Source organism: Mycobacterium sp. IDUB_5 (assembly GCF_055419565.1).
The window spans coordinates 115344-230686 of the sequence record NZ_JBVAXX010000008.1; the positions used below are offsets into that span (position 1 = coordinate 115344).

Annotated in this window: 109 protein-coding genes (2 of these 109 cut by a window edge); 34 read left to right on the forward strand and 75 right to left on the reverse strand. The window is 68.6% G+C overall.

Going from position 1 to position 115343, the window contains the following annotated elements:
- The 3 genes in view from ACZY1G_RS25020 to ACZY1G_RS25030 are tightly spaced (at most 38 nt apart) and all read right to left on the reverse strand, a layout consistent with a single transcriptional unit that may run on beyond the window.
- A protein-coding gene (locus ACZY1G_RS25020) for an amino acid ABC transporter ATP-binding protein (protein WP_463818052.1) crosses the window boundary here: on the reverse strand, positions 1-182 show its start. 571 nt of this gene lie to the left of the window's left edge; 182 of the gene's 753 nt are visible here — the first part of the coding sequence; the start codon lies at positions 180-182; the stop codon falls past the left edge of the window.
- 38 nt (positions 183-220) lie between these two features.
- Positions 221-1138, reverse strand: a complete 918-nt coding sequence (locus ACZY1G_RS25025) for an amino acid ABC transporter permease (RefSeq protein WP_463817938.1) — start codon at positions 1136-1138, stop codon at positions 221-223.
- 15 nt (positions 1139-1153) lie between these two features.
- Positions 1154-2077 carry an ABC transporter substrate-binding protein gene (locus ACZY1G_RS25030; RefSeq protein ID WP_463823903.1) on the reverse strand — a complete coding sequence of 308 codons (924 nt, stop codon included), beginning with the start codon at positions 2075-2077 and terminating at the stop codon, positions 1154-1156.
- A gap of 161 nt (positions 2078-2238) precedes the next feature.
- On the opposite strand from ACZY1G_RS25030, the gene ACZY1G_RS25035 reads away from it, so the two are divergent.
- The 6 genes from ACZY1G_RS25035 (at position 2239) to ACZY1G_RS25060 (ending at position 8978) form a co-directional block, all read left to right on the forward strand.
- Complete coding sequence (locus ACZY1G_RS25035; RefSeq protein WP_463823904.1) at positions 2239-2832, forward strand: HdeD family acid-resistance protein; 594 nt, start codon at positions 2239-2241, stop codon at positions 2830-2832.
- Positions 2833-2895: 63 nt separating this feature from the next.
- Positions 2896-4353, forward strand: coding sequence for a cytochrome ubiquinol oxidase subunit I (locus ACZY1G_RS25040; RefSeq protein ID WP_463823905.1), 1458 nt, complete (start codon positions 2896-2898; stop codon positions 4351-4353).
- A gap of 15 nt (positions 4354-4368) precedes the next feature.
- On the forward strand, positions 4369-5409 hold the full coding sequence (gene cydB / locus ACZY1G_RS25045) for a cytochrome d ubiquinol oxidase subunit II (RefSeq protein WP_463823906.1): 1041 nt from the start codon (positions 4369-4371) through the stop codon (positions 5407-5409).
- 53 nt (positions 5410-5462) lie between these two features.
- Positions 5463-7028 carry a thiol reductant ABC exporter subunit CydD gene (gene cydD, locus ACZY1G_RS25050; RefSeq protein ID WP_463823984.1) on the forward strand — a complete coding sequence of 522 codons (1566 nt, stop codon included), beginning with the start codon at positions 5463-5465 and terminating at the stop codon, positions 7026-7028.
- Complete coding sequence (locus ACZY1G_RS25055) at positions 7015-8472, forward strand: ATP-binding cassette domain-containing protein (RefSeq protein WP_463823907.1); 1458 nt, start codon at positions 7015-7017, stop codon at positions 8470-8472. The genes cydD and ACZY1G_RS25055 overlap by 14 nt, the downstream gene beginning before the upstream one ends.
- On the forward strand, positions 8469-8978 hold the full coding sequence (locus tag ACZY1G_RS25060) for a DUF4190 domain-containing protein (protein WP_463817932.1): 510 nt from the start codon (positions 8469-8471) through the stop codon (positions 8976-8978). Before ACZY1G_RS25055 ends, ACZY1G_RS25060 begins: the two co-directional genes overlap by 4 nt.
- Here ACZY1G_RS25060 and ACZY1G_RS25065 read toward each other — a convergent pair.
- The 13 genes from ACZY1G_RS25065 to ACZY1G_RS25125 all read right to left on the reverse strand — a co-directional run bounded on the left by ACZY1G_RS25065 (position 8968) and on the right by ACZY1G_RS25125 (position 27292).
- Positions 8968-9846, reverse strand: a complete 879-nt coding sequence (locus tag ACZY1G_RS25065; RefSeq protein ID WP_463817931.1) for an acyl-CoA thioesterase domain-containing protein — start codon at positions 9844-9846, stop codon at positions 8968-8970. The genes ACZY1G_RS25060 and ACZY1G_RS25065 overlap by 11 nt on opposite strands.
- 14 nt (positions 9847-9860) lie before the next feature.
- The gene (gene pyk, locus ACZY1G_RS25070; RefSeq protein ID WP_463817930.1) at positions 9861-11279 is read right to left on the reverse strand and encodes a pyruvate kinase; all 1419 of its coding nucleotides are present in this window, start codon (positions 11277-11279) and stop codon (positions 9861-9863) included.
- 27 nt (positions 11280-11306) lie between these two features.
- Positions 11307-12815 (reverse strand): glutamate synthase subunit beta, encoded by a 1509-nt coding sequence (locus ACZY1G_RS25075; RefSeq protein WP_463817929.1) that lies wholly within the window; start codon positions 12813-12815, stop codon positions 11307-11309.
- On the reverse strand, positions 12808-17349 hold the full coding sequence (gene gltB / locus ACZY1G_RS25080; RefSeq protein WP_463823908.1) for a glutamate synthase large subunit: 4542 nt from the start codon (positions 17347-17349) through the stop codon (positions 12808-12810). The genes ACZY1G_RS25075 and gltB overlap by 8 nt, the downstream gene beginning before the upstream one ends.
- Positions 17350-17433: 84 nt before the next feature.
- The gene (locus ACZY1G_RS25085) at positions 17434-17847 is read right to left on the reverse strand and encodes a DUF2752 domain-containing protein (RefSeq protein WP_463817927.1); all 414 of its coding nucleotides are present in this window, start codon (positions 17845-17847) and stop codon (positions 17434-17436) included.
- Positions 17837-18265, reverse strand: coding sequence for an NINE protein (locus ACZY1G_RS25090; protein WP_463823909.1), 429 nt, complete (start codon positions 18263-18265; stop codon positions 17837-17839). The genes ACZY1G_RS25085 and ACZY1G_RS25090 overlap by 11 nt, the downstream gene beginning before the upstream one ends.
- Positions 18266-18290: 25 nt before the next feature.
- On the reverse strand, positions 18291-19715 hold the full coding sequence (locus tag ACZY1G_RS25095; RefSeq protein WP_463823910.1) for an HNH endonuclease signature motif containing protein: 1425 nt from the start codon (positions 19713-19715) through the stop codon (positions 18291-18293).
- 77 nt (positions 19716-19792) lie between these two features.
- A complete protein-coding gene (gene lgt, locus ACZY1G_RS25100; protein ID WP_463823911.1) occupies positions 19793-22255 on the reverse strand; it encodes a prolipoprotein diacylglyceryl transferase in 2463 nt (820 codons plus the stop codon).
- Positions 22252-23040: a tryptophan synthase subunit alpha gene (trpA, locus tag ACZY1G_RS25105; protein ID WP_335332329.1), complete on the reverse strand. Its 789-nt coding sequence runs from the start codon at positions 23038-23040 to the stop codon at positions 22252-22254. The genes lgt and trpA overlap by 4 nt, the downstream gene beginning before the upstream one ends.
- Positions 23037-24299 (reverse strand): tryptophan synthase subunit beta, encoded by a 1263-nt coding sequence (gene trpB, locus ACZY1G_RS25110; RefSeq protein ID WP_463817923.1) that lies wholly within the window; start codon positions 24297-24299, stop codon positions 23037-23039. Before trpB ends, trpA begins: the two co-directional genes overlap by 4 nt.
- Complete coding sequence (trpC, locus tag ACZY1G_RS25115; RefSeq protein ID WP_463817922.1) at positions 24300-25118, reverse strand: indole-3-glycerol phosphate synthase TrpC; 819 nt, start codon at positions 25116-25118, stop codon at positions 24300-24302. It abuts the gene before it with no gap.
- Between the two features lie 72 nt (positions 25119-25190).
- Positions 25191-25769, reverse strand: coding sequence for a TIGR02234 family membrane protein (locus tag ACZY1G_RS25120; RefSeq protein WP_463817921.1), 579 nt, complete (start codon positions 25767-25769; stop codon positions 25191-25193).
- Positions 25766-27292: an anthranilate synthase component I gene (locus ACZY1G_RS25125; RefSeq protein WP_463823912.1), complete on the reverse strand. Its 1527-nt coding sequence runs from the start codon at positions 27290-27292 to the stop codon at positions 25766-25768. The genes ACZY1G_RS25120 and ACZY1G_RS25125 overlap by 4 nt, the downstream gene beginning before the upstream one ends.
- A 41-nt stretch (positions 27293-27333) precedes the next feature.
- Between ACZY1G_RS25125 and ACZY1G_RS25130 the strand changes: the two genes are divergently transcribed.
- Complete coding sequence (locus ACZY1G_RS25130) at positions 27334-27798, forward strand: peroxiredoxin (RefSeq protein WP_463818050.1); 465 nt, start codon at positions 27334-27336, stop codon at positions 27796-27798.
- Here ACZY1G_RS25130 and hisI read toward each other — a convergent pair.
- Genes hisI through hisD form a run of 8 tightly spaced genes read right to left on the reverse strand, consistent with a single transcriptional unit; the run spans position 27786 to position 34195 of the window.
- Complete coding sequence (gene hisI, locus ACZY1G_RS25135; RefSeq protein WP_463823913.1) at positions 27786-28133, reverse strand: phosphoribosyl-AMP cyclohydrolase; 348 nt, start codon at positions 28131-28133, stop codon at positions 27786-27788. The two genes, ACZY1G_RS25130 and hisI, sit on opposite strands and share 13 nt — an antisense overlap.
- Complete coding sequence (hisF, locus tag ACZY1G_RS25140; RefSeq protein WP_463817918.1) at positions 28130-28915, reverse strand: imidazole glycerol phosphate synthase subunit HisF; 786 nt, start codon at positions 28913-28915, stop codon at positions 28130-28132. The genes hisI and hisF overlap by 4 nt, the downstream gene beginning before the upstream one ends.
- Positions 28912-29730 carry an inositol monophosphatase family protein gene (locus ACZY1G_RS25145; protein WP_463817917.1) on the reverse strand — a complete coding sequence of 273 codons (819 nt, stop codon included), beginning with the start codon at positions 29728-29730 and terminating at the stop codon, positions 28912-28914. Before ACZY1G_RS25145 ends, hisF begins: the two co-directional genes overlap by 4 nt.
- Positions 29727-30467, reverse strand: a complete 741-nt coding sequence (gene priA / locus ACZY1G_RS25150) for a bifunctional 1-(5-phosphoribosyl)-5-((5-phosphoribosylamino)methylideneamino)imidazole-4-carboxamide isomerase/phosphoribosylanthranilate isomerase PriA (protein WP_463818049.1) — start codon at positions 30465-30467, stop codon at positions 29727-29729. The genes ACZY1G_RS25145 and priA overlap by 4 nt, the downstream gene beginning before the upstream one ends.
- Before the next feature lie 20 nt (positions 30468-30487).
- Positions 30488-31108 carry an imidazole glycerol phosphate synthase subunit HisH gene (gene hisH, locus ACZY1G_RS25155; protein WP_463817916.1) on the reverse strand — a complete coding sequence of 207 codons (621 nt, stop codon included), beginning with the start codon at positions 31106-31108 and terminating at the stop codon, positions 30488-30490.
- Positions 31105-31722 carry an imidazoleglycerol-phosphate dehydratase HisB gene (hisB, locus tag ACZY1G_RS25160; RefSeq protein WP_463817915.1) on the reverse strand — a complete coding sequence of 206 codons (618 nt, stop codon included), beginning with the start codon at positions 31720-31722 and terminating at the stop codon, positions 31105-31107. The genes hisH and hisB overlap by 4 nt, the downstream gene beginning before the upstream one ends.
- The gene (locus ACZY1G_RS25165) at positions 31719-32825 is read right to left on the reverse strand and encodes a histidinol-phosphate transaminase (RefSeq protein ID WP_463817914.1); all 1107 of its coding nucleotides are present in this window, start codon (positions 32823-32825) and stop codon (positions 31719-31721) included. The genes hisB and ACZY1G_RS25165 overlap by 4 nt, the downstream gene beginning before the upstream one ends.
- Positions 32822-34195, reverse strand: coding sequence for a histidinol dehydrogenase (hisD, locus tag ACZY1G_RS25170; RefSeq protein ID WP_463817913.1), 1374 nt, complete (start codon positions 34193-34195; stop codon positions 32822-32824). Before hisD ends, ACZY1G_RS25165 begins: the two co-directional genes overlap by 4 nt.
- Before the next feature lie 36 nt (positions 34196-34231).
- On the opposite strand from hisD, the gene ACZY1G_RS25175 reads away from it, so the two are divergent.
- Together ACZY1G_RS25175 and ACZY1G_RS25180 are read left to right on the forward strand one after the other, a co-directional pair.
- Positions 34232-34657: a nitroreductase family deazaflavin-dependent oxidoreductase gene (locus tag ACZY1G_RS25175; protein ID WP_463817912.1), complete on the forward strand. Its 426-nt coding sequence runs from the start codon at positions 34232-34234 to the stop codon at positions 34655-34657.
- Between the two features lie 10 nt (positions 34658-34667).
- Complete coding sequence (locus ACZY1G_RS25180) at positions 34668-35306, forward strand: LysE family transporter (RefSeq protein WP_463823914.1); 639 nt, start codon at positions 34668-34670, stop codon at positions 35304-35306.
- 3 nt (positions 35307-35309) lie between these two features.
- On the opposite strand, the gene ACZY1G_RS25185 is transcribed toward ACZY1G_RS25180, so the two are convergent.
- Genes ACZY1G_RS25185 through nadA form a run of 4 tightly spaced genes read right to left on the reverse strand, consistent with a single transcriptional unit; the run spans position 35310 to position 39210 of the window.
- A complete protein-coding gene (locus ACZY1G_RS25185) occupies positions 35310-35759 on the reverse strand; it encodes a hypothetical protein (RefSeq protein WP_463817910.1) in 450 nt (149 codons plus the stop codon).
- Positions 35760-35762: 3 nt separating this feature from the next.
- Positions 35763-36617: a carboxylating nicotinate-nucleotide diphosphorylase gene (gene nadC / locus ACZY1G_RS25190; RefSeq protein WP_463818048.1), complete on the reverse strand. Its 855-nt coding sequence runs from the start codon at positions 36615-36617 to the stop codon at positions 35763-35765.
- Positions 36618-36625: 8 nt separating this feature from the next.
- A complete protein-coding gene (locus ACZY1G_RS25195) occupies positions 36626-38182 on the reverse strand; it encodes an L-aspartate oxidase (RefSeq protein WP_463823915.1) in 1557 nt (518 codons plus the stop codon).
- Positions 38179-39210 carry a quinolinate synthase NadA gene (gene nadA, locus ACZY1G_RS25200; protein WP_463823917.1) on the reverse strand — a complete coding sequence of 344 codons (1032 nt, stop codon included), beginning with the start codon at positions 39208-39210 and terminating at the stop codon, positions 38179-38181. Before nadA ends, ACZY1G_RS25195 begins: the two co-directional genes overlap by 4 nt.
- Before the next feature lie 47 nt (positions 39211-39257).
- On the opposite strand from nadA, the gene ACZY1G_RS25205 reads away from it, so the two are divergent.
- Both ACZY1G_RS25205 and ACZY1G_RS25210 read left to right on the forward strand, forming a co-directional pair.
- Positions 39258-39935, forward strand: a complete 678-nt coding sequence (locus ACZY1G_RS25205; RefSeq protein WP_463823918.1) for an NUDIX hydrolase — start codon at positions 39258-39260, stop codon at positions 39933-39935.
- Between the two features lie 42 nt (positions 39936-39977).
- On the forward strand, positions 39978-41330 hold the full coding sequence (locus tag ACZY1G_RS25210) for a lipase family protein (protein ID WP_463823919.1): 1353 nt from the start codon (positions 39978-39980) through the stop codon (positions 41328-41330).
- Here ACZY1G_RS25210 and ACZY1G_RS25215 read toward each other — a convergent pair.
- Genes ACZY1G_RS25215 through bioB form a run of 3 tightly spaced genes read right to left on the reverse strand, consistent with a single transcriptional unit; the run spans position 41266 to position 43129 of the window.
- Complete coding sequence (locus ACZY1G_RS25215) at positions 41266-41910, reverse strand: DUF2567 domain-containing protein (protein WP_463823920.1); 645 nt, start codon at positions 41908-41910, stop codon at positions 41266-41268. The two genes, ACZY1G_RS25210 and ACZY1G_RS25215, sit on opposite strands and share 65 nt — an antisense overlap.
- Positions 41907-42134 (reverse strand): biotin synthase auxiliary protein BsaP, encoded by a 228-nt coding sequence (bsaP, locus tag ACZY1G_RS25220; protein WP_046364696.1) that lies wholly within the window; start codon positions 42132-42134, stop codon positions 41907-41909. Before bsaP ends, ACZY1G_RS25215 begins: the two co-directional genes overlap by 4 nt.
- A complete protein-coding gene (gene bioB, locus ACZY1G_RS25225; protein WP_463817903.1) occupies positions 42134-43129 on the reverse strand; it encodes a biotin synthase BioB in 996 nt (331 codons plus the stop codon). The genes bsaP and bioB overlap by 1 nt, the downstream gene beginning before the upstream one ends.
- A 50-nt stretch (positions 43130-43179) precedes the next feature.
- Here bioB and ACZY1G_RS25230 point away from each other — a divergent pair, with 50 nt between their 5' ends.
- A complete protein-coding gene (locus ACZY1G_RS25230; RefSeq protein WP_463823921.1) occupies positions 43180-43755 on the forward strand; it encodes a TetR/AcrR family transcriptional regulator in 576 nt (191 codons plus the stop codon).
- Here ACZY1G_RS25230 and ACZY1G_RS25235 read toward each other — a convergent pair.
- The 4 genes from ACZY1G_RS25235 to ACZY1G_RS25250 are packed head-to-tail and all read right to left on the reverse strand — an operon-like array spanning position 43752 to position 47418.
- Positions 43752-44273, reverse strand: coding sequence for a 2'-5' RNA ligase family protein (locus ACZY1G_RS25235; protein ID WP_463823922.1), 522 nt, complete (start codon positions 44271-44273; stop codon positions 43752-43754). The genes ACZY1G_RS25230 and ACZY1G_RS25235 overlap by 4 nt on opposite strands.
- Positions 44273-44950: a dethiobiotin synthase gene (gene bioD / locus ACZY1G_RS25240; protein ID WP_463817900.1), complete on the reverse strand. Its 678-nt coding sequence runs from the start codon at positions 44948-44950 to the stop codon at positions 44273-44275. The genes ACZY1G_RS25235 and bioD overlap by 1 nt, the downstream gene beginning before the upstream one ends.
- Positions 44947-46089 (reverse strand): 8-amino-7-oxononanoate synthase, encoded by a 1143-nt coding sequence (locus ACZY1G_RS25245; protein ID WP_463823923.1) that lies wholly within the window; start codon positions 46087-46089, stop codon positions 44947-44949. The genes bioD and ACZY1G_RS25245 overlap by 4 nt, the downstream gene beginning before the upstream one ends.
- A gap of 36 nt (positions 46090-46125) precedes the next feature.
- Positions 46126-47418, reverse strand: coding sequence for an adenosylmethionine--8-amino-7-oxononanoate transaminase (locus ACZY1G_RS25250; protein ID WP_463823924.1), 1293 nt, complete (start codon positions 47416-47418; stop codon positions 46126-46128).
- 32 nt (positions 47419-47450) lie between these two features.
- On the opposite strand from ACZY1G_RS25250, the gene ACZY1G_RS25255 reads away from it, so the two are divergent.
- From ACZY1G_RS25255 to treZ, 4 genes are read left to right on the forward strand one after another with little or no spacing between them, the layout of a single operon-like run.
- Positions 47451-49616 (forward strand): acyltransferase family protein, encoded by a 2166-nt coding sequence (locus tag ACZY1G_RS25255; protein ID WP_463817897.1) that lies wholly within the window; start codon positions 47451-47453, stop codon positions 49614-49616.
- The gene (glgX, locus tag ACZY1G_RS25260) at positions 49598-51739 is read left to right on the forward strand and encodes a glycogen debranching protein GlgX (RefSeq protein WP_463823925.1); all 2142 of its coding nucleotides are present in this window, start codon (positions 49598-49600) and stop codon (positions 51737-51739) included. Before ACZY1G_RS25255 ends, glgX begins: the two co-directional genes overlap by 19 nt.
- Positions 51739-54033 (forward strand): malto-oligosyltrehalose synthase, encoded by a 2295-nt coding sequence (treY, locus tag ACZY1G_RS25265; RefSeq protein ID WP_463823926.1) that lies wholly within the window; start codon positions 51739-51741, stop codon positions 54031-54033. Before glgX ends, treY begins: the two co-directional genes overlap by 1 nt.
- On the forward strand, positions 54026-55759 hold the full coding sequence (gene treZ, locus ACZY1G_RS25270) for a malto-oligosyltrehalose trehalohydrolase (protein ID WP_463823927.1): 1734 nt from the start codon (positions 54026-54028) through the stop codon (positions 55757-55759). Before treY ends, treZ begins: the two co-directional genes overlap by 8 nt.
- On the opposite strand, the gene ilvA is transcribed toward treZ, so the two are convergent.
- Positions 55747-57036: a threonine ammonia-lyase IlvA gene (ilvA, locus tag ACZY1G_RS25275; RefSeq protein ID WP_463823928.1), complete on the reverse strand. Its 1290-nt coding sequence runs from the start codon at positions 57034-57036 to the stop codon at positions 55747-55749. The two genes, treZ and ilvA, sit on opposite strands and share 13 nt — an antisense overlap.
- A gap of 164 nt (positions 57037-57200) precedes the next feature.
- Here ilvA and ACZY1G_RS25280 point away from each other — a divergent pair, with 164 nt between their 5' ends.
- Genes ACZY1G_RS25280 through ACZY1G_RS25290 form a run of 3 tightly spaced genes read left to right on the forward strand, consistent with a single transcriptional unit; the run spans position 57201 to position 59189 of the window.
- The gene (locus ACZY1G_RS25280; RefSeq protein ID WP_463817892.1) at positions 57201-57827 is read left to right on the forward strand and encodes an HD domain-containing protein; all 627 of its coding nucleotides are present in this window, start codon (positions 57201-57203) and stop codon (positions 57825-57827) included.
- A 13-nt stretch (positions 57828-57840) separates the two neighbouring features.
- The gene (locus ACZY1G_RS25285) at positions 57841-58767 is read left to right on the forward strand and encodes an NADP-dependent oxidoreductase (protein WP_463823929.1); all 927 of its coding nucleotides are present in this window, start codon (positions 57841-57843) and stop codon (positions 58765-58767) included.
- A complete protein-coding gene (locus ACZY1G_RS25290; RefSeq protein WP_463817890.1) occupies positions 58764-59189 on the forward strand; it encodes a cupin domain-containing protein in 426 nt (141 codons plus the stop codon). Before ACZY1G_RS25285 ends, ACZY1G_RS25290 begins: the two co-directional genes overlap by 4 nt.
- Here ACZY1G_RS25290 and ACZY1G_RS25295 read toward each other — a convergent pair.
- Positions 59164-60144, reverse strand: coding sequence for a GlxA family transcriptional regulator (locus tag ACZY1G_RS25295; RefSeq protein ID WP_463823930.1), 981 nt, complete (start codon positions 60142-60144; stop codon positions 59164-59166). The two genes, ACZY1G_RS25290 and ACZY1G_RS25295, sit on opposite strands and share 26 nt — an antisense overlap.
- A gap of 91 nt (positions 60145-60235) precedes the next feature.
- Between ACZY1G_RS25295 and ACZY1G_RS25300 the strand changes: the two genes are divergently transcribed.
- Positions 60236-60466, forward strand: a complete 231-nt coding sequence (locus ACZY1G_RS25300) for a hypothetical protein (protein ID WP_463823931.1) — start codon at positions 60236-60238, stop codon at positions 60464-60466.
- Positions 60467-60499: 33 nt separating this feature from the next.
- Here the strand turns inward: ACZY1G_RS25300 and dnaE are convergent, their stop codons facing one another.
- From dnaE to lspA, 5 genes are all read right to left on the reverse strand, one after another.
- Positions 60500-64036, reverse strand: coding sequence for a DNA polymerase III subunit alpha (gene dnaE / locus ACZY1G_RS25305; RefSeq protein ID WP_463817886.1), 3537 nt, complete (start codon positions 64034-64036; stop codon positions 60500-60502).
- Between the two features lie 92 nt (positions 64037-64128).
- Entirely contained in the window at positions 64129-64752 is a 624-nt protein-coding gene (locus ACZY1G_RS25310) for a TetR/AcrR family transcriptional regulator (RefSeq protein WP_463817885.1), read from the reverse strand.
- Positions 64753-64804: 52 nt separating this feature from the next.
- A complete protein-coding gene (rarD, locus tag ACZY1G_RS25315; protein WP_463817883.1) occupies positions 64805-65695 on the reverse strand; it encodes an EamA family transporter RarD in 891 nt (296 codons plus the stop codon).
- Positions 65692-66606 carry an RluA family pseudouridine synthase gene (locus ACZY1G_RS25320; RefSeq protein ID WP_463817882.1) on the reverse strand — a complete coding sequence of 305 codons (915 nt, stop codon included), beginning with the start codon at positions 66604-66606 and terminating at the stop codon, positions 65692-65694. Before ACZY1G_RS25320 ends, rarD begins: the two co-directional genes overlap by 4 nt.
- Positions 66607-66626: 20 nt before the next feature.
- Positions 66627-67208 carry a signal peptidase II gene (gene lspA / locus ACZY1G_RS25325; protein WP_463817881.1) on the reverse strand — a complete coding sequence of 194 codons (582 nt, stop codon included), beginning with the start codon at positions 67206-67208 and terminating at the stop codon, positions 66627-66629.
- 42 nt (positions 67209-67250) lie between these two features.
- Between lspA and ACZY1G_RS25330 the strand changes: the two genes are divergently transcribed.
- Entirely contained in the window at positions 67251-68144 is an 894-nt protein-coding gene (locus tag ACZY1G_RS25330) for an asparaginase (RefSeq protein ID WP_463823932.1), read from the forward strand.
- On the opposite strand, the gene ACZY1G_RS25335 is transcribed toward ACZY1G_RS25330, so the two are convergent.
- Positions 68109-69494, reverse strand: a complete 1386-nt coding sequence (locus ACZY1G_RS25335; RefSeq protein WP_463817878.1) for a DNA polymerase IV — start codon at positions 69492-69494, stop codon at positions 68109-68111. The two genes, ACZY1G_RS25330 and ACZY1G_RS25335, sit on opposite strands and share 36 nt — an antisense overlap.
- Positions 69495-69526: 32 nt before the next feature.
- Here ACZY1G_RS25335 and ACZY1G_RS25340 point away from each other — a divergent pair, with 32 nt between their 5' ends.
- Positions 69527-69733: an RNA-binding S4 domain-containing protein gene (locus ACZY1G_RS25340; RefSeq protein WP_463817877.1), complete on the forward strand. Its 207-nt coding sequence runs from the start codon at positions 69527-69529 to the stop codon at positions 69731-69733.
- Between the two features lie 4 nt (positions 69734-69737).
- On the opposite strand, the gene ileS is transcribed toward ACZY1G_RS25340, so the two are convergent.
- Both ileS and ACZY1G_RS25350 read right to left on the reverse strand, forming a co-directional pair.
- On the reverse strand, positions 69738-72863 hold the full coding sequence (gene ileS / locus ACZY1G_RS25345) for an isoleucine--tRNA ligase (RefSeq protein WP_463823933.1): 3126 nt from the start codon (positions 72861-72863) through the stop codon (positions 69738-69740).
- 219 nt (positions 72864-73082) lie between these two features.
- A complete protein-coding gene (locus tag ACZY1G_RS25350; RefSeq protein ID WP_463817875.1) occupies positions 73083-73679 on the reverse strand; it encodes a hypothetical protein in 597 nt (198 codons plus the stop codon).
- Between the two features lie 136 nt (positions 73680-73815).
- Here ACZY1G_RS25350 and ACZY1G_RS25355 point away from each other — a divergent pair, with 136 nt between their 5' ends.
- Both ACZY1G_RS25355 and ACZY1G_RS25360 read left to right on the forward strand, forming a co-directional pair.
- Positions 73816-74196, forward strand: a complete 381-nt coding sequence (locus ACZY1G_RS25355; protein WP_463817874.1) for an XRE family transcriptional regulator — start codon at positions 73816-73818, stop codon at positions 74194-74196.
- 12 nt (positions 74197-74208) lie between these two features.
- Positions 74209-74943 (forward strand): hypothetical protein, encoded by a 735-nt coding sequence (locus tag ACZY1G_RS25360; RefSeq protein WP_463823934.1) that lies wholly within the window; start codon positions 74209-74211, stop codon positions 74941-74943.
- Positions 74944-75159: 216 nt separating this feature from the next.
- On the opposite strand, the gene lipL is transcribed toward ACZY1G_RS25360, so the two are convergent.
- From lipL to mutA, 4 genes are read right to left on the reverse strand one after another with little or no spacing between them, the layout of a single operon-like run.
- Positions 75160-76428 (reverse strand): esterase/beta-lactamase LipL, encoded by a 1269-nt coding sequence (gene lipL / locus ACZY1G_RS25365; RefSeq protein WP_463823935.1) that lies wholly within the window; start codon positions 76426-76428, stop codon positions 75160-75162.
- A gap of 59 nt (positions 76429-76487) precedes the next feature.
- Entirely contained in the window at positions 76488-77474 is a 987-nt protein-coding gene (gene meaB / locus ACZY1G_RS25370) for a methylmalonyl Co-A mutase-associated GTPase MeaB (RefSeq protein ID WP_463817871.1), read from the reverse strand.
- Complete coding sequence (gene scpA / locus ACZY1G_RS25375; RefSeq protein WP_463823936.1) at positions 77475-79733, reverse strand: methylmalonyl-CoA mutase; 2259 nt, start codon at positions 79731-79733, stop codon at positions 77475-77477.
- Between the two features lies 1 nt (position 79734).
- Complete coding sequence (gene mutA, locus ACZY1G_RS25380; RefSeq protein ID WP_463817868.1) at positions 79735-81591, reverse strand: methylmalonyl-CoA mutase small subunit; 1857 nt, start codon at positions 81589-81591, stop codon at positions 79735-79737.
- Positions 81592-81660: 69 nt separating this feature from the next.
- Here mutA and ACZY1G_RS25385 point away from each other — a divergent pair, with 69 nt between their 5' ends.
- Positions 81661-82434 (forward strand): TVP38/TMEM64 family protein, encoded by a 774-nt coding sequence (locus ACZY1G_RS25385; RefSeq protein WP_463817867.1) that lies wholly within the window; start codon positions 81661-81663, stop codon positions 82432-82434.
- Here the strand turns inward: ACZY1G_RS25385 and ACZY1G_RS25390 are convergent.
- Genes ACZY1G_RS25390 through ACZY1G_RS25400 form a run of 3 tightly spaced genes read right to left on the reverse strand, consistent with a single transcriptional unit; the run spans position 82319 to position 84368 of the window.
- Positions 82319-82651: a DoxX family protein gene (locus tag ACZY1G_RS25390; protein ID WP_463818047.1), complete on the reverse strand. Its 333-nt coding sequence runs from the start codon at positions 82649-82651 to the stop codon at positions 82319-82321. The two genes, ACZY1G_RS25385 and ACZY1G_RS25390, sit on opposite strands and share 116 nt — an antisense overlap.
- A 50-nt stretch (positions 82652-82701) precedes the next feature.
- Complete coding sequence (locus tag ACZY1G_RS25395; protein ID WP_463817866.1) at positions 82702-83919, reverse strand: SPFH domain-containing protein; 1218 nt, start codon at positions 83917-83919, stop codon at positions 82702-82704.
- A gap of 14 nt (positions 83920-83933) precedes the next feature.
- Complete coding sequence (locus tag ACZY1G_RS25400; protein WP_463817865.1) at positions 83934-84368, reverse strand: NfeD family protein; 435 nt, start codon at positions 84366-84368, stop codon at positions 83934-83936.
- 59 nt (positions 84369-84427) lie between these two features.
- Here ACZY1G_RS25400 and ACZY1G_RS25405 point away from each other — a divergent pair, with 59 nt between their 5' ends.
- Entirely contained in the window at positions 84428-85285 is an 858-nt protein-coding gene (locus ACZY1G_RS25405; RefSeq protein WP_463817864.1) for a hypothetical protein, read from the forward strand.
- On the opposite strand, the gene ACZY1G_RS25410 is transcribed toward ACZY1G_RS25405, so the two are convergent.
- The 10 genes from ACZY1G_RS25410 to ACZY1G_RS25455 all read right to left on the reverse strand — a co-directional run bounded on the left by ACZY1G_RS25410 (position 85282) and on the right by ACZY1G_RS25455 (position 95221).
- Positions 85282-86244, reverse strand: a complete 963-nt coding sequence (locus ACZY1G_RS25410; RefSeq protein ID WP_463823985.1) for a ferrochelatase — start codon at positions 86242-86244, stop codon at positions 85282-85284. The two genes, ACZY1G_RS25405 and ACZY1G_RS25410, sit on opposite strands and share 4 nt — an antisense overlap.
- 97 nt (positions 86245-86341) lie before the next feature.
- A complete protein-coding gene (gene inhA, locus ACZY1G_RS25415) occupies positions 86342-87151 on the reverse strand; it encodes an NADH-dependent enoyl-ACP reductase InhA (protein WP_463817863.1) in 810 nt (269 codons plus the stop codon).
- A gap of 41 nt (positions 87152-87192) precedes the next feature.
- Complete coding sequence (gene fabG1, locus ACZY1G_RS25420) at positions 87193-87972, reverse strand: 3-oxoacyl-ACP reductase FabG1 (protein WP_463817862.1); 780 nt, start codon at positions 87970-87972, stop codon at positions 87193-87195.
- Between the two features lie 76 nt (positions 87973-88048).
- Positions 88049-89059: a VWA domain-containing protein gene (locus ACZY1G_RS25425; protein WP_463817861.1), complete on the reverse strand. Its 1011-nt coding sequence runs from the start codon at positions 89057-89059 to the stop codon at positions 88049-88051.
- Positions 89056-90063, reverse strand: a complete 1008-nt coding sequence (locus tag ACZY1G_RS25430; RefSeq protein WP_463817860.1) for a VWA domain-containing protein — start codon at positions 90061-90063, stop codon at positions 89056-89058. The genes ACZY1G_RS25425 and ACZY1G_RS25430 overlap by 4 nt, the downstream gene beginning before the upstream one ends.
- A gap of 34 nt (positions 90064-90097) precedes the next feature.
- On the reverse strand, positions 90098-91072 hold the full coding sequence (locus ACZY1G_RS25435) for a DUF58 domain-containing protein (protein ID WP_463823937.1): 975 nt from the start codon (positions 91070-91072) through the stop codon (positions 90098-90100).
- Positions 91073-91076: 4 nt separating this feature from the next.
- A complete protein-coding gene (gene moxR1, locus ACZY1G_RS25440; RefSeq protein WP_463817858.1) occupies positions 91077-92234 on the reverse strand; it encodes a chaperone MoxR1 in 1158 nt (385 codons plus the stop codon).
- A 143-nt stretch (positions 92235-92377) separates the two neighbouring features.
- Positions 92378-93064, reverse strand: coding sequence for an NlpC/P60 family peptidoglycan endopeptidase RipB (gene ripB / locus ACZY1G_RS25445; protein WP_463818045.1), 687 nt, complete (start codon positions 93062-93064; stop codon positions 92378-92380).
- Complete coding sequence (gene ripA, locus ACZY1G_RS25450; RefSeq protein ID WP_463823938.1) at positions 93064-94497, reverse strand: NlpC/P60 family peptidoglycan endopeptidase RipA; 1434 nt, start codon at positions 94495-94497, stop codon at positions 93064-93066. Before ripA ends, ripB begins: the two co-directional genes overlap by 1 nt.
- Before the next feature lie 184 nt (positions 94498-94681).
- Positions 94682-95221 (reverse strand): Rv1476 family membrane protein, encoded by a 540-nt coding sequence (locus ACZY1G_RS25455; RefSeq protein ID WP_463823939.1) that lies wholly within the window; start codon positions 95219-95221, stop codon positions 94682-94684.
- Positions 95222-95388: 167 nt separating this feature from the next.
- On the opposite strand from ACZY1G_RS25455, the gene ACZY1G_RS25460 reads away from it, so the two are divergent.
- Together ACZY1G_RS25460 and ACZY1G_RS25465 are read left to right on the forward strand one after the other, a co-directional pair.
- Positions 95389-98202, forward strand: a complete 2814-nt coding sequence (locus ACZY1G_RS25460) for an aconitate hydratase (RefSeq protein ID WP_463823940.1) — start codon at positions 95389-95391, stop codon at positions 98200-98202.
- A 17-nt stretch (positions 98203-98219) separates the two neighbouring features.
- Positions 98220-98795, forward strand: a complete 576-nt coding sequence (locus ACZY1G_RS25465; protein ID WP_463817854.1) for a TetR/AcrR family transcriptional regulator — start codon at positions 98220-98222, stop codon at positions 98793-98795.
- Position 98796: 1 nt separating this feature from the next.
- Here ACZY1G_RS25465 and ACZY1G_RS25470 read toward each other — a convergent pair whose 3' ends face one another.
- From ACZY1G_RS25470 to ACZY1G_RS25490, 5 genes are all read right to left on the reverse strand, one after another.
- On the reverse strand, positions 98797-98985 hold the full coding sequence (locus ACZY1G_RS25470) for a helix-turn-helix domain-containing protein (protein WP_463817853.1): 189 nt from the start codon (positions 98983-98985) through the stop codon (positions 98797-98799).
- Positions 98986-99047: 62 nt separating this feature from the next.
- Complete coding sequence (locus ACZY1G_RS25475; protein WP_463817852.1) at positions 99048-100676, reverse strand: ABC-F family ATP-binding cassette domain-containing protein; 1629 nt, start codon at positions 100674-100676, stop codon at positions 99048-99050.
- A gap of 91 nt (positions 100677-100767) precedes the next feature.
- On the reverse strand, positions 100768-101580 hold the full coding sequence (locus tag ACZY1G_RS25480; RefSeq protein WP_463817851.1) for an enoyl-CoA hydratase: 813 nt from the start codon (positions 101578-101580) through the stop codon (positions 100768-100770).
- 32 nt (positions 101581-101612) lie between these two features.
- Complete coding sequence (trxA, locus tag ACZY1G_RS25485) at positions 101613-101975, reverse strand: thioredoxin (protein ID WP_463817850.1); 363 nt, start codon at positions 101973-101975, stop codon at positions 101613-101615.
- A 40-nt stretch (positions 101976-102015) separates the two neighbouring features.
- Positions 102016-103536 (reverse strand): family 16 glycosylhydrolase, encoded by a 1521-nt coding sequence (locus tag ACZY1G_RS25490; RefSeq protein ID WP_463823941.1) that lies wholly within the window; start codon positions 103534-103536, stop codon positions 102016-102018.
- A 278-nt stretch (positions 103537-103814) separates the two neighbouring features.
- Between ACZY1G_RS25490 and ACZY1G_RS25495 the strand changes: the two genes are divergently transcribed.
- Both ACZY1G_RS25495 and ACZY1G_RS25500 read left to right on the forward strand, forming a co-directional pair.
- The gene (locus tag ACZY1G_RS25495; protein WP_463823942.1) at positions 103815-103964 is read left to right on the forward strand and encodes a hypothetical protein; all 150 of its coding nucleotides are present in this window, start codon (positions 103815-103817) and stop codon (positions 103962-103964) included.
- 204 nt (positions 103965-104168) lie between these two features.
- The gene (locus ACZY1G_RS25500; protein WP_463823944.1) at positions 104169-104843 is read left to right on the forward strand and encodes a haloacid dehalogenase type II; all 675 of its coding nucleotides are present in this window, start codon (positions 104169-104171) and stop codon (positions 104841-104843) included.
- Here ACZY1G_RS25500 and ACZY1G_RS25505 read toward each other — a convergent pair whose 3' ends face one another.
- The 7 genes from ACZY1G_RS25505 to ACZY1G_RS25535 are packed head-to-tail and all read right to left on the reverse strand — an operon-like array spanning position 104844 to position 111149.
- Entirely contained in the window at positions 104844-105191 is a 348-nt protein-coding gene (locus tag ACZY1G_RS25505; protein WP_463817847.1) for a metal-sulfur cluster assembly factor, read from the reverse strand.
- Entirely contained in the window at positions 105191-105658 is a 468-nt protein-coding gene (gene sufU / locus ACZY1G_RS25510; RefSeq protein WP_463817846.1) for a Fe-S cluster assembly sulfur transfer protein SufU, read from the reverse strand. Before sufU ends, ACZY1G_RS25505 begins: the two co-directional genes overlap by 1 nt.
- The gene (locus ACZY1G_RS25515) at positions 105655-106908 is read right to left on the reverse strand and encodes a cysteine desulfurase (RefSeq protein ID WP_463817845.1); all 1254 of its coding nucleotides are present in this window, start codon (positions 106906-106908) and stop codon (positions 105655-105657) included. The genes sufU and ACZY1G_RS25515 overlap by 4 nt, the downstream gene beginning before the upstream one ends.
- Positions 106909-106910: 2 nt before the next feature.
- Entirely contained in the window at positions 106911-107705 is a 795-nt protein-coding gene (gene sufC / locus ACZY1G_RS25520; protein WP_463817844.1) for a Fe-S cluster assembly ATPase SufC, read from the reverse strand.
- 2 nt (positions 107706-107707) lie between these two features.
- On the reverse strand, positions 107708-108877 hold the full coding sequence (gene sufD / locus ACZY1G_RS25525) for a Fe-S cluster assembly protein SufD (RefSeq protein WP_463817843.1): 1170 nt from the start codon (positions 108875-108877) through the stop codon (positions 107708-107710).
- Positions 108877-110316 carry a Fe-S cluster assembly protein SufB gene (sufB, locus tag ACZY1G_RS25530; protein WP_463817842.1) on the reverse strand — a complete coding sequence of 480 codons (1440 nt, stop codon included), beginning with the start codon at positions 110314-110316 and terminating at the stop codon, positions 108877-108879. The genes sufD and sufB overlap by 1 nt, the downstream gene beginning before the upstream one ends.
- Positions 110313-111149, reverse strand: a complete 837-nt coding sequence (locus ACZY1G_RS25535; RefSeq protein ID WP_463823945.1) for a helix-turn-helix transcriptional regulator — start codon at positions 111147-111149, stop codon at positions 110313-110315. The genes sufB and ACZY1G_RS25535 overlap by 4 nt, the downstream gene beginning before the upstream one ends.
- 48 nt (positions 111150-111197) lie before the next feature.
- Here ACZY1G_RS25535 and mptB point away from each other — a divergent pair, with 48 nt between their 5' ends.
- From mptB to ACZY1G_RS25550, 3 genes are read left to right on the forward strand one after another with little or no spacing between them, the layout of a single operon-like run.
- On the forward strand, positions 111198-112865 hold the full coding sequence (mptB, locus tag ACZY1G_RS25540; RefSeq protein WP_463817840.1) for a polyprenol phosphomannose-dependent alpha 1,6 mannosyltransferase MptB: 1668 nt from the start codon (positions 111198-111200) through the stop codon (positions 112863-112865).
- Complete coding sequence (locus ACZY1G_RS25545; protein ID WP_463817839.1) at positions 112862-113797, forward strand: ABC transporter ATP-binding protein; 936 nt, start codon at positions 112862-112864, stop codon at positions 113795-113797. Before mptB ends, ACZY1G_RS25545 begins: the two co-directional genes overlap by 4 nt.
- Positions 113794-114597: an ABC transporter permease gene (locus tag ACZY1G_RS25550; RefSeq protein WP_463823946.1), complete on the forward strand. Its 804-nt coding sequence runs from the start codon at positions 113794-113796 to the stop codon at positions 114595-114597. The genes ACZY1G_RS25545 and ACZY1G_RS25550 overlap by 4 nt, the downstream gene beginning before the upstream one ends.
- Here the strand turns inward: ACZY1G_RS25550 and ACZY1G_RS25555 are convergent.
- On the reverse strand, positions 114511-115206 hold the full coding sequence (locus ACZY1G_RS25555) for a hypothetical protein (RefSeq protein ID WP_463823947.1): 696 nt from the start codon (positions 115204-115206) through the stop codon (positions 114511-114513). The two genes, ACZY1G_RS25550 and ACZY1G_RS25555, sit on opposite strands and share 87 nt — an antisense overlap.
- 95 nt (positions 115207-115301) lie before the next feature.
- Between ACZY1G_RS25555 and ACZY1G_RS25560 the strand changes: the two genes are divergently transcribed.
- Positions 115302-115343, forward strand: the 5' portion of a protein-coding gene (locus ACZY1G_RS25560) for a TetR/AcrR family transcriptional regulator (protein ID WP_463817837.1). Its footprint extends 546 nt past the window's final position; only the first 42 of its 588 coding nucleotides appear in the window; it begins with the start codon at positions 115302-115304; its stop codon lies beyond the right edge, outside the window.

The window sequence follows — 115343 nt, forward strand, 5'->3', positions numbered from 1 at the left end:
TCGACGTAGAGCCGGCCCGCGGTCACCGTTTCCAGGTGATTGATGCACCGCAGGAACGTCGACTTGCCGGAGCCCGACGGCCCGACGAGCACCAGCACCTGCCCCTTCTGCACCTCCAGCGTGATGCCCTTGAGGACCTTGAGGGCGCCGAAGTCCTTGCACACCAGCTCGGCCTTCACCATGGGCTTGACCGACTCCACTGCCGACTCTGCTGCCTGTGTCACATCCCACCTGTACTTGCCTGCGCCTTGGCCAGCGCCTCGAGTTGCTTGGTCGTCAGCTTGCGTGACGCGCCCCGGGAGAAGTACCGCTCCAGGTAGAACTGGCCGACCATCAGAATGCTGGTCACCACCAGATACCAGAACGCGGCCACCATCAGCAGCGGCACCGGTTCGAAGGTGCGCGCGGCGATCTCGCGGGCGGTGATGCCGAACAGGTCCAAGGTGAACGGCACCGCGGTCACCAGCGAGGTGGTCTTCAGCATGCTGATGACCTCGTTGCCGGTGGGCGGGATGATGACCCGCATGGCCTGCGGCAGCACGGTACGCCGCATCGCCAGCCCCCACGACATACCCAACGCGGTGGACGCCTCGAGCTGTCCCTCGGGCACCGACGAGATGCCCGCGCGGATGATCTCGGCCATGTAGGCCGCCTCGTTCAGGGCCAGGCCCAACGTGGCGAGCAGGAACGGGATGGACAGGCTCTGCAGGTCGACTTGGAAGAACGACGGGCCGAACGGCACCCCGAGGCGCACCTGCTGGTAGATCGTCGGGATCAGGCCCCAGAACACCAACTGCACGTAGATCGGGGTGCCGCGGAAGATCCACAGGTACACCCACGCCACCCAGCGGAACACCGGGTTGGGGGAAAGCCGCATGACGGCCAGCAGCACTCCGAGCGCGACGGCGAGCACCATCGAGTACACGGTGAGCTGCAGGGTGTTGACCAGTCCGACCGTCAGCACCCGCTTGTCGAACAGGTACTCGGCGAACACCGACCATCGGTAGGCCGGATTGGTGGCCGCCCCGTAGACGAACAGGCCGGCCAGGATGAGGATGACGGCCGCCGCCACCCACCGCCACGGGTGCTTCAGCGGTACCGCGTCGATGGTCTGCGGCGGCGCGCCGGCATCACTCATCAGATTCGCTTTCGCCTAGGAGACCGCGCCGTTGATCACGGGCTTGTCGATCATGCCCGCTTCCAGGCCCCAGTTCCCGGCGATCTCCTTGTACTTGCCGTTCTCGATCAGATGCTCGAGAGCCTGCAGCAGCGACTGCGCCAGGGGCGAGCCCTTGGCCACCGGCCACCCGTAGGGCGCCGAGTCGAAGGTCTGACCGGCCTGCTCGAGCTTGCCGCCGGTCTGCTTGATCGCATACAGCGTCACCGGCGAATCAGCCGACATCGCGTCGGCCTGGCCGAGCACCACCGCATTGGTGGCCGCATCCTGGCCGTCGAACGGCACGATGCTGATCGCCGGCTTGCCCTCGTCGGTGCACTTCTTGCTCTTGGCCGGCAGCTCGTCGGTCTCCTGGACCGTGGTGGCCTGCACCGCCACCCTCTTGCCGCACGCGTTGTTCGGATCGATGCCGGCGCCCAGCTTCTGCGCCCACGCCGTGCCCGCCGAGAAGTAGGTGACGAAGTCGACCGACTGCTCGCGCTCCTTGCTGTCGGTGAACGACGACATCCCGACGTTGAAGGTGCCCTGCTGAATGGACGGGATGATCTTGGCGAAGTCGGCTTCCCGGTACTCCGGAGTGAGGCCGAGCGTGCCGGCGATCGCGTTCATCAGGTCGACGTCGAAGCCGACGATCTTGCCGCTCTCATCCTTGAACTCGTTCGGGGCGTAGGGGATGTTGACCCCGATCACCAGCTTGCCGGAGGACTTGATGGCCTCGGGCACGGTGTTGGCGATCTCTTCCACCTTCTCCGCCGGAGCGGCGCTGGTCGACGAGCTGCCGCCACCGCCGCCCGAGTCGCCGCCGCTGGCACAGCCCGACAACGCCAAGGCTCCCGTTGCGGCGAATACCGCCACAGCCCGCCAGATCTTGGTCCGGCGGTCTTGCTTTTCACCCAACACAGTCGCCTCTACTTTCTTTCCGGCATGTCCAGCCAAGGACGTTAACGACCGATGACCCGGCGCGCAGCGCCGGTAACGGAACAGTAGTGGAGCTGTAACGCTGTAGCAGGGGAACGCGAGCTATCCCGAATCTGCGACACCGCTTGTGCCACACTGCGCGGATGGAAACCCCTGCTCCCCCAAGCATGCTTTCGCATTTATGGAAGACGGCGCTAATTTCGGGCGTCCTTGCGGTGGTCCTCGGCATCTGCGTTCTCGCGTGGCCGGCCATCACCATCGTCGTCGCCGCGATCTTCTTCGGCGCCTACCTGTTGATCTCGGGCATCTGGCAGGTCGTCTTCGCCTTCAGCCTGCACGTGTCGGCCGGCGGTCGGGTCCTGCTGTTCGTCAGCGGAGCGGCAGCGCTGATCCTCGCGGTGCTGTGCTTCCGCAGCCTGCAGAACTCGATCCTGCTGCTGGCCATCTGGATCGGCATCGGCTTCATCTTCCGCGGCGTGGCCACGGCCGTCTCGGCGATCAGCGATCCGACGCTTCCCGGACGTGGCTGGGCGATCGTCATCGGCGTGGTCAGCCTGATCGCCGGTGTGGTCATGCTCGCCTCGCCGTTCACCTCACTGGCCACCCTGGCGATGGTGGTCGGCATTTGGCTGATCGTCCTGGGCGTTTTCGAGGTCGCCTCGGCGATCGGATTGCGCAAGGCAGTCGCACACGGCCCTGAGCACACAGGCCCTCAGACCAGGGTCGAAAGTCCCTAGCCCGCAGAGCCCACCGCGCTACTACACTCTGTCGTAGAGTGTGGGTGGACGAGGGAGTGGCACATGGACGCATTGGACGTCTCGCGGTGGCAGTTCGGCATCACGACCGTCTACCACTTCATCTTCGTCCCTCTCACCATCGGTTTGGCGCCGCTGATCGCCGTCATGCAGACGGTCTGGCACGTCACCGGCACCACGGCCTGGTACCGGCTCACGAAGTTCTTCGGAAAGCTTTTCCTGATCAACTTCGCGATCGGCGTCGCCACCGGCATCGTCCAGGAGTTCCAGTTCGGCATGAACTGGAGCGAGTACTCGAAGTTCGTCGGCGACATCTTCGGCGCGCCACTGGCGTTCGAAGGTCTGATCGCCTTTTTCTTCGAATCGACCTTCATCGGCTTGTGGATCTTCGGCTGGAGCCGACTGCCTCGCGCGCTGCACCTGGCGTGCATCTGGATCGTCGCCTTCGGTGTCAACGCCTCGGCGTTCTTCATCATCGCCGCGAACTCGTTCATGCAGCATCCCGTCGGCGCGAAGTTCAACCCCGAGACCGGCCGCGCCGAGCTGACCGACTTCGCCGCACTGCTGACCAACAACACCGCGATCTGGGCGTTCCTGCACGCCGTCACCGGCGCCTTCCTGACTGCCGGCGCGTTCGTCGCCGGCGTCTCGGCCTGGTTGATGGTGCGCTCGCAGCGCTCTGACGGCCCCGCAGACAGCCGCGCGATGTACCGGCCCGCCGCGATGCTCGGCTCGGTCGTGGCGCTCGTCGCGGCCGGCGGCTTGTTCTTCACCGGCGACATCCAGGGCAAGCTGATGTTCGTCCAGCAGCCGATGAAGATGGCCTCGGCCGAATCGTTGTGCCACACCGAGACCGACCCCATGTTCTCGGTCCTGACCGTCGGCACCCACAACAACTGTGACAGCGTCAGCCACCTCATCGAGGTGCCCTACGTGCTGCCGTTCCTGGCGGAGAGCAAGTTCAGCGGGGTGACGCTGCAGGGCGTGCAAGATCTCCAGGAGCAGTACCAGGAGAAGTTCGGGCCCGGCGACTACCGACCCAACTTGTTCGTCACCTACTGGGCGTTCCGCGCCATGATCGGTCTGCTCATGGTCCCCGCCGCGTTCGCCCTCGCCACGTTGTGGCTGACCCGGCGCGGACGCATTCCCGACCAGCGCTGGTACGGCCGCTTCGGCATCCTGACCATTCCGGCGCCGTTCCTGGCGAACTCGGCCGGCTGGGTGTTCACCGAGATGGGCCGCCAACCGTGGGTGGTGGTACCCAACCCGACGGGCGACCAGATGGTGCGAATGACGGTGCAGGACGGCGTCTCCGGGCACTCCGTGGGTTTGGTGCTGTTCTCTCTGGGCACCTTCACGCTCCTCTACGGCGCTCTGGCGGTGGTCTGGTTCTGGCTGATGCGCCGCTACGTCGTCGAGGGTCCCCAGGACCACGATTCGGAACCGGCCCCGCCCGCCCCACCCAGCTCCGAAGACGTCGCTCCCCTGTCGTTCGCCTACTGAGAGGACGCGAAAACCATGGGACTGCAAGAACTCTGGTTCTTCCTCATCGCGGCGCTGTTCCTCGGCTTCCTGGTCCTGGAAGGGTTCGACTTCGGCGTCGGCATGCTGATGATCCCGTTCGGCGCGGTCGGACAGGGCGATTCGGAGCAGCATCGCCGGGCCGCGCTGAACACGATCGGACCGGTGTGGGACGCCAACGAGGTCTGGCTGATCACTGCGGGCGCAGCGATGTTCGCCGCGTTCCCGGTCTGGTACGCGACGGTGTTCTCCTCGCTCTACCTGCCCCTGCTGGCGATCTTGGTCGGCATGATCCTGCGTGTCGTCGGCATCGAATGGCGCGGCAAGATCGACGATCCCCGGTGGCGCGGCTGGGCCGACATCGGCATCGCGGCCGGGTCCTGGCTACCCGCCATCCTCTGGGGTGTCGCGTTCGCCGTCCTGGTGCAGGGCCTCCCGATCGACGCCGACGGGCGTTCGCAGGCCACGCTGACCGACGTCGTCAGCGTCTACACACTGCTCGGCGGGCTCGCGACCGCGTCGCTGTTCGCGTTCTACGGCGCAGTGTTCGTGGCGTTGAAGACCTCAGGCCCGGTGCGCGAGGACGCCTTCCGGTTCGGCCGCATCCTGTCCGCCCCCGCGGTCGTGCTCGCCGGCGGGTTCGGCTTGTGGACACAGCTGGCACACGGAAAGTCGTGGACCTGGTGGGCGCTGGCGGTCGCGGTGGTCGCACTTCTGGGCGCCGTCGCGCTGATGTGGCGCGGTGAGCGCGAGGGCCGGGCATTCGTCGCGACGATGATCGTCGTGGCTGCAGTCGCGGTGCTGCTGTTCGGCTCGATGTACCCGAACCTGTTGCCCTCCACGCTGAATCCCGACTGGAACGTGACCATCTACAACGGCTCGTCGACGCCGTACACGCTGAAGATCATGAGCTGGGCGTCGCTGACGCTGCTCCCCCTCGTCATGGGGTACCAGGCGTGGACGTACTGGGTGTTCCGCCAGCGCATCACCGCCGCGGCCATTCCGGCCTCCATCGGATTGACGAGGCACACGTCCTGACGACGAGTTCGCGTGCCCCGATCGACCCGCGGCTGTGGCGGGTCTCGGTGGCGATGCGCCGGTTCCTGGTCGCCACCACCGTGTGCGGGGTGGTGATCGCCGGCGCCACGATCGGATCGGCTGTGGTGCTCGCCGGCCTGGTCGCCCGGATCATCACCGACCCGGCGTCCCGGACCGTCGGTGCGCTGGCCGCCCCGATCACGCTGCTGGCCGCGCTGTGGATCGTCCGCGTCCTGACGCAGTGGCAGCAGGGTCGGCTGGCACAGCACGGCGCCAGCGACGTCATCGCCGACCTGAGTGACCAGGTGCTGCGCGCCGCAACGGACGCACCCCCGCGGGAGCTGGCGCGGCGCCGCGACGACGCGGCCGCCGTCATCACCCGTGGACTCGACGGTCTCCGTGTGTATTTCACCGCCTACCTGCCGTCGCTGTTCCTCGCGGCGATCCTGACCCCCGCCACCGTCGTCGTTATCGCGTTCGTGGATTGGCAGGCCGCGGCGATCGTGCTCGTCGCCCTGCCGCTGGTCCCGATCTTCATGATCCTCATCGGTCTGGCCACCGAGGACCGGTCGGCGGCGGCACTGGCCGCGATGACCACGCTGCAGGCCCGCCTGCTGGATCTCGTCGCGGGACTGCCGACGCTGCGGGCATTGGGCCGCGCCGAGGGGGCGATCGCGAAGGTCGCCGAACTGAGTGCGGCGCATCGCCGTTCGGCGATGGCCACGATGCGCATCGCGTTCCTGTCCGCGCTCGTGCTCGAACTGCTGGCCACTCTCGGGGTGGCCCTGGTGGCAGTCAGCGTCGGAATGCGACTGGTGTACGGCCACATTCCGCTGGCGACCGCGCTGACCGCGTTGCTGCTCGCCCCCGAGGTGTTCTGGCCGCTGCGCCGGGTGGGTGCGGCCTTCCACAGCGCACAGGACGGCAAGACCGCAGTGCAGGCCGCGTTCGCGTTCCTCGACTCCGTCCAGCCGTCGCAGGCCGGCTCTCGCGTCCTCGACAGCGGCGCGGTCACCATCGCGGTGGGCAGGCCCGCCTTACTCGCCGAACCGGGCCGGATCACCGTCCTGACAGGACCCAACGGGTGCGGCAAGTCGACACTGCTGCAGGCCGTGCTCGGACTCGATCAGGCATCGGATGCCCGCGTGCGGATCGACGGTGTCGACGTCGCCGACCTCGACCCGACGTGGTGGTGGCGCCAGGTCGCGTGGCTGGCGCACCGCCCTGTCGTGATCCCCGGCACCGTGCGCGAGAACCTCGAGCTCTTCGGGCCACTGCCCGATCTCGAGAATGCCTGTCGCGCAGCATGTTTCGATAACGTGCTCGCTGACCTGCCCGACGGCCTGGACACCAGGATCGGGCAGAACGGGGTCGGCCTGTCACTGGGACAGCGTCAGCGGCTGGGGCTGGCCCGCGTCCTGGGCTCGCCGGCGCCGGTGCTGCTGCTCGACGAACCCACCGCACATCTCGACGAGCAGACCGAACACGCTGTGCTGGCGGCGATCCGCACCCGCGCCACCGACGGTGCGACGGTCGTCGTGGTGGGGCACCGCGACACGGTGCTGGCGATCGGCGACAGCGTCATCGACATGGGGGTGCCTGCACATGTGGGTGTATGACCTGCTGCGACCGCGTCTGTCACGCCTGCTGCTGGCGATCGCCTTCGGCATCCTCTCGCTCGGCAGCGCGCTGGCCCTGGCCGGGGTGTCGGCGTGGTTGATCACGCGCGCATGGCAGATGCCCCCCGTCCTGGACCTGACGATCGCCGTCGTCGCCGTGCGTGCCTTCGGGATCTCCCGCGGCGTGTTCGGCTACTGCGAACGGCTGGCCTCCCATGACACCGCGTTGCGAGCCGCCGCCTCGGCCCGCGAACGCGTGTTCGCGCGGTTGGCCGCCGTCCCGGACGACGACGTGACCCGAAGGCACAGCGGCGATCTCGTCGCCCGCATCGGCGCCGGCGTCGACGACGTGGCCGACGTGCTGGTGCGTGCCGTCGTGCCGATGTGCGTCGCCGGCGTTCTCGGGATCGCCGCCGTGATCACCGTGGGACTGATCTCCCCGACCGCGGCAGCCATGCTCGCCGCCAGCCTCCTGCTCGCAGGCGTGGCCGCTCCAGCGGTGGCAGCGCGTGCCACCCGGCAGGCTGAAGCCGTTGCTGCGCAAAACCATTCCGACCGCGACACGGCAGCGCTCCTCGCACTGGAGCATGCGGCCGAGCTGAGGGTCGCCGGCCGCCTCCCCGGTATCCTCGCCAACGCCGCCGCCCAGCAGCGGCGCTGGGGGCATGCGATCGACCGCGCGGCCGCACCGGCAGCCGTCGCCGCAGCGGCCCCCGCCGCAGCCACCGGCATCAGCGTGCTCGGCGCGCTGATGGCCGGTATTGCGCTGGCACACACCGTCGCCCCGACCACGCTGGCCGTCCTGATGCTGCTGCCGCTGTCGGCTTTCGAGGCGACGGCGGCCCTGCCTGCTGCTGCGGTCACCGTGAGCAGGGCACGCGTCGCCGCCCGGCGCCTGAGGGCGCTCACCGAAGCGGACGACATCACGCGCCGCCGCCCCGACGTCGCCACCCTGCACGTCGAACGCGGAGACCGCATCGCCGTCGTCGGGCCGAGCGGCTGCGGGAAGACCACCCTGTTGATGCGCACCGCGGGCACGTTCTTCGCCGAGGACGCCCACCTGTTCGCCACCACGGTGCGCGACAACCTGCTGGTGGCCCGCGGCGACGCGAGCAACGCGGAACTGACCGACGCGCTGACCCGGGTCGGGCTGGGCCCCTGGCTCGCCGGCCTGCCCGACGGGCTGTCGACGGTGCTCGTGGGAGGAGCGGCCTCGATGTCGGCCGGCCAGCGCCGACGACTGCTGCTGGCGCGGGCGTTGATCTGCACCGCGCCGACCGTGCTGCTCGACGAGCCCACCGAGCATCTCGACCGCTCCGACGCCGAGACACTGCTGTCCGACATCCTCGCCCCGTCAGGCCTGTTCGGCGCCGAGCGCACCGTCGTCGTCGCCACTCATCATCTGCCGGAATCTCTGAACGTCCGGGTAATCTCACCGGCATGAGCGACGCACCGCCCCCTCCGCCGCCGCCGTACGGACCACCTCCCTACGGGCCGCCGCCGCAATACGGCAACTACGGGGGCTACGGCGGTTACGGGGGTCATCCCGGCGGCCCGCCGCCCGCGTCGGCACCCAAGAACGGATTGGGCACCACCGCACTGATTCTCGCGATCGTCGGCGTCGTGCTGTGCTGGTCGATCGCCGGCGGGATCGTGCTGGGACTCAGCGCGGTCATCATCGGATTCATCGCCCGCGGCAGGGTCAAGCGCGGCGAAGCGACCAACGGCGGCGTCGCGACCGCCGGCATCGTGCTCGGTGCCGTCTCCATCGTCGCCGCACTCGTGTTCATCCCGATCTACATCGGGCTCTTCGACCAGGTCGGCGGAACCGACTACGTCGACTGCCTGAGCCGCGCCGGCAACGACAACTCGGCCGTCGAGCAGTGCGCCGAGGACTTCCAGCGGCGCGTCGAAGATCAGTTCTCGGTGACGGTGACGCCTACCCGGTAGTCCGGGCCGGGAAGTACTTCACGATCCCCTCCTGCACGACCGTGGCCAGCAGCTGCCCCGACCGGTCGAAGAAGTGCCCGGAACCCAGGCCGCGCGACTCAGCCGCCACCGGCGAGGTGGTCGAGTACAGCACCCAGTCGTCGAAGTGCACCGGTCGGTGGAACCACATCGAATGGTTCGTCGTCACGGCGAAGATCCTGTCGTGGCCCCAGGACAAACCGTGTGTGGTGATGATCGAATCCAGCACGGTGGTGTCCGACGAATAGACCAGCGCCGCAGCGTGCAGGACAGGATCGTCGGGCATGGCGCCGCGGGCGGTCATCCATACGCGGTTGTGCGGCAGTTGGTCACCCTTGTCCCGCATGATCCAGGCCGGGTCGTTGGTGTAGCGCCACTCGATCGGCCGCAGCGCGTTGGCGAAGTGCGGCACGACCTCTTCGTAGCCGCCCAGCAGCTCGTCGATCGGCGGCACGTCCAGCGGTTCGGCCACCTCGGGCGCCGTCGCCCCGTGCTCGAGTCCCTTGCCGCCGGCCAGATAGGACACCAGCGCGGTGGTCAGAAGCGCCCCGTCCTGCATGACGTCGACCCGCCGGTTGGCGAAGCGGCGCTCGTCCCGCAGGCGCACCACGTGGAACTCGAGGTCCTTCTCGGGATCGCCGCCGGCGATGAAGTGCACCGACAGCGTGCTCGGCGGGACGGGATGGCTCAGCGTGCGGCCCGCCGCGACGAACGCCTGGGCCATCATCTGCCCGCCGAACGTGCGAACCGGGTTCTTGCTCGGGTGGCGGCCCGTGAAGAGGTCCGAGGTGTGTCCGCCGACCCGCGTCAGGTCGAGTACTGCCAGCAGTTCATCGAAGTCTGCTGACACGCAACCCCCTGGGTCTAGACGTCGTCCTCGCCGATGCGGTGGACGTGAATGAGATTCGTCGACCCTACTGTGCCGGGAGGCGCACCCGCGACGATGACCACCAGATCACCGCGCTTGTAGCGACCCAACTCGAGCATCGACTTGTCCACCTGCCGGATCATGCCGTCCGTGGTCTGGATGTGCGGCACGATGAACGTCTCGGTACCCCAGGTCAACGCGAGCTGGCTGCGCACCTCGGGTAGCGCTGTGAACGCGAGCACCGGCAGCGGGGTGTGCAAGCGGGCCAGCCGGCGCACGGTGTCACCGGACTGGGTGAACGCGACGAGAGCCTTGGCGTCCAGGCGCTCACCGATGTCGCGGGCGGCGTAGGAGATCACGCCGCGCTTGGTGCGTGGCACGTGGGTCAGCGGCGGGGCCGCCACCGAGTTCTCCTCCACTGCGGAGATGATGCGGGCCATGGTGCGCACCGTCTCGAACGGCCACTTGCCGACCGATGTCTCGCCCGAGAGCATCACCGCATCGGCGCCGTCGAGCACGGCGTTCGCCACGTCGGACGCCTCGGCCCGGGTGGGCCGGGAGTTCTCGATCATCGACTCCAGCATCTGCGTGGCCACGATGACGGGCTTGGCGTTCTCCCGCGCCATCTGGATGGCGCGCTTCTGCACCAGCGGCACCTCTTCGAGCGGCAGCTCGACACCCAGATCGCCGCGGGCGACCATGATCGCGTCGAACGCGAGCACGATGGCCTCGAGGTTGTCGATCGCTTCCGGCTTCTCCAGCTTCGCGATGACCGGGACACGCCGCCCGACTCGGTCCATCACCTCGTGCACGAGTTCGACATCGGCCGGCGACCGCACGAACGACAGCGCGACCAGGTCGACGCCGAGGCGCAGAGCGAACTCCAGGTCCTCGATGTCCTTCTCGGACAGGGGCGGCGCGGAGACGTTCATCCCCGGCAGCGACATCCCCTTGTTGTTACTGACCTTGCCGCCCTCGGTGACCGTGCAGACGACGTCGTTGCCGTCGATGTGCTCGACCACCAGACCGACGTTGCCGTCGTCGACCAGCACCCGGTTTCCCGGCGCCGCGTCCTGGGCCAGCCGCTTGTAGGTCGTCGACACCCGATCGTGGGTGCCTTCGCAGTCCTCGACGGTGATGCGCACCGTCTCGCCGTTCTCCCACACCGTCGGGCCGTCGGCGAAACGACCGAGGCGGATCTTGGGGCCTTGCAGGTCGGCGAGGATGCCGACGGCGTGCCCGGTGCGATCCGATGCCATCCGGACCCGCTTGTAGTTGGCCTCGTGATCGGGGTAGTCACCGTGGCTGAAATTCAGCCGGGCGACGTCCATGCCCGCCTCGACGAGCTTGCGGACCGCATCTTCGGTGGCCGTGGCCGGACCCAACGTACAGACGATTTTTCCGCGTCTACTCACGGATGCCGAGCATAGTCGTTAATCGATTCAGATGACGGCCAGCGGGAGCGCACCAGGCCTGACCGGCGCGGGAAGGTCCGTCTCACCCATCAGGAAAGCGTCGACCGCGGCGGCGGCACTGCGCCCCTCCGCGATCGCCCACACGATCAGCGACGCACCTCGGTGAGCGTCCCCGCAGACGAACACCCCGGGCGAGTCGGTCTGCCAGTCCTGCCCACAGCGCAGCGTGCCGCGCGGACTCAGCGTCAGACCAAGGCCGTCGAGCAGAGGCATGTGCTCCACGCCGTCGAACCCGATGGCCAGCAGCGCCAGGTCGCAGCGGATCTCCAGGCTGTCGCCCACCGGGGTGATCTGCCGCCGGCCCGACGCGTCACGCTCGACCTTGACCTCAGCGATCTCCAGCGCGCGCAGGTTGCCCTGCTCGTCACCGACGAACCGCTGGACGGCGACCTGGTAGCGACGCTCCCCGCCCTCGGCATGTGCCGGGGAGAGCCGGGTGCGCAGAACCACCGGCCACATGGGCCAAGGCGCACTGGACTCGTCGCGATACTCCGGCGGCTCGGGGTTGTAGTCGAGTTGGGTCACCGACGCCGCACCCTGCCGGTGCGCGGTGCCCAGGCAGTCCGCGCCGGTGTCGCCGCCGCCGATGATCACCACGTGCTTGCCCTCGGCCGAGATCGTGCTGGGACCGTCGCCCTCACACTCCTTGTTCGCGGGCACCAGATGCTCCATGGCCAAGTGCACACCCGCCAGATCGCGCCCCTCCACCGCGTTGTCGCGGGCCCGCAACGCGCCGACGGCGAGCACGACCGCGCCGTACTGGGCGCGCAAGGCATCGATGGTCACGTCGACGCCGACCTCACATTCGGTGACGAAACGCGTTCCCTCCGCCCGCATCTGGGCCAGCCGCTGGTTCAGCGTGGCCTTCTCGAGCTTGTACTCGGGGATGCCGTACCGCATCAGGCCGCCGATGCGGTCGTCGCGTTCGTAGACCGTCACGTCGTGTCCGGCGCGCGTGAGTTGTTGGGCCGCAGCCAATCCGGCCGGTCCGGACCCCACCACGGCCACCCGCTTGCCGGTCGCGATCGCCGCCGGCTGCGGTTCCACGATGCCGTCCATCCAGGCCTGATCGGCGATGGTCTGCTCGATACGCTTGATCGTGACGCTACCGCCGGTCTTCTCTTCGGCGATCGACAGCACGCAGGCGACCTCGCACGGGGCGGGACAGAGCCGGCCCGTGAATTCCGGGAAGTTGTTGGTGGCGTGCAGACGCTCACTGGCGGCATCCCAGCGCTCGCGCCTCACCAGATCGTTCCACTCGGGGATCAGATTGCCGAGCGGACAGCCAGCAGTTCCGCTGTGGCAGAACGGAATACCGCAATCCATACAGCGTCGCGCCTGCTGGGACACCTCACCGGCGCGTTCGTGGGGATCCTGACGTTCGTACACCTCGCGCCAGTCACCAACGCGTTCGTCGACGGGCCGCTTGGCCGCCTCGACCTTCGCGACGTCCAGGAATCCGTACGGATCAGCCACGACTTGCCTCCATGATCGCTGCGTCGACGTCTCTGCCCTCGGCTTTGGCCATCCGGGTGGCCTGGAGCACGCGCTGGTAGTCGCGCGGCATGATCTTGGTGAACTGCGCGCTGCGGCGGGGCCAATCCGACAGCAGCGACGTCGCGACCGTGCTGCCGGTGTGATGGGCATGGCAGGCGACGACGTCGCGCAGCCATGCCAGATCGACGCCGTCCGGCGTTTGCAGCTCGACCATATCGGTGTTGACACGCTGCGGGTCGAGGCCGAGCACGTAGGCGATGCCGCCCGACATGCCTGCGGCCATGTTCCGGCCGATCGGACCCAGAACCACCACCCGTCCCCCGGTCATGTACTCGCACGCATGGTCGCCCACGCCCTCGGTGACCGCCAGCGCCCCGGAGTTGCGTGCGGCGAACCGCTCCCCGACCCGTCCGCGCAGGAACACCTCGCCCGACGTGGCGCCGTAGAGCAGAGTGTTGCCGGCGATCACGTTGTCCTCGGGCAGGAACAGCACGTCGTCGTCGGGTCGGACGATGATGCGTCCGCCCGAAAGGCCCTTGCCGACATAGTCGTTCGCGTCACCGATCAGATTGATGGTGACCCCTGGCGGCAGGAACGCTCCGACGCTCTGGCCGGCCGATCCGGTCAGCGTGACGTGGATGGTGTCGTCGGGCAGTCCCTCGGCGCCGTAGCGGCGGGTGACCTCACTACCGAGCAGGGTGCCGACGGTGCGGTTGACGTTGCGCACCGGAAGTTCGAGCCGCACCGGGTGGGCGTCTTCGAGCGCCCCCTCGCACAGCTGGATCAGCGTGCGGTCCAATGCCTGCGCCAGACCGTGATCTTGGTCGCGCACGCGGCGGCGCTCGGTGTCAGTCGGTGGCACCGCGAAGATCGGGCTCAGGTCCAGGCCCTTGCTCTTCCAGTGCGCGACGCCGAGATCGGTGTCGAGCATCTCGGCATGTCCGACGGCTTCGTCGACGCTGCGGAAGCCGAGTTCGGCGAGATGCTTGCGAATGTCTTCGGCGATGAACTGGAAGAACGTCTCGACGAACTCGGGCTTGCCCGTGAATCGTGCACGCAGTTCAGGGTTCTGCGTCGCCACCCCGACGGGGCAGGTGTCGAGGTGACAGACGCGCATCATGATGCAGCCCGACACCACCAACGGCGCGGTGGCGAAGCCGAATTCCTCGGCGCCCAACAGCATGGCCACCATCACGTCCCGCGCGGTGCGCATCCCGCCGTCACATTGCACGGTGATGCGGTCGCGGAGTCCGTTGAGCATCAACGTCTGCTGGGTGTCGGCCAGCCCGATCTCCCAGGGCGCGCCGGCGTGCTTGAGGCTCGTCAACGGCGCCGCACCGGTGCCACCGTCGTATCCGGAGATCAGCACGACGTCGGCATGCGCCTTGGACACACCCGCGGCGACCGTGCCGACACCCACCGAGCTGACCAGCTTGACGTGGATGCGGGCGTCGGCGTTGGCGTTCTTCAGGTCGTGGATCAGCTGGGCGAGGTCCTCGATCGAGTAGATGTCGTGGTGCGGTGGCGGCGAGATGAGCCCCACCCCGGGCGTCGAGTGCCGGGTCTTGGCGATGTTGGGGTACACCTTGTAGCCCGGAAGTTGGCCGCCCTCACCGGGTTTGGCGCCCTGGGCCATCTTGATCTGGATGTCGGTGGCGTTCACCAGGTAGTCGCTGGTGACGCCGAATCGCCCTGAGGCCACCTGCTTGACCGCGCTGCGGCGCATCGGGTCATAGAGCCGGTCGGTGTCTTCGCCGCCCTCGCCACTGTTGGACCGGCCACCGAGGCGGTTCATCGCGACAGCCATCGTCTCGTGCGCTTCCGCGGAGATCGAGCCGTAGCTCATCGCACCGGTGTTGAAGCGCTTGACGATCTCGCTGGCGGGTTCGACCTCGTCGAGCGGCACGGGCGGGCGTATTCCCTCCTTGAACGCGAACAGCCCACGCAACGCGCCCCCCTCACGGGCGAGCCGGTTGACCTCCTCGGAGTACTTCTCGAATACTTCGTAGCGGCCGGTGCGAGTCGAATGCTGCAGCAGGAAAACGACTTCGGGGGTGAAGAGATGCAGCTCGCCTTCGCGGCGGAAGGCGTACTCGCCGCCCACCTCCAAGCGGCGGTGGACACGTTCGGTCGGGTTCTCCGGGTACGCGCGGCGGTGCCGCAGCTTCACCTCTTCGGCGATGACGTCGAGTCCGACACCGCCCAGTTGGGTCGGGGTCCCGGTGAAGTATTCGTCGATGACCTCCTTGTCGATGCCGACCGCCTCGAACGCCTGGGCACCGGTGTAGGAGGCCACCGTCGAGATCCCCATCTTGCTCATCACCTTCATCACGCCCTTGCCGAGCGCTTTGAGGTAATTTCTCACGGCGGTCGCGGTTTCGATCCCGGTGAGCTCGCCTTCGCGGATGAGGTCCTCGATGGATTCGAATGCCAGATAGGGGTTGACCGCGGCGGCGCCGAAACCGATCAGCATCGCGATGTGGTGGACCTCGCGGGCGTCGCCGGTCTCGACGACGAGCGCGACGGCGGTGCGCTGCTTGGTGCGCACCAGGTGGTGGTGGACCGCCGACACGGCGAGAAGGGACGGGATCGGCGCCTTGGTGTGGTCGGAGTCGCGATCGGAGATGACCAGTGTGCGAGCACCTTTGGCGATGGCGTCGCAGGCGCGGGTACGCAGATCCTCGAGAGCGTCGGCGAGCCCCTCACCACCGCGTTCGACGCGGTAGAGGGCTTTGAGCACGGCGGTGCGCAGCCCGGGATGCTCGCCGTCGTCGTTGATGTGCACGATCTTGTTGAGCTCGTCGTTGTCGAGCACCGGCCAGCCCAGGGTGATCTGACGGCACGAGGCGGCCGTCGGTTCGAGCAGGTTGTGCTCGGGGCCCATCACGCGCGACATCGAGGTGACGACCTCTTCTCGGATGGCGTCCAGCGGGGGGTTGGTGACCTGGGCGAAGAGTTCGACGAAGTAATCGTAGAGAGACTTGGATCGCTCGGAGAGCACCGCGGCCGGGGTGTCAGTGCCCATGGACCCCAGCGGCTCGCCACCCGAGGCCGCCATCGGGGTGAGCAGGATGCGCAGATCTTCCTCGGTGTAGCCGAAGCTGATCTGACGGCGGACCACCGAATCGTGATTGGGCGCTACGCGGACACGGTCTGACAGGGTCTTGATGTCGAGCAGTCCGGCGTGCAGCCACTCGCCGTACGGTTCGGCCGTCGCGAGGTCCTGCTTGATCTCGTCGTCGGAGACAATACGTCCGGCAGCGGTGTCGATCAGGAACATCTTCCCCGGCTGGAGCCGCCCCTTGGCGACGATCTGCGCCGACGGGACGTCGAGCACGCCGCTCTCACTGGCCAGGATCACACGGTCGTCGATGGTGCGCCACCAGCGGCCGGGCCGTAACCCGTTGCGGTCCAACACGGCTCCGACGAGGGTGCCGTCGGTGAAGGTGACACAGGCCGGGCCGTCCCAGGGTTCCATGAGCGAGGCGTGGTACCGCCAGAAGGCGCGCTCGGCGTCGTCCATCGTGGTGTTGTTCTCCCACGCCTCCGGGATCATCATCAGCACGGCGTGGGGCAGGGCGCGGCCGCCGAGATGGAGGAGTTCGAGGACCTCGTCGAACGATGCGGAATCGGACGCGTCGGGGGTGCACACCGGGGAGAGCCGGGCGAGGTCGCCGGGGATCGTCGCGCTGGCGAGCATGGCCTCGCGGGCGTGCATGCGGTTGCGATTGCCGCGCACGGTGTTGATCTCACCGTTGTGGGCGACGAAGCGGAAGGGGTGTGCGAGAGGCCAGGAGGGGAAGGTGTTGGTGGAGAAGCGGCTGTGCACGATCGCGATCGCACTGACGCAGCGTTCGTCACGCAGATCCGGAAAGTACTGCGGCAGTTGCAGTGTGGTGAGCATGCCCTTGTAGACCATGGTGCGGCTGGACAGCGACGGGAAGTAGACGCTGCCCCGTTCGGCGCGCTTGCGCAGGGGGTAGACGCGACGGTCGAGGTCGATTCCGCCGGCGCGCACGCCGTTGTGCTCCGGGGCGGCGACGAAGAGCTGTGACATGTGGGGCATACAACCCAGCGCTGTCTGACCGATTTCAGCGCCGTCCGGATCGACGGGCACCTCACGCCACCCGAGGATCTCGAGCCCCTCTTCCTCGGCGATGGCTTCGATGGTGGCGCGGGCTTCCGCTCGTTCGGCAAGCTCCTGCGGGAGGTAGCAGATGCCGGCCGCAAAGGTGTTGTCGCCGTTGGAATTCGGCTCCGGAAGATCGAAATCGGTGACCTGGTCGAGCATGTCGACCGGGAGTTGGATCAGGATGCCGGCACCGTCGCCGCTGTTGGGTTCGGCGCCCGCTGCGCCTCGGTGCTCGAGGTGCTCGAGGGCGATCAGCCCGTCGGTGACGATGCCGTGGGATCGGCGGCCCTGGATATCGGTCACCATGGCCACACCGCAGGAATCCGCCTCGCGGTCGGGGTGGTAGAGGCCCTGGGGTTCGGGCAATGCCGAGAACAGCATGAACGATGCTCCTCGCAGTCCTGATTCTTCGTGGTCAGGGACTGCAGCGGCCCGTCGAGCGATTGTATCAGCGTGGGTCGGTCGCTACCCGGCGAGAACGGTCGGGATGAGGGGGAAACCGGGCAGATTCCGGGCGACGGTCCACGCGATGGCCGTGACCGCGACCACGACCAGCAGGGGTGTGGTCGGCACCTGCTTGCCGCGGGCGCGTCGGCCGACGATGAAGGCCAGCAGGAGCGGCAGACCGATGAGGACGTAGGCGTTGTCGATCCAGGCCGCGGCGAGGTCACCGTGGAGGAGGTCGTGGGTCATGCGCAGGCCGCCGCAGGCAGGGCAGTTCCAACCGGTGAGTGCCTTGAACGGGCACGGCGGGAACACGAAGCTCGGGCTGTGCGGGTCACCGAGGCCGATGTAGGCGAGGCTGCCCAGTAGGGCCGCCCCCGTACCGAGCCCGATGAGCAGGCGGTTGTTGCCGGCTGTGCTCAGGCTAGGTGCCATCGCGCAGCGGACGCCCGTCCGGATCGCGCACCTTGTCGGTGAGGATCAGGACCGCGTCGATGATGCCCCAGATGACGGCCCCGATGCCGCAGGTGATGAGGCCCACGACGAGCTGGGCGACGCCGAGACCGGTGTAGCCGAGGTAGATGCGGCCGATGCCGACCAGGCCGAAGAGCCCCAACAGCTGCAACAAACCTGCCACCACTTTGGACTTCTCGGACAGCGGCTCCCCCGTCATCGGGTGCCGGCCGTACGGCGCGGAGGGATCCGTGTACGACGGCGGGTACTGCCCCACCGGCGGCGGGAATTGCCCAGGCGGAGGACCGTACTGCTGACCCGGGGGTGGGTAGCCGGGCTGCTGATATGGCGGCGGGTAGGGATTGCCGCCCGCGCTGCCACCGAATTGCGGCTCAGTCATGGCACAAGCATGCCAGACCGGCACCTCAGAACGGGGGCGGCTCGTCTGTCGCCGCGAGCCTGGCTTGTCGTTGTCGTTCGAGTTCGGCGTCGAGTTCGAGGCGTTGTCGCCGCTCCTGGGCGATACGCGCTCGACGATCCTGCTCGCGGGTTCTGGTGCGCATCGGCATCATCGCGGCGCGATCCGAGGACTCCGTCGGCGTCGCGATAGTGATCGTCGCCGTCGGTACGGCCAGCCCGGGGAACAACACGCCCCCGAACGCCTCGGTCGTGTACACGTGCCCCGTCGGCGACCGCAGCACGACCGACCCATCGGGGCGCTGCTCATCGGTCCAGCCGTTGACACCGGTGTAGAACGTCTTGATCAAATGATGCGTCCGACAAAAATGCTTGAGCCCCGACGGATGAGTCAGACCGAACGGCCACGGAATCGTATGGTCCACATCGCAACCCACCACCGGGCGATCACAACCCGGGAACCGACACGTCAAATCCCGCCACTGCAAGAAATCCCGCAGCGCGGCCGACGGCCGATACCCCGACTCCGCATCCGCACCGGGACGACGCACCGGCTTGACCGTCGCCGTCCTCGCTATCGTGCGCACCGACTCCGCGGGCAGCACACCGAACCCCGACAGATACCCCGGGCGAGCACCACCGCCCTCCAGCGTCTTCTGCTCAGCCAGCACATGAATCACCACCCGCGCCGCCGATTCCCGTACCGTCGCCGCGCTGCAGTCACTCGACCCGCACTGACACGCCAACGACCCCTCCAGCCGCCCCAGCGCACCCGCCGCGTCCGCGCGACGCTGCCGCTTCGACCGAGGATCATTCGGGCACACCGAGTCCGCGATCAGGTCCAGGCGTTGATCGATGGCATCAGCATCAGCAGCACCGAGCACCCCGCCGATCGTTGCCATGCCCGCCGCGTTGGGATGCGGCTCCACCTCGAGATAGCGGCTCTCCTCCACCATCGGCGGAACCCGCACCCCCGCAGGATCATGCTCCGCGACCCACATATCGATGCGATCCCGCAGTTTGGGCTTCGACAATCGCATCCACTTGTGCACCTGAGCGGCCAACGAACGATCCACAGCGGCCACCATCTCGTCGAGCACGTTGTCCGTTCGGGTGACGATGGTCTGCACCATCCGATAATCGATGTCACCCCGGGCGAAGACCGCGGCCACTGCCGGCAACCGCTCATACAGCGACACCGCCTGCCGCACCTGATGAATCGCCCGGTCACGACTGATGTTCTGCGCCGCCGACACCTCAGCCCCCACCGCTTCGAACACATCGGTGAACCAGAACTGCGCGTCCTCGTAATCACGGCACCGCCGCCGATACAACGACGCAACCGAACCCAAGCGCCGAGCAATCGCCGCCGACTCCGCACGCGCAGCAGCAGCCACGGTGTCGATCAGCACGGCCGGATCTTCGTCGAACATGTGTTCGATCTTACCGGGCTGGGATGGCACCCTTCGACGCAGATTTTTGCGCCTGTGGATAACTCAGTGGTGAGAGCTCAGCGATTTCTGCGACGACGAGCCCACTGCAGGACGCGCTGACCCACCTCGACGGAAAGGCCTGCTGCAGTGGGTCTTTCGGCTGCTTTGGGAGCGGCGGCAGGAGTCTCAGCGCCTGGGGTGTCGTCGTCATTGGGCTCTGATTGGTCACCCGATGCGTCGCTGTCGCGGCTTTCTGGCTCAGCGGTCTCTGGCTCACCGTCGTGTGTCAGCGCCTCGGCCGCGTCTTCACCCTCAACCGCCACCTCGTGGGCAACTTCGGCCTCACCGACCGCTTCGGCGGCCTCATCGGCATCGACCGAACCGAGACCCGCCTCCGGTCCCGTGGCTTCGGGCTCCTCGACGGGTTCCGTTTCCTCGGCAGTCAGCGCCTCTGCCGCGTCCTCACCCTCGACCGCCACCGCGTGAGTAGCTTCAGCGTCACTCACTGCGTCCGCGACCTCGTCGGCATCCACCGACCCGAGACCCGCCTCCGGCTCCGCAGCATCGGACTCAACAGCGGTCAGCGCCTCAGCCGCGTCCTCACCTTCGACAGCCACCGCGTGCGCGACCTCGGCATCGCTCACCGCTTCTGCGGCCTCATCGGCATCCACCGACCCGAGACCCGCCTCCGGCTCGGCTGACTCAGCCTCGTCGCCTTCGTCAAACTCGTCGGCGGTCAGCGCCTCAGCGGCAGGATCCGACTCGACAGTCTCGGTCTCTTCGACCGTTTCAGACTCCTCGGCGGTCAGCGCCTCAGCCGTGTCCTCACCTCCGACAGCCACCGCGTGCGCGACCTCAGCCTCACCCACCGCTTCGGCAACCTCGTCAGCATCGACCGAACCGAGACCAGCCTCTCGCTCCGCAGCCTCAGGCTCCTCCGCTGCGTCAAACTCCTCGGCGGTCAGCGCTTCAGCGGCGTCTTCACCCTCGACAGCCACCGCGTGCGCGACCTCAGCCTCACCCACCGCTTCGGCAACCTCATCGGCATCCACCGACCCGAGACCAGCCTCCGGCTCGGCCGACTCAGCCTCGTCGGCTGCGTCAAACTCCTCGGCGGTCAGCGCTTCAGCGGCGTCTTCACCCTCGACAGCCACCGCGTGCGCGACCTCGGCATCGCTCACCGCTTCTGCGGCCTCATCGGCATCGACCGAACCGAGACCAGCCTCAGGCTCCTCGGCTTCGTCCGCGAACGCGCCTTCGGCGGCGTCAGCATCCGACTCGACGGCCTCGGACTCCACGACCGGTTCCGACTCTTCGTCAGTCAGCGCCTCAGCCGCGTCCTCACCCTCGACAGCCACCGCGTGCGCGACCTCAGCCTCACCCACCGCTTCGGCGACCTCATCGGCATCCACCGAACCCAGACCCGCCTCCCGCTCCGTGGGTTCGTCGGCGGTATCAACCGGCTCGACCAGCTCATCGCCGTCGGCGACCACGTCACCCTCGACGGTCTCCAGATCGGCATCACGCTCGACCAAGACGTCCTCGTCGTCGGCCGTTTCGGCGACCGACTTCTCGTCGTCCTCGGACGCCACGATCGCCGCCGCGACCACGCCGGTCGTCGACGCTCCCAACGCCACGTCCTTGACCATGTCCTCGGCGCGCGACTCGCCACCCTCCGGCGCGCCACGCAGCGACAGCGGATCTTCGCGGCCCTTCGGCGCGACCATGATGTAGACCACCGCGGCGATGAACACGAACGTCGAGGTGAACGTGTTGATCCGGATGCCCGCGATGTGTGTCGCCGCATCACTGCGCATCAGCTCCACCCAGAACCGGCCCACGCAGTAGCCGGCGACATACAGCGCGAAGAGCCGGCCGTGTCCGATCCGGAACCGGCGATCCACCAGGATCAGCGCCGCGAACACCAGCAGGTTCCAGAGCAATTCGTACAGGAACGTCGGGTGGACGATCTCGATCAGCTGACCGGTCGACACACCATTCAGCGAGTCCGGCACCCCCGCCGAGTTCACCCGCTCGTAGATCTCCAGACCCCAGGGCATCGTCGTCTCGCGCCCGTACAGTTCCTGGTTGAAGTAGTTGCCCATCCGTCCGATGGCCTGGGCCAGGATGATTCCCGGCGCGATCGCGTCTCCGAACGCGGGCAGCGGTATCCCCCGCCGCCGGCACGCGATCCACGCTCCGACCGCACCGAGCGCCACCGCGCCCCAGATTCCGAGTCCGCCGTCCCAGATCCTCAGCGCGGCAGCGAATCCCGCGCCATCCTCACCGAAGTAGGTTCGCCAGTCCGTCATGACGTGATAGAGCCGGCCACCGATCAGGCCGAACGGCACCGCCCACAACGCGATGTCGTAGATGACGCCCGGCTCTCCACCGCGCGCCACCCAGCGACGGTCGCCCAACACCAGGGCTGCCACGATGCCCGCGATGATGAACAGCGCGTACGCACGCAACGGGAAGGGGCCGAGATGCCACACCCCCTGCGACGGACTCGGGATGTATGCCAGCACCGTCGACGTCACGCAGTGACCCTTTGCCTTACCCCGTCAGCCAATTCTTCTGCCAGCGATCGCATCGCCGGGATGCCGTCGGTCAACGCCGACACCAGCGCCGACCCCACGATCACACCGTCGGCGTACGAACCGATCTGAGCGGCCTGCTCCCTCGAGCGCACACCCAGACCCACCCCGACCGGAACGTCGGAGAGCTCCTTGATGCGCCGCACCAACTCCGGCGCCGCATTCGACACCGCGTCCCGGGCGCCCGTGACACCCATCGTCGACGCCGCGTACACGAACCCGCGCGAGGCATCGACCGTCGCGCTGAGCCGCTCCGGCGTCGAGGACGGCGCCACCACGAAGATCCTGTCGAGATCGTGTGCCTCCGAGGCCGCCAGCCACTCGTCGGCCTCGTCGGGGATCAGATCCGGGGTGATCATCCCCAGTCCTCCCGCCGACGCCAGATCGCGGCTGAACGCATCAACGCCCTTGCGCAACACAGGGTTCCAGTACGTCATCACCACCGCGTTGCCACCGGCGGCGCTGATTGCCTCGACCGCCCGCAGAGTGTCCCGCACCTTGACCCCGCCGCGCAGCGCCACCTCGGTGGCGGCCGCGATGACCGGCCCGTCCATCCCTGGATCGGAATACGCGATGCCGACCTCGATGATGTCGCAGCCCGCCTCGACGAGAGCGACCATCGCTGCGATCGAGGTGTCCACGTCCGGGAACCCGGTCGGCAGGTAGCCGATCAGGGCCGACCGGCCCTCGTCCCGGCAGGCACCGAAAACGCTTGCCAATCGACTCATTTCGGATTTTCCTCGAACAGACCGAACCAGCGCGCCGCGGTCTCGACGTCCTTGTCGCCGCGCCCGGACAGGTTCACCAAGATGATCGACCCCGGGCCCAACTCCTGGCCCAGTTTCAGCGCGCCCGCGATCGCGTGCGCCGACTCGATCGCCGGGATGATGCCCTCTGCGCGACTCAGCAGCGACAGCGCATCCATCGCCTCGGTGTCCGTGATCGGCTCGTACCGCGCCCTGCCGATGTCCTTGAGCAGCGCATGCTCGGGTCCGACGCCGGGATAGTCCAAACCCGCTGAGATCGAATGGGATTCGATGGTCTGACCGTCTTCGTCCTGCAGCAGGTACGAGTAGGAGCCCTGGAACGCACCGGGCGACCCGCCCGTGAAGGTCGCGGCGTGCCGTCCGGTCTCGACACCGTCGCCGGCCGCCTCGTATCCGACCAGGCGTACCGCCGGGTCGTCGATGAAGGCGTGGAAGATGCCGATCGCGTTCGAGCCACCGCCGACGCACGCCACGACCGCGTCGGGCAGGCGGCCTGCCTGGTCGAGCATCTGGGCGCGCGCCTCGAGGCCGATGACGCGCTGGAAGTCGCGGACCATCATCGGGAACGGGTGCGGACCGGCCGCCGTCCCGAAGGCGTAGTAGGTGTTGTCGGCGTTGGTCACCCAGTCGCGGAACGTCTCGTTGATCGCGTCCTTGAGAGTCTTCGAACCGGACTCGACCGCCACCACCGTGGCACCGAGCAACCGCATCCGCGCGACGTTGAGTGCCTGGCGCGCGGTGTCGACCGCACCCATGTAGATCACGCACTCCAGGCCCAGCAGCGCGCACGCCGTCGCCGTCGCGACCCCGTGCTGGCCGGCACCGGTCTCGGCGATGACCCGGGTCTTGCCCATCTGCTTGGCCAGCAGCGCCTGCCCGAGCACGTTGTTGATCTTGTGAGAACCGGTGTGGTTGAGGTCTTCTCGCTTCAGGAAGATCCGTGCGCCGCCGGCGTGCTCGACCAGCCGCTCCGCCTCGTACACCGGTGAGGGCCGCCCGGTGTAGTGCCGCTGCAGCCGGTCGAGCTCGTCGAGGAACGTCTGGTCCCCGCGAGCCTTCTCGTAGGCGGCGGTCACCTCTTCGATCACGGCCATCAGCGCCTCGGGGACGAACCTGCCGCCATACACCCCGAAGTGGCCGCGGGCGTCGGGATCGTGCGAGGTCGGTTCGGCCACTGCGGCGCTGGCGCGCGGCAGTTCCGGTTCCAGGTGCGTGGTCACTTAGCGCGCGGGTTTCGGGCACGACGGATGCGTGCCGGCGGTGACGAGGTCAGCGACGGCACTGCGGGGATCTCCACTGGTCACCAAGCCTTCGCCGACGAGCACGGCGTCCGCGCCGGCACCGGCGTAGGCCAGCAGGTCCGCCGTGCCCCGAACACCCGACTCGGCGACCCGGATGACGTGGCTCGGCAGCCCCGGCGCGATACGCGCGAAGCAGTCACGATCGACCTCGAGCGTCTTGAGGTCGCGGGCGTTGACACCGATGAGCGAAGCCCCCGCCTGCAGCGCGCGGTCGGCCTCTTCCTCGGTGTGAACCTCGACGAGCGCGGTCATCCCCAGGGATTCGGTGCGTTCGAGCAGTGACTCCAGCGCCGGCTGCTCGAGCGCGGCGACGATCAACAGCAGCAGGTCGGCGCCGTGGGCGCGGGCCTCGTGGATCTGGTAGGGCCGCACGATGAAGTCCTTGCGCAGCACCGGGATCGACACCGCCGCGCGCACCGCGTCCAGGTCGTCGAGGGAGCCATGGAAACGGCGCTGCTCGGTCAGCACGCTGATCACGCGGGCACCGCCGTCTTGGTAGGCCCGCGCGAGCTCGGCCGGATCGGCGATCGAGGCCAACTGGCCGCGCGACGGGCTCGCCCGTTTGACCTCGGCGATCACCCCGATGCCCGGCGCCCGGAAGGCTGCCATCACGTCGAGGGGCGCAGGTGCACGCTTGGCCTTTTCCTTGACCTCGGCCAAGCTGACGACGGCCTCGCGAGCGGCGACATCAGCACGCACCCCATCGAGGATGGAGTCGAGGACGGTCGCCGAACCCATAGCTGTCGTTTCCCTTCCCCTGACGGCCGTTTGATTCTTAACGAAGGGTAGTCGCCACGACACCACGGCCCGTCACCGCCCCTTCTTGTCCGTCGTGGTCGGGTCGTTCCCGGCATCGAGAGCGTCCCAGATCATCCGCTCCGACATCGCCTCGCCGGTGTCCGCGGCCTCGGCCGGCCGGCGCGCGTAGCGGGCGGTGTCGCCGCCCGAACGAGTCGCCGAGCGCAGCAGCAGAACCGCCCCGAACAGCGACAGAGCCGCCGCCACCAGCGTGAGCACCGCCCCCAGGGAATGCCGCTCGGTGCCCACCAATGCGGTGATCGGCACCTCGGCCAGACGCGCGGCGCGCGCACCGACATCGGGCACGACCCACAGGCTGATCGCGAGGTAGCCCATCGCCGCGCTAGCTCCGGCGACCAGGACCGCGAGGATGCGCATCGGCCAGCCGCGCACCGCCAACGCTGCCACCGCGGCCGCCAGCACCACGAGGGCGAGCGGGATCAGTGCCGTCGACCACGTCGCGCCCGTCAGATCATCGGTCTTCGGATGCGTCAGCCCGTCGAACGAGGAGACCTGCACCCACGTCAGACGGGACGCCCCCCACAGCGCCACCGCGGCCAGAACCAGCGCGAGCTGCCCGAGGCGCGTCACGGCTCGCTCAGCGTCTCGGCCGCGGCGACCGCGTTCAGCACCGCGCGGGCCTTGTTGGCGGCCTCGTTGTACTCGTACGGGCCGTTGGAATCGGCGACGACGCCGCCGCCGGCCTGCACGTAGGCGGTACCGCGCCGCATGAGCGCGGTCCGGATCGCGATCGCGAAGTCGGCGTCGCCGGCGAAGTCGAGATATCCCAACACCCCGCCGTAGAGACCGCGCCGGGTCTTCTCCACCTCTTCGATCAATTCCATCGCGCGGACCTTCGGCGCGCCCGAAAGAGTGCCCGCCGGGAAACAGGCCGTCACCGCGTCGAGGGCCGTCTTGCCGTCGGCCAGCAGCCCGGTCACCGTCGACACGAGGTGCATGACGTGGCTGTAGCGTTCGACGTGGCTGTAGTCCTCGACCTTGACCGTGCCCGGCCTGCACACCCGGCCCAGATCGTTGCGGCCGAGGTCGACCAGCATCAGATGCTCGGCGCGTTCCTTCTCGTCCGAGAGGAGCTCTTTCTCGAGAAGGACGTCCTCCTCCTCGTTCTCACCGCGCCAGCGGGTCCCGGCGATCGGGTGCGTGGTGGCCCGGCCGTCCTTCACCGTCACGAGGGCTTCGGGGCTGGAGCCGACGACCGAGAAGTCCAGCTGGCCGTCGCCGTCGGGAACGTTGAGCAGATACATGTACGGGCTGGGGTTGCTGACCCGCAGCATCCGGTAGACATCCAGCGGGTCGGCGTCGGTGTCCATCTCGAAGCGCTGCGAGGGCACCACCTGGAAGGCCTCACCCGCTTCGATGTCGCCGACCAGCTTGTCGACGATCGCGGTGTACTCCTCGACCGTGCGCTGCGAGCGGTGCAGCGGAGCGGGCCGGGAGAACGTGGCCACCGTCGAGGCCAGCGGTTCGGCCAACGCCGAGGTCATGACGTCCAGTCGGGCGACGGCGTCGTCGTAGGCCTCGTCGACGCGCTCGTCGGTGCCGTTCCAGTTCACCGCGTTGGCGATCAGCGTGATCGTGCCCTCGTGGTGGTCCACCGCAGCGATGTCGGTCGCCAGAAGCAACACCATGTCGGGCAATCCGAGATCGTCGACCGCGAGTTCCGGCAGGCGCTCGAGCCGCCGCACGAAGTCATAGGCGAAGTACCCGACCAGGCCTGAGGACAGCGGGGGCAGACCGGGCAGCGGCGCCGTCTGCAGCAGCGTCAGCGTCGCGCGCAGCGCCTCCAGCGGATCACCGCCCGAAGGGGCGTCCTGCGGGGTCACACCCAGCCACGCGGCGTAGCCGTCGCGCACGGTCAACGCCGACGGCGCGCCCGAGCCGATGAACGACCACCGCGACCAGGACCGTCCGTTCTCCGCGGACTCCAGGAGGAACGTTCCGGGGCGATTGGCGGCGAGCTTGCGGTACGCCGAGAGCGGCGTCTCGCTGTCCGCGAGCACCTTGCGGGTCACCGGCACCACACGGTGCTCGACGGCCAGCGCCCGGAAGTCCTCACGCGACGTCGTCACAGTGAGACTGGCGGTGGACTGCACACGGGCATTCTCCCAGACGTACCGTGGAATCCATGAATCCAGTGAAGGCGGGTGATCGGGTAGCCGATTTCGAACTGCCGGACCAGACCGGGACGACGCGGTCGTTGGCCGAACTGCTGGCCGCCGGGCCGATCGTGCTGTTCTTCTATCCCGCCGCGATGACGCCCGGATGCACCAAGGAGGCATGCCATTTCCGCGATCTGGCCGCCGAATTCGCCGACGTGGGCGCCACCCGCGTCGGCATCAGTGCCGACGCTGTCGACAAGCAGGCGCGCTTCGCCGACCAGCAGAAATTCGACTACCCGCTGCTCTCGGACACCGACGGTGCCGTAGCCGAGCAGTTCGGGGTCAAGCGTGGGCTGCTGGGCAAATTCCTGCCGGTCAAGCGGACCACCTTCGTCATCGACACCGACCGCACCGTGCTCGACGTGATCGCCAGCGAGATCAGCATGGACAGCCACGCCGACAAGGCGCTGCAGACGCTGCGCAGACGTCAGTCGGCCTGACCCAGCAGCAGATCGGCGTCGAAGCAGGTGTGATCGCCGGTGTGGCACGCCGCGCCGAGCTGGTCGACTTCCAGCAGCACGGTGTCGCCGTCGCAGTCCAGGCGCACCGAATGCACGCGCTGCGTGTGGCCCGAGGTCGCGCCCTTGATCCACTGCTCGCCGCGGGAACGCGAAAAGTACGTCGCCTCACGGGTTTCCAGCGTGCGGGCCAGGGCGTCGTCGTCCATCCACGCGACCATCAGCACCTGACCGGAGCCACGCTCCTGCACCACGGCGGCGAACAGGCCGTCGGCATTGCGCTTGAGGCGCTGCGCTATCGCGGGATCGAGACTCACCTGACTGTTATGCCTTCCGCACTCATCGCCGCCTTCACTTCGCCGATGGTCAGCTCCCCGAAGTGGAACACGCTGGCCGCCAGCACGGCGTCGGCTCCTGCAACAACGGCGGGCGCGAAATGTTCCACGGCACCGGCCCCGCCGCTGGCTATCACCGGCACCGACACCGCGCCGCGCACCGCCCGCAGCATCGGAAGATCGAAGCCGGCCTTCGTGCCGTCGAAGTCCATGGAGTTCAGCAGGATCTCCCCGACCCCCAGTTCGGCACCGCGCGTCGCCCACTCGATCGCGTCGATGCCCGTCCCCCGGCGCCCGCCGTGCGTCGTGACCTCCCAGCCCGACGGCGTGGGCTGCGAGCCCTCAGGCACGGTGCGCGCGTCGACCGACAGCACGATGCACTGCGAACCGAACTGCCGCGACAACTCCGAGAGCAACTCCGGGCGCGCGATCGCAGCCGTGTTGACCGACACCTTGTCCGCGCCGGCACGCAGCAGCATGTCCACATCGGCGACCGAGCGCACCCCGCCGCCGACGGTCAGCGGGATGAACACCTGCTCGGCGGTGCGGCGCACCACCTCGAGCATCGTGGACCTCCCTGACGACGACGCCGTGACGTCCAGGAACGTCAGTTCGTCTGCGCCTTCGGCGTCGTAGACCGCGGCCAACTCCACGGGATCGCCTGCGTCGCGCAGGTTCTCGAAGTTCACGCCCTTGACCACGCGGCCGGCATCGACGTCCAGGCACGGGATCACGCGGGTCGCGACGACACCGCCGGTGCTCACAGGTAGTCCTTCGGGTCACCGGCCGAACAGATGATGTCGAGCATTTCCTCGTGCACTCCGGGCGCCGCCACCAGCGCCGAAGGGGACGTCACCGTCCACGGCTCCCCCGCCAGATCGGTGACGACACCACCCGCGGCCCGCACCAGCGCCACACCTGCGGCGTGATCCCAGATGTGATGACCGAAACTCATGGCTCCGCCGAGGATTCCCGCCGCGACATAGGCCAGGTCGATGCCGGTGGCGCCGTGCATCCGCATCCGCGAACACTGCCTGCTGAGGTTCGCGAGCACTGTCGCCCGATACCGGCCCGGGTAGCGGCCGCGCGAATCGACGTTGAAGGTGCCGGTGCCCACGATCGCGTCGTCCAGGCCTGCGCGGTCCAGCCGAGGCAGTTCCTGTCCGTTGCAGCGCGCCGGGCCGCCGAGAACCGCCGTGTAGCGCTGTCCCATGAACGGCAGCCATGTCAGGCCCAATGTCGGTTCACCGTCGACCAGCAGACCGAGCAGTATCGCCGCCATCGGCGAGCCCGCCGCGTAGTTGAATGTGCCGTCGATCGGATCCAGGACCCAGACGAGCTCCGAATCGATGGACTCCCCGCCGAATTCCTCGCCGTGCACCCCGATGCCGGTGAGGCGCTGCAGCTCGGCGACCACCCGGCGCTCGATCGCGAGATCCACCTCGGTGGCGAAGTCGTTGCCCTTCTTGGCCACCGCGGAGTCGGCGCCGTGGCCGGCGATGAACTGTGCCGAAGCGCCGTCGAGAACGCCCGCGGCCGTATCGAGGAGCTCGCCGAGCTGGCGCGCGTCGACCGTCACGTGCCGACCGCGGCCAGCGCCTCAGGCAGCGTGAAACGGCCTGCGTACAAGGCTTTTCCGACGATCGCCCCCTCGACGCCGGTACCGGTCAGCGTGGCGATCGCGCGCAGGTCGTCCAGACTGGACACCCCGCCCGACGCGATCACCGGCGCGTCGGTGCGCTCGCACACCGACGAGAGCAGCTCGAGGTTGGGCCCGTTCAGCGTGCCGTCCTTGGTGACGTCGGTGACCACGAAGCGCGAACATCCCTCGCGGTCGAGCCGCTCCAGCACCGACCACAGGTCGCCGCCGTCGGTCTCCCAGCCGCGGCCGCGCAACCGGTGCCCGCCGTCAGGCAAGGACGGGTCGATCAATACGTCCAGGCCCACCGCGACCTTGTCGCCGTGCTCGGCCACCACGCGTGCGCACCACTGCGGGTTCTCCAGCGCCGCCGTACCGAGGTTGACGCGGGCGCAGCCGGTGGCCAGCGCCGCGGCGAGCGACTCGTCGTCACGGATGCCGCCGGACAGTTCGACCGCCACGTCGAGCGTGCCGACCACCTCGGCGAGCAGCTCCCGGTTCGAGCCGCGGCCGAATGCCGCGTCCAGATCGACCAGATGGATCCATTCGGCGCCGTCCCGCTGCCACGTCATCGCCGCATCCAGCGCCGAGCCGTATTCGGTCTCGCTGCCGGCCTGCCCCTGAACCAGGCGCACGGCGCGTCCGTCCACCACGTCGACGGCGGGCAGCAGGACCAGTTTCGGTGCGTTCACGCCGGTCAACTTAGCGCCCCGATCCAGTTGGACAGCAATTCGGCACCGGCGTCCCCACTCTTCTCGGGGTGGAACTGTGTGGCCGACAACGGGCCCGCTTCGACAGCCGACAGGAACGGGACGTGATGGGTGGCCCACGTGAGCACCGCGTCCGGGTCGCCCTCCCACTGCTGGGCGGCATACGAGTGCACGAAGTAGAAGCGGGTGGCCGGATCCATGCCCCGGAACAGGACACTGTCGGCGGGGGCGTCGACGACGTTCCAGCCCATGTGCGGGATCACCGGCGCATCGAGGCGGACCACCGCGCCCGGCCACTGACCGCAGCCGGTCGACTCGACACCGAACTCCACGCCTCGCGAGAACAGGATCTGCATCCCGACGCATACGCCGAGCACCGGCCGCCCGGCGGCGACGCGCTCGGCGATGATCTTCTCGCCACCGACCGCGCGCAAGCCCGTCATACAGGCCTCGAACGCACCGACGCCCGGCACGACGAGACCGTCGGCGGCCATCGCGGCGCCGGGATCAGCGGTCACCTCGACCTCTGCGCCGACCCGCTCGAGCGCCCGCTGAGCCGACCGCAGGTTGCCCGAACCGTAGTCCAGCACCACCAGTTTCGTTGTCACAAGGTCCCTTTGGTCGACGGCACGCCGCTGACCCGCTCGTCGTACTCAACGGCCTCGCGCAGCGCCCGAGCCACGGCCTTGTACTGCGCCTCGGTGATGTGGTGCGGATCGCGCCCGTACAGAGTGCGCACGTGCAGCGCGATGCGCGCATTGAAGGCCAAGGATTCGAAGACGTGCTTATTGACCACGGTGTGGTACGGCGCCTGCGAGCCCGCGATGGTGAAGCTGACCATGAACTCCGGCTCCCCCGTGTGCACGAAATACGGCCGGCCCGACACGTCGACGGCGGCGTGCGCCAGCGACTCGTCCATCGGGATGAACGCATCGCCGAACCGGCGGATACCGCTCTTGTCGCCGAGTGCCTGCCCCAGCGCCTGACCCAGCACGATGGCCGTGTCCTCGATCGTGTGGTGGCCTTCGATCTCGATGTCGCCCACGGCTTTCACCGTGAGATCGAACCGGGCATGGGTGCCCAGCGAGGTCAGCATGTGGTCGAAGAACGGCACACCGGTGTCGATGCTCACCTGTCCGGTGCCGTCGAGGTCGAGCTCGACGACGATGTCGGATTCCTTCGTCTTGCGTTCGACCTTCGCGTACCTGTGGGGACGGCTCACTTCACTCCTTGTCGGGCACTGGCGCTCAGCAGTGCGTCGTTCTCGTCGGCCAGGCCGATGGTGGTGCGCAGGTATCCGGGGATGCCGACGTCGCGGATCAGCACCCCGGCGTCGAGGTAGGCCTGCCACGTCGCCGCGGCATCGCTGAACTCCCCGAACAGCAGGAAGTTGGCATCACTCGGGATCACTCGGAAACCCATGTCCGTCAACGCCGCAGAGACCCGCTCGCGTTCGCTGATCAGCGTCGCGACACTGCCGAGGGTGTCGTCGGCGTGCCGCAGCGCCGCCCGCGCCGCGGCCTGGGTCAGCGACGAGAGGTGATACGGCAGACGCACCAGCAACATCGCGTCCACGACCGCGGGGGCCGCCACCAGGTAACCCAGCCGCCCGCCGGCGAACGCGAACGCTTTGCTCATCGTGCGCGACACCACGACCCGGCTCGGATACTCGTCGATCAGTGCAAGCGCGCTGGGCTGCGACGAGAACTCGCCGTAGGCCTCGTCGACGATCATCACGCCACCGGCCATCGCGTCGAGGAGCAGCCGCAGGTCGTCGAGCGAAACACTCTGCCCGGACGGGTTGTTCGGGCTGGTGACGAACACGACGTCTGGGCGGTGCTCCTTGATCGCGGTGGCGGCGATCGCGGCATCGAGGCCGAAGTCGTCAGCGCGGTGCGCGGCCAGCCACTGCGTCTGGGTGCCGTCGGAGATGATCGGGTGCATCGAATAGGACGGCACGAAACCGATCGCGCTGCGGCCCGGCCCGCCGAACGCCTGTAGAAGCTGCTGCAGGATTTCATTCGAACCGTTTGCCGCCCAGACGTTCTCGACACCGACGGGGACGCCGGTCTGACCCGTCAGGTAGGCAGCGAGGTCGGTGCGCAGCGCCACAGCGTCGCGGTCGGGGTAGCGGTGCAGTTCGGCGGCGACCTCCCGCACCGATGCGGCGACGTCGTCGACGAGTGCCTGGGTCGGCGGGTGCGGGTTCTCGTTGGTGTTCAGCCGCACCGGCACCGAGAGCTGCGGCGCCCCGTAGGGCGATTTCCCGCGCAGGTCCTCGCGCAGCGGCAGCTCCCCCAGCGTGATGGCTCGACCGGGGTTCACCTCTCGAACCTCCTGCGCACCGCTTCCCCGTGGCTGGGCAGGTTTTCGGCGTTGGCGAGCGTGATGACATGCCCGGCAACGTCTTTGAGCGCCGCCTCGGTGTAGTCCACGACGTGGATGCCGCGCAGGAACGTCTGCACCGAAAGACCGCTGGAGTGCCGCGCGCAGCCGGCTGTGGGCAGGACGTGATTGGAGCCGGCGCAGTAGTCGCCAAGGCTCACCGGGGACCAGGCACCGACGAAGATCGCGCCCGCGGACCGGACCCGCGCCGCGACCCCGGGCGCGTCGACGGTCTGGATCTCCAGGTGCTCGGCGGCGTAGGCGTTGACGACCCGCAGACCGGTGTCGATGTCGTCGACCAGCACGATCGCCGACTGCTGACCGCTCAGCGCGGCGCTCACCCGCTCACGGTGCACCGTCGTCTCCAGCTGGCGGGCCAGCTCGGCGTCGGTGGCATCGGCCAGCGCGATGCTGTCGGTGACGAGAACGCTGGCGGCCATCTCGTCGTGTTCGGCCTGGCTGATCAGATCGGCCGCGACGTGCACCGGGTCGGCGGTGTGGTCGGCCAGGATCGCGATCTCGGTGGGGCCGGCCTCGGAGTCGATGCCGACCTGTGAGCGGCAGATCCGTTTTGCGGCGGTGACGTAGATGTTGCCCGGCCCGGTGATCATGTCGACCGGGGCCAGTTCGGTGCCATTTCCCGGTGCTTCGCTTGCCCCAGCGCCATCGGTGTCGGTGCCGCCGTACGCGAGCAGCGCGACGGCCTGAGCGCCGCCGACGGCCCACACCTCGTCGACCCCGAGCAGCGCGGCGGCGGCCAGGATCGTCGGATGCGGCAGCCCGCCATGGTCCTTCTGCGGCGGGCTGGCGATCACCAGCGACTCCACACCGGCGGTCTGCGCCGGCACGACGTTCATCACCACGCTCGACGGATAGACGGCGTTGCCACCCGGGACGTAGAGACCGACCCGCTCCACGGGCACCCAACGCTCGGTGACGGTCGCCCCGGGGGCGAGCGTGGTGGTGGTGTCGGTGCGGCGCTGATCGGTGTGCACGGCGCGGGCCCGCTCGATCGCGACCTCGAGCGCGGTACGGACGTCGGCATCGAGCTCGTCGAGAGCTGCGCGCAGCTGATCAGCGGGCACGCGGACCTGGTCGGGGCGCACACCGTCGAACGAGGCGCCGTACTCGAGCGCGGCCTCGGCGCCGCGCTCGGCGACGGCCTCCACGATCGGGCGGACCTTGGGCAGCACGGCGTCGACGTCGACGCCGCCCCGGGGCAGCGCGGTCCGCAGGCGGGCCGCCGAGAGCGTCGCGCCACGCAGGTCGATGCGCCGCAGGAGCCGTGGCGATACATTCACGCTGACCATTGTCCCAGAGCAACACAAATCAGAATCGGAGGCGTCATGCCGGACCGGCCGAGCAAGAGCAGCCACCCCAACAACGCGCCCGGCGTGCCGATGATCTTCCCGCCGTGGTTCGAAAGATTGCAGATCAAGTACATCAACCCGCTGCTGCGGCCCCTGTCGAAGCGCATGCCCGGACTCGGGGTGATCCACCACCGCGGACGCACCTCCGGCACGGAGTACGAGACGATCGTCACGCCGTACCGCAAAGGCTCGGTGCTCGCGATCGGACTGGCGCACGGCAAGACGAACTGGGTCAAGAACGTCCTGGCCGCCGGCGAAGCCGACATCCGCATCGGCAGCACCACCCACCATCTGGTGCGCCCGCGGGTGCTGCCGGCCGGTACCACCGATCCCTCCCTGCCTCGGATGGCCCAGATGGTCGCCAAGCGGTCCGGGGTCTTCGTCGCGGACATCGCATCGTGAGCAGACCGTCATGACGTGGCAGATGTGGCTGGCGTTCTTCGGCGCCGCCATCCTGATCGCGATCTCCCCCGGCGCAGGCGCTATCCAGTCGATGGCCACCGGGCTGACGCACGGGGTGCGCCGGGGTTACTGGAGCATCCTGGGTCTCGAGATCGGGCTGATGCTGCAGCTGACGCTCGTGGCAATCGGGCTGGGCGCCGCCGTCGCGAACTCGATCCTGGCGTTCACGATCATCAAATGGCTGGGCGTGGCCTACCTGGCGTATCTGGCGTTCCGGCAGTGGCGCAGCGTCGGAGTGGACCTAGGTGATCACGTGAACCAGGTGGTCGCCGGCAGTCGCCGGGCGCTCGTCGCGCGGGGCTTCCTGGTCAACGCGACCAATCCGAAGGGGCTGCTGTTCTTTCTCGCGGTGATGCCGCAGTTCGTGGTTCCGACGGCACCGCTGTTGCCGCAGTACCTGGCGATCGGGATCACGATGGTCGTCGTCGACCTGGTGGTGATGGGTCTCTACACCAGTCTCGCGGTGCGCCTGCTGACGTGGCTGCGCACGCCGCGGCAGCAGACCGTGCTCAACCGCGTGTTCGCGGGCCTTTTCGCGGCCGCCGCCGTCGTGCTCTCGCTGCTGCGCCGCGGCCCGCTGCCGGCCTGAGGATCAGCGGCAGCGGTTGCTGACGGCCGCGCTGGCCGACTCCGCCGCTTCCAGCCGCTTGGCCTGCGCCGGATCGGTGTTCGGGGCACCCGCTGTGGCGGCCGCACCGATGTCCATCAACGCGTTGGCGAAGGTCCGGACGGAGTCGGCGAGATCTGCCGGCGTGGCCGGGTCCAGCCGGGCCAGCAGGTACAGCCCGCCGTCCGTCAGCGCCAGCCGCGCGTTGGCCGCGGCGGCCAGCGATCCGCTGATGTCCTCGGGCGCCGTCACGTTGGTGTTGGTCGCCACCCCCGCGCGCACGGTGTCGAAGGCCGTGCAGATCCGTGCCGTCGCCGCGGAGCGCTGCGCGTCGGTGTAGTCGGTGCCGTGATCGAGGGTGCGCACCAGCGCAACCGCCGATATGCCCGTCGACAGCAGCGCCACCGCGAGAGCCAGACCCGGTGAGACACGCATCGGCTACAGGTCCAGACCCAGGTCGAGCACCCGCACCGAGTGCGTGAGCGCCCCGACCGCCAGATAGTCGACTCCGGTGCCCGCATAGTCTGCTGCGCTGTCCAGCGACAACCCGCCCGAGGACTCCAGCATCGTCTGAGGTGAGCGCGTCGCCCGGCGCTGCACCGCGATCTGCGTCTGCCACACCGGGAAGTTGTCCAGCAGCACCAGTTCGACGCCTTCGGCGAGCACCTCGTCGAGCTGCTCGAGGGAATCGACTTCCACCTCGCATGGCAGATCGGGCGCGACCTCGCGGACCCTGCGCAGTGCCTCCACCACCGAGCCCGCAGCGGCCACGTGGTTGTCCTTGATCAGCGCCGCATCGCCGAGCCCCATGCGGTGATTGACGCCGCCGCCGACGCGCACGGCGTACTTCTGCAGCGACCGCATCCCCGGAAGCGTCTTGCGGGTGTCCCTGATCCGGGCCCGCGTGCCCGCCACCGCATCCACCCACGCCGCGGTGGCCGTGGCGATTCCCGACAGGTGGCACAGCAGGTTGAGCATGGTGCGCTCGGCGGTGAGCAGCCCGCGCGTCGGCCCCTCGACGATCAGTGCGGCACCACCCGGTTCCAGCTGGGTCCCGTCGGGCACCTGGTGGATCACCCGGTAGCCCCCGGCGCCGAGCACCTCGTCGAACACGATCAGCGCGAGGTCACCGCCGGCGATGACGCCTGGTTCCCGCGCCACCACCGACGCCGTCGTGGTGGCGTCTTCGGCGACCGTGGCCAGCGTGGTGACATCAGGCCCGTAGCGCAGGTCCTCGTCGAGCCCGCGGGAGATGATCGACCGCGCGTCGACCTCCTCCTCGGCCGTGAGCATCGGGGCCATCACCGGCATCCTGACGCGACCGGGCCGCAGACGATGCTGACCGCCTGGGTCGGATCGGTGTCGGGGTGATCGCTGCGGTGGTGGCAGCCCCGGGTCTCGGTGCGCGCCCGCGCCGCCGAGCCGACAACAGCGGCCACCGCGGTGAGCGCGGCGTCCTCGAACATGCTGCGCGAGCTGATCATTCGCGATTCCGCGCTGTCGAGCTGCGCAGCCAGCCGGCTCAACCCGTCCTCGTCGCGGACGACGGAGGCGTAGCTGCTCATCGCCTGCTGCAATGCCGGCCGTGCGAGCACCGGCCGCAGGGACGGGTCTGCGACGACCACGCGCGGCGGCCCGGCCATCTCGGCGTGCTCGGCGGCGGCGACGCCGGCGCGCCCACCGACGACAAGACCCTCGAGCAGGCTGTTGGACGCCAGGCGATTCGCGCCGTGCATGCCGGTGCGGGCCACCTCCCCTGCGGCGAACAACCCGTCGATCGCGGTGCGCCCGTGCACATCGGTGACGACTCCCCCGCAGCTGTAATGCGCGCCGGGAACCACCGGAATAGGTTGCCGCGCAGGGTCGATACCTGCGGCGAGACAGGCGGCGGTGACGGTGGGGAACCGACGTGCCACATCGGCCACGTGGCGGGCGTCGAGGTAGACACACGGGTCCCCGGAAGCGGCCATGCGAGCCTCGATGGCCGCCGCCACGACATCGCGCGGAGCGAGGTCACCCATCGGGTGCACACCGGCCGTCACCGGATCGCCGTGCGCGTCGATCAGTGTCGCGCCCTCACCACGCAGCGCTTCGGTGATCAGTGGCCGGCGGCCTGGAACGGGGCCGGTGTAGAGCATGGTCGGATGGAACTGGACGAACTCCACGTCCGAGACCGGCAATCCGGCCCAGATCGCCAGCGCGACACCGTCTCCCGTGGAGCCGTCGGGGTTGGTCGTCGCCCGGTAGAGATGTCCGAGTCCGCCGGTGGCGAGGATCACCGACGGTGCGTGGACGGTTCCCGGGCCGTCCTCGCTGAGCACCGAGACACCGGCGACGGCGCCGCCGTCGATCAGCAGGTCGAGCGCGACGTGGTTGCGGCGGATGTCGAGCGACGCGGCGGCGTGGTCGAGCGCGCGCTGCACCTCCGCGCCCGTGGCGTCACCTCCGGAGTGGATGATGCGCCGACGGGTGTGCCCGCCTTCGCGGGTCAGCGCCCACCGGCCCGGCTCCGACTCGTCGAAACGCGCTCCGGCGCCGACCAATTCGGCCACCGCCCGGGCACCGTCGGCCACGATCGAGCGCACCGCAGCGGCGTCGCAGAGCCCGGCGCCCGCGGCGAGGGTGTCGGACACGTGCGCGTCGACGGAGTCGTCCCCGTCGGGCAGGACGACGGCGATCCCGCCCTGCGCGTAGAACGTCGCCGTCTCTGCCGCCTTGCTGAGCAGCATCACGGTGCGGCCGCGGCGGTGCGCGGCCAGCGCGGCAGCCAGACCAGCCACCCCGGTTCCGACGACGACGACGTCAGCGCGCAGGCGCCAGCCGCCGGAGCCGCCGCAACCTGTGCCGTTGGCGGTCATTCCCCGCCGCCGGGCTGCCCGATCTCGATCATCCGCGTGACGCTGGCACGCGCTCGCGCGGCGGTGCCGGGATCGACGTGCACTTCGTCGGCACCTTCGGTCAGGCAGCGCAGCATGGCCGCGGGGGTGATCATCTTCATGTACCGGCAGGAGGCCCGGTCGTTGACGGCCTGGAAGTCGACATCGGGTGCGGCACGGCGCAATTGGTGCAGCATGCCGATCTCGGTGGCGACCAGGACCTGCCGTGCACCGGTCTCCCGGGCGGCGTCGAGCATGCCGCCGGTGGACAGGATCTTGACCCGCTCCTGTGGGTAGGCACCCTCGCCTGCGAGGTAGAGAGCCGATGTCGCGCAACCGCATTCGGGGTGCACGTAGAGCTCGGCGTCGGGATGGGTGCGCGCCTGCTCGGCGAGTTCGTCCCCGTTGATGCCCGCGTGCACGTGGCATTCACCGGCCCAGACGTGCAGGTTCTGCCGCCCGGTCATGCGGCGCACGTGGGCGCCGAGGAACTGGTCCGGGCAGAACAGCACCTCACGGTCGGCGGGTATGGAGGCGACGACCTCGACCGCGTTGGACGACGTGCAGCAGATGTCCGTTTCGGCCTTCACCGCGGCCGTGGTGTTGACGTAGGAGACGACCACAGCGCCGGGATGCTCGGCCTTCCACGCCCGCAACTCGTCGGCGCTGATGGAGTCGGCCAGCGAGCAGCCCGCCCGCTGGTCGGGAATCAGCACCGTCTTGTCCGGCGAGAGGATCTTGGCCGTCTCGGCCATGAAGTGCACTCCCGCGAAGACGATCGTGTCCTCGGGCGCCTCCGCGGCGATGCGCGACAGAGCCAGCGAGTCGCCCACGTGATCGGCGACGTCCTGGATGGCGGGCAACTGATAGTTGTGCGCCAGCAGCGTGGCGCCGCGCAGGTCGAGCAGTCGACGCACCTCGGCCGCCCATGCGGCGTCCCCGTCGACACCGGTGTAGCCGTCGGGACCGTCGACGATGCGGTCGGCACTGTCGGTTGCGAGCACGGTCATCGCCGTCTCCTTACCTTGTTCGAGGTTTTCGACTTACAATCGAAAACATGCCACATCGTAGCACCCAGCACGAAGTCCTCGCCGCCGTGTTTCAGGTTCGCGAGAATGCGCTGCACGTACTGCTGTGGCAACGGGCACTCGACCCGCAGCGCGGACGCTGGGCGCTCCCGGGCGGCAGGCTGGGCCACGACGAGACGCTGACCGACTCGGTGCGCCGCCAGCTCGCCGAGAAGGTCGATTTGCGGGAACTCGCCCACCTCGAACAGCTGGCGGTGTTCTCCGAACCCGATCGCGTGCCCGGCGACCGCACCATCGCCTCGACATTCCTGGGCCTCGTCCCCTCCCCCGCCATCCCCGAATTACCCCCCGACACCCGCTGGCACCCCGTCGGCGACCTACCGCCGATGGCCTTCGACCACGGCCCGATGGTCGACCACGCACGCACCCGTCTGGTCGCGAAACTGTCGTACACGAATATCGGATTTGCCTTGGCGCCAGCCGAATTCGCGCTCTCGACGCTGCGCGACATCTACAGTGCCGCCCTCGGGCACCCGGTCGACGCGACCAACCTGCAGCGCGTCCTGGAGCGTCGTCACGTGATCACGCGCACTGGCACAACGGCACGGTCGGGACGCAGCGGAGGCCGTCCGGCGGCGCTCTACCGGTTCGCCGACGCCCGTTATCGGGTCACTGACGAATTCGCTGCATTGCGTCCGCCCGGGTGAGTCGACTGGCTTCTTAGCGCATTCTTAAGTAACAATGCCTGGATGGACTTGGGCAGCGCGGCGCGGGCGACAGGGGCCGATTGGATCGGTCAACCCCACCATGAGGCGCTTCGCCCCAGGCAGCGACCGGTGGTCCCGTCCGACGACCCGTTCTACGAGCCGCCCGAGGGTTACGAGCACGCCCACCCCGGCACCGTGCTGCGCTCCCGCGACGTGGAGCTGGCATTCCTCGGCCTGATCCCGCAGAAATTCAGCGCCACCCAGCTGCTCTACCGCACCACCGACTTCCAGGGCGATCCGCAGGCCGGCGTCACCACCGTGCTGATCCCGACCGAGCGCGACCACACGCGGCCGCTCCCGGTGGTGTCCTACCAGTGCGCCATCGACGCCGTGGCGAGCCGGTGCTTCCCGTCCTATGCGCTGCGCCGCGGAGCCAAGGCCGTCGGCGCCGTGGCCCAGTTCGAGTTCCTGCTGATCGCCGCCGCCCTCGCGGAAGGGTGGGCGGTGTCGGTGCCCGACCACGAGGGCTCGACCGGCATGTGGGGCGCACCCTACGAGCCCGGCTACCACATCCTCGACGGCGTTCGGGCCGCCATCAATCACCCGACGTTCCGGCTCGCCGCCGATTCACCCATCGGACTGTGGGGTTACTCCGGCGGCGGACTGGCCTCGGCGTGGGCCGCGGAGGTACAGGCCGCCTACGCGCCGGAACTCAACGTGGTCGGCGCCGTCCTCGGCTCGCCGGTCGGCGACCTGGGGCACACGTTCCGCCGCCTCAACGGCAGCATCTACGCCGGACTGCCCGCGCTCGTCGTCGCCGCGCTCTGCCACATCTACCCGGACCTGGACCGGATCATCGCCGAGCACGCCACTCCGGAGGGCAAGGCACTACTGGAGCGCATCCAGACCATGACCACCGCCCAGGCGATGGTGGCCTGTGCGGGCCGCGACATGGCCGACATGGTCGACCGGCCGCTCGAGGAGATCCTGCTCAGCCCCGAGGTGCAACACGTGTTCGACAGCATCAAGCTGGGCACGGCCGCGCCGTCGGTACCGGTTCTGATCGTGCAGGCCGTGCATGACCGCATCATCTGCGTCGACGACATCGACGAACTGGCGCACACCTACGTGCGCGGCGGCGCCCGCGTCACCTACCACCGCGACCTGTTCAGCGAGCATCTCCTGCTGCACCCGATGTCGGCGCCGATGACGCTGCGCTGGCTGCGCGACCGGTTCGCCGGAAAGCCGCTGCGCGACAACATCAAGCGCACCAAGTGGCCGACGCTGCTGAACCCGTCGACCTACCGGGGCATGTTCACCCTGGGCAAGATCACGGTGAAGGTGATGACGGGGCGACGGGTGGAACGTCAGCCTCTGTCGCGCTTCGACCAGTAGCCGGCGCTCCCGGCTCGACCGGCGGCCAACCCCCGAGATCGTCGCGGGTGGTCGACACCGCGCCCAGCACGTACACCATCGCGGCGACCGCCGCGGGCAGCAGCAGCGTCAGCGCCACCTGCAACGGCGTGTGGCCGAAGAACACCGACGGCGCCTCGACGACGTAGCTGACCCGGTTCTGCTCGGTGACGTCGACCGCCGCCACGTCCAGGTGTCCGTAGCGCAGCCCCGCCAGCGCCGCCCCGGCACCGACCGCGGCGGCCGATGCCACGATGGTGCCCACGCTGAGGGCCGCCATCATCACCGGTCCGCGCTGGGTTCGCCACTGCCACACGGTGACCGCCGCGATCACGGCGAGCACCGAGAGGAAGCCGACCATCAGGAACGCGGCCGTGAAGAAGTGATCGCCCTCGTTGCCGAGGTAGGCCTTCACCCGGTCGTTGCTGCGCGTCAGCGCGACCACGCTGTGGATCGGAGGCGCAAGCCACGCCCACAGCGCCCCGCACAGCGCCCCGGCGACCGCGAGCCCGACGATGACCCGCAGCGCGGCATGGACGCGGGAGATAGGAGCTCCGGTCACCGGTAGAGCTCCAGATCCTTCGAATCCACCTGGCCGTGTCGCGAGCACTTGGCCCACCACCCGTCCGGGCGGACCTGCACGACCATCCGGCGGCCACAGTCCGCGCAGAACCTCGGGGGTTCCAGACCCAGCGCTGCGGCGGTGGGCACCGTCGATCCCGCGGGTTCACCGGTGTAGACGTTGAAGACGCCGGCGCCCACCGGCGCGGGCAGCTCATGCACCATCACAGGCTTGCGTTGAGTGCCTTGATCGGCATCTGCAGATCCTCCAGCAACTCGAGATCGGCTTCGGCGGGCCGGCCCAGGGTGGTCAGGTAGTTGCCGACGATGACGGCGTTGATGCCGCCGAGGATGCCCTTCTTGGCGCCGAGGTCGCCGAGCGTGATCTCCCGGCCCCCGGCGAACCGCAGCATCGTGCGGGGCAGGGCGAGCCGGAACGCGGCGACGGCCTTGAGTGCCTCGGCGGCGGGCAGCACCTCGAGGTCACCGAACGGCGTGCCCGGGCGCGGGTTGAGGAAGTTCAGCGGGACCTCGTGCGGGTCCAATTCGGCCAGATTGGCGGCGAATTCGGCGCGCTGTTCGAGCGTCTCCCCCATCCCGAGGATGCCGCCGCAGCACACCTCCATGCCGGCCTCACGCACCATCTGCAGCGTCTCCCAGCGCTCCTCCCAGGTGTGGGTGGTCACCACGTTGGTGAAGAACGACTGGGCGGTCTCGAGGTTGTGGTTGTAGCGGTGCACGCCCATGTCCCGCAGGCGATCCACCTGCTCCTGGGTGAGCATGCCGAGCGAGCACGCGATCTGGATGTCGACCTCGTTGCGGATCGCCTCGATGCCCGCGGCGACCTGGGCCAGCAGCCGCTCGTCGGGTCCACGGACGGCGGCCACGATGCAGAACTCGGTGGCACCGGTCTTGGCGGTCTGCTTGGCGGCCTCGACCAGGCTCGGCACGTCGAGCCAGGCGCTGCGCACCGGCGAGGCGAAAAGTCCTGACTGCGAACAGAAGTGGCAGTCCTCGGGGCAGCCTCCGGTCTTCAGGCTGATGATGCCCTCGACCTCGACGTCCGGGCCGCAGTGGGCCATGCGGACCTCGTGGGCCAGCGCGAGCAGCTCGTCGAGACGGTCGTCGGACAGCTGCAGCACCTGCAGCGTCTGGTCCTGGTCGAGGCCGACACCCCGCTCGAGCACCTGTTCGCGTGCCACCGCCAGAATGTCGCTCATACACTTCTCCTCGCTGCCCAATTGAACGGTGTTCAGGTTAGGGTACTGGCGTGCAGCTCCACAAACGCGACGTGGTCGCGGCGGCGACCTCGCTGCTCGACGATTACGGGCTCGCCGATCTGTCGATGCGGCGGCTGGCCCGCGAGCTCGAGGTGTCGCCGGGCGCGCTCTACTGGCACTTCGCGAACAAGCAGCAGCTGCTCGGCGCGGTCGCCGACCACATCCTGGCGCCGGTCATTCGGCCAGCGGGCGATTGGCACACCCGCGTGGTGGCGCTGTGCCGGCAGATGCGCGATGCGCTGCTGTCCCACACCGACGGAGCCGAACTGGTGTCGGCGAGCTTCGCCGCCGCACAGTCGGCGGTCATGACCGACGTGGTGAGTCAGCTGACCGACGCCGCCGCGGAGGCCGGCGTGCCGGCGGCGAATGCCGACCTGACCGCCCGGACGGTCGTCTACTACGTGCTCGGCTTCACCGTGGACGAGCAGTCCCGCCGCCAGTGGGACGCCGCAGGCGCGGACCTGCCCGACGCGTCGTTGCTGGCCGACGACCAGGACACCCGGTTCGACTTCGGCGTGCGCCTGCTGATCGACGGCATCCTGGCGCGCCGCGAACAGCCCGTCTAGATCCAGTGCTCCTGTTTGGCGTTGCCGTCCCAATGGCGCACCGTGGTGATCTCGGCGTCGATGTCGCCGGCGATGCCCGGTACCGACAGGGCGAGCGGCACGAGATCGGGCGGGATGCGCCTACCGAGCGTGACATGCGGTGTCCACCGCCCCGGATCCGCGTGCGGTAGAACGCCTTTGGGCATGTACGGTGCGCAGGCCTCGTGGATGTCGGCGTGCAGGGCGAGGAGGTCGGCCGACGGCACCACCAGCCGCACCAGCGTGATGGTGCGGCCGCCGCCGAACAGCATCGGTGCGCCGATCACGCACGGCAGGGGTAAGCGGTCCAGGAGTGGCCGCAGTGCCGGAGCCACGGCGTCGTCCATCTGCTCGGCCACCGTGAGCGTGACGTGCGGCCGGTTGCTCGGCGCGGTGTGCCCGGCCTGACTGGGCACTCCCGCAGCCGCCAGCCCGTCCCACAGGCCGCGCACCGACGTCTCCGTGGCGACGTCGAACAGCGCCTCGACCGAGTGCACCACTAGGCCAGTCCGGCAACCCAGCCCGGGTCGAACGCCCGCGCACTGATCTGCTCGAAGTCGGAGGCGCCGAGCGCGCCGAGCCCGGCGGGCAGCGCCGCCCGCACCGGAGCCAGCCGCGCCAGCGCATCCCGATTGTCGATTTCGGCGACGCCGGGCTGGGCCGGCCAGGAACCGATCACCAGGCCGGCGCATGAAACATCATGAGCTGCAAGCGCTTCCACCGTCAGAGCGGTGTGGTTGAGGGTGCCCAGGCCCGCGGCTACCACGATCAGCACCGGCGCGGCCAGCTCGGCGGCCAGGTCACGCAGCGTCACACCGCCGTCGGCGAGCTCCACGAGCAGCCCACCGGCACCTTCCACCAGCGTCAGGCGGCCGGGAGCATCCGCCCGCCGGACCAGCTCGACCAGCTCCGTGCGGGTGGGCAGTGCGTAGCCGGCCCGCTGCGCGGCAGCCAGCGGCGCGAGCGGTTCCGGATAGCGCCACCCCGGGAACAGTTCGGACACCCCGGCCTGCCTGCCGATCTCGGCCAGGTCGTCGTCACCGTCGGCAGTACCCGTCTGTACGGGCTTGCACACGGCTATGCCGAGGCCGGCGAGCCGGGCGTGGCAGGCCAGCGCGGCGGTCGCGACGGTCTTGCCGACCCCCGTCCCGGTGCCGGTGACGACGAGAACGCTCACCGCGCCGCCAGGACTTCCGTCAACACCCTGCGTGCGAGGGCCATCTCGTCGTCGGACAGGGACGCCCGCGCCGTCAGCCGCAGCCGCGAGGTGCCGGCCGGCACGCTCGGCGGCCGGAAGCAGCCGACCCGCACACCCTGCTCGAGGCAGGCCGTCGCTGCGGCGAGCGCCACGTCCGGTTCGCCGAGGATCACCGAAACCACCGCCGAGGTCGGAGTCTCGGCCACATCGCAGATCTCGGCCAGCGTCGCGGCGTGGTCGAGTGCGCGCCGGGCCCGCCACGGTTCGTCGATCAGCACACCGAGTGCCGCGTACGCCGCGCCGACCCCAGCCGGCGCCAGTCCGGTGTCGAAGATGAACGGTCGCGCCGCGTCGATCAGGTGCTCGCGCACCGCGGCAGGGCCGAGCACCGCACCCCCCTGGCTGCCCAGCGCCTTCGACAGCGTCGTCGTCATCACGATGCCGGGCGCTCCGGCCAGCCCGACCTCGTGGAGCAGGCCGCGGCCACCCGTGCCGCGCACGCCGAGCCCGTGGGCCTCGTCGACGATCAGCAGCGCACCCTGCCTGCGGCACGCGTCGTGCAGCGCGGTCAGCGGGGCCAGGACACCGTCGGCGGAGAAGACCGAATCGGTGATCACCACGGCGCGGTCCTCTGTGCGTGCGGCCAGCGCGGCCTCCACGGCCGCGACGTCGCCGTGCGGGGTGACGACCACCCGGGCCCGCGACAGCCGGCATGCGTCGACGAGCGAGGCGTGCGTCAGCGCATCGGACACCAGCAGTGCGCCCGGACCCGAAAGCGCAACGACTGCACCGAGATTGGCGGTGTAACCCGAAGAGAAGACCAGCGCCGACTCGGCACCGACGAACGCTGCGAGGTCGCGCTCGAACGTCTCGTGGAGCTCGGTGTTGCCGGTGACGAGCCGGGAACCCGTGGACCCCGCGCCCCAGGTGCGCAGCGCCGCCACGCCGCCGTCGAGCACCCGGGGGTGCTGGGCGAGACCGAGGTAGTCGTTGGAGGCCAGATCGAGTTCGGCGCCGACGGGCGGGCGGGCGCGCAGGGTCCGGCGCAGGCCGGCGGTGCGCCGCTGGGCCGCGACGTCGTCGAGCCAGGCCAACGGATCCAGACCGACGCGCGTCACCGGCGCTCCTCCTCGAACGGGCGAATTGAACACCGTTCAGGTTAGTGCACGCGCGACCGCGATCATCGCCGAGGTGATCTGGCCGATCTCTTCGGCGGTACAGATGTAGGGGGGCATCACGTAGACGAGGTTGCGGAACGGACGCAGCCACACCCCGTGGTCGACGGCCACCGGCGTCGCGACGCGCAGATCGACGTCCCGGTCGAGTTCCAGGACACCGATCGCGCCGAGCACCCGCACGTCGACCACGTTGGGTAGCTCGACCGCGGGTGCCAGCCCGGACAGCAAGCCCGCCTCGATGCCCTGCACCTGCGATCGCCACTCGCCGGTGCCCAGCAGTTCCAGCGACGCGACGCTGACGGCGCAGGCCAGCGCGTTGGCCATGAACGTCGGCCCGTGCATCAGTGCGCCGGGTGGGTGTGAGCTGATGGTCTCGGCGACCTCGCGGGTGCACAGCGTCGCCGCGAGCGTCAGGTAGCCGCCCGTCAGCGCCTTGCCCACGCACATGATGTCGGGGCTGACCCCGGCGTGGTCGGCCGCGAACAGCGCGCCGGTGCGGCCGAACCCGGTGGCGATCTCGTCGAAGATCAACAGCACACCGTGCTCGTCGCAGATGCGACGCAGGTCGGCCACATAGCGGGGGTCGTGGAAGCGCATCCCGCCTGCGCCCTGCACCACGGGCTCGACGATCACCGCGGCGAGCTCGTCGGCGTGACAAGCCAGCTGTTCGGCGAAGGCCGCGCTGTAGGCCGGCTCGTACTCGGCGGGGACGGCCGGCGCGAACACCTGGTCGGCGAGCAGGGAATGCGCCCCGGTCCACAGCGTGTGCATGCCGCCGTCCGGATCGCAGACGCTCATCGGAGTGAACGTGTCACCGTGATAGCCGCCGCGCCAGGTCATCAGCCGGCTCTTGCCGGGGCGACCGCTGCTGCGCCAGTACTGCAGCGCCATCTTGACCGAGACCTCCACCGACACCGAGCCGGAATCACTGAAGAACACGGTCTCCAGCCCCTCCGGACTCATCTCGACCAGCAACTGCGCCAGCCGGGCCGCCGGCTCGTGGGTCAGCCCGCCGAACATGACGTGGTTCATGGTCGCGAGCTGGCGGGTGATCGCGGCGTCCAGCGCGGGGTGGCCGTGACCGTGCACCGCCGTCCACCACGACGCCATCGCGTCGAGCACCTCGACCGGACGGCCGCCACGGTCCAGCGTGAGCCATACGCCCCGGGCGCCCGTCGCGACCACCGGCGCCATCGCATCGGGTCCGATCGGGCTGTACGGATGCCAGATGTGAGCCGCGTCCACGGCGCTGATCTCGATAGGCGTCATCGCAGACACCTTCGGTAGATTAGCCGTCGATCATGAAGACCCTCGACTCCGCCCGGCCCGCCGCGAGCGCTCCGGTGACCCAGATGGGGACGCGGAGCGCCGGGTTCTACCGCCACGACCTCGACGGGTTGCGCGGTGTCGCGATCGCTCTGGTCGCGGTGTTCCATGTGTGGTTCGGGCGGGTGTCCGGCGGCGTCGACGTCTTCCTCGTCCTGTCGGGATTCTTCTTCGGCGGCCGGCTGCTGCGCGGCGTGCTCACCCCCGGGCCCGCCCCGCGACCGGTCTCCGAGATCACCCGGTTGATCCGCCGGCTGCTGCCCGCACTCGTCGTCGTGCTCGCCGTGTCGGCGGTGCTGACGATCCTGATCCAGCCCGAGACCCGGTGGGAGACCTTCGCCGACCAGAGCCTCGCCAGCCTCGGCTACTACCAGAACTGGGAGCTGGCCAACACCGCCTCGAACTACCTGCGCGCCGGCGAGGCCGTCAGCCCGCTGCAGCACATCTGGTCGATGTCGGTGCAGGGCCAGTTCTACATCGCGTTCCTGGCGCTGATCCTGGGCTCGGCGGTCCTCTTCCGTCGGGTCTTCGGCCGGCACATGCGCGCCGCGTTCGTGGTGCTGCTGAGCGCTTGCGCGATCGCATCGTTCGTCTACGCGATCATCGCCCACGACACCAACCAGGCCACCGCGTACTACAACAGCTTTGCCAGGGCCTGGGAGCTGCTGCTCGGCGCGCTCGTCGGGGCGATCGTGCCATCGCTGCGCTGCCCGATGTGGCTGCGCACCGTGGCCGCACTCGTGGGTCTGGGCGCGATCCTCGCGTGCGGTGCGCTGATCGACGGCGTGAAAGAGTTCCCCGGCCCGTGGGCGCTGGTGCCCGTGGGCGCCACGCTGCTGTTCATCCTGTCGGCCGCCAACCGCTACGCCGACCCGCACACCGACGGCCGCCTGCCCGCACCGAACCGGCTGCTGGCCACCGCCCCCTTCGTCGCGCTCGGCGCGATGGCCTACTCGCTGTATCTGTGGCACTGGCCGCTGCTGATCTTCTACCTGGCCTACACCGGGCGCTCGGCGGTGAACGCTGCCGAAGGCGCCGGGGTGCTGCTGATCTCGGGGCTGCTGGCCTGGTTGACCACCCGCTACGTCGAGGAGCCGCTACGCAGCGGCCGGAGCCAGCCCGCGCGCCCCAAGGCGCCGAGGTTGCCGCTGCGCACCCGTTTGCGCCGCCCGACGATCGTGCTGGGCTCGACCGTCGCACTGCTCGGCGTGGCGCTGACCGCGACGTCGTTCACGTGGCGGGAGCACGTGACGGTGCTGCGCGCCAACGGCAAGGAACTCTCGGAACTCTCACCGCGCGACTATCCGGGTGCCCGCGCGCTGGTCGACCACGTACGGGTACCCCAGCTGCCGATGCGGCCGACGGCGCTCGAGGCCAAGAACGACATCCCCGAATCGACCACCGACGGCTGCATCAGCGACTTCGACAACGTCGGAGTCATCAACTGCACCTACGGCGACAAGGCCGCCACCCGCACCATCGCCCTCGCGGGCGGCTCCCACGCCGAACACTGGATCACCGCGCTCGACCTGCTCGGCAGGATGCACCACTTCAAGGTCGTCACCTACCTGAAGATGGGCTGCCCGCTGACCACCGAGGCTGTCCCGCTGGTGATGGGCAACAACGACCCCTATCCCAAGTGCCACCAGTGGAATCAGCGGGTGATGGCCAAGCTGATCGCCGACAAACCCGACTTCGTCTTCACCACCTCGACCAGGCCGTGGAACATCAAACCCGGTGACGTCATGCCGTCCAGCTATCTCGGCATCTGGAAAGAACTGTCCGACAACAGGATTCCAATCCTCGCGATGCGTGACACACCATGGATGGTGCGCGATGGCGAGCCGTTCTTCCCGTCGGACTGCCTGGCCGACGGAGGTGACGCCATCTCCTGCGGAATCGAGCGATCCGAAGTACTGTCGGACCATAACCCGACGCTTGACTACCTCGCGCAGTTCCCATTGCTCAAGCCGCTCGACATGAGCGATGCGGTGTGTCGTCCGGACTACTGCCGAGCCGTTGAGGGGAACGTGTTGATCTATCACGACGCTCACCACATTTCGTCGACCTACATGCGGACCATGACCGGTGAACTCGGCCGGCAGGTCGGCGCCGCCACCGGATGGTGGCCTGTCAGATGACCATCGTCTGGCCCGGCACCCCCTATCCACTTGGTGCCGCTTACGACGGCGGCGGTACCAACTTCTCGCTGTTCTCCGAAGTCGCCGAGCGGGTCGAACTGTGCCTGATCGCCAAGGACGGCACCGAGCAGCGCATCGACCTCGACGAGGTCGACAGCTACGTGTGGCATGCCTACCTGCCGGGGGTCAACCCGGGGCAGCGCTACGGGTTCCGTGTGCACGGTCCGTGGGACCCCGCCTCTGGCCACCGGTGTGACGCCAGCAAGCTGCTCCTCGACCCGTACGGCAAGGCATTCCACGGCGATTTCGCGTTCTCCCAGGCGCTGTACTCCTATGACCTCGAGGCCGATGATCTGGCCGGCGGAGGTGTCCCGCCGCGGATCGACTCGCTGGGCCACACGATGACCAGCGTGGTGATCAACCCGTTCTTCCAGTGGGGTTCGGACCGCGCGCCGCGCACCCCGTATCACGAGACGGTGATCTACGAGGCCCACGTCAAGGGCATGACGCAGCAGCATCCGGGCATTCCCGAGGAACTGCGCGGCACCTACGCCGGGCTGGGTCACCCCGCGATCATCGACCACCTCAGGTCGCTCAACGTGACCGCCATCGAGTTGATGCCGGTGCACCAGTTCATGCACGACCACCGGCTGCTCGACCTGGGACTGCGAAACTACTGGGGCTACAACACGTTCGGCTTCTTCGCCCCACATCATCAGTACGCGGCGGCCAAGCACGCCGGCGGCGCCGTCTCCGAATTCAAGACGATGGTGCGCTCGTTCCACGAGGCGGGTATCGAGGTGATCCTCGACGTCGTCTACAACCACACCGCCGAAGGCAACCACCTCGGGCCCACCGTGAACTTCCGCGGCATCGACAACGCCGCCTACTACCGTCTGCTCGACGAGGACCGCAGGTACTACAAGGACTTCACCGGCACCGGCAACAGCCTCAACGCCCGCCACCCCCACACGCTGCAGCTGATCATGGACTCGCTGCGCTACTGGGTGCTGGAGATGCACGTCGACGGCTTCCGCTTCGATCTGGCCGCCACACTGGCCCGCGAGTTCTACGACGTGGACCGCCTCTCGGCGTTCTTCGACCTGGTCCAGCAGGACCCGGTGGTCAGCCAGGTGAAGCTGATCGCCGAACCGTGGGACATCGGCGAAGGCGGTTACCAGGTCGGCAATTTCCCAGGTTTGTGGACCGAATGGAATGGGAAGTATCGCGACACTGTGCGCGATTACTGGCGGGGCGAGCCCGCAACCCTGGGTGAATTTGCGTCCCGACTGACCGGGTCGTCCGATCTCTACGAGGCGACCGGCCGCCGGCCGAGCGCCAGCATCAACTTCGTGACCTGCCATGACGGCTTCACCCTCAACGACCTGGTGTCCTACAACGAGAAGCACAACGACGCCAACGGCGAGGACAACCGCGACGGTGAGAGCCACAACCGGTCGTGGAACTGCGGTGTCGAAGGTCCCACCGACGACCCCGAGATCGTTGCCCTGCGCGGTCAGCAGATGCGCAACATCCTGGGCACGCTGATGCTCTCGCAGGGCACCCCGATGATCGCCCACGGCGACGAGATCGGCCGCACCCAGCAGGGCAACAACAACGTCTACTGCCAAGACTCCGAACTGTCGTGGATGGACTGGTCGCTGTGCGAGACCAACGCCGATCTGCTCGAATTCACCCGCAAAGTAGTGAAATTCCGCAAGGAGCACGCCGTGTTCCGCCGGCGCAGGTTCTTCGAGGGCAAGCCGATCCGCACCGGTGACCAGGTCCGCGACATCGCGTGGTTGACCCCGTCGGGTAAGGAGATGGACTACGCCGACTGGGAGACCGGCCTCGGCCAGTGCGTGGCGGTCTTCCTCAACGGCGAGGCGATCCCGGCGCCCGGTGCGCGCGGTGAGCGGATCGTCGACGACTCCTTCCTGCTGTGCTTCAACGCCCACGGCGAAGAACAGGATTTCGTTGCGCCGCAGATCGATTACGCCAAGGAGTGGGTGGCCGACCTCGACACCGCCGATCCGCGCGGTGCCGCCGAGGTGACCGTCGCGGCGGGCGAGAAGATCACTCTGGCCCCCCGTTCGCTGCTCGTGCTGCGTAAGACCGCCTGATGGCCGTCCTCTCCACCTACCGCCTGCAGATGCGCGGCGCGGCCAGCGGTGAGGCGTTCACGTTCGCCGACGCCGAGAAGCTGGTCGACTACCTCGCTGAACTCGGGGTGTCCCACCTGTACCTGTCACCGATCCTGACCGCCGCCGAGGGCTCGACGCACGGCTACGACGTCACCGACCCCACCACGATCTCCGCCGAACTCGGTGGGCCTGAGGGGTTCTCGCGGCTGGTGTCGACGGCGCGCGCGGCGGGCCTCGGTGTGGTCGTCGACATCGTGCCCAACCACGTCGGCGTCGACGTACCCCGCCAGAACGCGTGGTGGTGGGACCTGCTCACCCACGGCCGCGATTCGTCCTACTCGTCGTACTTCGACATCGACTGGACGTTGGACCCCGACGGCCGGATCGTGCTGCCAGTGCTGGGCTCCGACGACGACGTCGCGAATCTGACGGTCGACGGCGACACGTTGCGGCTCGGCGACCTGGTCTATCCGATCAGTCCCGGCACCGCCGACGACGGAGCCTCCGGCGCGGAGGTGCACGACCGGCAGCACTACAAGCTGATCAGCTGGCGCCACGGAATCTGCGGGTACCGCCGCTTCTTCTCCATCACGTCGCTGGCGGGCCTGCGGCAGGAAGACCGCGTGGTGTTCGACGCCACGCACACCGAGGTGAAGCGCTGGTTCGACGAGGGCCTGGTCGACGGTATACGAATCGACCATCCGGACGGATTGTCCGATCCCACAGGCTATCTCGGGTGGCTGCGCGAGCTTGCCGGCCCGCAGGCGTGGATCGTGATCGAGAAGATCCTCGCTGTCGACGAGCCACTGGACCCGAGCCTGCCCGTCGCAGGAACCACCGGGTACGACGCGCTACGCGAGGCCGGCGGCGTGTTCGTCGACCCCACCGGTGAAGAGTCGCTGACCGAGCTGATCTCCTCCGCCGGTGTCGACTACGCCGGAATACCCGACGAGGCGCGCCGACTGAAGGTCGCTGCGGTGACCGACACGCTGGGCAGCGAATTGGCGCGGCTTCGTCGCGCGGTGGTGGCGGGCACGGGACGCGATCACGACCTGCTGCCCGCGGCGATCGCCGAACTGCTCAGCCACATCGGCGTCTACCGCTCCGACTACCTCTCGCTTCCTCTGGTCCTGGCGGCCGCGCTCGCCGAGACCACAACGGCGCGACCCGATCTGGCCGAGCCGCTCACGCTGCTGACCGCTGCGCTGGCACCCGGCTCGGAGGCCGGTGTGCGGCTGCAGCAGCTGTGCGGCGCGGCGACCGCGAAGTCGATGGAGGACTGCCTGTTCTACCGCGACGCCCGCCTCGTCTCGCTCAACGAGGTCGGCGGCGAGCCCGAGCACTTCGGCGTCAGCGCCGCGGAGTTCCACACCAGAGCGCAGGCACGCGCGACACTGTGGCCGTCGGCGATGACCACGCTGTCCACCCACGACACCAAACGCGGTGAAGACGTCCGCGCCCGGATCGGCGTGCTCTCTCAGGTGCCCTCGCTGTGGACGGAGATGGTGCAGGGCTGGGAACGCACTGCCCCCTCTCCCGATCCCCTGACCGGGCTCTTCCTGTGGCAGAACATCTTCGGTGTCTGGCCGGTCGACGGGACCGTCACCGACGAGCTGCGTGAGCGGTTGCACGCCTACACCGAGAAGGCCATCCGCGAAGCGGCGCTGCACACGACGTGGAACGACCCCGACACCGACTTCGAATCCGCGGTGCACGGGTGGCTCGACAGCCTGCTGGACGGGCCAGTGGCCACCGAGATGACCGCGGTGGTGGCGCGACTGGACCAGCATGCCCGCGGTGATGCGTTGGGCCAGAAGCTGATCGCGCTCACCGGGCCGGGTGTTCCCGACGTCTATCAGGGCACCGAGCTGTGGGAAGACAGCCTCGTCGATCCGGACAACCGGCGCGCGGTCGACTACCAGGCCCGTCGCGCAGCGCTGACCGACGGTGACCATCCGAAGATGCGGGTGGTGACCGAGGCACTGCGACTGCGCAGGGAACGCCCCGAGACGTTCCTGGCCGGTGGCTATCGCCCGGTGCCCGCCGACGGCACCAATGCCGCACACATCGTCGCGTTCGGCCGAGGCGAGGACGTCCTGGTGGCCGTCAGCCGATGGACCGCACGGCTCACCGAATGGGGGGACACCACAGTGACACTCGCCGACGGAACGTGGACCGACCGGCTGAGCGGACGCGCGCACTCCGGCACGGTCGGAGCCGCCGAGCTGTTCGGTGACCTGCCGGTGGCGCTGCTGGTGCGTACCGATGCCTGAGCACGAGTTCGCGGTGTGGGCGCCGCGGCCCGACCGGGTCCAGCTCGACCTCGACGGCACGCTGCACGCGATGGAGCGGTCTGACAGCGGTTGGTGGACAACCACTCTGGACGCCGCACCGGATGCACGCTACGGGTTCGTGCTCGACGACAACCCGAAGGTGCTGCCCGACCCCCGCTCACCGCGTCAGCCAGAGGGTGTGCACGAACGCTCACAGCTGTGGCAGCCGGCGGCCGACGCGTGGTCCGACAGCGAGTGGGCCGGCCGATCGATCGAGGGTGCGGTGATCTACGAGCTGCACGTCGGCACCTTCACCCCGGCCGGCACGCTGGACACTGCGATCGACAAGCTCGACTACCTCGTCGACCTCGGCGTGGACTTCGTCGAAGTCATGCCGGTCAACGCGTTCGGCGGTACCCACGGCTGGGGCTATGACGGGGTGCTCTGGTATGCCGTGCACGAGCCGTACGGCGGCCCTGACGCGCTGATCCGCTTCGTCGACGCCTGCCACCAGCGTGGCCTCGGCGTACTCATCGACGCCGTGTTCAACCACCTCGGCCCGTCGGGCAACTACCTGCCCGAGTTCGGCCCGTATCTGTCGTCGGGGTCCAATCCTTGGGGCGAGTCCATCAACATCGGCGATGCCGGTGCCGATCAGGTGCGCCGCTACATCCTCGACTGCGCACTGCGCTGGATGCGCGACTTCCACGCCGACGGTCTGCGCCTCGATGCCGTGCACGCCCTCGTCGACACCACCGCGATTCACATCCTCGAGGAGATGTCCGCCGAGACCGATACTCTGGCAGCCGATCTCGGCCGCCCGCTGTCGCTGGTCGCCGAGAGCGACCTCAACGACCCGAGGCTGATCACCCCGCGCGACCACGGCGGCCTGGGCATGACCGCGCAGTGGGACGACGACATCCACCACGCGATCCACACCGCGGTGTCCGGTGAGCGGCAGGGGTACTACGGCGATTTCGGCACGCTCGAGACACTCGCGCAGACACTGCGACACGGCTATTTCCACGCCGGCACGTTCTCGTCGTTCCGTCAGCGCCGCCACGGCAGGCCGCTCGACACGGCCACGATCCCGGCGACCCGGCTGCTGGCCTACACGCTCACCCACGACCAGGTGGGCAACAGGGCCATCGGAGACCGGCCCTCGCAGAACCTGACCACCGGCCAGCTGGCCGTCAAGGCCGCGCTGGCGCTCGGATCGCCCTACACTGCAATGCTTTTCATGGGTGAAGAATGGGCGTCATCGTCACCGTTCCAGTTCTTCAGCAGCCACCCCGAACCCGACCTGGCGCGGGCGACCGCAGAGGGCCGCAAGAAGGAATTCGCCGATCACGGGTGGGACGCCGACGAGATCCCCGATCCCCAAGACCCGGCGACGTTCGAACGGTCCAAGCTGAAGTGGGACGAGGTCGACGACGGTGACCACGGTCGGCTGCGTGCGTTCTACCAGAGCCTGATCGCGCTGCGCAGGTCCGAACCCGACCTCGCCGACCCGTGGCTCGATCACCTACTGATCGACTACGACGAGGACGCGCGCTGGTTCGTCATGCACCGGGGCAGCATCACCGTCGTCTGCACCCTCGGCGAAGACGACGTCGACGTGCCGGTCACCGGCGATACGGTGTTGACTTGGGGCACACCGGAAGTCGGTGAGCAGTCGACCCGCATGGGCGGGCACTCCGTCGCGGTGCTGCGTCAGGTGAGGTAGCGGTAGGTCGGCGAGTCGGGCTCGAGCAGCTCGACGTGGCACTCCGAGGCTCTCATCCGCTCGAGCAGCCCCTCGAGGTCCGCTGCCGAACCCATCTCGATGCCGACCAGCGCTTCCCCGGTCTCCCGGTTGTTGCGCTTGACGTACTCGAACAGCGTGATGTCGTCGTTCGGGCCCAGCACGTCGTCGAGGAAGCGGCGCAGCGCGCCCGGCTCCTGCGGGAAATCGACCAGGAAGTAGTGCTTGAGCCCCAGATGCACAAGCGACCGCTCGAGCACCTCGCCGTAGCGGGACACGTCGTTGTTGCCGCCCGAGATCAGACACACGACCGTCGAGCCGGTCTCGATGTCAGCCTCCAGAAGCGCCGCCACCGACAGCGCGCCGGCGGGCTCGGCGATGATGCCCTCGTTCTGGTAGAGGTCCAGCATCGCGGTGCACACCGCGCCCTCGTCGACCGTTGTGATCGACACCATGTCCCCCGCCGCCGACAGCGCTGCGAACGGCAGCGCGCCGACGCGGGCCACCGCGGCGCCGTCGACGAACTGGTCGACGTCGGTCAGCGTGACCGGCTCCCCACTGGCCAGCGCAGCGACCAGCGCCGCGGCACCGGCCGGCTCCACCCCCAACATGGCCGTCGTCGTGGTGCGCTCGGCCAGGTAGGTGGTCACGCCGCTGATGCAGCCGCCGCCACCCACCGGGACGATCACCAGGTCGGGCTCCGCGCCCAACTGGTCGAGGATCTCGACGGCGATGGTGCCCTGCCCGGCCATCGTGCGCAGGTCGTCGTACGGGGGCACCAACGTCGCGCCGGTACGGGCAACGTCGTCGAGGGCGGCCTGGGCGGCCATGTCGTAGGTCTTGCCGCCGACGATGAGCTCGATGAACTCACCACCGTGGTAGCGGATCCGGTTGCGCTTCTGCTTCGGCGTTTTGGCCGGCACGTACACGCGGCCGTGCACACCCATCGAGCGGCAGGCCAGTGCGAACCCCTGCGCATGGTTGCCAGCCGACGAACACACCACGCCGGCGGCCTTTTCCTCCGGGGTCAGCTGCATCAGCAGGTTGTAGGCGCCCCGCAGCTTGTAGGAGCGCACCGCCTGCAGATCTTCGCGCTTCAGGTACACCTGCGCGCCGGTCAGTGCCGAGAGCCGGTCGCTGAACTGCAGCGGGGTCTGCGACACCACACCCGAAATTCGCCGAGCGGCCTCGTCGATGTCCGCGGCGCGCAACGGCGAGGCGGGATCGATTCGGGGGCTCTGACTCAGCTCGGTGGACACGCCGACCATGGTGCCACCGGACCCTCCCGCAGCGGAAATGCAGGGGTTTCGCATCTCGACCGCGACGTCCACATTCGAGGGATTCCCGGCCGGAAGAAGGCGGCGCCGACGGGTCGGGGAGAACGAGCATGGAGCTACCGAAACACCGGAGAAAGGCACCCGCCATGACCGCGCTCACCGTTCCCGACTCCCCCGCCGTCGCCCTGGCGACCCGCCTGGTCCGCGACATCACCAGCCCGCTGATCTACCACCACTCCCGACGCGTCTACTTCTTCGGCCTGATGCACGCCCGACTGCTGGATCTGCACCCCGATCCCGAGCTGCTCTACCTGGCCGCGCTGTTCCACGACACCGGGCTGGCCACGCCGTACTCCGACCACGAGCAACGCTTCGAGGTCGACAGCGCCGACCATGCCCGCGCATTCCTGAGCGACCACGGTTTCACCCCAGCCCAGGCCGACACGGTGTGGACAGCCATCGCGCTGCACACCACACCAGGAATCCCTGACCGGATGGGGCCCGAGATCGCCGCCACCCACCTCGGCGTGCTGACCGACGTGATCGGTGCCGGGTTGGACCGCCTCGACGCCGCAGAGATCGATCACGTGCTCGCCGATCATCCGCGCGGCGACTTCAAGAACGAATTCCTCAGCGCCTACTTCGACGGGATCAAGCATCGCCCCGAGACGACCAATGGCACCGTGAATTCCGATGTCCTGCAACACTTCCTGCCCGACTTCCAGCGGGTCACGATGGTCGACCGTGTGCTGGGCGCCGGCTGGCCGAGCTGATAGGGGAACGCAGATGCACGCGCTGACAGCAACCGATCGGAATGGCGGCCTCGCCCTCACGACGCTGCCCCACCCGCACGCCGCGGAGAACGACGTCGTGGTGGCCGTGCACGCCGCCGGGTTCACGCCAGGTGAGCTGAACTGGCCGGCCACGTGGACCGACCGCGCGGGGCGCGATCGCGCACCGTCGGTTCCCGGCCACGAGGTGTCCGGGCTCGTCGCCGAGCTGGGCTACGGCACAACAGGACTGTCCGTCGGGCAGCGGGTGTTCGGGCTCACCGACTGGACCCGTGACGGAACGCTGGCCGAGTACGTGGCGGTCGAGGCACGCAACCTCGCCCCCCTGCCCGCCGACATCGACCACACCGTGGCCGCGGCTCTGCCCGTGTCCGGGCTGACGGCCTGGCAGGCGTTGTTCGTCCACGGGCGGATCGAGTCCGGACAGACCGTGGTGATCCACGGCGCGGCCGGCGGGGTCGGATCGATCGCCGTGCAGCTCGCCCGAGAAGCAGGCGCCCGCGTGATCGGCACCGGCCACGACCGCGACCGCGACGTCGTGCTGGGGCTGGGTGCGGGTGAGTTCGCCGCCCTCGACACCGGCCCGTGGGACACCCTCGGTCCGGCGGACATGGTCCTCGACGTGTTCGGCGGCGAGATCGCAGCGAGATCGGGAGCGCTGCTGCGCCCCGGGGGTTCGCTGGTGTCGATCGCGGAACCGATCTCGGCCGCGCCCGACGGCGTCCGGACGGTGTTCTTCGTCGTCGAACCGGACCGCGCTCAGCTCACCGAACTGGCCACGCGGGTGCGTACGGGACATCTGCGACCTCTCGTCGGCGAAATCCGGCCGCTGGCTGAGGCCGCCGACGCGCTCACCGGACCGCGTCGCGCTCCCGGGAAGACGATCATCGCGGTCCGCTCCTCAGACGAGGGCCGGTCATGATGCGGCTGGCCGCGGCCGCCGCGACCGTGATGACCGCAGGAGCGGTCGTCGTCGGGCCGTTCCCCGTCGCCCACGCCGACCCCGTCCATGAGACCGTCACCACGCTGTACTCCGCGCCGCTGCCCGACGTGCCGGGCCGGGTACTCACGTCCATGCTGGTCAGCTTTCCCCCGGCGGCGCGCGCCGTGCCCCATCGCCACGGCGACGCGTTCGTCTACGCCTACGTCCTCGACGGGTCGGTGCGCAGCCAACTCGACGGCCAGCCACCCCGGGTGTTCGCTCGCGGCGAGAGTTGGTCGGAGCCGCCGGGAGCGCACCACGTCCTGACCGAGAACGTCAGCGCCGTCGACGATGCGAGCTTGCTGGTGGTCTTCGTCGCCCCCTCGGGAGCCGCGCTCAAGACCGACGACCCAGGCCACTGACCCGCTGCGCGGTGCCGAACCGGCGCCGGTAGGCCGTCGGGCTCAGACCCAGCTCCCGCGCGAAGACACGGCGCATGCTCTCGTAGCTCGGGAATCCGGCGCCTGCCGCTGCCTGGGTCGCAGTATGGCCGCGGTCCAACAGCGCCCTGGCGAGGTCGAAGCGGATGCACTCCACATAACGCGCGGGCGTGGTGGACAGCTCCTCCCGGAACAGCCGGGTCAGATGCCGGGTGCTGACGTGGAGGTGGTCGGCGAGTGCGTGCAGCGAATGGTCGCCGGATGGGTTCTCGGTGACGAGGTCGGTGACCGTGCGCAGCGCAGGCGACTGCGGGGGCGGCACCTGTAGCGGCGCGGAGAACTGCGACTGCCCACCCGAGCGCTGCATGTAGACCACCAACAACCGGGCCACCTCGCGCGTGAGGTCTGCGCCGTGATCCTCCTCGAGGAGCGCCAGCGCCAGGTCGATGCCCGCGGTCACGCCCGCAGAGGTGTAGAGGCGGCCGTCGCGGACGTAGATCGCGTCGGGCTCCACCTGGCACGTCGGACACTGCTCCGCAAGCTTGCGGGCGGCCTTCCAGTGCGTGGTCGCACGTGTTCCGTCGAGCAGTCCGGCCGCGGCCAGCAGGAAGGCGCCCGTGCAGATGGACACGATGCGGCGCGCCCCGGCAGCCGGTTGCCGGACCGCATCGGCCAGCTCGGCGGGCACGCCGGCGCTCGGATAACGGTCAGACCCGGGAACCAGATAGATGTCGGGTGCCTGTACATCGGAGACCGACCCGTCAACAGCCACCCGAAAACCCTGGTTGGAGGTGACGCCTGCGCCGTCTGGCGAGACCAGAGTCATGTCGTACGGTGCGCCGAGGCGGGTCGCCTCGGTGAAGACCTCGCCCGGCCCGGCGACGTCGAGGAGACTGACGCCGTCGTAGACGAGGATCGCGACAGTGCGCGCGGCCATCGCCTGATTATCGGCGGCTCGTCGCGCCCCGGACACACGACACCGGAGTTTCGGCTAGCCGAAATCACATCTGAGGGTTATCGTGGAACGCATGACCACCGCGCAGGATTTCGGCAACGCCGTGAACCGCCCCGCCGGCACGGTCTCGATCGCCAGCGTCCCGTGGCCCACCTACAAAGTGGTGGCGCTGCTGGTCGGAGTGATCGTCTTCGCCGCCGTGGCCGTGGTGACCACGACAGCCGCAGCCGCCGTGCTCAGCGGCGCCGGTGCCGCCACCGTGGTGTGGCTCGGCGCGGGGCTGCTGCACCCGTCGAACAGCTGACCGCCCTCCCGCGCACCAGCCGCCGGGCGGGATTCACCCCCCGAGGCACCCCGGTCCGAGCAGCTCCTTGAGGTCCCCCATCAGCGCCGACGACGGTGTCACCCGCAGGGACTGATCGAGTTCCAGCGTGGTGATCCGCTCGCCGCTGATCAGCCGCAGATGAACCTGGGCGGTCCCCGGGTGGCGTGCCAGGACCTGCTTGAGCGCACTGACCTTGTCGACGGTGCACTGCCGCGTCGGCAAGCTCACCGCGACCGGCCGATTGGCCTGCGCACTGGAGAAATCCGGCACGATCAGCTCGTTGGCGATCAGTGAGATCCTGTCATCGCGCTTGGCCACCTTGGCGCCGATCAACACCACCACGTCGTCGGCGATCTCCGCGCCGAACATCGAGTACGTCTGCGGGAAGAACAGCACCTCGATACCGCCGGAGAGGTCTTCGATCTGTGCCGACGCCCACGGCAGACCGTTCTTGTTCACCCGGCGGTTGACCGAGGCCAGGATGCCGCCGACGCGGACCTGGGTGTCGTGGGCGATATCGCCCTCCAAGATCGCCGGGATCTGGGTGTCGACCTGTGCCGCCAACAGGTGCGCGATGCCGTTGAGCGGATGACCGGACACATAGAGGCCCAGCATCTCGCGTTCGAGCGCGAGCTTGTGTTTGTCCTCCCACTCCTCTTCGGGCACCTTGATCGTGAACACCGACTCCGTTTCCGAATCACCGCCCCCGAACAGGTCGAACTGCCCCATTGCCTCGGCCTTCTTGGTGCCGAGCACCGAGTCGACCGCGTCGGTGTGCACGAGGAAAAGACCCTTGCGCGGGTGCCCCAGTGAGTCGAAGGCCCCGGCCTTGATCAGTGACTCCGTCACCTTCTTGTTGCAGGCCGTGATGTCGATCTTGTTGAGGTAGTCCGAGAAATCGGCGTACTTGCCCCGCTCGGCACGCGTCTTCACCAGTGAGGCAACGACATTGGCGCCCACATTGCGCACCGCACCGAGCCCGAAGCGGATGTCGTCGCCCACCGAGGCGAAGTTCTGCACCGACTCGTTGACATCCGGCGGCAGCACCGTGATGCCGAGGCGGCGGCAGTCGGCCAGGTAGACCGCGGCCTTGTCCTTGTCGTCGCCGACCGAGGTGAGCAGACCTGCCATGTACTCGGCGGGATAGTTCGCCTTGAGGTAGGCCGTCCAGTACGACACCAGCCCGTAGCCGGCGGCGTGCGACTTGTTGAACGCGTACCCGGCGAAAGGAAGGATGGTGTCCCACAACGCTTTCACCGCGGCGGCGGAGAACCCGTTGGCCGTCATCCCCTCCAGGAAGCCCTTGTACTCGGCTTCGAGGACCTCCAGCTTCTTCTTGCCCATGGCCTTGCGGAGCGCATCGGCCTTGCCCATCGAGTAACCGGCGACCTTCTGCGCGATGAACATGATCTGCTCTTGGTAGACGATCAGGCCGTACGTCTCGGCCAGGATCTCCTTCAGCGGCTCCTCGAGTTCAGGGTGGATCGGCTTGATCGCCTGGCGGCCGTTCTTGCGGTCGGCGTAGTCGTTGTGGGCGTTCATGCCCATCGGGCCGGGCCGGTACAGCGCGAGCACGGCCACGATGTCGTTGAACTCGGTGGGCTGCATGCGGCGCAGCAGGTCACGCATCGGCCCGCCGTCGAGCTGGAAAACCCCGAGAGTGTCTCCGCGGCCCAGCAATTCGTAGGCCAACGGATCGTCGAGCGCCAGCGATTCGAGGTCGACGTCTTCGCCCCGGTTGGCCTTGATGTTCTCGATGCAGTCGCCGATGATCGTGAGGTTGCGCAGCCCGAGGAAGTCCATCTTCAGCAGGCCGATGGCCTCACACGACGGGTAATCCCAGCCGGTGATCACCGCACCGTCCTGCGGGCGCTTCCACAGCGGGATCGCCTCCATCAACGGCTCGGAGCTCATGATCACCGCGCACGCGTGAACGCCGGCGTTGCGGACCAGGCCCTCCAACCCACGCGCCGTCTCGTAGATCGTCCGGACGTCGGGATCGGTGTCGATGAGCGCGCGAACCTCGGCGGCCTCTTTGTACCGCTCGTGGGTCGGATCGGTGATACCCGAGACCGGGATGTCCTTGGCCATGATCGGCGGCGGCAGCGCCTTGGTGATCCGATCGGCGATCGCGAAGCCGGGCTGCCCGTAGTGCACGCGCGCCGAATCTTTGAGCGCCGCTTTGGTTTTGATCGTTCCGAAAGTGATGACCTGGGCAACCCGGTCGCTGCCCCACTTGTTCGCTGCGTAGCGCAGCATCTCGCCCCGCCGACGGTCGTCGAAGTCGATGTCGATGTCGGGGGCCGACGGGCGTTCGGGGTTGAGGAACCGTTCGAACAGCAGGCCGTGCGGAATGGGGTCGATGTTCGTGATGCCCATCGCGTAGGCCACCAGCGAGCCCGCGGCCGACCCGCGACCCGGGCCGACCCGGATGCCCACGGAGCGGGCGTAGTTGATGAGATCGGCGACGATGAGGAAGTACGCCGGGAATCCCTTGTCGCAGATGACCTTGATCTCGTACTGGGCGCGATCGAGGTACTCCTGCGGAACCGGCTCGCCGGGGAACCGCCGCTCCGCCAAACCGGTCATCACCTCATGGGTGAGCCAGGACCCCTGGTCGTGACCCTCGGGCACCGGGAACACCGGCATCCGGTCCTTGGGCGCCCACACCTCGGTGTAGGGCTGAACCCGCTCGGCGATCAGGAGTGTCGAATCGCAGGCGCCCGGCACCTGGTCGTCCCACAGCGCGCGCATCTCGGCCGCGGACTTCAGGTAGTAGCCATCGCCGTCGAACTTGAACCGCGTGGGATCCGACAGGGTCTTGCCGGTCTGGATGCAGAGCAGCGCCTCGTGGTTCTGGGAGGCGTCGCGAGTGACGTAGTGGCAGTCGTTGGTCGCCAGCGGCCGGATGTCGAGCTTCCTACCGACCTCCAGCAGGCCTTCGCGGACCCGTCGCTCGATGTCCAGACCGTGGTCCATCAGCTCGAGGAAGAAGTTCTCCTTACCGAAGATGTCCTGCCATTTGGCGGCCGCCTCGATCGCCTCCTGGGTGTGGCCCAGGCGAAGTCGCGTCTGCACCTCACCCGAGGGGCAGCCGGTGGTGGCGATGATGCCTTCGGCGTGTTCGGCGATGATCTCGGCGTCCATGCGCGACCACTTGCCGAGCTGGCCCTCGAACGAGGCCAACGACGACAGTGTGAACAGGTTGCGCAGACCCGTCGCGTTCTCCGCGACCATCGTCATGTGCGTGTAGGAGCCGCTGCCCGAGACGTCGTCGCTCTTCTGGCTGGGATCGCCCCACAGCACACGTTTGGTGTCGAAGCGAGACGCGGGCGCGATGTAGGCCTCGATGCCGATGATCGGCTTGATGCCGGCGTCGGTCGCCGCGTTGTAGAACTCGCTGGCGCCGAACATGTTTCCGTGGTCGGTCATGCCGATCGCGGGCATCTCGAGGCGCTGGGCCTCCGCGAGCATCGGTTTGACCTTCGCGGCCCCGTCGAGCATCGAGTACTCGGTGTGGTTGTGGAGATGCACGAATGACCCGCTCATAGGCAGGCCAGTCTATGACCGTGCACCGACACCGTTCGGCGTGTCTCTTGGCGTGTCCGCGTGCGTGTCGCGGGCACGTCTCGACACGTCGATCAGCGAACGCCGCCCTGTGACGTCAGCAATTGGTCATCGAAGACGGCAAGCAGTTGCCTGGCAACGACAGATGCCGCACCGCCACGCACCACGAAACCGGCGTGGAACGCGACCCCCCAGAACACCGACGCCAGCAGCTCTGCCAGCCCGTCCCGATCCGCGGCCGGCGCGGCATCGGCCAGTGAGCTGTAGAACTCGTGAAGGGCGGCGACGACCGCCCCCGCGGTCGGGCTGCAGTGCACGCCTCTGCGCTGTTCGACCTGCACCGTCACCAGAAACCGCAGCGCGCTCGGGTCCTCGTCGCACACACGCTCGACCGCCTGGGTGAACGCGACGAGCTGGCTGCGCGGACCCGACTGCCGGCGCGCCTCCGCGACAAAGGCGGTGATCTGCGCGAACACCGCCGTGACCAGCGTCTCGTAGATCTGATCGCGAGCGTCGAAGTAGTAGTGCAGCGTCGGTCTGCTGACCCCGGCTCGCATCGCGATCTGCTGAAACGTCGCCGCGGGATACCCGCACTCGGCGATCACGTCCCGGGCGGCGCGAAGGATCGTCTGCCGGGTCCGCTCGGAGTCCGCGCCCACGGGGCGGCCGCGGCCCCTCGTGCCCGTCGCGCATTCCACGAGCAAACGTTATGGCATTGCTACCGAGCGGTCAATCAGCAAATTGGCAAAACTAGGCCGCGGACGGCTCCGAGGCACGCCGATCGGCGCGGGCGCGCCGCACCGCGTCGATCGTGAACACCGCGAGCGCCACCCAGATCAAGGCGAAGCCCAACCAGCGGGCCGGGGGCATCGGTTCGTGGCCGACGAGCACGCCCCAGGACAGTTGCATCGCCGGGGTCAGATAGAACAGCAGCCCCAATGTCACCATCGGCAGTCGTTGCGCGGCGGCGGCGAACAGCAGCAGCGGCAGGGCGGTCAGCAGCCCCGACAGCATCAACAGCAGCGCGTGCGACGCTCCGTGATTTCCGAAAGTCGCGTGGCCGGTGAGCGTCAGCACCACCACGTACGCGATCGCGAACGGCGTCGCCAGGCCGGCCTCCACGCCGACGCTCACGCGCGGATCGGTCGGCACGAGCTTCTTCACCGCGCCGTAGAGGCCGAACGACGCAGCGAGACCGAGCCCCACCAGCGGCGGGGAGCCGACCTCGACGGTCAGCACCACGACCGCACCCACCGCGATCGCCAATGCACCCGTCTGCCAGCGGTTCAGACGTTCCCGGAAGATGATCATCCCCAGCGCGATCGACACCAGCGGGTTGATGAAGTAGCCGAGTGCTGCGTCGACGACGTGACCGTTGTTGACCGCGTAGACGTAGATCAGCCAGTTCATCGAGATCAGCGCGGCCGCGGCGGTCAGAAGCAGCCACACGCGACCGGTGATCTGCCGGAGATCGCCGAGCCGGCGCACGGCGCCGACCACGACCACCATCAGCAGGAAGCTCCAGATGATGCGGTGCGCGAGGACCTCCACCGCCCCGGCCGGTTTGAGGAGCGGGAAGAACGCGGGGAACACTCCCCACATGCCGTAGGCGCCGGCACCGAACAGCAGGCCCGATCTCACCGTCCGGAACCGCGCAGGACGTCCAGTGCGTGTTGCAGATCCGCGGGGTACGGGCTGGTGATCTCGATCTGGCGGCCGTCGGCCGGGTGAGCGAAGGCCAGCGAGCGCGCGTGCAGCCACTGCCGGGTCAGCCCGAGCCGGGCGGCCAGCGTCGGGTCGGCCCCGTAGGTCAGATCGCCGCAGCACGGGTGGTGCAGTGCCGCGAAGTGCACCCGGATCTGGTGCGTGCGGCCCGTTTCGAGGTGGATGTCGAGCAGGCTGGCCGCCTGGTGGGCTTCCAGCGTGTCGTAGTGGGTGACGCTGTTGCGGCCACCCTCGACGACCGCGAACTTCCAGTCGTGACCGCGGTGCCGCCCGATCGGGGCATCGATCGTGCCGCTGGACGGATCGGGGTGGCCCTGTACCAGCGCGTGGTAGCGCTTGTCCACGGTGCGCTGCTTGAACGCGCGCTTGAGCACCGTGTAGGCGCGCTCGGACAGCGCGACCACCATCACCCCGGACGTGCCGACGTCGAGCCGGTGCACGATGCCCTGGCGTTCGTGGATGCCCGAGGTGCTGATCCGGAATCCGGCGGCCGCCAATCCCCCGAGCACCGTGGGGCCGTGCCAACCGACGGTGGCGTGCGCGGCCACACCGGGGGGCTTGTCGACGGCGACGATGTCGTCATCGGAGTAGAGGATCGCCATCCCCTCGATGTCCTGCGGCACGTTCTCGACGGGCGCGGGCGCCTCCGGCAGCCGCACCTCGAGCCACGCACCGGCGACGAGCTTGTCGGACTTTCCCGCGGGCGCGCCGTCGAGTTCCACCCCGCCCTCTTCGGCCAGCGTCGCAGCCGCCGTCCGGGACAGCCCCAGCAGCCGCGCGAGGCCCGCGTCGACACGCATCCCCGCGAGGCCTTCCGGCACCGGCATCGAGCGTGTGGTCCCGGTGTTCACTGCTCGCCGTCAGCGCCGGCACGGCGCCGGCCGGTCGTATCGAAGTCGAACCCGAACAGCGAGAGAACCACCAGGAGGATGGCGCCGCCCACCACCGACGGGTCGGCGACGTTGAACACCGGCCACCATCCGACCGACAGGAAATCGACGACGTGGCCGCGCAGCGGCCCGGGCGAGCGGAAGAACCGATCGACCAGGTTGCCCATCGCGCCGCCCAGGATCATGCCCAGTCCGAGGGCCCACCACGGTGAGACGAGGCGACGCCCCATCCAGATGATCCCGATCACCACACCGGTGGCCACCAGCGTCAGCACCCAGGTGTAGCCGGTCGCCATCGAGAACGCTGCCCCCGAGTTGCGGACCAGCGTCCAGGTCACGGTGTCGCCGATGATCGAGACGGGCTGTCCGGGAGTCAGCAGCTCGACGGCAAGGATCTTGGTGACGATGTCGGCCACCAGCACGACCGCGGCCACCCCCAGGAGCAGGCGCAGCCGCCGGCGCGGGGGTGCGTCCGCCGCCGGCGGTTGCGCGGCATCGCCGGTCGCCGGTTCGGCCGGGCTGGAGGATTCGTCAGTCACGCCGTCCATCATCGCAAAGAGGCGATGGGGAAGAATCCAGCCATGGCCCGCCTCGTCGTGATCGCCACCGGCGGCACCATCTCCACCAGTGCCGATGCCGACGGTGTCAAACGCCCCACCCGTTCCGGAGCCGAGCTGACCACCGACATCGACACCGACATCGACGTGGTCGAGGCGATGCGCAAGGACAGCTCACAGCTGGTTCCCGCCGACTGGGACGTCATCGGTGCCGCGGTGCACGACGCGGCGCGGGCCGCCGACGGCGTCGTCGTCACCCACGGCACCGATTCCCTCGAGGAGACCGCGCTGTGGCTGGCGTTGACCTACTCCGGCGCCACGCCCGTGGTGCTGACCGGCGCCCAACGCAGCGCCGACGCCCCGGACGCCGACGGCCCCGCCAACCTGCGTCAGGCGCTGGCCGCGGCGGCCGATCCGGCGATGCGAGGCGCTGGTGTGGTGGTGGCGTTCGCCGGCGAAGTGTTCGCGGCACTCGGGCTGACCAAGGTGAGCACCGACAGCGACCAGAGCTTCGCTGGGCGTGCGCCGGACGTGCGCCCTTACCTGGGGACGTTGCGCGCCGCCGACGCGCCGCGGGTCGACATCGTGGTCGCCTACCCCGGCGCGGACAGTGCCGCACTCGACGCGTACGTGGCGGCCGGGGCGCGCGGTGTGGTGATCGAGGCGATGGGTGCGGGCAACGTGGGCACCGCGCTGATCGACGGTGTGCGGCGGCACTGCGCGAACGGTGTCGCGGTGGCGGTGGCGACGCGGGTGCCCGGCGGCCGGGTCAACGCCGGCTACGGCCCTGGCCACGACCTGGTCACCGCAGGCGCGATGCTGGTGCCGACGCTGCGGCCGCCGCAGGCCCGGGTGCTGCTGATGGGGGCACTGGCCGCCGGTTCACCGGCCGCCGACATCCTCGCCCGCTGGGGCTGACTCGGTGCCGAGCCGGGCCACGAAGTCCGGCCAGTCGAGGCTGTCCACCGGGTTGGCCCTCGCCAGCGCCGGGTCGTCGCCCCGGAAGGTGCGGGCGATGCCGGGGCCGTGCGCCCTGGTCTCGAAGCGCACGGTCATCACCCCGTGCCCTGCTCCCTGAACCCAGCCGTGCCCGTACTCGGCGTGGGTCACGTCGTCACCGATCCGCCACGCGGGTGCGGCGGCCGCCACGTCGGACAGGGTGGCCGGCACCCCGCCGTCGGAGGTCTCCTCCATCGCCAGCTCCGGGTCCGTGAACAACGGTTCCTGCCGCACCTCGGTCAGGCCCGAAAACCCCACGCCGACAAGGCGAACCGGGCCGATCTCCACCGGGTCGAGCAGCAGCTTGCGCGCGGTGCCGATCAGCGTCGCAGCCTCGGTGGTGGCATACGGCAGCGTCGCCGACCGGGTGAGCGTGCTCATGTCCGAGCGCTTCAGCTTGACCGTGATGGTGCGCGCGCCGCGGCCGTCCTTCTCCAGCCGGCGGTGCGCGTGATCGCCGATCGGCCCGATTGCCTCCCGCAGCTGCGCCAGCGTGATCAGGTCTTCGGCGAACGTCGACTCGGCACTGATCTGCTTGGCAGGCGCGTTCTCGGCCACCGGCCGATCGTCGACACCGCGCGCCAGCCGGTGCAGCGCAGGCCCGATCGTGGCGCCCAGCACGTCGGCCACCTCGGCTTCGGTGAGCGCGGCCAGCGCGCCGATGGTGTCGATGCCCAGCCGGTGGAGTCTGTCCTCGGCCACCGGGCCGATGCCCCACAGCCTGCGCACGGGCAGACCGGCCAGCAGCGACACCTCCTCGTCGCGGTCCACCACCCGCACGCCGTCGGGTTTGGCCAGGCCCGACGCGATCTTGGCGATCTGCTTGCCGGAACCGGCGCCCACCGAGGCCACCAGGCCGGTCACCTCGCGCACGTCGGCTCGCAAGCGCTGGCAGAAGGCCTCGACCTCAGCGGCGCGGGCGCCCGCGAGCTCGACCGGTTCCCCGAACGCTTCGTCGTACGAAAGCTGTTCCAGAACAGGCACTTTGGCCCGCACTGTGTCGAACACCCGGCGACTGGCCAGCCCGTAGACCACCCCGCGGGGCGGCAGCACCACTGCGCCCGCGCCGACGAGGCGGCGGGCCTGATGCATCGGCATCGCCGACCGCGCGCCGAACCGGCGCGACTCGTAGCTGGCACCGGCCACCACCCCGCGCCCACCGAGACCGCCGACGAGTACAGGCCGGCCGCGCAGCGTGGGCCGCGTCAGCTGCTCCACCGACGCGAAAAACGCGTCCATGTCCAGGTGCAGGACCCATCGCGCGCCCACACCGCTGACTGTAGGCGGCTAGCGTTGGCGATGTGCACGACGTACCGATCCGCGACGAGACGATCCGCCTCGGCCAGTTCCTGAAGCTGGCGAACCTGATCGACACCGGCGCCGACGCCAAGGGTGTGATCGCCGACGGATTGGTCTCGGTCAACGACGCGGTCGAGACGCGCCGCGGTCGCCAGCTGCGCCCCGGGGACGTGGTCACGTTCGGCGGGCAGAGCGCACGGGTCGGCTGACCCTTTAGACCTTGGCGAGGCTGACCCGCACGCCGTCGCCGATCGCCACTCCCTCCGGCAAGGCCTCGGTCCCGACGAACGAGAAGTCCGTGGCCAGGATCTCGCCGGCGATCAGCTCCGCGTGCGCGTGCGCCCACTGCTCCTTGTCGGCGGGCACCGACATCACGACCCTGATGCGGTCGGAGACGTCGAGGCCCGAGGTCTTGCGCAGTTCCTGCAGCTCGCGAATGCGGTCCTTCGCCCAGCCCTCGGCCTCCAGTTCCGGGGTGAGCGTGCCGTCGAGCACCACCAGGCCCGCGCCGTCGGGCAGCGCGGCGGTCCACTCCGGATCGGCCGCGACAAGCCGCGAGGTGAACTCCTCGGGCAGCAGCACCGCGGGCCCGGCGGTCAGGGTGCCGTCGGCGTTGAGTACGCCCTCCCCCGCCTTGACCGCCTTGATCGCTGCCTGCACGTCCTTGCCGATGCGGGGGCCCGCCGCCCGCGCGTTGACCGCGAGCTCGAAGCGGCCGTGCGCGGCGATGTCGTCCGTCAACTCCACCGCCTTGACGTTCAGCTCGTCGGCGAGCAACTCGCGATAGGCCGCCAGCCGCTGCGGATCGTCGACCGCGACAACCAGTTTCGGCAGCGGCAGGCGCACCCGCAGCTTCTTGGCCTTGCGTAGCGAGGACCCGACCGAGGCGACTTCGCGCACCAGGTCCATGTCGGCGACCAACTGCGGGTCGGCAGGCAGCAGGCCCGCCTCCGGCCAGTCCGTGAGGTGCACCGACCGCTCGCCGGTGAGGTCGCGCCAGATCCGCTCGGTGGCCAGGGGCAGCAGCGGCGCCGCCAGCCGGCACGTCACCTCCAGCGCGGTGTGCAGCGTGTCGATGGCGTCGCGGTCTTCTTCCCAGAATCGCGAGCGCGACCGCCGCACATACCAATTGGTCAAGGCCTCGGTGAACTGGCGGAGCTGGTCGCACGCCACCGAGATGTCGCAGACGTCGAGGCTCACCGTGAGCTCGTCGCGCAGCACCGCGAGCTTGGCCAGGATGTAGCGGTCGAGCACATGCGTGGAGTCGGTTCGCCACGTGCCCTTCTGCGGGGCGTAGAGCGCGAGGAACGAGTACGCGTTCCACAGCGGGAGCAGGACCTGCCGAACCCCTTCACGAATGCCCTGCTCGGTGACCACGAGGTTGCCTCCCCGCAGGATCGGCGACGCCATCAGGAACCAGCGCATCGCATCCGAGCCGTCCCGGTCGAACACCTCGGTGACGTCGGGATAGTTGCGCAGCGACTTGCTCATCTTCTGGCCGTCGTTGCCGAGCACGATGCCGTGGCTGACGCACGTGCGGAACGCAGGCCGGTCGAACAGGGCGGTGGCCAGCACGTGCAGCGTGTAGAACCAGCCGCGGGTCTGGCCGATGTACTCGACGATGAAGTCGCCCGGGAAGTGCGACTCGAACCAGTCCTGGTTCTCGAACGGGTAGTGCACCTGTCCGTAAGGCATCGAGCCCGAATCGAACCACACGTCGAAGACGTCTTCGATGCGCCGCATCGTCGAACGACCTGTCGGGTCGTCGGGATTGGGCCGGGTCAAGTCGTCGATGTAGGGCCGGTGCAGGTTGTCGGGGCGCACCCCGAAATCGCGCTCGAGCTCGTCGAGGCTGCCGTAGACGTCGACGCGAGGATAGGCCGGGTCGTCGGACTTCCACACCGGAATCGGGCTGCCCCAGTAGCGGTTTCGGGAGATCGACCAGTCGCGGGCGCCGGAGAGCCACTTGCCGAACTGCCCGTCCTTGACGTGCTCGGGATACCAGGTGATCTCCTGGTTCAGCTCGACCATCCGGTCCCGGATCTCGGTCACCTTGATGAACCACGACGAGACCGCCCGGTAGATCAGCGGATTCCGGCAGCGCCAGCAGTGCGGGTAGGAGTGCTCGTAGGTGTCGTGACGCAGCAACACCGCGCCGCCCACCGCGGCGGGGCCGGTGCCGTTCTTCAGATCGCGGATGATGTGCGGGTTCGCCTCGAAGACGTGCTGCCCCTGGTAGTCGGGCACGGTGGCGTCGAAGCGTCCTCGCGCGTCGACCGGGGTGACGGCTTCGATCCCGCCCGCCGAGGCGGTGGTCATGTCGTCCTCGCCGTAGGCCGGGGCCATGTGCACCAGGCCGGTGCCGTCCTCGGTACTCACGAATTCGGCGGGCAGAACGCGAAACGCGTTGGGAGAGTCCATGAAGTACGGGAACGGCGGAACGTAGGTGACGTCGAGCAGGTCGCGGCCGGTGTAGGTGGCGAGCACCGCCGGCTCGTCACCGAGCTCACGCGCGTAGGCGCCCAGGCGCGCCTCGGCGATCACGTAGCGCTGCCCGTCATGCTCGACGACGACGTAGGTCACATCGGGATTCACCGCGACGGCCTGGTTCGACGGGAGGGTCCACGGCGTGGTGGTCCAGATCAGCAGGTGCGCACCCACCAGATCAGGGACGGGTCCGCCTGTGATGCGGAAGCCGACGGTCAGGGCCGGATCCTGCCGACTCTGATAGACGTCGTCGTCCATCCGCAGCTCGTGGCTCGACAGCGGCGTCTCGTCGTTCCAGCAGTACGGCAGCACGCGGTAGCCCTCGTAGGCAAGTCCCTTGTCCCACAGCTGCTTGAACGCCCACAGCACCGACTCCATGAAGCCCAGATCGAGGGTCTTGTAGTCGTTGTCGAAGTCCACCCAGCGGGCTTGGCGGGTGACGTAGCTGCGCCATTCGCCGGTGTACTTGAGCACCGACGCCCGGCACGCCTCGTTGAACTTCTCGATGCCGAGCTCTTCGATCTGAGCCTTGCTGGAGATGCCGAGCTGGCGCTGCACCTCGAGTTCGGCGGGCAGCCCGTGGGTGTCCCAGCCGAATCGCCGCTCGACCTTGTATCCACGCATCGTGCGGTAGCGCGGCACGATGTCTTTGACGTAGCCGGTGAGCAGATGACCGTAGTGCGGCAGACCGTTGGCGAACGGCGGACCGTCGTAGAAGACGTACTCCTGCGCACCGTCGCGGCGGGCGATGCTGGCACGGAAGGTGTCGTCCCGGTCCCAGTATTCGAGGACGTCGAGTTCCAGACTCGGGAAATCCGGCGATCCACTCGCCGGCTTGGGGTACGCGCTCACCGTCGGTCTCCTGTGCCACAAACCAGGCACGGGGACGACGTCGCGCGGTGCGCGAGCGCCGCGGTACCACCCCGCTTGCGCACCCTGTGGTGCGCCGCTCATTCACAGGCTGTGACGGGCCCACCCGTTCGGGTCTACTGGGCGCTGCGCGCCGTTCTTCCGAAGGCTCCCCGGTGATGGCCGGATCGATGCCGCTGGCCGCCAGTCTAGCCGGGACAGTTACAGCGGCGCGCCGGCGTCGGAGGTGATCTCGATCAGCGCGAGGCCGAACTGCTCGGCCATCTCTTCGACCGAGTAGCCGTCCAGGCGGCACGCGTCGTAGGTCCAGTCGACCTGCAGGGCGTCGCCGATACGGCGGATGTCCACCTGCAGTGCGACGGTGTCCGCCGCGGCCCCGTCCACCGTCAGGGCGATCTCGGCGGGCGAGTGCGGATGCCCGGCGCCAGGCAGCAGAGAGTTGTGCGCCCCCTGCAGCATCTCGCTCGGGCCCATCGGCCATCCCGCCGCGCACAGCAGCGTGACCGGATGAACAGGGGCCATCGCTGCGCTGCGGAGTGCCACCGCGATCGCACCGTCGCCCCGGGTGTGGCCGAACGTGCGCCCCAGGGCTGCGAGCAGGATTTCCTCCACTCGCACACCGAGCCACTGCGCTGCCCCGTCGAGCTCGGCAGCGAGTTCGCTCGACGGAGCGCTCGAGTGGGTGCAGCGCTGGGACGACGCCGAGGGCGCCGGGGCCCGGTCGAAGACGTCCAGCGCTATCGGCGCCGCAGCGAGCAAGGGGTGCTTGACCTCGTCAGGCAGGAAGGGAGCGACCATGCAGCTAACCGTAGCGCGGTTGTCCCAGAATTGGGAGACTGCTCCCAAAACTGTGACGGCCGTGTCAATTAAGAAAACTCTGATCTGTTTGCCCGCAGGGCTGCCTTGTCAGCCGCCTTCGGTTTACAGTGGTCACGTGCCCCGGACAGACGAGAACGGCAGACAGCTCAAAGCCCTGCTCGACTACCTGTTGGACGGGGAGATCGACGCGAAAGACATCTACGACGCTCTCGGCACATCCAGCAGCACGTATTACCGGCGCATCAAGGAAGCCGACTACCCGAACGCCGAAGAGCTCCGCCGCGTCGCCGATCGGTTCGACCTCAGCTACCCGGATCTCCAGATCCAATTCGGCCTCATGACCCGGCACGAGATATTCACCTATGTCGAGTCGGCCCGCGCTGCGGTGGCGACCCGCCAGACCGTCGCGACCCAACAGACCGTGGCACCCGCGTCCACGCAGCGTCGACCTCGGCTGTCCGAGCTGACGCCGCGTCTCGACGCCCCGCCTCTGTAAAGACAGCCTCCGATGGCCGTGGCGACCCTGATCGCGATCACACTCTTGTGCATCGCGTGGAGCTTGTGGATTCGGCGTGTGACTTGGTCCTGCCGCTGGGAACTGGCCGCGACACTCAACATCGCGCTTCAGGGCATCGCCGTGCTGTTGATGTCGCCGTGGGCATCCGAGACCGTAGGCCACTGGCTGTATTCACTCACCGGTAAGTGGAACGTGGAGGACTACCTCGGCCACGACGCCTACATCGTGGCCGCCTCGGCGGTGGTCTACAACACGCTCGGCAGGCTCGAGACCGACCACGCCATGCACCAAAGGTTCAAGCAGTTCGTCGAGCGGCCCGCGACGCTGTGCATCCCGCTGCTGCTGGCGACGTTCTGGCTCGGCAACGGTGCCACCATCTACCGACCCGACTTCTTCGAAGTGCCGACCGACCTGTGGCTGAACCTGTACTGGCTCCTGCTGTGCGGGATGCTCATCTATCTGCTCGCCTACGGGTCACGCGCGCTGCTGATCCTGCGCACGGATCCGCGATCCCGCCACATCGCCAACATCTACCTGTTCGCCTCCGCGATGGGCATCATCGCGTGCGTGGTGCGCATCGTGACCGCGCTCATCCCCACCCTGCAGACCGTCCAGGGCAGCACGCTGGTGTGGGTCTTCGCATGTGCGTGCGGCGCCGGTTTCGCACTGACCTCGGCGCATTCGTGGCGGCTCCGCACGAAATGGTTCACCCGCGCCGGCACCTGAGCGGCATCCGGGCATCCGGGCAAATGTGGCGCGCACCGATCCCGGGGTGAGGCTCACCGGCCCGTCGTCTATCCACTGAGCGAAAACGGCGATACCATGACGCGGGCATCGGACGGGGAATAGTCGCTTCCGCACCGGAGCCCGGCGACGGCGTGGACCGCGATTGCAGTGTTCAGCAAACAGCACTGACCCGCGTCGCCACCCTCGGGGGTGCGCTCAGACAGCCGCGGCGGTGACCTCGGTGAACGGCGCCCCGAAGTCGGGCACCGGCCGGTATCCCCTGCTGCGGGCAACCGCCGCACCCCGCCGGATCAGCGCCGCTGTGGTCACGAAACCGGCCTGATCGCTAACCACCAACGGGGTCAGCAGCCGGTTGTGTACGAAGCCGAAGGCCAGCCCGCGTTCCGGGTCCGCCCAGCCGAGCGAGCCGCCCAGGCCGACGTGCCCGAACCCCGGCAGAATGCCGAACAGCGGAAGGCTGTGATACCCGAGATGGAACGACAGCGGTATGACGAGGCTGTGATCGGGACGCAGGCTCCGCCTGCCCACCAGTGCTGCCGCCGTCTCGCGGGACAGGAACTGCTTGCCGTCGATGCACCCCTCGTTGGCGATCGCACCGTACATGCGCGCCAGTGCGCGGGCGGTGGCCACACCGTTGGCCGCGGGGATCTCCCCGTCGAGCAGCGGGGTGTCGCCCTGGACGAACGACTTGACGCCCGGGAAGTACATCGCCCCGAAGCCCGCCGAGATCGGCAAGGCCGCCACATGCGGCGCGACGAGGTTGAACAACGGATTCTGGAGTTTGCTCTGCGGGCCGATGATGCGGGCCGGCTGCGTGGGCGCCTGCACCGGCGGACGTCCGAGATGCAGCCCGTCGGTGTTCAGAGGCGCCGCGACCTCGCTGCGGATCAACTCCCGCATTCCGGTTCCTGTGACCGAGCGCGCCAGCCCGGACAGCAGCCAGCCGAAGGTGAACGCGTGGTAGGCCGGTCGGCCCCTCAGCCAGCTGGCAGGCGCTGCGGCGAGCCGTTCCTCCATCGCGAAGTGGTCCATCAGGTCATTGCCTGCGGCCCCGTTCAGATGTGACAGACCTGCCCGGTGGCGCATGGCATCGCGCACCGTGATCTTCGATTTGCCGTTGGCGCCGAACTCCCGCCAATACTCCGAGACCGGCGCGTCGTAATCGATGAGGCCGCGGTCGGCGAGCCGGTGGATGACCGTGGCAGCAACACCCTTGGTCGCCGAGAACACCATGGGCGCCGTATCGGCGGTCCAATGCCGCCGGCCCCGGCGGTCCGACCAGCCGGTCCAGACGTCCACGACGGGCTCGCCGTTGAGATAGACCGCCAGCGCGCCGCCGCCGAAGCGCCGATGCGGGAACATCTGCTTGAACGCCCTGACCGCCCACGAGAAGGCGGGGTCTGCAGCCCCCTGCACCCCGTGGGGAAGCGCATCGTCGCGCCCACCGAAATCACCGCTCGTCACAATGCAACGAACATACTCCGCGGTATGGCAAAGCGGTGCGGAGTTACCGATTCGTTAATCTAACGATTTGCCGGTCGCTCGGCGATGTCCAGGATCTGCTGCGCAGCGAGCGTCGGCGTCAGCTCACCGTCGCGCACCGCACGCTCCACCTCGGCGCGGCCAGCCCGGACCTCGGGGTGCGACAACACTCGGTCGAGGACGGCGTCGCGCACCATCGACCACGTCCATTCCACCTGCTGGGTACGCCGCCGCGCGTCGAACTCTCCGGCGTCGGTCAGCACGTCCCGGTGCCGCAGCACCGTCGCCCACATCTCCTCGAGACCGGTGCCCTCCAGCGCGCTCATCGTGAGCACAGGCGGGCGCCACAGCGTCTCGCGGGGATAGAGCAACCGGATCGCACCGGCCAGCTCACGTGCTGCCGCCTTTGCCTCGACAGCGTGTCCGCCGTCTGCCTTGTTCACCACGACGACGTCGGCTAGCTCCAGGACGCCCTTCTTGATGCCCTGCAGCGAATCCCCCGTGCGCGCCAGCGTCAGGAACACGAACGTGTCCACCATGTTGGCGACGGTCACCTCGGACTGCCCGACCCCGACGGTCTCCACCAGGATCACGTCGTACCCCGCCGCCTCCAGCAGCACGATGGTCTCCCGGGTGGCCTTGGCGACCCCGCCGAGCGTCCCCGAGGTCGGCGACGGACGGATGTAGGCATCCGGATGCACCGCCAAGCGCGCCATGCGGGTCTTGTCGCCGAGGATCGAGCCCCCAGTACGTGTCGACGACGGGTCGACGGCCAGCACCGCGACCCGATGCCCCTGCTCGATCAGGTACATGCCGAGCGCTTCGATGGTCGTCGACTTGCCCACCCCGGGAACCCCGGTGATGCCGACGTGTAGCGCGCTACCCGCCTCGGGCATGAGCTCGAGCAGCAGCTCCTGGGCGCGTTCCCGGTGATCGGCGCGGGTCGACTCGACCAGCGTGATCGCCCGCGCGAGCGCGGAGCGGTCACCGCCGCGCAGCGCTGCAGCGAGTTCGACGGGTGAGCTCATCTAGCTCAGCGTGTAGCCCAGGCGCTCGCCGAGCTTGTTCAGCAGACCGATCGCGGCGTCGGCGATCACGGTGCCCGGTGGGAAAATCGCCGTGGCACCGGCGTGGTAGAGCTCCTCGAAATCACCTGGCGGAATGACCCCGCCGACGACGATCATGATGTCCGGCCTACCGACCTCGGCCAGCGCATCGCGCAGCGCGGGCACCAGCGTGAGATGTCCCGCCGCCAGCGACGACACCCCGACCACGTGCACGTCGTTGTCGGCGGCCTGGCGCGCCACCTCCTCCGGCGTGGAGAACAACGAACCGACGTCGACGTCGAAGCCGATGTCGGCGAATGCCGTCGCGATCACCTTCTGTCCGCGGTCATGACCGTCCTGGCCCATCTTCGCGACCAGGATGCGAGGCCTGCGGCCATCCGCCTCGGCGAACTTCGCCACCAGTTCGGTGGCGCTACTGACGTTGCTGGCCATGCCCACCTCGTCCCGGTACACGCCGGCGATCGTCCGGATCTCGGCCTGGTGCCGTCCGTACACCTTCTCCAACGCGTCGGAGATCTCACCGACTGTCGCCTTGGCGCGCGCGGCGTCGATCGCCAGTGCCAGCAGGTTGTTACCCAGGCCGTCATCTCCGGCGCGGCCGGACGCCGCTGCGGCACGTGACAATTCGTCGAGCGCGGCTTGCGTGGCGGCATTGTCACGCTCGGCGCGCAACGACTCGAGCTTGGCGATCTGCTCGGCACGAACCCTGCTGTTCTCGACCTTGAGGACCTCGATCTCGTGATCCTCGTCGACCTGGTAGCGATTGACTCCGATCACCGTCTGCTGGCCGGAGTCGATGCGTGCCTGGGTGCGCGCGGCGGCCTCCTCGATACGCAGTTTCGGGATGCCCTCGTCGATCGCCTGGGCCATACCGCCGTGCTCGGCGACCTCACGAATGTGCTCGCGAGCCTTCTCGGCGAGCTGATGGGTCAGCCACTCCACGTAGTACGAGCCGCCCCAGGGATCGATCGGGCGGGTCGTGCCGGACTCCTGGGCCAGCAGCAGCTGGGTGTTGCGGGCGATACGCGCCGAGAAGTCGGTGGGCAGCGCGAGCGCCTCGTCGAGGGCATTGGTGTGCAGCGACTGGGTGTGCCCCTGGGTGGCGGCCATCGCCTCGACGCACGTGCGGGCGACGTTGTTGAACGGATCCTGGGCGGTCAGCGACCAACCGGACGTCTGCGAATGAGTGCGCAGCGACAGCGATTTCGGATTCTTCGCGCCGAACTCGGCCACCAGCTCGCTCCACAGCAGCCGCCCGGCGCGCAGCTTGGCGACCTCCATGAAGAAGTTCATCCCGATGCCCCAGAAGAAGGACAGCCGCGGCGCGAACTTGTCGATGTCCAGCCCGGCGTCGAGGCCGGCCTTGAGGTACTCGACGCCGTCGGCCAGCGTGTACGCGAGCTCGAGATCGGCCGTGGCCCCAGCTTCCTGGATGTGATAGCCCGAGATCGAAATGCTGTTGAACTTGGGCATTTTCACGCTGGTGTAGCCGAAGATGTCCGAGATGATGCGCATCGAGGGCTTCGGCGGATAGATGTAGGTGTTGCGGACCATGAATTCTTTGAGGATGTCGTTCTGGATGGTCCCGGCGAGCTTCTCCGGCGGCACACCCTGCTCCTCGGCGGCCACCACGTACAGGGCGAGGATCGGCAGCACCGCACCGTTCATCGTCATCGACACCGACACCGACCCCAGGTCGATGCCGTCGAAGAGCTGCCGCATGTCCAGGATGGAGTCGATCGCCACGCCGGCCATGCCGACGTCACCGGCCACCCGGGGGTGGTCGGAGTCGTACCCGCGGTGGGTCGCCAGGTCGAAGGCCACCGACAGGCCCTTCTGGCCTGCCGCGAGGTTGCGGCGGTAGAACGCGTTCGATTCGGCGGCGGTGGAGAACCCGGCGTACTGCCGGATGGTCCAGGGCTGGTTGACGTACATCGTCGGGTAGGGCCCCCGCACGAACGGCGGCAGGCCCGGCAGGCTGCCCAGCGGGTAGCCCGCCGCGGCGACGTCTTCGCGATCGGCGGCGATGTAGACGGGTCTGACGTCGATACCCTCGGGGGTGGCCCAGTCCAGCTGCTCGGCGGTGTAGCCGTGCGCTTCGGCCGCCGCGACAGTGGCTTCTGCGACCTCGTCACGCGTCGGTGCGGCGACGTCGCCGTCGGCGTGCAGTGGCACCTCGGCGAAACTCCCAAGCTCGGTGCGCTTCTCAGTAGCGGTCATGTCATGCCCCCAATCGGGTCAGCAGATCCGAAAGAACGGACACCGCATCGATCTTCGCGGTCACGTAGCCGTCGGGCTTCGGGTCGGCGTCGGCGACCGCCTTCTCCGGCCCTGCCATCAGGATGTGACGCACCCCGGCGGCGCGGGCCGCTGCCACCACGGCCGCGACCTCCTCCCCGTAACGGGCGTCGGTGCCACAGAGGATCGCGACGTCGGTCGAACCCGCCGCGGAGAGCGCGGCCGCGACGCCGTCGGCCGTGACCGTTCCGGGGTTCACCACGTCGATCCCGCCGGCGGCGAGCAGATTCGCCGCGAACGTGGTGCGGATGTTGTGCTCGGCCAGCGGACCCAGCGGCAGCAGTACCGCGGCGGGCCGAGCCCCGGTGCTGGCCAGGTACGCATCGGAGCGATCACGCAACGCTTCGAAGTCCGCGGCGTACCGATGCACGGTCGGCAACGGATTACCTTGCGGCAACGGCACTTCGGCGAGATTGGGAAACTCGTTGACGCCGGTCACCGCTGTGCGGCGATGGGCGATGTCGACACTGCGGTCCTGGGCGACGTCGGCGATGCGGGCGCGCACCTGCTCGCGTGCGGCTTCGAAACCACCGCCGGCTTCGATCTCTTGGAAGTGTCGCCACGCCGTCTCGGCGACGCTGCGGGTCAGGTCCTCGACGAACCACGAACCGCCGGCCGGGTCCAGCACGCGCCCGAGATGGGATTCCTCGAGCAGGAGCAACTGGGTGTTGCGGGCGATGCGCCGCGCGAAGGTCCGCGCGGTGCCGGGATATCCGCCGTCGATCGAAACGTCGAACGGATGCACCAGAACGGTGTCTGCTCCCCCGACGCCGGCGCCGAACGCCGCCACCGTGGTGCGCAACATGTTCACCCAGGGATCGCGCTGAGCCATCATCGGCAGCGACGTGACCGCGTGCACCGTCGCCGCACCGGCCTCAGGCGCGCCCGCCACCTCGGCCACGCGGGCCCAGAGTTGGCGCACGGCACGCAGTTTGGCGATCGTCATGAACTGGTCGTCGTCAGCGGCGACCCGGAACGCGATCTGGCGCAGCGCGGTCGCGACCGGCAGGCCGGCATCGAGCAACGCCCGCAGGTACGCCACACCCGCGCCGATCGCGGCGGCGAGCTCCCAGGAGGCATTCGCGCCCAGGTCATGCAGCACCGTTCCGTCGACGGTGACCGCGCGCACGTGCCCGTCGAAATCCTGGGAAGCTGCCACGGCGACGGCGGTCACGTCGGCCAGGGTGGGCGCGGCGCGATCGGCCAGCGGCGCGGTCAACGGATCACCGCCGAGATCCACCGACAGGCGGGACCGCTGGTCGTCGTCCAAGCCGGCCAGCATGCCGAGCAGCGCATCGGCAGTCGGCCGGTAGGCTTCGCCGTCGGCCAGCTCGACGACGACGGGCACCAAGTCCAGGTAGACACCGGAGAGGACGCCGGCCAGGTCGGCGGGGTCGATGGCGCCTCGACCGGATTGGCCGCCCACGCGCAGCGACAGAGCGCTGACGCCCTCGGTCAGTCCGAGCAGGATCGCACCGTTGACCTGCTCGACGCCCGACATCTCGGCCGGGAACGCCTCGGCGACCTTCCAACCCGATTTGACGTCACGCAGGGCGTCACCGCCGCGGACGAAGGGCCAGCGACCCGGCAGCGCCGGTTCAGCCAGCTCGTCGGCTTCGGTGTAGAGCGGGCGAATCGCGAAACCCTCATAGGTGTCGGAGTCGAGCAACCGCTCCGGCTCAGCACCCAGCTCGGCCGGATCGCGGCGGCTGGCCTTGGCCAGAACACCCGCTACCGCAGAACGCCATCGGTCGACATCGCCCGTTGTCTGCACAGCCATCAGGCTAAATGATGTTCCTCACGTCGGTGCCGAGAGGTGATCACGGCCCTACCCGTAGGGTGGAAAGCCGTGAAACCCGTCGTCAGCGCGCTACGCACCGTGCCGGCGACCGTGCTCGCCACCCTGCGCACAATGCCTCGGACCCGCCTCCTGGCCATGGTCTGCACGGGTGTGATCCTCGTCGCAGTTGTGGTGCTGGTACCGCTGCCCACCGCCGTGCAGCTGCGCGACTGGGCGACGTCGCTGGGCGCCTGGTTCCCGCTGGCGTTTCTGGCCGCGCACATGGTGGTCACCGTGTTCCCGTTTCCCCGCACGGCGTTCACCCTCGCAGCGGGCCTGCTGTTCGGGCCCTACCTGGGCATTCCGCTCGCCGTCGTGGCGAGCACGCTGAGCGCGGTCCTCGCTGTGCTGTTGGTGCGCGCCGCGGGCTGGCAGCTCAGCACGCTCGTCAGCCACCCGAAAGTGGACGCGTTGGACACCCGGCTGCGCGAGCGCGGCTGGGTCGCCGTGATGGCGATGCGGATGATCCCCGCAGTCCCGTTCTCGGTGCTGAACTATGCGGCGGGCGCCTCGGCGGTGCGGCTGGCGCCCTACACCCTGTCGACCATCGTGGGCCTGCTGCCGGGCACCGCGGCGGTGGTCATCCTCGGCGACGCATTGACCGGCAACGTCAGCCCCATGCTGTTCGTCGTGTCGCTGTGCACAGCCGCACTCGGGGTGGCCGGACTCATCTACGAGGTGCGGTCCCATCGGCGCGCGGCGGCCCCTGAACCGTCATCGCCGAGAACACCGCCAGCAGCGACGACGCCGCCACCAGCCCCGGACTCCAGTCCTTTGCCCTGATGTGGGCGCCGACGGCCAGCGAGAAGTACACCGTCAACATGAAGGTGGTCAGCCGCGCCAGCGCCGGGATTCGGTACACCGACAACAACCCGACCGCGGATGCGGCCTTGACCACCGGCAGCACCGGCCGCACGTTCTCGGGCAGACCCACGGCGTCGAGCGCCGCCCGCACAGGCGGGATCGGGCCGATGCACGCCACCGCGTCGCCGGCCTGCATCGCGGCCAGCGCCGCATAGGCCCGCCGCGAATGCAGCACCGATGCCACGGTCACTGCTCAGGAGCGCCGTGCCGCGGCGCTGCGGGCTGGGTGTATTCGGTCGCCGGTGGCTGTGCCTGTTGCGACAGCGGCGGATACTGCGGCCCGGACCCGAGCGAGCCCGCGACGGGTGTGCGCGCCTCGGCGACCGCCTGGGCCACCGCCTGTGCGATCTCCGGATCGGTCTGGGTGTTGAACCAGTCGGCCACTTCGGCCGAGTCGTCCTCCGGCTTGGCCAGGCCGTCCTCCACCGGGGAGGGCTGGTATCGGAACACGCCGTCGTCGCCGGGAGCGCCGAGCAGCTTGGTGAAACCCTGCAGCGCCGAACCGAAGTCGCTGGGCACCACCCACACTTTGTTGGCCTCACCCTTGGCCATCAGCGGAAGCGTCTGCAGATACTGGTACGCCAGCAGCTCGGGCGTGGGCCGGCCCGCCTTGATCGCGGCGAACGTCTTCTCGATCGCCTTGGCCTGACCCTGGGCCTGCAGGTACTGGGCGGCGCGTTCACCCTGCGCGCGCAGCATGCGGGACTGACGGTCGGCCTCGGCGGCCAGGATCGCGGCCTGTTTGGCACCCTCGGCCGCCAGGATCTGTGCCTGCTTCTGACCTTCGGCCTGCTTGATCGAGGCTTCCCGATTGCCTTCGGCAGTCAGGATCATCGCGCGCTTCTCCCGGTCGGCGCGCATCTGCTTCTCCATCGAGTCCTGAATGGAGGGCGGCGGATCGATGCTGCGCAGTTCGACCCGGGCGACGCGCAGCCCCCACCGGCCGGTGGCCTCGTCGAGGACGCCGCGCAGCTGCCCGTTGATCGAGTCGCGCGAGGTCAGCGTCTGCTCGAGGGTCATCCCACCGACGACGTTGCGCAGCGTGGTGGTGGTGAGCTGTTCGACGCCGACGATGTAGTTGCTGATCTGGTAGACCGCTGCCTGGGGGTTGGTGACCTGGAAGTAGACGACCGTGTCGATGTTGACGGTCAGGTTGTCCTCGGTGATCACCGGCTGCGGCGGGAACGACACCACCCGCTCCCGCAGGTCCACGCGGGCGCGGATCTTGTCCACGAACGGCAGAAGCAACGTCAACTGTCCCGACACCGTCTTGCTGTACCGGCCCAGCCGTTCGATCACCGCGGCCTCGGCCTGCGGAATCAGCGCCACCGACTTCGCGACGATGATGATCGCGAAGACCACCAGCACTCCGAGCAGGACCAGGCCTGCCACCGCACCTTCCACCGGGGACTCCTCACTCAACCGATCTTGGACACGACCGCGGTGGCGCCGTCTATGTGCACGACGGTCACCTGGTCGCCAGGTTCATAGACATCGTTCTCGTTGTACGGGCGCGCCGTCCAGATCTCCCCGGCCAGCTTCACCTGGCCGGCATCTCGGGCCACGCGATCGAGCACCAGCGCGCTCTTGCCCTCAAGGGCCTTCACCGGTTCGGGCAGCCCCGTGCCGGAGTTCAGACGCCGGCGCAGCGCCGGGCGCACCCCGACGAGCAGCAGCACCGACACCACGAGGAACACCAGCCCGTCGGCCCACACCGGCCAGTCCAACAGCCAACTCGACCCCGCAGCCGCCAGCGCCCCACCGCTGAGCATCAACAAGAACAGATCACCCGTCAGCGCCTCGGCGCCAGCCAGCGCCAGCGCTGCGATCAGCCAGATCAGCGGTACGGGCATGACGAAAGCCTAACGTGCGACCGGCCCGAAAAGCGGCTAACAACTACACTGCAGCCATCATGTGGTGTCCCAGTGCAACGCTTTCGGTATGGGCCAACTCCTGGCTGGCCGGAGTCGCCGCGCCCGACGACGTGTTGGATGCGTTATCCCAATGGACGCAATCGCATTCGGTCACGGCCTACGACTCCGTCGCCGCGGACCGGACCGGGCTCCCGTGGCCTGATCTGGACAACGCCGGCGTGATGTCGCTGCTGCAGACGATGCGGATGGTGGCCCGACCGGCGAGCGCGCAGCCGGCGATCACACTCGCCCTGCCGGTACCCGGTGACGTCCGGGGCCTCCCGCCGGGCAGTCAGTTCGGCCGCGATGCAATCTCTGCCGGCGAGGCCATCATCGTCGGGGATGCCCGGGCTGCGATCGGAGTGGTGCCTGACTTCGAATACCCCGACGAGTACCCAGATCCCGTCGACGAGGACGAGGTCGAGCTGGAGCTCTGCGGCCTGTCCTGGACGGTCTACTCGCTGGACTCCGCGCCGGTGAACGCGCACACCGACCTCGGTGAGGCCGAGTACGGTCTGCGCGACGCCGTCCGGTCGGCCGCCGACGCCCTGGTCGCCCTGCGGGCCGGGGCGACGGGCGCCGATGTCGCCGATCCGCGCCGGCTCGTCGAACAAGTACTCGAATCCACACGCGCGCACCGCATTCCCGACCACGCGCCCGAGCGGGCGGTCCGGGTGCTGGAGAACGCGGCGCACGTCGACGCGATCATCACCGTCAGCTCGGGGCTGCTGCCCATCGGGCAGAGCTCGTCTGAGGTGCAATTGGCCACTGATGCGCTGCGTCCGCTGACCGCGGTGGTCCGCTCGGCGCGACTGGCCGCCGTCGACGCGATCCTGCAGTCGGCCTGGCGGCCCTAGGAGCTGCAGTTCGGGGTGCACAGTGCGCCGTTGACGCTGCACCCGTAGCCCGGCACCGGATCCGGTCCGTCGACGCGTGCCGCAGGCAACTCGCGAACCAGTTCGTCCATCAGATCCACAGCCAGGCGCGCGAACCGCGGACTGCTGTTGGGAGTCGTGGCGCGCGCCAACGCGATCCCGGCTGCCTCGGCCTGCTCAGCCAGTTCGCTGTCGAGATCCCACACGACCTCGATGTGGTCGGCCACGAAGCCGACAGGGCAGACGATCACGGCCTTCGTGCCCGCCTCGGCCAGGGTGTCGAGGTGGTCACCGACATCGGGTTCCAGCCACGGCACCTGCGGCGGGCCCGACCGCGACTGCCACACCTGATCGAAATCGGCGTAGCCGGCGGCGGCCGCGACCAGCCGGGACGTGTAACCGACCTGACGCTCGTAGAGGTCCGGGCCGCACCGGTTGGCCGCACGCAGCGGAATCGAGTGCGCCGTGAACACGAGGCGCGCCTCGGCGCGCAGCTCCTCGGGCAGCGTCGCGGCGGCGTCTCGGATCGCGTCGGCGAACATCTCGACCAGCAGCGGATGGTCGAAGTACTGACGCAGTTTGGTCAGCTGCGGGGCTTCCGGGCCTGCGGCGGCACGGGCGCGGGCGATGTCCTCCTGGTACTGCGTGCACCCGGAGTAGCCACCCCACGCCGACGTGGAGAACACCGCGGCACGACGAATCCCGTTGTCGCGCATGTGCGCAACGGTGTCCTCGATGAACGGGTCCCAGTTGCGGTTGCCGAAGTAGACCGGAATGTCCGTGCCGCGAAGGGCCAGCTCGGCCTCGATCGAGGTGATCAGATCGCGGTTGATGCCGTTGATCGGAGACACGCCGCCGAAATGCAGATAGTGCTCGGCGACGCTGGCCAGCCGCTCACGCGGGATGCCGCGGCCCCGGGTGACGTTCTCCAGGAACGGCATCACCTGCTCGGGACCCTCGGGTCCGCCGAAGGACAGCAGCAGCAGTGCGTCGAAGGGATGCGTGCTCACGTTGACCGGTTCCTCGCGCAAGCGCTCGTCACAGCAGCTGGGTGCTCGCCCCGCCGTCGGCGAAGATGATCGTCCCCGTCGTCGCCGGCAACCAATCCGACAGCAGCGCGCACACGGTCTTGGCGACCGGCGTCGGGTCCTTCATGTTCCAGCCCAGTGGGGCCCGCTGGTCCCAGCCCTGCTCGAGCAGCTGCATCTGCGCGCCGGCCTCCTCGCCGAGCGCACCGCCGACGATCGCGCTCATGGCCAGCGTCCGGATCGGGCCGGCGGCAACGAGATTGGAACGGACGCCGACCTTGCCTGCCTCGCGGGCGACGAAGCGGTTCACCGATTCGAGCGCGCTCTTGGCGACCGTCATCCAGTTGTAGGCAGGCATCGCCCGCGTCGGGTCGAAGTCCATGCCGACGATGCCGCCGCCGGGAGTCATGATCGGCAGCACGGCCTTGGCGAGCGAGGCGTAGGAATAGGCGGAGATGTGGATGCCCTTGGCGACGTCCTCGTAGGGCGCGTCGAAGAACGGGTTGATGCCCATGCCGGTCTGCGGCATGAAGCCGATCGAGTGCACCACCCCGTCGATCGTGTTGCCCTCACCGATCTCGGCGGTGATCCGGTCGGCGAGCGTGTCGAGGTGCTCCTGGTTCTGCACGTCGAGCTCGATCAGCGGCGCCGGGTTCGGCAGCCGGTCGGCGATGCGGCGGATCAGCTTCATCCTGTCGAAGCCGGTGAGCACGAGTTCCGCGCCGGCCTCCTGGGCGACCTTGGCGATGTAGAACGCGATCGAGCTGTCGGTGATGATGCCGGTGACGAGGATCCGCTTGCCTGCAAGAAGACCGGTCATTGTGGAGTCCTTCCCTACTTCTGTTCTCGTGGCCTTCTGTTCTAGTGGCCCATGCCCATGCCGCCGTCGACGGGGATCACCGCGCCGGCGATGTAGCTCGCGTCCTCGGACGCCAGGAAGCTGACGGCGCCGGCGACCTCGGCGGCGGTGCCGATCCGTTTGGCCGGGACGAACTCCAGGGCGCCCTTCTGGATGCGATCGTCGAGCGCACGTGTCATGTCGGTGTCGATGAAGCCGGGTGCGACGACGTTGGCCGTCACCCCTGCTTTGGAGAGCTCCCGCGAGATCGACCGGGCCATGCCGATCAGCCCGGCTTTGGCGGCCGCGTAGTTGGCCTGGTTGCCGATGCCCCACATGCCCGACACCGAGCCGATGAAGATGATGCGGCCGAAACGGTTGCGCTGCATGCTGCGCGACGCGCGCTGCACCACCCGGAACGCGCCGGTCAGATTCGCGTCGATGACCTCGGTGAACCGTTCCTCGGTCATCCGCATCAGGAACGCGTCCTTGGAGATGCCGGCATTGGACACCAGCACCTCGACCGCACCCTGATGCGCTTCGACCTCCGCGAACGCCCGGTCCACGGCCGCGCTGTCGGTGACGTCGCATTCGACGCCGAACAGGCCCTCGGGTGCGCCGGATCCCCGGTGCGTGACCGCGACCTTGTGCCCATCGGCGGCCAGGCGCTGCGCGATCGCCAGGCCGATCCCCCGGTTGCCACCGGTCACGAGGACCGAGCGGGAGACGAAAGCGGGACGGCCGTTCTCAGTGCCGTTTTCAGAGCCGTTCTCAGAGCCGTTCTGGGTGGGAGTGTCGCTCACCTGTTCGCTCCTCGAGTGCTCGCCATGACCGTCAACTTAATGCCTGGCCGACTCCACCCAGAAATCGGCACCGCTGTCAGAGAGGCATTCTGCGGTTGACGAGCAGCGCGCACAGAGCGGCGGCGGCGACCAACACCGTGCCCAGCCGCAGCCAGCCGGCGGAGGCGTCACCACGGGTGGTCTCGTAGCCGATCTGCGACTGCAGCGTGGTGTAGACCGTGTTCAGCTCGGCGAGGTTGGAGGCGGTGTATGCCTCGCCGCCGGCGAGTTCGGCGATCTTCTTGAGCATCGCGTCGTCGACGGGGACATCGACACGCTCGCCGTTGACCTCGACCGACCCGGTGGGTGTGCCGAACGCGATCGTCGAGATCGGCACGCCCTGATCCTTCGAGGCGCGGGCAGCGGTGTACGCGCCCTTCGGGTTGTCGGGGTTCGCGGGCACCGTCTCCTTACCGTCGGAGAACAGCACGATGTGCGCAGGCGGCGGTTCGTCCCCGCCGCCGATCACCGCGCCGACGGTGTTGATCGCGGTCAGCCCCGTCAGGATCGCCTCACCCGTCGCGGTCCGGTCGGCCACCTGCAGGCTGTCGATCGCCCGCTTGCTCGCGTCCCGGTTCGTGGTCGGCGAGACCAGCACCGTCGCCGTGCCCGCGTAGGAGATCACGCCGAGGTTGATGCCAGGAGTGAGCTCGTCGACGAACTTCTTCGACGCCGCCTGCGCGGCCGCCAGCCGGGAGGGCTCGACGTCTTTGGCCATCATCGACTGGGACACGTCGATCACCAGCATCACGACCGCCCGGTTCCGCGGGATCCGCTCGTCCTGGGTGGGACCTGCCAGCGCGATCGCGAACACCAGCAGCGCGACGGCCATCAGCGCGGGCGCCACGTGACGTCGACGACCGAGCCGCCGGACAGACACGCTGTCGAGCAGGTCGGTGTTCGCGAATCTCTGCAGCCGCTTGCGGGTCGAGATCTGCACCATGATGTACAGCCCGGCAAGCGCAAGAGCGACGACCAGGAACAGCGCCAACCACCAGAGATGCTGAAATCCCGTCAGCGACAAGGGGCCCAGCAGGGGAAGGGTCATCCGGGCAGCCTCCGATTCAGCAGCAGAGAAGCCAGCGCCGCACCGGCAAGGACCAGGGCCCCGATCCGCAGCCAACCCACACTGGCGTCGCCCTTGACGGTCTCGTAGCCGATCTGTTCCTGGAGGTTGGAGAACACGCCCTTGAGCTGCTCCAGCGTGGAGGCGGTGTAGGAGTCGCCCCCGGAGAGTTCACCGATCTTGGCCAGCATCTCGTCGTCGACCGGAACGGGTTGCCGTTGGTCGTTGATCTCGACGTAGCCGTACGGCGTACCGAACGACACCGTCGAGATCGGGACGCCCTGGTCCTTGGCGGTGCGAGCCGCGGTGTAGGCGCCCTTCGGGGCGTCGGGATTGGACGGCACCGTCTCCTTGCCGTCCGACATCAGCACGATCCGCGCCGGCGGCGGACCGTCGCCGCCGCCCAGCACCGCGCCGACGGTAGCGATGGCCTGCAGCGCGGTGAAGATGCCCTCGCCGGTGGCAGTCCTGTCGGCGAGTTGCAGCCGGTCGATCGCGCTCTTGGCCGCCTCCCGGTTGACGGTCGGAGACACCAGTACCGTCGCCGTGCCGGCGTAGGCGATCAAGCCGAGATTGATGCCGGGGGTGAGCTGGTCGGCGAACTGCTTGGCAGCCTCCTGGGCAGCCAGCAGCCGACTCGGCGCCACATCGGTGGCCCGCATCGACTGCGACACGTCGATCACCAGCATGACGACCGCGCGGTTACGGGGAATCCGCACGTCGTGCGTCGGCGCGGCCATCGCGGTGGTCAACGACAGCAGCGCGAGCACCAGCAGGATCGCGGGCAGATGCCGCCAGCGCCGCGGCTTGACCGGGGCCACGGCCTCGAGCAGTTCCATGTTCGCGAACCGCAACATCCGGCGTTGGCGCCGACGCTGGACGATCACGTAGAACGCGACGAGCGCGGCGACCGCGATCAGGAACAGGAAGAACCAGGGGTGCTTGAATCCCGACAGCGAGATCGGACCGAGCAGGGGCAGAGTCATGCGAGGCGGGTCTCCGGGTCGTCTCGGCTCGGGCTCACCGCGCCGCGAGCGCGCCGCGGCGCCGACTCGCGACGAACCGCACCACGTCGGCGATCCAGTCGCGGTCGGTGCGCAGGCTCAGCAGCGGCGCGTCGCACCGGCGTAGCGTGCGGGCGACGTCGGCGCGGTGTGCCGCGGCAGCCCTCTCGAAATCGGCGCGGAGCTGTTCGTCGATAGTGAACTCGCGGGTCCGGCCCGTCTCGGCGTCCTGCAGGATGACGTCCCCGACGGGCGGGAGCTCGACATCGCGCGGGTCGAGGATCTCCACGCCGAGCACCTCGTGGCGCCCCGCGATGGCCCGCAGCGGGCGCATCCAGTTGATGGGGCCGAGAAAGTCGCTGATGATCACAGCCATGCCGCGGCGGCGCTCGGGGCGGCGCAGGGCATCGATCGCGGCGGCGAGATCACCGCGCACCCCGACCGGAGCACGCGGCGTGGTCGCGATCGCGCGCAGCAACTCCTGCTCGTGCATGCGGCCGGACAGAGCGGGGACCCGGCGCACGGTGTCCCCGTTGCTGATGATCGCGCCCAGCCGGTTACCACCACCGCTGTTGAGGAACGCGATGGCCGCCGCTGCGGCGACCGCCAGGTCCCGCTTCTCGCATCCGGTGGTGCCGAAATCCAGGCTGGCCGAGACGTCGACGACCAGCCACGTCTCGAGTTCGCGGTCGGCGATCATCTGGCGCACGTGCGGGTGCGTCGTCCGGGCCGTCACCGACCAGTCCATGCGCCGCACGTCGTCGCCCGGCTGATACATCCGGGACTCCCCCGGCTCGGAACCGGGACCGGGCAACAGACCCAGATGGTCGCCGTGCAGCACGCCGTCGAGCTTGCGGCGCACCGTGAGTTCGAGCTTGCGCAGCGCAGCCGTCAGCGCCGGGTCGCGGATCTCCCCACGCTGCAACGACGGCAGGTCGACGGTCCGGCCAGGGGCGGGGCCGGACGACCCCGAAGGCGAAGAAGAAGCCACCAGGTCAGCGGCCGTTCGCCGCGGCCGCAGCGGCCGGAACCACCGGCGGCACCGCATGGCCCTGCTGCGGGATGGCGTTGACCTGCGGCAGCGCCACCGTCTGCAGAATGCGGTTGACGACGGTCTCAGCGGAGATCTCGTCGGCCAGTGCGTCGTAGGTGAGCACGAGGCGGTGCCGCAGAACATCCGGGATCACCTCGACGACGTCCTGCGGGATCACGTAGTCGCGACCGCGGACCAGGGCCAGTGCCCGCGACGCCGCGATGATGCCCAGCGATGCACGCGGGGAGGCGCCGTAGGCGATCCACGCCTTGGCGTCGGGCATCCCGAACTTCTCCGGCTCGCGCGTGGCGGTGACGATGCGGACGACGTAGTCGACGAGAGCGTGGTGGACGAAGTTGTTGGCCGCGACCTCTTGGAGGCGAAGCAGGTCGCCGGTGTTGAGGATCGTCTTGGGCTCCGGCGGCTTGACGCCCATCCGGTAGATGATCTCGCGCTCCTCCTCCGGGGAGGGGTAGTCCACGTTGAGCTTGAACAGGAACCGGTCGCGCTGTGCTTCCGGCAGCTGGTACACGCCCTCCTGCTCGATCGGGTTCTGGGTCGCCATGACCAGGAAGGGGCTGGGCAGCGGGAAGGTCTTGCCGCCGATGGAGATCTTGCGCTCGGCCATGATCTCGAGCAGCGCGGACTGCACCTTGGCCGGCGCGCGGTTGATCTCGTCGGCGAGCAGGAAGTTGACCACCACCGGGCCGAGCTCGATGTCGAACTCCTCTTTGCCCACGCGGTAGATGCGGGTACCGACGATGTCGGTGGGGACCAGGTCGGGGGTGAACTGGATGCGCGCGAACGTGCCGCCGACGACCTTGGCGAACGTCTCGACGGCGAGGGTCTTGGCGACGCCGGGCACACCCTCGAGGAGCACATGCCCCTTGGCCAGCAGACCGACGAGCATGCGTTCGACGAGCTGGTCCTGGCCGACGATGATGCGCTTGACCTCGAAGATCGCCCGTTCCAGGGTGTGCACCTCGCTCTGCAGGCCACCGTTGGTCTGCGCGGGTGCCGACGGGGCGGGCGCGGCGTGCGCACCCGCGGAGTAGCCGGGACTGGGGGCTTGTCCGGGGAATCCTCCAGAGCCCTGCGGCGGCCCACTCGGTGAGGTCATCAATATTCCTTCCACATGCGCAGTACCTGCTGGTCTGTGCGGCGCGCGCAGTACTTTTCGCGTCTTTTCGCGCGGCACCCGCTGTCAACTATTCCAGGCGGGTCTGAATCCGTCGACGCCGCCCGAATTAACTCAGCCGCTACTCAGGATTCGATGATGCGTGCCGCGTACGGCTGCAGACCCGAGGTGCGCACCGGGCTCACGGTGACCTTGCCGGCGCTTCCTGATGCCTCGAGCATCCTGCCCCCGCCGAGGTACATGGCGACGTGCTGGCTGCCGCCGGGTCCCCAGAACAGCAGGTCGCCGCGCTTGGCTTGGGAGATGGGCACCTTGCGACCGGTGTCGTACTGGTCGCCCGAGTACTTGGGGATGAGCACCCCGACCCCGGCGTAGGCGAACTGGGTCAGCCCGGAGCAGTCGAAGCCGACGGTGTTGGCTCCGGACTCGATGCCCCGCGTGGGCCCGGTGGGCTTCCCGCCGCCCCACGAGTAGGGCACGCCCATCTGGCTGCCGCCGCGCCGGATCGCGTACTCGATCGCGGCGGGACCGCGCACCACACCGGGCGCGACGCTGGTCGGGTCGGCCGGCGCCAGGCCGAGGCTCTGCAGGAACTTGTGCCCGAGGTTCATCGTGACCTGAGTGGCCTGCGCGGTGGCGGCCAGCGACGCATTGGCGATCGCCAACGGGTCACCTGGGGCGCCGGCGCTGAGGATCTTGGGCAGCGTCGGATCCCACTGGCCGGCCTCGGGTTGCGCCGCAGCCGGGCTGGCGACACCGATCAGCACTGCGACCGCGACGGTCAGTGCGAGGAGAAGGCGGCGCAGGACGATCACCACTCGATCATTCGCGTGACGTAGGGCGTCATTCCGCTGGTGCGCACCGGCGAGATCTTGACCACCGACCCGGTGTAGGGCGCCTCGAGCATCTGACCGTCACCGAGGTACATCGCGACGTGCTGGCTGGCGTTCGGACCGTAGAAGATCATGTCGCCGCGGCGCATCTGCGACGACGGCACCTTGCGGCCGGCGTTGTACTGCGATCCCGTGTAGTGGTCGAGCTTGATGCCCACACCGGCGAACATGTAGAGCATCAGGCCCGAGCAGTCGAAGCCGACCGTGCCCGCGCCGGAGTCGATGCCGCGGCTGGGGCCCGAGGCGTTTCCGCCGCCCCACGAGTAGGGCACGCCCATCTGCGACATGCCCCGCTTGATGACGTACTCGGTGGCCTGCCGGCCATAGACGACGGGAATCGCGCCGTTGGTGATCCCCGTCGGCGTGGGCAGCAACCCGATGCTCTGCAGGAACTTTCGGCCCAGGTCCTGGGTCACCTGCAGCGAGGTGGTGATGATCTTGAGGACGGCGTTGATGATCTGGACCGGGTCGCCGCTGACGAAGGCGCTCGGGATCTGGGGCAGCGTCATGTCCCAGGCGGTGTTGCGGTTACCGGTGCTGGGATCGGCGTCCCAGTCGGGATTGATGCCCGACGGGGCGGGCTTGGCGCCCGGGCCTGCCGGCGCGGCGGCCCCACCGGACCGTCCGGTCGGCGTGGCCGGCGCGGTCGGCGCGGTCGGCGCGGAAGCGGAAAGTGCTTGTGCCGCCTGCAGTTTGGCCTGAGCTTCGGCACGTTCGGCGGTGAGCCGGTCGAGGTCGGCCTGCTGGGACTTGAACGTCTGCTGGGCGTTGGTCAGCGCCTGGACAGCGGTCTGCTGGCTCTGCTCGGCGGCCTTGACCGCGTCGTCGGCCTGCTGCTTGGTCAGCCGGGCGGTTGATTCCCGGTTCACCTGCTCGGTGCGGGCGCGCGACAGATCGGACATCACCTTCTGGGTGGACAGCGACAGAGCCTGGCCGGTGGCCGCCGTACCGAGGATGTCGATCGGATCCTTGGCCGTCAGGTACGAACTCGACGGGCCGTGCACGTACATCGCGGCCGCGAACTGGTCGAACCGGTTCTGGGCCGCGGAGATCGCCGCGTCGGCGTCCTTGACGCTCTGCGCGGTGGCGTCGACGTCGCGCTGCGCCGCCGAGGCGTTGTCCCTGGCCGTCTGCACGTCGAGGATCGCCTTGTTGACGCTTTCCTGCTGGCTCTGGATGGCCGCGCCGAGATCCTGCAGCTGCTGGTTGACGTTGGCGACCTCGGTCACCAGCTCAGCCAGGTTGTCGCCGGGCGTCGCGAGCGCCAGCTGCGGTGTGGTGAGCACCATGCCGAACGCGAGCGATACGGCGCACAACCGGGTGGCGGGCGCGCCGGCAAGGGGGCGTCTCATTCGACTCTGGTCTCCTCAGGCTTCGCGCAGAAGTCACATCTTGCACAACTGCAACTACAGGCACCGATTGCACCGTACGTCACATCTGACGCTAAAGAAACTTTAGTCACGAATTACAACAATGTAATTGCAATTGCCGTTATCAAACGGTGATGTTTGCATTCGCGCAGCGTGCGGCTATTCCCTAATCGACGCTGGTGAAGGCTGCCTCGGAGCTGGTCGACCGTTTGCTCCATTTCTGGAGCGCACGTGTCGCGACAGCACCGATCAGCACAAGAAAAACAAGCACAATCGTGAATGCAGTCCACGGAAAGTGCGGGGTCGTCAACTCACCCACGAAATTCTTCGTCGATTGGACGGGATCCCCGGTGCGGGCGATGTCTTGGCCCGCTTCCAGCGTGGCGCGATCGAAGCTGGTGCTGTAGGTCCCGGCAAACGACGGACTGAGCGCCAGCACGGTCGATCCCGGGTTCGCGGCGCCGACCTCGGTCGCGATGTCGCGCAGCGGTGTGTCGATGGGCGGGTTCTCGGCGATGACGACGACCTTGAGGTCGATCCCCTGCTGCTGGGCCTGCGCGACGATGTCGCGCAGTGCGGGCACCTCGGCCTGATCGGCGGGCGGCACGCTGATGCCGTCGTCGGAGACGTCGGCCTGTACGCGGTCCATGTCGATCGACGGCGGGATGTACGCCGGCAGGAACGGAATCACCTGCGGTCCGGTCACACGAGCACCGTAGCCGACCGTGGGCCCGGTTCCGCGGGTGGCGTGCCGCGCCGTCGGCGACAAGGATGGAGGCCACCCTGGGGTTCCATACAGGACAAGCGTACTGTTAGGGTGACAAGCGCCGCCGACACAGCCCGTCGCGGCGATGATTCAAGCCGGGAGTTGATGTGAGCAGCAAGAATTCATCCGTGAACTCGTTCGGAGCCGAGGACACGCTCAAGGTCGGGGACAGCAGCTACGAGATCTACCGTCTGGACGCGGTGCCGGGCACCGAGAAACTTCCCTACAGCCTCAAAGTGCTCGCGGAGAACCTGCTGCGCACCGAGGACGGCACCAACATCACCAAGGATCACATCGAGGCGATCGCGAAGTGGGATCCGTCCGCTGATCCGAGCATCGAGATCCAATTCACCCCAGCGCGGGTCATCATGCAGGACTTCACCGGCGTGCCCTGCATCGTCGACCTGGCCACCATGCGCGAGGCCGTCGGCGACCTCGGGGGTGATCCCCAGAAGGTCAACCCGCTGGCCCCGGCCGACCTGGTGATCGACCACTCCGTCATCGCCGACCTGTTCGGTACGGCAAATGCATTCGAGCGCAACGTCGAGATCGAATACGAGCGCAACGGCGAGCGCTACCAGTTCCTGCGTTGGGGCCAGGGCGCCTTCGACGACTTCAAGGTCGTGCCGCCCGGCACCGGCATCGTGCACCAGGTCAACATCGAGTACCTGGCCAGCGTCGTGATGGAGCGTGACGGGGTGGCCTATCCGGACACCTGTGTGGGCACCGACAGCCACACCACGATGGAGAACGGCCTGGGCGTGCTCGGCTGGGGCGTCGGCGGCATCGAGGCCGAGGCCGCGATGCTGGGCCAGCCCGTGTCGATGCTCATCCCCCGCGTCGTCGGCTTCAAGCTGACCGGCGAGCGCCGCCCCGGCGTGACCGCCACCGACGTGGTGCTCACCGTCACCGAGATGCTGCGCAAGCACGGCGTGGTCGGCAAGTTCGTCGAGTTCTACGGCGAGGGCGTGGCCGAGGTTCCGCTGGCCAACCGCGCCACGCTGGGCAACATGAGCCCCGAATTCGGTTCCACCGCAGCCATTTTCCCGATCGACGACGTGACGATCGACTACCTGCGGATGACCGGCCGCAGCGATCAGCAGCTCGCCCTGGTGGAGGCCTACGCCAAGGCGCAGGGCATGTGGCACGACCCGAGCCGCGAGCCGAAATTCTCCGAATACCTTGAACTCGACCTTGCCGACGTGGTGCCCTCGATCGCCGGCCCGAAGCGCCCGCAGGACCGCATCGCGCTCGACGACGCGAAGTCGGCGTTCCGCAAGGACATCCACAACTACGTCGAGAACGGCAACAGCCCCGCGCATTCCAACGTCGACGAGGCCGTCGAGGAGACGTTCCCCGGCAGCGACCCGGTGTCGCTGTCGTTCGCCGAGGAAGACGCCGTCGACGTGACGCCATCGGCCGCCAACGGTGCCGAAGGCCGACCGACCAACCCCATCACGGTGCGCTCCGAGGAGCGCGGCGACTGCGTGCTCGATCACGGCGCCGTCGTCATCGCGGCCATCACCTCGTGCACCAACACGTCCAACCCCGAGGTGATGATCGGCGCGGCACTGCTGGCCCGCAACGCCGTCGACAAGGGCCTGACCAGCAAGCCGTGGGTGAAGACCACCATGGCCCCGGGCTCCCAGGTGGTTACCGACTACTACGACAAGGCCGGGCTGTGGCCGTACCTGGAGAAGCTGGGCTTCTTCCTCGTGGGCTACGGCTGCACCACCTGCATCGGCAACAGCGGGCCGCTGCCCGAGGAGATCAGCAAGGCGATCAACGACAACGACCTGTCGGTGACCGCGGTGCTGTCGGGCAACCGCAACTTCGAGGGCCGCATCAATCCCGACGTGAAGATGAACTACCTGGCCTCCCCGCCGCTGGTCATCGCCTACGCGCTCGCGGGCAGCATGGACTTCGACTTCGACAGCGAACCCCTGGGCAAGGACACCGACGGCAACGACGTGTTCCTCAAGGACATCTGGCCCAGCCAGAAGGACATCAGCGACACCATCGCCGAAGCGATCAACACCGAGATGTTCGTCAAGAACTACTCCGATGTCTTCAAGGGCGACGAGCGGTGGCGCAACCTGCCCACCCCCAGTGGCGACACGTTCGAGTGGGACCAGGATTCGACGTACGTGCGCAAGCCCCCGTACTTCGACGGTATGCCCGCCGAGCCGGAGCCGGTCACCGACATCCACGGCGCGAGAGTCCTTGCGCTGCTCGGTGATTCGGTGACCACCGACCACATCTCGCCCGCCGGCAGCATCAAGCCCGGCACCCCGGCCGCGCAGTACCTCGATGCCCACGGAGTCGACAAGAAAGACTACAACTCCTACGGCTCGCGCCGTGGCAACCACGAGGTGATGATCCGCGGGACGTTCGCCAACATCCGGTTGCGCAACCAGCTCCTCGACGACGTGTCGGGCGGCTACACGCGTGACTTCACCAAGGGCGGCGAGCAGGCGTTCATCTACGACGCCGCGCAGAACTACGCCGAGCAGGACATCCCGCTCGTGGTGCTCGGCGGCAAGGAGTACGGCTCCGGCAGCTCGCGCGACTGGGCAGCCAAGGGCACGCGTCTGTTGGGTGTGCGTGCGGTCATTGCCGAGTCGTTCGAGCGCATCCACCGCTCGAACCTGATCGGCATGGGCGTGATCCCGCTGCAGTTCCCCGAGGGTGAGTCGGCGGCGTCGCTGAAGCTCGACGGCACAGAGACCTTCGACTTCACCGGGATCGAGGAACTCAACGAGGGCAAGACGCCCAAGACGGTGCACGTCACTGCGACGAAGGACGGCGGTGACGCCATTGAGTTCGACGCGGTGGTGCGCATCGACACCCCCGGCGAGGCGGACTACTACCGCAACGGCGGCATCCTGCAGTACGTGCTGCGCAACATGCTGAAGTCGTAGAACCGAAGCCGTAACCGATGCCGAGGGTGACCGACGATCATCTGGCGGCGCGCCGTCGCCAGATCCTCGACGGCGCCCGCCGGTGCTTCGCCGAATACGGCTACGACAGAGCGACGGTGCGGCGGCTCGAGCAGACGATCGGGCTCTCGCGCGGCGCCATCTTCCACCACTTCCGCGACAAGGACACGCTGTTCTTCGAACTGGCGCGTGAGGACGCGGAGCGGATGGCCGAGGTGGCGGCGCGCGAGGGCTTGATCCAGGTGATGCGCGACATGCTGGCCGCGCCCGACCAATTCGATTGGCTGGCAACGCGGTTGGAGATTGCCCGCAAATTGCGTAACGATCCGGCGTTCAGCCGCGGGTGGGCGGAGCGGTCCGCGGAACTGTCCGTGGCGACCACAGAACGGTTGCGCCGTCAGAAGCAGGCGGGCCGGCTGCGTGACGACGTGCCCGGTGAGGTGTTGCGCACCTATCTGGAGCTGGTGCTCGACGGTCTGGTGGCGCGATTGGCCTCCGGTGACGATCCGCAACGCCTCGGAGCCGTACTCGACGTCGTCGAGGCCTCGGTGCGCCAGCAGGCCGCCCCGTCCTAGCTCAGCGCCTGCCGCGGTGGTTGGGTCCGCCCCGGCTACGCATCGTGGCGCCCGCTTCGCGGAGCATGCTGTGGACCGAACCGTACGAGTGGCCGGTGGAGGCCACCAGGGTCCGGATGCTGGCTCCGCCCTCATAGGCGCTGCGCAGCTCGTTGATGAGCTGATCCCTGTCCTGCACGTTCTTTTTCATCGACGCCCTCCAGTGATGTGCAGCACACGCATACCCCTGGTCGAGGGCCTTGAACCTGACGATCAGGCGAGCTCGATGAGTTCCTTGTAATCGTCGGACCAGAAGTCCTCGGTCCCGTCGGGCAGGAGCAGCACCCGCTGCGGATCCAGCGCTTCGGCGGCCCCAGGATCGTGCGTCACCAGCACCACCGAGCCCTCGTAGCTGCGCAGCGCGTCGAGCACCTGCTCACGCGACGCGGGGTCGAGGTTGTTGGTCGGCTCGTCGAGCAGCAGGACGTTGGCGGTGGAGGCGACGAGGCCGGCCAGCGCCAGCCGGGTCTTCTCACCGCCGGACAGCGTGCCGGCCGGCTGGTCGAGTTGCGGGCCGGTGAACATGAATGCGCCGAGCAGCCCGCGTAGATCCTGCTCGCCGGTGTCCGGCGCGGCGTGGCGGATGTTCTCCCACACCGAGGTCATGTTGTCGAGCGTGTCGTGCTCCTGGGCGAAGTAGCCGATCTTGAGCCCGTGCCCCGGTTCCAACCCTCCCGCGTCGGCCTTCTCCACCCCCGCCAGAAGCCGCAGCAGCGTGGTCTTGCCGGCGCCGTTGAGCCCGAGCACGACGACGCGCGATCCGCGGTCGATGGCGAGGTCCAGCCCCGTGAAGATCTCCAGCGACCCGTAGGTCTTGGTCAATCCCTTGGCGATCAGTGGCGTCTTGCCGCACGGCGCGGGCGTCGGGAACTTGATGCGGGCCACCTTGTCGGCCACGCGTTCCTCGTCGAGGGCGGCCAACATCCGGTCGGCCCGCTTCAGCATGTTCTGTGCGGCAACGGCCTTGGTGGCCTTGGCACCCATCTTGGCGGCCTGGGCGCGCAACGCGCTGGCCTTCTTCTCGGCGTTGGCGCGTTCGCGGCGCCGGCGCTGCTCGTCGGTGGCGCGGGCGTCGAGGTACTTCTGCCAGCCCATGTTGTAGACGTCGGCCTCGCCGCGCACGGCGTCGAGGAACCAGACCCGGTTGACCACATCGGCGAGCAGGTCGACGTCGTGGCTGATCACGACGAGACCGCCCGCATGGTTCTGCAGAAAGGAGCGCAGCCACGTGATCGAGTCGGCGTCGAGGTGGTTGGTGGGTTCGTCGAGGAGCAGCGTGGTCGCCGATCCGGAGCCGGTGTCGGAGGCGGCGAACAGGATCCGCGCCAGCTCGACGCGGCGTCGCTGGCCGCCGGAGAGGGTGCGCAGCGGCTGGGTCAGCACGCGGTCGGGCAGACCGAGGCTGGCGCAGATCCGGCCCGCCTCACTCTCGGCGGCGTATCCGCCGAGCGCGGCGAAACGCTCCTCGAGTTCTCCGTACCGGCGCACCGCCTTGTCGCGCGCAGCGTCGTCGGCGACCTCGGCCATCAATGCCTGTTGCTTCTCCAGGTCCGAGAGCAGCGTGTCCAGGCCTCGCGCGGAAAGCACCCGGTCGCGGGCCAGCTGGTCGAGATCCCCCTCTTTGGGGTCCTGGGGCAGGTAGCCGATCTCGCCGGTGCGGGTGACCGTCCCGGCGTAGGGCTCACCTTCGCCGGCCAGGATGCGCATCGTGGTGGTCTTGCCCGCCCCGTTGCGGCCGACCAGCCCGATGCGGTCGCCCGGCTGCACGCGCAGAGCCGATCCCTCGATGGCGAGCAGCGTGCGCGCTCCGGCGCGGACCTCGAGGTCCGTTGCGGTGATCACGCTGATGCTCCTGAATGTGAAATGGGCAGGGCGAAACCCCTGCCGAGACTGCTACAAGGCTAATGGCACCAGCGGCCCCGCCGCCAATCGATTACTTGTCGTCGGTGAACACGGCCGCGCGGTTCTCCTTGCGCGCCGCGACGGCTTCCTCGAAGTTGCTGGTCAGCAGACGGATGTAGAGCTGACCGAGGCCTTCGGCCTGCATGTGGGCCTCCAGCGAGCCGGCGTCGAGCCCGCTCCACAGCGTGCGTTTGGTCAGCTCGGTTCCCGGCCGGGAGAACGCGGCGATGCGCTCGGCGATGTCGAAGCAGGTGTCGAGCAGGTCCTCGGGGGCCACCTGCCGGGACACCAGACCGATCCGCTCGGCCTCCTCGGCGTTGACATCGCGGCCGGTCAGCATGATCTCGAAGGCGCGCGACGACCCGATGGCCCGCGGCAACAGGTAGCTCAGGCCGAGCTCGCTGGCGGTCAGTCCGTTGTTGATGCCCGCCGCCCGGAAGTACGCCTCAGTGGAGGCCACGCGGATGTCGGCGGCGAGTGCGAGGCAGAGGCCGCCGCCGATCGCGGCACCGTTGACCGCCGCGATCACCGGCTGGTGCAGCTTGCGCATGCCCAGGATCACGTCGTCGAGCAGTTCCATCGACCGAAGGCCGAAGCCGGGCCGGGTGAGCCCGTCGACGTGCGGAACCGAGCCGGCCGATTTGTGGTCCGCCCCCGAGGAGAACCCGCGCCCGGCACCGGTGAGGACGACGGCGCGGATGTCGTTGTCGTGGGTGAGTTCGTCGAGCGCCGCCTTCAGCGGAACCATGACGTCGAACGCCATCGAGTTCATCCGCTCCGGGCGGTTCAGCGTCACGAGCGCGACGTGCGGGCGGGGCGTGTCGACGAGAACGAACGGAGGCACGCCAGCAGGCTATCCGGCGAGCCCGAGCCGGATCAGGCCTGGCTGTCGTCCTGCGAGGCCATCGCGGCGTCGATGTCGAATTCCTTGACCTTCTGGACGAGGTCTTCCAGCGCGGCGGGCGGCAGCGCGCCGGCCTGGTTGAACACCAGCTTGCCCTTCTTGAAGGCCATCAGCGTGGGGATCGAGCGGATGTCGGCGGCGGCCGCCAACTGCTGCTCGGCCTCGGTGTCGACCTTGGCGTACACCACGTCGGGATGCTTCTCCGACGATGCCTTGAACGTCGGCGCGAAGGCACGACACGGCCCGCACCAGGACGCCCAGAAATCGACCAGGACGATCTCGTTCTCGGTGATGGTGGTGTTGAACTCTTCGGCGGTGATGTCTTTCGTGGCCATGTTGACGTCAACGTCGGGAAATGGACCTGTGTTCCCCGCGTCAGAGTTGGTAGGCCCGGACCCAGTCGACCTTCATCTCGGCGTTCATCGGCACCGATGCGCTCGGATCGCCGGTCCAGGGGTTGCCCACGGCGACGTTGAGGATCAGGTAGTGGTCCCACTCCCCGGAGAACGGGGTCCAGTTCCCGCCGCGCGCCTCGTAGTCCGCCTTGGTCACCTGTCCCACCTCGACCCCGTCGACGCGCCAGATGATGCGGTCGGCGTACCAGTCCATGCCGTAGGTGTGGAACCCGGCCGACAGGTCGACGCCGAGGTCTGCGTCGATGTTGTCCATCTTCACGTCGACGCCGTTGTTGCCCTGGGCCGGGCCGTGGATGTTGCCGGTCCAGGTGCGCCGCGAGGCCGGCGTCCCGAAGCCCGGGATCTCCATGATGTCGATCTCACCCTGGCGCGGCCAGTCGAACTCGTGGCCGGGCTCCAGGCCCACGGTCCAGAAGGCCGGCAGCAGGCCCGAATCCGGCGGCACCTGGATGCGGGCCTCGACGCGGGTGCCGACGCCGATCGACTGCTTGCCGTAGGTGACGACGCGCGCCGACGTGTAGTTGTAGGGTGCCCCCAGCCCGTCGGGTGTGCGCTCCCGGCGCACCTGGATGACCAGGTTCCCGTCGGCGTCGACGGTCATGTTGTTCCCGTCGGTGTAGTACTGGTTCTCGCCGGCGGACTGTCCCCATCGCCCGGTCTGGAAGCTCCAGTACTTCAGCGCTTCCTCCCGGCTGCTGAAGTTCGACTCCCACAGAAGGCGCGGCTGCGAGGTTCCGGGCTGACCGACCGGCGGTGGGGTCGGCTGGCTGTTGAGAACATCGCGGTAGATGTCCTGGCGGCGCACCAGCCAGCGCTGCGCCTTCGCTGCCGACACGGGGATGTCGAGCCAGTCGGTCCCCATCCGCTTGCTGCGGATGCCCTTCGAGTAGAGCGAGTCGACGATCATGGACCCGACGGTCACCCGGGTGCTGGTCGCCGCGGCGAGCAGCGTGGCATCGGGGGTGGTGCTGCTCGCCGACGTGACGGCGGCGGTGCGGGACGCCGTAAGCGCCGTGGGGGCGACGGTGACCTCGCTGGTTTCGGGGGCCGGCTCCGGGGTCGACGACGTCGCCCTGCGGGTCGGCCGCGCGTCTTCGGCGGTCACCTCACGCTCAGCCCGGCCGGTACGATCGCGCCGCTGCGGGCGGGTGTCCTCCCCTGCCGTCTCGTCCCTGTCGGCCCGCGGCCGGTTGATCCGGCGCTGGGGTGCGGCCGTCGGGTGCTCGTCGGAGTCACGGGTCTGTCCGCGTGGAGTCCGCCGTGACGGTGTGGTCTCCGCGCCCGATGCCGCCGCGTCCGGCGCCGTGACGGAGTGCGTCGCGGCCGGGCTGGTGGCGGCCGATCCGGAGTCGTCCGGCGCCGCAGCGGCGGCACCCGCCCCGGCCACTCCGGCCGCCATCAGCCCGGCCGCGACGATGCCGCCCGCCAGAAAGTGTTTGCCGTTGAGGGCCGGCGTTCCCGTGCGCTGGGTTGATTGCATCACCGAATCCATTTCCCTTGATGAGGCGGTTGACGAAAGGCGAAGCAAAATCAACACGCGAATTCAGTGACCAGCAGCGAACAACAGACCTGTAATCAACACCAGTTCAGAGCGCCTCTGAGAGTGGAATCCCCGTGTCCAGCAAACGTTATACACACGGTTCGCAGAAGTCTCAGGCTTTCTCGTTAATTTTTCCGCGCAACCTGGATCGTCATATCCACCGGACACCGGGACATTCGTGGAAATGCATTTGCAGCCTAGCTATGAGAATTCGCTCGATGGTCACCGATCCGCGGATGTCCATGGTCGGCGCGGTGCCATGGGCCAATGGCGCCATAGCCGCATCGGCGACGGCAAGAACAGCGGGTCACGACGCCGGCGTCATGCCCACCGATCGATCGGCCCGGCGCAGCAGCGCCGCGGTGTAACGGCCACCACCGGAACTGCGCCGGCAGCGCCCGCGAGGTAGACGATCGACGCGACTGCGCACAGCCGCACCACGGGGGTCCAAAGCATCCTGAGACGACCCCGATGAACACCCCGCGATCAGCGGTACTCGGGATTGGCGAAGTCGTACCGGCACCCGAGCGTTACATCCCGCCGGCGGGGATGAGAGCAGGATGATGGGACTCGTGACGTCTGCCCGGGTGCTGATCTTCGACGTGAACGAGACCCTGCTCGACATCGAGTCGGTGCAGCCGTTCTTCGACGAGGTGTTCGGCGACGGACAGGTGCTGCGGGAGTGGTTCGGTCAGCTGCTCCTGTATTCGATGACCGCGACGCTGGCCGGCAGCTACACCGACTTCTTCACCCTGGCCCGCGGCGTACTGCGCATGGTCGGCGAGATCCGCGGCGTGCCGATCTCCGAGCAGCACTGGCTGCGGCTCGCCGACGGGTTCCGCTCGATGCCCGCGCACGCAGACGTTGCCGACGGCTTGGCCGACCTGCGCGATCGCGGCTACCGACTCGTGACGCTGACCAACTCGCCCCCGGTGAGCGGGGCGCCGACACCGTTGGAGCGGGCGGGGCTCGGCGATGTGGTCGAGCGGCAGTTCAGCGTCGACACCTACCGCACGTTCAAACCTGCCACGCGGCTGTACACGCAGGTCGCCGCGGACCTGGGCGTCGCGCCCGCTGACTGCATGATGGTCGCCGCGCACGTCTGGGACACGATGGGCGCGCAGAGCGCCGGCATGCAGGGAGCGTTCCTGACCCGGCCGGGCAACGCCGTCCTGTCGGTCCCGGACCTGGCGCAGCCGACGGTCGTCGCCGCGGACCTACGGGAGCTGTCCCGCCTGCTCGACTGATCAGACCGTGAAGCCGAGGGCGCGCAGCTGCTCGCGGCCGTCCTCGGTGATCTTGTCCGGGCCCCACGGCGGGTTCCACACCCAATTGATGCGCAGCTCGTTGACCAGCCCGGCGCCGATGAGGGCCGTGCGGGACTGGTCTTCGATCACGTCCGTGAGGGGGCACGCCGCCGACGTAAGCGTCATGTCGATCAGCGCGACGTCCCCGCCCTCTTCCTTGGCGACGTCGACGCCGTAGACCAGGCCGAGGTCGACGACGTTGATGCCGAGTTCGGGGTCGACGACGTCACGCATCGCCTCCTCGATGTCGGCGAGCAGTTCCTCGTTCGGTGATGCTGTCTCGGTCATCAGTTCTCCTCCACAGAAGTCTCATCGGGCCCGTGTGCCTGCGCCAACGCTGCTTTGAACGCCGTCCATCCCAGCAGCGCGCACTTCACGCGTGCCGGGTACTTGGCGACGCCGGCGAACGCGACGCCGTCACCCAGCACGTCCTCGTCTCCGTCGATCGTGCCCCGCGAGGACACCATCTCCGAGAACGCCGCCACGGTCTTGAGGGCATCCCCGAGTGTCTGGCCGATCACCTGATCGGTCAACACCGACGTCGAGGCCTGGCTGATCGAGCAGCCCTGCCCGTCGTAGGAGATGTCGGTGACGGTCTCCCCGTCCTCGGACAGGGCCACGCGCAGCGTCACCTCGTCACCACAGGTCGGATTGACGTGGTGCACCTCGGCGGCGAAGGGCTCCCGCAGGCCGCGGTGGTGCGGGTGTTTGTAGTGGTCCAGGATCACTTCCTGGTAGATCTGCTCGAGCCTCACGCAAAGAACTCCACGGCTCGGCGGACGCCCGCGACCAGCCGGTCCACCTCGTCGACGGTGTTGTAGACCGCGAACGAGGCACGCGCCGTCGCGGCGATCCCGAACCGGCGGTGCAGCGGCCACGCGCAGTGATGACCCACGCGCACGGCGACGCCGTCGTCGTCGAGCACCTGGCCGACGTCATGGGCGTGCACGCCGTCGACCACGAAGGACACCGGCGAGCCGCGGTCGGTCATCGCGGTCGGACCGATCACCCGCACGCCGTCGATCTCTGCCAGCCCGGCCAGCGCCGCCGCCACGAGATCGCGCTCGTGCTCCTCGACGGCCGGCATCCCGAGCCCGTCGAGGTAGCGGGCGGCCGCGGCGAGGCCGACCACCTGCGAGGTCATCGGGGTGCCCGCCTCGAAGCGCTGAGGCGCGGGCGCGAACGTCGTGGCCTCCATCGTGACCGTCTCGATCATCGAACCGCCGGTGAGCACCGGCGGCATCGCGTCGAGCAGGGAACGCTTGCCGTACAGCACGCCGATGCCGGTGGGCCCGAGCATCTTGTGGCCGGAGAACGCCGCGAAATCGACATCGAGACCGTGCAGGTCGACCGGTTGGTGCGGTACCGACTGGCAGGCGTCCAGCAGCACCAGTGCGCCCACCGCACGGGCGCGGGCCACCAGCTCATCGACCGGCGCGACGGCGCCGGTGACGTTCGAATGATGGCTGAAGGCAACGATTTTCACGCGCTCGTCGAGAACGAGCGAGTCGAGGTCGATCCGGCCGTCGTCGGTGACCCCGTACCAGCGCAGTGTCGCGCCCGTGCGCTGTGCAAGCTCCTGCCAGGGCACCAGGTTCGCGTGGTGCTCGAGTTCGGTGGTGACGATGACGTCGCCCGGACCGACGGCCCGCTCGAACCGCCTGTCCCCCAGCGCGTACGCCACCACGTTGATGGCCTCGGTGGCGTTCTTGGTGAACACGAGCTCGTCGGTGTCAGCGCCGACGAAGGCCGCGATGTCCTCGCGACCCTGCTCGTAGGCGTCGGTCGCCTCCTCCATCAACTGGTGGGCGCCCCGGTGCACCGCCCCGTTGGAGGTGAGCAGGAACTCCCGCTCGGCGTCGAGCACCACCAGCGGCTTCTGCGACGTCGCCCCGGAATCGAGGTAGGCGAGCTGATGGCCGCCGCGCATCACCCGCGACAGGATAGGGAAATCTGCTCGGACTCTGGCCACTTCGGCCGCATCGAGCACCCGCGCAGCCGTCATGATCAGGCTCCCGCGGTCACAGCCTGGTGGGGGTCCCTCCCGCTTGCGGGGGAGAAGCGTTCGTAGCCGTTGGTTTCCAGCTCGTCGGCGAGTTCGGGACCGCCCGACTCGACGATGCGGCCGGCGACGAACACGTGCACGAACTGCGGCTGGATGTAGCGCAGAATCCGCGTGTAGTGGGTGATCAGCAACACGCCGCCGTTCTCGGCCTCGGCGTAGCGGTTCACACCCTCGCTGACCACGCGCAGCGCGTCCACGTCCAGACCCGAATCGGTCTCGTCGAGGATTGCGATCTTCGGCTTGAGCAGACCGAGCTGCAGGATCTCGTGGCGCTTCTTCTCGCCACCCGAGAAGCCCTCGTTGACGCTGCGCTCGCCGAAGGACGGGTCGATGCCGAGATCGGTCATCGCGCCCTTGACCTCTTTGACCCAGTGCCGCAGCTTGGGGGCCTCGCCCCGTACCGCGGTCGCGGCGGTGCGCAGGAAGTTCGACATCGACACCCCCGGCACCTCGACGGGGTACTGCATGGCCAGGAACAGGCCGGCGCGGGCGCGTTCGTCGACGCTCATTTCGAGCACGTCCTCGCCGTCGAGCGTGATGGAGCCTCCCGTGACGGTGTACTTCGGGTGCCCCGCGATCGCGTAGGACAGCGTCGACTTGCCGGATCCGTTGGGGCCCATCACCGCGTGGGTCTCCCCCGACTTCACGGTCAGGTCGACGCCCTTGAGGATCGGGATCTCTTCGCCGTCGGGCGTGTTCACCGAGACGTGCAGATCTTTGATGTCCAGTGTGGTCATGGTCAACTTCTCTCGGTAATCGCTAGTTCGCGTTCGATGGCGTCGGTCAGGCGCTCCCGCACGGCGGGGACGGAGATCTTGTTGATGATCTCGTTGAAGAAGCCGCGGACCACCAGCCGGCGGGCCTGCTGCTCCGGGATACCTCGGGCGCGCAGGTAGAACAGTTGCTCGTCGTCGAATCGACCGGTGGCGCTGGCGTGTCCGGCGCCGACGATCTCGCCGGTCTCGATCTCCAGGTTGGGCACCGAGTCGGCACGCGCGCCGTCGGTGAGCACCAGGTTGCGGTTCACCTCGAAGGTGTCGGTGCCGGCAGCCTCGGCGCGGATCAGCACATCGCCCACCCACACGGTGTGGGTGTCGGGCCGCCGCGAGGCCGGATCCCCTTGCAGTGCACCCTTGTACATCACGTTGGAGCGGCAGTTCGGCTGTGCGTGGTCGACCAGCAGCCGGGATTCGAAGTGCTGGCCGTCGTCGGCGAAGTACAGACCGAGCAGCTCGGCGTCGCCGCCGGGCGCCGTGTAGCGCACCCGGCCGGTCAACCGGACCACGTCGCCACCCAGGGTGATCGCCGCGTGCCGCAGCACCGCGTCGCGGCCCAGTGTGGCGTGGTGTGTGCTGACGTGCACCGCGTCGTCGGCCCAGTCCGCGATCGAGACCACACGCAGCGTCGCGCCGTCGCCGACCACGAACTCGATGTTGTCGGCATAGGTTCCGCTGCCACGGTGGTCGATCACCACAACCGCCTCGGCCAGCTCGCCGACGCGGATCTGGATGTGCCCGTAGGCGGTTGCCCCCTCGCCGGGGCCGGTGATCGTCACCTCGACCGGGTCGGCGATGACGGCCTGCGCGGGCACGTCGATCAGCGTCGCGGTCTCGAAGCTCGAATAGGCCTGCGCCGCAACCCGATCTGCCGGCACACCGGCCTGGCCGAGCCGATCGTCGGTGCGCGGGATGCGCTCGACGCGCACGTCACCGGACGGGGCCACGTCGACGGTGGCTTCTGCGGTGGCGGCGGCCGACCCGTCGTGCAGGCCGCGCAGCCGCTTCAGCGGGGTGAAGCGCCAGATCTCGTCGCGGCCGCCGGGCACCTCGAAGGCGTCGACGTCGAACGATGTGAACAGCTCGCCTTTGTTGGCGCCCTCGAGGGCCGCCGTCAGATTTGCCTGTCCCACTAGCCGACCGCGCCTTCCATCTGCAGCTCGATCAGCCGGTTGAGCTCGAGTGCGTACTCCATCGGGAGCTCCTTGGCGATGGGCTCGACGAACCCGCGCACCACCATTGCCATCGCCTCGTCCTCGGTCAGCCCGCGGCTCATCAGGTAGAACATCTGATCCTCGCTGACCTTCGACACGGTGGCCTCGTGGCCCATCGTGACGTCGTCCTCGCGGATGTCGACGTAGGGGTAGGTGTCGGAGCGGCTGATCGTGTCGACCAGCAGCGCATCGCATTTCACGCTCGAGCGCGAACCGTGGGCGCCCTTGTTGACCTGAACCAGGCCGCGGTAGGACGCGCGGCCACCGCCGCGGGCGACGGACTTGGACACGATGTTGGACGACGTGTTCGGCGCCAGGTGCAGCATCTTGGCGCCGGTGTCCTGGTGCTGGCCCTCGCCGGCGAACGCGACCGAGAGCACCTCGCCCTTGGCGTGCTCACCGGTCATCCAGACCGCGGGGTACTTCATCGTCACCTTGGAGCCGATGTTGCCGTCGACCCACTCCATCGTCGCGCCGGCCTCGGCCCGGGCCCGCTTGGTGACCAGGTTGAAGACGTTGTTCGACCAGTTCTGGATCGTCGTGTAGCGGCACCGCCCGCCGGGCTTGACGATGATCTCGACGACCGCGCTGTGCAGCGAGTCGCTCTTGTAGATCGGCGCGGTGCAGCCTTCGACGTAGTGCACGTAGGCGTCCTCGTCGACGATGATCAGCGTGCGCTCGAACTGCCCCATGTTCTCGGTGTTGATCCGGAAGTAGGCCTGCAGCGGGATGTCGACGTGCACACCCTTGGGGACGTAGATGAACGACCCGCCGGACCACACCGCGGTGTTGAGCGCGGAGAACTTGTTGTCCCCGGCCGGGATCACGGTGCCGAAGTATTCGCGGAACAGCTCGGGATGCTCACGCAGACCGGAGTCGGTGTCGAGGAAGATGACGCCTTGGGCCTCGAGGTCCTCACGGATCGAGTGGTAGACGACCTCGGACTCGTACTGGGCCGCCACACCTGAGACCAGGCGCTGCTTCTCGGCTTCCGGGATGCCGAGCTTGTCGTAGGTGTTCTTGATGTCCGCGGGCAGGTCGTCCCACGTGGCGGCCTGCTTCTCGCTGGAGCGCACGAAGTACTTGATGTTGTCGAAATCGATGCCCTCGAGGTTGGACCCCCAGTTCGGCATGGGCTTCTTGTCGAAGGTGCGCAGCGCCTTGAGACGGACGTCGAGCATCCACTCCGGCTCGCTCTTCTTCGACGAGATGTCGCGCACCACGGCCTCGGACAGCCCGCGCTGGGCGCTGGCGCCGGCGACGTCGGAGTCGGACCAGCCGTAGCCGTACTTGCCCAGGGACGCGATGGTCTCCTCCTGGGTCAGCGCTTCTGGCTTGACCTCCGGTGTGAGTGTCATTGCGACGCACTCCTTTTGCTAGCTGACGGGCTCCGGCGCGGGCTGTGCGCCGGAACGTGGGTGGTGCAGGCACAATCCCCGTTGACGATGGTGGCGAGCCGCTGGACGTGAGTGCCCAGCACCTCGGACATCGCCTCCTGTTCGGCCTCGCAGAGTTCGGGGAACTCCTCGGCGACGTGAGACACCGGGCAGTGGTGCTGGCAGATCTGCACCCCACCCAGCGGACCGCGGACCTGCGTGGTCGTCGTCGCGTAGCCCGCTCGGCTCAACGCATCGGCGACGCGGTCTGCGGCGGCCTCGACGTCTTCGGCACGCTCGGACGCCGCGGGCGCGACGTCGGACAGGATGGTGTCGATGCGCCGACGGGCGAACGTGTGCACGGCGTCGTCTCCGCCGATCTCCCGCAGCGCCCGCATGGCCGCCGACGCCAGATCGTCGTAGGTGTGCTCGAGCTTCGCGCGCCCCGCCGCGGTCAACTGGTAGCGCTTGGCGGGCCGACCCCGGCCCTCCTGCTGCCATGCCGCGGCCGACTTGGCCTGAGCGTCCCCTGCCTCGATCAGCGCGTCGAGATGACGGCGCACTCCGGCCGTCGACAGTCCCAAGCGCTCGCCGATACTGCTCGCCGTCGTCGAACCCGACTCCAGCAGCAGACGCACGATCGCCGTCCTGGTGTCACCGTCGGCCGACGGGGACGGCGCCGAGAAAGACGGCACGGCCGACCCATCGACTGGCACGACGGTGCCCTCCGAACGGATTTTCACAACACCAGTGTGACGCAATTGCCTGACCGGGTCCACCAAGGCCACCCTTATCGGAACCGTCATACTTGTCACACCGTCTGGGCGGCCAAACCGGGAATAGCAGCCCGCTACGCTGCCTGGGTGGCAGCCCGCCGACATTCGCTCAGCACCTCGCTCGCCGGTCTCCACGGCGATGAGCGGACCGTCGGCATCCCCCTCGACCCCGCCGAACTGGTCGCCCTGCACCGCACTCGGCTGTTCGGCGCGACCGGCACCGTACTGATGGCGATCGGCGCGCTCGGCGCCGGTGCGCGGCCCGTCGTGCAGGACCCCACCTTCGGGGTGCGCCTTCTCAACCTGCCGTCTCGCATTCAGACGGTCTCGCTGACCATGACCACCACCGGCGCGGTCATGATGGCCCTGGCCTGGCTGATGCTGGGCCGCTTCGCGCTGGGCAAGCGCCGCATGACCCGCAGCCAGGTGGACCGCACACTGCTGCTGTGGGCGCTGCCGTTGCTGATCGCCCCACCGATGTACAGCAAGGATGTCTACTCTTACCTCGCGCAGAGTGAGATCTCCCTGCAGGGCAGCGACCCTTACCGGGTCGGACCTGCCCCGGGTCTGGGCCTCGATCACGTCTTCACGCTGTCGGTGCCCAGCCTCTGGCGTGAGACACCCGCGCCCTACGGACCGCTGTTCCTGTGGATCGGCCGCGGCATCTCCCGGATCACGGGAGAGAACATCGTCGAGGCGGTGCTGTTCCACCGGCTGATGGTCCTGCTCGGCGTCGGCCTGATCGTGTGGGCCACGCCCCGGCTGGCTCGCCGCTGCGGTGTCGCCGAGGTGAGTGCGCTGTGGCTGGGCGCGACCAACCCGCTGTTGTTCATGCACCTGGTCGCCGGCATCCACAACGAGGCGCTGATGCTCGGGTTGATGCTGGCCGGTACCGAGTTCGCGCTACGAGGTATCTCCGCTCTGTCGGGGGGTTCAGCGCTGGGCACCGCCGCCGGGCATCGCTGGTACGCCCCCGGCATGCTGCTGGCCGGCACGGTACTGATCACGATGTCATCTCAGGTGAAGCTGCCGGGACTGTTGGCGCTCGGCTTCGTCGCGATGGCGCTGGCCGCGCGGTGGGGCGGCACGGTCAAGGCGTTCCTCGCGGCGGGCAGCGCTCTCGGTGCGGTGTCCCTTGCCGTGATGGCGCTGATCGGCTGGGCCAGCGGCCTGGGCTTCGGCTGGCTGTTCACCCTGGGCACCGCGAACGTGGTGCGCAGCTGGATGTCGCCGCCGACGCTGCTGGCGTTGGGCACCGGTCAGGTCGGCATCCTGCTGGGACTCGGCGATCACACCACCGCGGTCCTCGCGCTGACCCGCGCGATCGGCGTGACGCTGATCGCCGTGATCGTCACCTGGCTCTTGTTCGCCGTGCTGCGCAACCGCCTGCATCCGGTCGGGGGGCTCGGGGTGGCGCTCGGCGTCACCGTCCTGCTGTTCCCCGTGGTGCAACCGTGGTACCTGCTGTGGGCGATCATCCCGCTGGCTGCCTGGGCCACCAGGCCGGGTTTTCGCTCCGCGGTCATCGCCGTGACCCTCATCGTGGGGATCTTCGGCCCCACGGCGAACGGCGATCGGTTCGCGCTGTTCCAGATCGTGCTGGCGACGGTGGCCAGCACCGTGATCGTGCTGGCGCTGATCACGCTGACGTACCGGTGGCTGCCGTGGCGGGCGGTGCCGGAGGCCGCGACAGGGCGTCTCGACGAGCCGGTGGGCACGGCCGACAAGACCGACGCCTACGCTGAATCTCCGTGACCTCCCGTTCCGGTAGCGCGCCCGTGCGGCTGCGTGGCGTGACGAAGCGGTACGGCGACACTGTGGCCGTATCCGGCCTGGACCTCGAGGTGGGCGCCTCGGAGATCTTCGCGCTGCTCGGCCCCAACGGCGCCGGCAAGACGACGACGGTCGAGATGTGCGAAGGCTTCGTCCGCCCCGACGCCGGCAGCATCGAGATCCTCGGCCTCGACCCGGTGGCCGACAACGCCGAGGTGCGCGCACGAACCGGGGTCATGCTCCAGGGCGGCGGCGCCTATCCGGCCGCGCGTGCCGGCGAGATGCTCGCCCTGGTCGCCTCCTACGCAGCCAACCCGTTGGATCCGGCATGGTTGCTGGACACCCTGGGCCTGACCGATTCCGCGCGGACCACCTACCGACGGCTTTCCGGCGGCCAGCAGCAGCGGCTCGCGCTGGCGTGCGCGGTGGTCGGCCGGCCCGAGCTGGTGTTTCTCGACGAGCCGACGGCGGGCATGGATGCGCATGCGCGCCTGGTGGTGTGGGAACTGATCGACGCGCTGCGACGCGACGGCGTGACCGTGGTGCTGACCACCCATCAGCTCACCGAGGCCGAGGAACTGGCCGACCACATCCTGATCATCGACCGGGGGCAGGCCGTGGCCAGTGGCACGCCCGCCGAGTTGATGCGCAGTGGCGCCGAGAATCAGCTGCGGTTCCGGGCGCCGCGGATGCTGGATCTCTCGCTGTTGATCGCGGCGCTGCCCGAGAGCTATCGCGCCACCGAGCCGTCTCCCGGGGAGTACCTCGTGGAGGGTCGTATCGATCCGCAGGTGCTGGCGACCGTCACCGCGTGGTGCGCCCGCCTCGACGTTCTCGCGACCGACATGCGTGTGGAGCAACGCAGCCTCGAGGACGTGTTCCTCGACGTCACCGGGCGGGAGTTACGGCAGTGAGCACCTCGAAGAGCACACCGAATCGCTTCGCCGACGGCACCTTCTCCCCCGATCCGCGGCCCGCGCCGGTCCCGCGGATGCTGGCCGCGCAGTACGGGTTGGAACTGCGACTGCTGCTGCGCAACGGCGAGCAGCTGCTGCTGACGATGTTCATCCCGATCACGCTGCTGGTCGGACTGACGCTGCTGCCGCTGGGCTCGTTCGGTCCTGACCGCGCCGCGACGTTCACCCCGGCGATCATGGCGCTGGCGGTCATCTCGACCGCGTTCACCGGGCAGGCGATCGCGGTTGCCTTCGACCGGCGCTACGGCGCACTGAAGCGGCTCGGCGCCACCGCGTTGCCGGTGTGGGGCATCATCGCCGGTAAGTCGCTGGCCGTGGTGACGGTGGTGTTCCTGCAGTCGATCCTGCTGGGCGCGATCGGCATCGGTCTGGGATGGCGGCCCGCGGCGGCGGGCCTCGCGCTCGGTGCGGTGATCATCGCCCTGGGCACCGCGGTGTTCGCCGCGCTGGGGCTGCTGCTCGGCGGCACCCTGCGCGCGGAGATCGTCCTCGCGGTGGCGAATCTGATGTGGTTCGTGTTCGCCGGCGTGGGCGCCCTGACCGTGGAGGGCGGCACCGAGGGGGGCATCGTGCCGAAGGCGGTGCAGTGGATCGCGAGGTTGACGCCGTCGGGTGCGCTGACCGAGGCGCTGACGCGGGCGATGACGCTCTCAGTCGACTGGTTCGGCCTCGCCGTGCTGGCGATCTGGGGCACCGCCGCCGGCCTGTGCGCGCTGCGCTGGTTCCGCTTCACCTGAGCTCGCCAGCTGTAGCAGCAGGTACTCCAGCTGCCCCACCTCCTCGATGTTGTGCCGAATCCACGCCGTCACCATCTCCGGCGGGAACCGGCGTCGCAGAACCGCGTTGACCGGCGCCATCAGGGCGCTGCGTGCGCCGATGTCCATCACGGATACGTAGTGGGTGCCGTCGATGCCCGCCGACCACGTGTGCTCGAGCGCGAAGATCGGCACCCCGGCGAGCCGCTGCACCAACCGGATACCGGTGACATCGAGCTTTTCGACCCGGTCGATGACGTCGACGCCGAAGGTCGGATCGCCGCCGAATGCTTCGACGATGTGGAATCGCGCTCCTTCGCCCGCCCCGCCGCCGGGGGCCGGACGCCACAGCTCCCATCGGATGTGGTCGGTCGGATGCCAGGCGAGGTAGCGGTCGACCGTCCGTCCGCCGTAGCGCATGGTGCCGTCGAGGTGGGTGAACCAGTCGAGCAGCATCTCCGGAGTGACCCGGGCGAGCGGCCGGTGGTCGATCGTGACTCGACGACGGCCGTGGGCGCAGTCGGTCACCCGCACTGATGCGGTCTCGACCGGTCGCAGCGGATACAGCACGGGAAGTGTCGGGTGGCACATGTCCGTCCTCACAAGATACGTTTGCGTTTCTTACCGAGAACGGTACGATCGCGACATAAGATACGCAAGCGTTTCTCAAGGAATCGAGTGTGATCATGCCCACCACACGTCGACGCGGCGCCGAACTGGACTCCGCC

Coding starts and splice junctions, on each gene's coding strand:
- sufB (WP_463817842.1), bottom strand. CDS start 110,316: ATGACACTCACACCGGAGGTCAAGCCAGAAGCGCTGACCCAGGAGGAG.
- moxR1 (WP_463817858.1), bottom strand. CDS start 92,234: ATGACCTCACCGAGTGGGCCGCCGCAGGGCTCTGGAGGATTCCCCGGA.
- ACZY1G_RS25175 (WP_463817912.1), top strand. CDS start 34,232: ATGCCGGACCGGCCGAGCAAGAGCAGCCACCCCAACAACGCGCCCGGC.
- bsaP (WP_046364696.1), bottom strand. CDS start 42,134: ATGGTGCATGAGCTGCCCGCGCCGGTGGGCGCCGGCGTCTTCAACGTC.
- treY (WP_463823926.1), top strand. CDS start 51,739: ATGGCCGTCCTCTCCACCTACCGCCTGCAGATGCGCGGCGCGGCCAGC.
- ACZY1G_RS25330 (WP_463823932.1), top strand. CDS start 67,251: ATGGCCCGCCTCGTCGTGATCGCCACCGGCGGCACCATCTCCACCAGT.
- ACZY1G_RS25195 (WP_463823915.1), bottom strand. CDS start 38,182: ATGACCGCCAACGGCACAGGTTGCGGCGGCTCCGGCGGCTGGCGCCTG.
- ACZY1G_RS25405 (WP_463817864.1), top strand. CDS start 84,428: ATGTGGTGTCCCAGTGCAACGCTTTCGGTATGGGCCAACTCCTGGCTG.
- trxA (WP_463817850.1), bottom strand. CDS start 101,975: ATGGCCACGAAAGACATCACCGCCGAAGAGTTCAACACCACCATCACC.
- nadC (WP_463818048.1), bottom strand. CDS start 36,617: ATGCTCACGGCCGAGGAGGAGGTCGACGCGCGGTCGATCATCTCCCGC.
- ACZY1G_RS25255 (WP_463817897.1), top strand. CDS start 47,451: ATGAAGACCCTCGACTCCGCCCGGCCCGCCGCGAGCGCTCCGGTGACC.
- ACZY1G_RS25425 (WP_463817861.1), bottom strand. CDS start 89,059: ATGACCCTTCCCCTGCTGGGCCCCTTGTCGCTGACGGGATTTCAGCAT.
- sufC (WP_463817844.1), bottom strand. CDS start 107,705: ATGACCACACTGGACATCAAAGATCTGCACGTCTCGGTGAACACGCCC.
- ACZY1G_RS25040 (WP_463823905.1), top strand. CDS start 2,896: ATGGACGCATTGGACGTCTCGCGGTGGCAGTTCGGCATCACGACCGTC.
- ACZY1G_RS25465 (WP_463817854.1), top strand. CDS start 98,220: ATGCCGAGGGTGACCGACGATCATCTGGCGGCGCGCCGTCGCCAGATC.
- ACZY1G_RS25035 (WP_463823904.1), top strand. CDS start 2,239: ATGGAAACCCCTGCTCCCCCAAGCATGCTTTCGCATTTATGGAAGACG.
- ACZY1G_RS25095 (WP_463823910.1), bottom strand. CDS start 19,715: ATGTTCGACGAAGATCCGGCCGTGCTGATCGACACCGTGGCTGCTGCT.
- ACZY1G_RS25360 (WP_463823934.1), top strand. CDS start 74,209: ATGGCCGTGGCGACCCTGATCGCGATCACACTCTTGTGCATCGCGTGG.
- ACZY1G_RS25555 (WP_463823947.1), bottom strand. CDS start 115,206: ATGTGCCACCCGACACTTCCCGTGCTGTATCCGCTGCGACCGGTCGAG.
- ACZY1G_RS25180 (WP_463823914.1), top strand. CDS start 34,668: ATGACGTGGCAGATGTGGCTGGCGTTCTTCGGCGCCGCCATCCTGATC.
- ACZY1G_RS25490 (WP_463823941.1), bottom strand. CDS start 103,536: ATGCAATCAACCCAGCGCACGGGAACGCCGGCCCTCAACGGCAAACAC.
- nadA (WP_463823917.1), bottom strand. CDS start 39,210: ATGACCGTGCTCGCAACCGACAGTGCCGACCGCATCGTCGACGGTCCC.
- treZ (WP_463823927.1), top strand. CDS start 54,026: ATGCCTGAGCACGAGTTCGCGGTGTGGGCGCCGCGGCCCGACCGGGTC.
- cydB (WP_463823906.1), top strand. CDS start 4,369: ATGGGACTGCAAGAACTCTGGTTCTTCCTCATCGCGGCGCTGTTCCTC.
- ACZY1G_RS25290 (WP_463817890.1), top strand. CDS start 58,764: ATGATGCGGCTGGCCGCGGCCGCCGCGACCGTGATGACCGCAGGAGCG.
- ACZY1G_RS25055 (WP_463823907.1), top strand. CDS start 7,015: ATGTGGGTGTATGACCTGCTGCGACCGCGTCTGTCACGCCTGCTGCTG.
- ACZY1G_RS25285 (WP_463823929.1), top strand. CDS start 57,841: ATGCACGCGCTGACAGCAACCGATCGGAATGGCGGCCTCGCCCTCACG.
- ACZY1G_RS25410 (WP_463823985.1), bottom strand. CDS start 86,244: ATGCCGTTCCTGGAGAACGTCACCCGGGGCCGCGGCATCCCGCGTGAG.
- ACZY1G_RS25250 (WP_463823924.1), bottom strand. CDS start 47,418: ATGACGCCTATCGAGATCAGCGCCGTGGACGCGGCTCACATCTGGCAT.
- ripA (WP_463823938.1), bottom strand. CDS start 94,497: ATGAGACGCCCCCTTGCCGGCGCGCCCGCCACCCGGTTGTGCGCCGTA.
- ACZY1G_RS25060 (WP_463817932.1), top strand. CDS start 8,469: ATGAGCGACGCACCGCCCCCTCCGCCGCCGCCGTACGGACCACCTCCC.
- mutA (WP_463817868.1), bottom strand. CDS start 81,591: ATGGCTGTGCAGACAACGGGCGATGTCGACCGATGGCGTTCTGCGGTA.
- dnaE (WP_463817886.1), bottom strand. CDS start 64,036: ATGAGCGGGTCATTCGTGCATCTCCACAACCACACCGAGTACTCGATG.
- ACZY1G_RS25025 (WP_463817938.1), bottom strand. CDS start 1,138: ATGAGTGATGCCGGCGCGCCGCCGCAGACCATCGACGCGGTACCGCTG.
- ACZY1G_RS25495 (WP_463823942.1), top strand. CDS start 103,815: ATGGTCACCGATCCGCGGATGTCCATGGTCGGCGCGGTGCCATGGGCC.
- ACZY1G_RS25085 (WP_463817927.1), bottom strand. CDS start 17,847: ATGGCACCTAGCCTGAGCACAGCCGGCAACAACCGCCTGCTCATCGGG.
- ACZY1G_RS25320 (WP_463817882.1), bottom strand. CDS start 66,606: ATGCCGGTGCCGGAAGGCCTCGCGGGGATGCGTGTCGACGCGGGCCTC.
- meaB (WP_463817871.1), bottom strand. CDS start 77,474: ATGAGCTCACCCGTCGAACTCGCTGCAGCGCTGCGCGGCGGTGACCGC.
- ACZY1G_RS25280 (WP_463817892.1), top strand. CDS start 57,201: ATGACCGCGCTCACCGTTCCCGACTCCCCCGCCGTCGCCCTGGCGACC.
- ACZY1G_RS25390 (WP_463818047.1), bottom strand. CDS start 82,651: ATGCAGGCCGGCGACGCGGTGGCGTGCATCGGCCCGATCCCGCCTGTG.
- ACZY1G_RS25210 (WP_463823919.1), top strand. CDS start 39,978: ATGGACTTGGGCAGCGCGGCGCGGGCGACAGGGGCCGATTGGATCGGT.
- hisD (WP_463817913.1), bottom strand. CDS start 34,195: ATGGTCAGCGTGAATGTATCGCCACGGCTCCTGCGGCGCATCGACCTG.
- ACZY1G_RS25515 (WP_463817845.1), bottom strand. CDS start 106,908: ATGACGGCTGCGCGGGTGCTCGATGCGGCCGAAGTGGCCAGAGTCCGA.
- trpC (WP_463817922.1), bottom strand. CDS start 25,118: ATGGGTTCGGCGACCGTCCTCGACTCCATCCTCGATGGGGTGCGTGCT.
- scpA (WP_463823936.1), bottom strand. CDS start 79,733: ATGACCGCTACTGAGAAGCGCACCGAGCTTGGGAGTTTCGCCGAGGTG.
- ACZY1G_RS25090 (WP_463823909.1), bottom strand. CDS start 18,265: ATGACTGAGCCGCAATTCGGTGGCAGCGCGGGCGGCAATCCCTACCCG.
- ACZY1G_RS25185 (WP_463817910.1), bottom strand. CDS start 35,759: ATGCGTGTCTCACCGGGTCTGGCTCTCGCGGTGGCGCTGCTGTCGACG.
- ACZY1G_RS25350 (WP_463817875.1), bottom strand. CDS start 73,679: ATGGTCGCTCCCTTCCTGCCTGACGAGGTCAAGCACCCCTTGCTCGCT.
- ACZY1G_RS25205 (WP_463823918.1), top strand. CDS start 39,258: ATGCCACATCGTAGCACCCAGCACGAAGTCCTCGCCGCCGTGTTTCAG.
- bioB (WP_463817903.1), bottom strand. CDS start 43,129: ATGAGCGACATTCTGGCGGTGGCACGCGAACAGGTGCTCGAGCGGGGT.
- ACZY1G_RS25295 (WP_463823930.1), bottom strand. CDS start 60,144: ATGGCCGCGCGCACTGTCGCGATCCTCGTCTACGACGGCGTCAGTCTC.
- ACZY1G_RS25470 (WP_463817853.1), bottom strand. CDS start 98,985: ATGAAAAAGAACGTGCAGGACAGGGATCAGCTCATCAACGAGCTGCGC.
- ACZY1G_RS25300 (WP_463823931.1), top strand. CDS start 60,236: ATGACCACCGCGCAGGATTTCGGCAACGCCGTGAACCGCCCCGCCGGC.
- ACZY1G_RS25400 (WP_463817865.1), bottom strand. CDS start 84,368: ATGCCCGTACCGCTGATCTGGCTGATCGCAGCGCTGGCGCTGGCTGGC.
- inhA (WP_463817863.1), bottom strand. CDS start 87,151: ATGACCGGTCTTCTTGCAGGCAAGCGGATCCTCGTCACCGGCATCATC.
- trpA (WP_335332329.1), bottom strand. CDS start 23,040: ATGAGTCGATTGGCAAGCGTTTTCGGTGCCTGCCGGGACGAGGGCCGG.
- cydD (WP_463823984.1), top strand. CDS start 5,463: ATGCGCCGGTTCCTGGTCGCCACCACCGTGTGCGGGGTGGTGATCGCC.
- gltB (WP_463823908.1), bottom strand. CDS start 17,349: ATGCTGTTCTCGGCATTGCCCGAACCCCAGGGCCTCTACCACCCCGAC.
- ACZY1G_RS25505 (WP_463817847.1), bottom strand. CDS start 105,191: ATGACCGAGACAGCATCACCGAACGAGGAACTGCTCGCCGACATCGAG.
- ACZY1G_RS25430 (WP_463817860.1), bottom strand. CDS start 90,063: ATGACTCTGCCCCTGCTCGGTCCGATCTCGCTGTCGGGATTCAAGCAC.
- glgX (WP_463823925.1), top strand. CDS start 49,598: ATGGTGGCCTGTCAGATGACCATCGTCTGGCCCGGCACCCCCTATCCA.